Source organism: Streptomyces sp. NPDC046308 (genome assembly GCF_055588065.1).
Genome location: NZ_JBVJFB010000005.1, coordinates 257,618 through 368,959, shown reverse-complemented (window position 1 = coordinate 368,959; position 111,342 = coordinate 257,618). Strand labels below are relative to the sequence as shown.

Here is a 111,342-nt window from a genome sequence, read left to right as displayed (position 1 = left end):
GGGGGAGGCGCCGGACGGGGCCCGCAGCCGCCGGATCGCCGGGGCGCGGACCGCGGCCGCGCTCACCGACTCCGCGCCCTGGTTCGTCGCGGCCGTCTCCGGGATCACCCTGGTGCTCGGCGCGGGCGCCCTCGCCGGGGCCTGGCTCAGCGGGCAGGTCCCGGGCGAGGCGGCCCGGGGGACCCACCCGCTGTTGGAGGGCGCCGCCCGCGCCGCCCAGGACGGCGGGTCCTGGCTCATCGGCCTCGGCATCGCCGTCTTCGTCACCTGGGGCCGTCGCGCCTACCGGGATCCCTCCGCCCGCCGGACCATCGGCATCCTGTGGGACGTCGGCACGTTCTGGCCGCGCGCCGCCCACCCCTTCGCACCGCCCTGCTACGCCGAGCGCGCCGTCCCCGACCTGACGTGGCGGATGGCCGGCTGGACCGGCCGCACCGGCGGCCGCCTGGTGATCTCCGGCCACTCCCAGGGCAGCGTGCTCGCCGCGGCGGCCGTCTGGCAACTCCCGCCGCCCGCCCGCCGCCGCGTCGCCCTGCTCACGTACGGATCCCCGCTCGGCCGGCTCTACGGCCGCTGGTTCCCCGCCTACTTCGGCCCCGGGCCGCTCGCCGCCCTGCACGACGAGGTCGACTGCTGGCGCAACCTCTGGCGGGCCACCGACCCCATCGGAGGCCCGGCGCTCCCCGGCGCGGGGCAGGACGTGGACCGTGGCCCGCTCGCCGACCCGATCGCCTACGGACGCAGCGTCCGCCACCCGCTGCCCGCGCCGATCCTCGGCCACTCCGACTACCAGGCAGATCCGGCCTTCGCCGCCGAACGCGACGCCCTGCTCGCCCGGTTGGAGGCGGCCGCGCGGGACCGGGCGCCCCGCCGGGCGGCAGCCGGGGGAGTACCCGCTCAGCAGGCCCGTGTCAGCAAGGAGCGGGCAGGGCCGGAAGGGCCGGGAGATCCGCCGGGTACAGCAGGGTGAGCTCGTCCGTACTGGGCTGGGACAGCTGGGCCACCCGGCCGGCGTGCCGCTCCACCATCGACTCGAAGGTCTGGCGCGCGGTCCGGCCGTTGCCGAAGGCCGGCCCCTTCGGCAGCTCCGTGAAGTACGCCAGCAGGGCCTCGGAAGTGCCCTCGCCGAGCCGGTACTCGTGCTCCTCCGCCTGCTGCTCGACGATCCGCAGCAGTTCCCCCGGCCCGTAGTCGCCGAAGGTGATGGTCCGGGAGAACCGCGAGGCCACACCGGGGTTGACGGTCAGGAAGCGGTCCATCTCCGCCGTGTACCCGGCGACGATCACCACCACCGCGTCCCGGTGGTCCTCCATCAGCTTCACCAGCGTGTCGATCGCCTCGCGCCCGAAGTCCCGGCCCGAGTCCTCGGGGGCCAGCGCGTACGCCTCGTCGATGAACAGCACCCCGCCGCGCGCCCGCTCGAAGGCCTCCTGCGTACGGATGGCCGTGGAGCCGATGTGCTCGCCGACCAGGTCCACTCGGGACACCTCGACCAGGTGACCGCGCTCCAGCACCCCCAGGGAGGCGAGGATCTCCCCGTACAGCCGGGCGACCGTGGTCTTGCCCGTGCCGGGGGAGCCGGTGAAGACCAGGTGCCGGCGCACCGAGGCGGCTTTCAGGCCGGCCTGCTGCCGCCGGCGGCCCACCTCGATCATGTCGGTGAGCGCGCGCACCTCGCGTTTGACGCTGTCCAGGCCCACCAGCGCGTCGAGCTGGCCCAGCACCTCGCCGGAACCCCGCACGACCGCCGCCGCGCCGTCCTCCGGCCGGTCCGCGGGCCGCGGTACGGGCGCGGACGCCTGGGCCGGGCGCGGTACGGACCTCTGCGCCGCCGTGACCGTACGGATCCCCGCCTGCGACCCCGCCGGCGCGCCGCCCGGGGCCGACTGGGCCGCCAGGCGCGGGCCGGACTCGTCGCTCGTGCACTCCTCGGCGAGCGGCCCGTCCTCCGCGAACTCGTAGCCGCCGCGGGCACAGCGCTCGGTGTGGCAGCGGGTCAGCGTGGTGCGGCAGCCGTCGATGACGTGGAAGCCGAAACCGGAACTACCCGTCACCCGACAGGCCGTGAAGGTGCCGCGGCCGCCCGCCGACACGTAGTACCCCGCCTCGGCCGGTGAGCTGACCGTGCACCGCTCCAGCGTCGGGTCGGCGCCCTTGGTCACGATCACGCCGGTCTGCACGGCGTCGATGGTGCAGTTGGCGAGGGTGCCGCCGCTGCCGTGGTCGCGGAACCAGGCACCGGTGGCCGCCTCGCGGATCCGGCAGTCGTCGAGCTGCGCGGTGGCCCCGTCGCTCACCGAGACGGCGGTGTTGCGGACCTGGGACAGGTCGCTGTCGACCACGTCGACGCGCGAACCCCGGTCCAGTACGAACAGCGCGTCCGGCACGTCGTGCACCCGGCAGGAATCGAGGGCGACGGTGGCGCCGTCGCTGATCCACACCGCCGGATAGTCGCCCGTGCTGTCGTGGATCTCGCAGGACTCGGCGTCCACGCGGGTGCCCGGGTCCCACACGGACAGACCGTTGCGGCCGAAGCGGCGGACCGTGGTGCGGCTGAGGGTGAGCACCGAACGGGACCGCAGGTCGACGGCGTTCTCCGGGATGTCGTGGATGTCGCAGCCGGCCAGGGTGAGGACCGCGTCGGTGTCGAGGGTGACCCCGTCGGCCGAGGTGCGGTGCACCGCGCAGTCGGTGAGCCGGGCCGTGGCACGCGCGGCGATCTGCACCCCCGCGCCCTTGACCTCGTACACCTCGCAGCCCAGTGCTTCCAGGCCCGAACCCTCGCCCGTGACCCCGATGCCGGCGCCCGTCGCGTGGTGGATGCGGCAGCGCTCCAGCCGGGGCCGGCCCCCGCCGCGCACGGAGACGCCGCTCTGCCCGGCGGCGACGACCTCGCACTCCTCGAACACCCCGCCGCCGCCGTCCAGTACGGCGATCCCGACGCCGGCCGGGTTCTCCACCGTGCACCGCCGGACCAGGGGCCGGGCCCCGGGGCCGCGCACCTCGATGCCGGCCGCCGAGTGGGTGCTGACCCGCAGATCCGTGAGCTCGGGGCAGCCGTCCTCCACCAGCAGCGCGGGCGCCGCCCGGTCCTGGCCCTCCAGGTACAGGTCCTGGACCACGGCCGAGGCGCGCACGGTCAGCGCGACCCCGTCGAGCGGGGCGATCCGCACCGACCCCAGCCCGCCCTCGGGCCCGCGCAGGGTGACGGCGTGGTGCAGCACCAGGTTCTCGCGGTAGGTGCCCGGGGCGACGGTCAGCACGTCCCCGTCGCCCGCGGCGGCGAGCGCGGCGGTCAGCGTCGGATACTCACCGGAGCGGCGCCGCCACCGCGAAGACCCGCCGTGCGTCACCTGGACCGTGCCCTGAACCATGGTGCTGTCGTGCCCCCACCCTCGTACTCGCGCTGCCGATGCGACCGAAGCCACTGAAGTCTGAAGCCACCGGAACCACTGGAGTCACCGGATCCGCCGCGGCCGTTCCGTGTGGTTCAGAGCCGTCGAAACGGCCGGGGCCACCGAAACCGCCGGTGCGACCGATCCGGGGGCTCCACCGTAGCGCGCGCGGAGCCGAAGAGGTGCCAGGTCAACTGCCCGCGCCCGCTCGACCCCAGTCCGGTCCGGCGGCCGCCCAGGCCCGGTCCAGACGTATGTACCGCTGATGCACGAGCCGGCGTACGACCAGGCGGCGGACCGTCTCGCCCAGCACGGCCACCCCGATCGCGGCGGCCAGGCCGGCCATCCCCGCGTGGAAGGCGGCCGCGGACGGGTCGAGCGGCTGCCCGACCAGCCGGCCGTGCGCATCGGTCCATATCCGGAACCGGTCGCCGGCGCGCGGCGGTTCCTCCGCGGCCGGCACGGTCCCCTCGTGGCTGCTGCCGTCCGGCGCGGTCCACGACGCCACGATCTGCGTACGGTGCGGGGCGGTCCGCTGCGCCGACGGGTCGGCGGACACCTCCTCCGCCGACACCGCCGCGGGCCGGACCACCACCGCCGGCACGAGATGCCGCTCCTGCCGCTGCTCCTGGGCGGCCTGCTGCAGCGTGCCGTCCACCCGCAGGCCCGCGACCCATCCGATGGCCGGAGCCACCAGCAGCACGCACACCAGCGCGGCGAACGCCACCCACGCCTCGAAGAGATCGGTCGGCCGGCGCAGCGGATTGCGCCGCCAACGCCACACACCCATTGCTGTCCGCATGGTCCGGCTCCCCCAACTTGTGCCAGTCTCCCTCTGCCCATGTGTTCCCGACTGATGCAACGGCCTGGTCGTGCCTGTTGGTTCCAGCGCGGACACGGAGCCCCTCGAAGGTGTCATTCCGAGCCGGCTGGTCAGTGCCGGCACGCCCTTCACCCTCTTCACCTCATGTGCGTCATTCCAGAACGCGGACCTCGTCGCCGACGCGCACCGTGCCCAGCCGCACCGGCACCAGCAGCCGCCCGAACGCCAGCGACCTGCCGATCCGCCGGTGCTGCCCCAGGGTCTTCAGGGGTTCCTTGCCCCGCTGCGCCGTCTCCTGGTCGGTGGTGGTCACGACGCACCGGCCGCATTCCCGCGCCCCGCGGAAGACGGCGTCGCCGATCGCGATGCGCCGCCAGTCGTCCTCCGCCCATGCCTCGGCCCCCGATACCACCACATTGGGGCGGAAACGGTTCATTGGCAGGGGGCCCTCCTCGGGATGCTCCCCCTGTGCGATCAGCGAGTTGAGCGCGTCCAGCGACGCGAGGGTGGTGATCAGCAGCGGATAGCCGTCCGCGAGGCTCACCGTCTCGCCCGGCAGTGCGTAGTCCGGGTCCACGGGACGGCGTACGGCCGGGTCGTCCAGATGCACCAGGCGCACCGGCTCTTCGAGGTACGCGCTGAACCAGTCGGCCGCGGCGTTCGCCGCGACCACGGTCTCGACCTTCTTCCCGAACAGGACGACGGGCTCCAGCGGACCCGGCTCGGGCACCTCCACGACCAGCTCCGTCATGCCCGGAGCGGTCACCGCGATCCGGTCGCCGGCCACCGGGCGGGCCGCCGCCAAGGCCAGCTGCGGATGGCGGCGTTGGGTGATGACGGTGCCCTCGGTGTCGACCAGCGCCCAGCGCCGGTCTCCGGACAGACCCCAGGGCTCCACGGCCACCTCGTCGGGAGCGGTCCCCGCTACCGACTTGACGGGATGGACATGGAGCGCCTGGACGTGCAATTTCGACATGGGGGAATACTGCCAGTCCCCTCCGCTGCCCCGGCGCCTCCCGGTGGCCCGGTCAGTAACCACGCCCCTGGTACTGACGGCCGTACGGGTCCTCGTACGAGGCCGCCGGCACCGGCGCGGGCACCTGCATCGGCCGCGGCGCGGCCGGACGCATGGCCTCGTACCCGGTGGCCATGGCGGCCGGGCGGGGCTGCTGCGGCTGGGGCTGCGGCACGTATCCGGTACGCGCTGGAACCTGCTGCTGCGGGATGTACGGGGCGGGCGCGTGCTGCAGCGGCATCGGTTGCGGAGCGGCCTGCTGCTGGTACGGGTACCCGTACCCGTGGGTGTTCTGTTGCTGGGGAGCCGGCGGCAGCGCGGGCAGCGCCGACGCCAGAGCCGGCAGGTAGCCACCGCTCGAATAGCCGGCACTCGGGGACTCGTAGGCAGCCGGAACGCGGATCGGGGCGATCTGCGGAGTGCCGCGTTCGGCGACGAGGGAGTCGTAGATGGGGGTGTCCGGGAAGGAGGGCGCGGAGTAGTAACCGCCGCCATAAGTGGAGCGGGGGGAGGTCATGGGACCTAAGTTAAGCCCACGACTTCACCGGGTCCATAGCGAGGTGCCGTCAATACCGCCCTGACCTGCATCTTCGCAGGTCAGGGCCGCACCTTTCACTTGACGTTCACGTGCACGATTCGCCACTTCCACCCCACCTTGTTCCCACTCGTACTCACCGGATGGGTGTTGCACCGACTTCGTGCTGACGCAGCGTCACAACGCGGTGACCTCGGATGATGCTGCGTCGGGCAGCAGTTCGTCGTTTCAGGCGTCGCTGGGACGGGCATAGGTACGGCCCTTCCAGGACGCCCCGCGGCCCCGATAGTGCTGGACGGCCGAGTCGACGGTCATCAGGAGGTACAGCAGGGCCGTGAACGGAAGCAGCGGCGCGAGCACGGCGGGCTGCCGGTAGTAGCGCAGCATCGGCAGGTACGTACCCGCCATCAGGAGCCAGGCGAGGCCCCCGGCCCAGGCGATCGGGGGCCGTCCGGCGGCGAGCCCCGTCAGGAGCGCCGCCGGGGGCACGAGGTAGACCAGCACCAGCCCGGCGACCGTCCCGGCCAGCAGCAGGGGCTGGTGGCGCAGTTGGGCGTAGGCGCTGCGGGAGACCATCCGCCACAGGTCGGCGAGCGCCGGGTACGGGCGCACGCTGTCCACCCGCTCCGCCAGCCCGAGCCAGATCCGGCCGCCGGAGCGCTGGACCGCGCGGGCGAGCGAGACGTCGTCGATGACGGCCTGGCGGATGCGGTCGGGGACCCCGGCGCGCACGGCGGTCTCGGTGCGCAGCAGGACGCAGCCGCCGGCGGCCGCAGCGGTCCGGGCGGAGGGCCGGTTGATCCGGCGGAACGGGTAGAGCTGGGCGAAGAAGTACACGAAGGCCGGTACGACGAGCCGTTCCCAGAGTCCGACGGTACGCAGGCGGGCCATCTGGGAGACGAGGTCGAGGTCGGCGGAGGTCGCGGCGGCGACGAGTTCGCGCAGGCTGTCGGGCTCGTGCGCGATGTCGGCGTCGGTGAGGAGCAGGAAGTCGGGCTCGGTGGCGTGCGCGGTGCGGGCGAGCGCGATGCCGTGGCGCAGCGCCCAGAGCTTGCCGGTCCAGCCGGGGGCGGGGTCGCCGGGGGAGGAGACGGTGAGCGGGAGCCCGGGCTGCCCGCCGGCCAGCCGGAGCGCGAGGGCGCCGGTGCCGTCGGTACTGCCGTCGTCGACGAGGATGACCTCGGCCTCGCCGGGATAGTCCTGGGCGAGGAGCGAGGGCAGGCTGCGGGGCAGCACCTCGGCCTCGTCCCGGGCGGGGACGACGATCGCGACGGACGGCCAGTGGGCGGGGGCGGTGCGCGGGGGAAGGCGGACGTCGGTCCGCCAGAACATGCCCTGGGCGAGGGTGAGCCAGAGCCAGGCGGCGAGGGAGGCGTAGGCCGCGCAGGCGGCGGTGAGGAGGCCCATGTCGGCAGTGTGCCGGGCCCGGGCGGACGTGTCGCGCATCGTCCCGCGCGCCGCGCCCCACCGGGCGGGCCGGGCCGGGGCTCGCGCCCGTGCCCGTCGGCCGGTCGCGGTGAGCCTCGACTCCTGCGGCTTGGGCCGGGGGCGGTCCGGGGGGCGGGCGGCTGCGCTCCTGCCGGGGTGGCCTCTCCAGCCGCATGTCCGGATCCGGTCCGGTTTCCGAGGCCGAACCGGCTGGACGGGGTGGGCTTCGTGACCGGGCTGGTCGGGGCGGCCCCGGGCGCGGCCCGGGCCGGCGGCCGTCGAGGCCGGGCTGCCCGCTCCGGCCGGTCCCCGAGCCGGACGTCCGGGTGCGGCGCCGGGTACCGGGTGCCGGGCCGGATGGTGGGGGATCCGCGTGGGTGGCTGCCGTACGGGGTGGTCCCGGGGGCCGGTCGGCCGGCCTGGTTCCGGCCGCATCGTCGGCCGTTGACGGGGCTGGAGCGGTCGGGTCGGGCGGTGCTCGAGGTCGGGCTCGTCGGGCCGGACCGGCCGTCGACGCTCGCCGTCCGTGGGGTGGCTCGGCCGCCGTTCCGGTGCTTCCAGGTGCTGCGGGTGTGGGCGGTCGCGGGGTCGGGTGAGGTGGGGGTCGACTAAGGTGGCCCGGTGAAGATCGCGCTCATGGACTCCGGAATCGGCCTCCTCGCGGCGGCCGCGGCGGTGCGCCGGCTGCGGCCGGACGCGGACCTGGTCCTGTCCTCGGACCCCGATGGGATGCCCTGGGGGCCGCGGACCCCCGCCGGTATCACCGAGCGGGCGCTCGCGGTCGCGCGGGCCGCCGCCGAGCGGCGCCCGGACGCGCTGATCGTGGCCTGCAACACCGCCACCGTGCACGCCCTGGACGCCCTGCGAGCGACGCTGGAGCCCGCGATCCCGGTCATCGGGACGGTACCGGCGATCAAGCCGGCCGCGGCCGCCGGCGGCCGGGTCGCGATCTGGGCCACCCCCGCCACCACCGGCAGCGCCTACCAGCGCGGGCTGATCCGCGACTTCGCCGACGGGGCCCGCGTCACCGAGGTGCCCTGCCCCGGGCTGGCCGACGCCGTGGAGTTCGCCGACGACGCCGCCGTGGGGGCCGCCGTGGCCGCCGCCGCCGAGCTGACCCCGGCCGACGTGACCGACGTGGTGCTCGGCTGCACCCACTACGAGCTGGTCGAGGGCCCCATCCGGGCCGCCCTCGCCGCGCGGACGGGCGGAGCCGAGCTCGTCTTCCACGGCTCCGCCGAGCCCGTCGCCGTCCAGGCGCTGCGCCGCGTCGGCGCCCGGCCGGAGCCCGCCCTGCCGCGCACGGGCGGACTGACCGTGCTGCGCAGCGGGCGCGAGGGTTCGCTGCCCGCCGCCGCGCTCACCTACGCCGAGGGGCGACTGCTCGCGGGCCAGGGCGCGCCCGTCGGCTGACCGGCGCCGACTGACCAAAAGAAACGAGACGGACCGTCTTGCTCAACGCCCGGACGGGGTTTAAGGTTGCGTGTATGACGAGACGAAACGGCTCGTCTCCTATCGAAGGGATCGCCCTTTGCGTGCTTCGCCCGCCTCCACCCAGATCGTCCTGTCCGAGGTCACCAAGAGCTACGACACCCGTGTCGTCCTTGACCGCGTGAGCTGTACGGTCCGGCCCGGCGAGCGGGTCGGCGTCGTCGGCGACAACGGCTCCGGCAAGTCCACCCTGCTCCGGCTCCTCGCGGGGCGCGAGCGCCCCGACCACGGCGAGGTCACCGTCACCGCCCCCGGCGGCCTCGGGCACCTCGCCCAGACCCTCGACCTCCCGCCCGCCGCCCGGGTCGGCGACGCGGTCGACCTCGCCCTCGCCGACCTGCGCGCCCTCGAACGCCGCATCCGCGCCGCCGAGTCCCGCCTGCACCGGGCCGGTCCCGAGGAGCTGGCCGCGTACGGGGACCTCCTCACCGCCTACGAGGCCCGCGGCGGCCGCGATGCCGAACGCCGCGTCGCGACCACCCTGCGCCACCTCGGCGAACGCCGCGCGCTCGACCCGGACCGCCGGCTCGCCACCCTCTCCGGCGGCCAGCGCTCCCGGCTCGCCCTCGCGGCGGCCCTCGCCGCCGAGCCGGAGCTGCTCCTGCTCGACGAGCCGACCAACGACCTCGACGACGAGGCGGTCGGCTGGCTGGAGGAGCGCCTGGCCGCCCACCGTGGCACCGTCGTCGCCGTCACCCACGACAGGCTCTTCCTCGACCGCGTCACCACCGCCGTCCTGGAGGTGGACCAGGGCCGCCGGACGGTCCGCCGCTACGGCAACGGCTACGCCGGGTTCCTGACCGCCCGCGCCGCCGAACGGGCCCGCTGGGAAAGGGAGTACGAGCAGTGGCGGGAAGAGGTGCGCAGTGCCGAGCGGCTCGCCGACACCAACATCGGGCGGTTCGCCGCCATCCCGCGCAAGCTGCCCCGCGGGTTCAGCGGAGCCGGCGCCTTCCGGGCCCGCTCCCGGACCCACGGCGCCGCCGCCCGCGTCCGTACGGCCCGCGAACGGCTGCACCGGCTGACCGAGAACCCCGTTCCGCCGCCCCCGCGGCCGCTCGTCTTCACCGGCCGCTTCACCGAAGGTGCCGCCACAGCGGTGGAGTTGGCGGATGTGGCCGTGCCGGGGCGGCTCGCACCCCTTTCCCTCGCGCTCGCGCCGGGGGAGAGGCTCCTGGTGACCGGACCCAACGGCACCGGGAAGTCGACCCTGTTACACCTGCTGGCCGGTGAACTGGGGCTCGCCCAGGGCCTCGTACGGACACCCCCGCGCGTCGGGCTGCTCCGGCAGGACGACACGTGGTCCCGCGAACCCCGGTCAGCCGTCGAGATGTTCGGCGAGGAGCGCGCGGAGCAGGCGGCCCGGCACGGCCTGCTCGCCCCGGACGACCTCGTCCGGCCGGTGCGCACCCTCTCGGCCGGCCAGCGCCGCAAGCTGGAGCTGGCCCGGCTGGTGGCCCGCCCGCTCGACCTGCTGCTCCTGGACGAGCCGACGAACCACCTAGCCCCCGCCCTGGTGGAGGACCTGGAGGCGGCCCTGGCCCGGTTCGGCGGCACCCTGGTCCTGGTCACCCACGACCGGCGGCTGCGCGGGGCCTTCCGGGGCCGCCGCCTGGAGCTTCAGCGGGACCCGGCGGCCGCCCTCCGGCCGGCCGCCGCGAGCCGCTGAGCCAGCGCCCGCAGGTCGTCCGCGTCCAGGACCCGATCCCCGAACCCCGGCAGCGGCACGTGGAGCGAAGCCGTCCAGGACTCCGGGACCGCCCCCTCGCCGTACCGGGCCCCGGCCAGGGCCCCCGTCACGGCGGCCACCGTGTCGGTGTCCCCGCCGAGGTCCACCGCGGCCCGTACGGCGTCCGCGAACCCGGAGGTGGTCCGCAGCGCCCACACCGCGGAGCCGAGACAGGGCCACACCGCCCCGTTGAACTCGGTGGCCAGGCCCGGGTGCCAGTCGGGGGCCAGTACGCGGCCGTACCGCTCGCGGTGGTCCGGGTGCACCGCGGCGAGGGTCGCCGGGAGGGCGGCGAGCGGATCGGCTCCGTCCAGGGCGACGCGCACGAGCTCGTGCAGGACCGCCGTGCCCTCCCAGGCGGCCCGGTCCCCGTGCGTCAGCGCCGCGATCCGCCGCGCGGCGTCCATGGTCCGCTCCCGTCCGGCGGCGGCGAAGTACACCGCCGAGGTGGCGGCCCGCATCAGGGAACCGTTGCCCGCCGCCCGGGTGTTTACCTGGAAGTGCAGGGCGGCCGCGAGGTCCCACGGCTCGCCGTTCGTCAGCACGTCCTCGGTCTGGAGGCCGATGTCCTTGGGCTGCCCGGCCGCCCACCGCCGGAACCGGGCGAAGACATCGGGGAGTTCGAGACCGCCCCGCTCCAGCAGGGACTCGCCTACCAGCACGGCCATCTGCGTGTCGTCGGTCGCCTCGCCCGGATCCCAGCCGCCGCCCCCGCGCATCTCCTCCCCGCGCTCGGTCAGTTGTCCGGCCGGGCCGAACTCGTACGGCGCGCCGAGCGCGTCGCCCGCCGCCGAACCCAGGACGGCGCCCACGGCACGGTCGAGGTGGGTGGTCACGGAGCCTCCTCGGGGCAGACGGCGGCCAGCAGGGTGCGGGCGAAGCGGTCGAGGTCGTCCAGGCCGGCCGCCGCCAGGGTGGCGGGGGCGCCGGACAGCAGGTGGGGGATGGCGCCGTGCAGTGCGAGGGTGAGGGCGCGGGCCCGCTCCGGATCGGCCGGCAGCCCCGCCGCGCGCAGCAGCTGCGCGTGCGCGGCGAAGTCCGCCGCGGCGATCGGATCCAGCAGCCCGGCCAGCCACGGCCGCCGCGTCCCCTCGGTCTGGAGCTCCAGGTACGCGAGGACGCGCGGCCGGCCGGGGCCGGCGACGTTCCGCAGCAGCCCGGCCAGCAGTGCCGCGAGCTGCTGTGCGTCGGCGGGCCCCGGCCCCGCGCCGGCCAGCGACGCGGCCACCGCCCGGTACTGCTCGACGCAGCGTTCGGCGACGGCCCGCAGCAGGGCGTCCCGGGTCGGGAAGTAGTTCTTGGCCGTGCCCGTGGGCACGGCGGCGGCCGCGTCGACGGCCCGGTGCGTCAGCCCGCGCCCGCCCGCTTCCGCCAGTACGCCGACGGCCGCGTCCCGCAGCCGGTCCCTCCGGTCCTGATTCACCTTGCCACCCTAACTACATCCGTGGTACCACAGATGTAGTACCACGGATGTGGTAGTCGGGTTGGACGCACGGTGAGGGGCCGCCCCATGAGCAGCGAGACCGCGCACGAGGCCGTCGTCGTGGGGGCGGGGGTGGGCGGGCTCGCCACCGCCATCGGCCTGCGCCGCGCGGGCTGGACGGTCACCGTCCTGGAGCGCCGGACCGCGCCCGACCGCTACGGCACCGCCTTCGGCATCCACCCCACCGCCCAGGCCGCCCTCGACCGCCTCGGCCTCGGCGACGCGCTGCGGGCGCGTGCGGTCCCGTACCGCGACGCCCGGATCCGGCGCCCCGACGGCACGGTGCTGGCCGCCCTCCCGCTCGAACGGATCGAACGCAAGGGGGGCAGGCCGGAACTGCTCATTTCCCGCCCCTACTTGATCGACGCGCTGCTCGCCGAGCTCGACCGGCTCGGCGGCGTACGCATCGAGTACGGGCACCGGCTCACCGACGCGGCCGCCCTCGCCGCCGGCCCGGACCGCCTGGTCGTCGGCGCCGACGGCATCAACAGCGTGGTGCGTACGGCGTACTTCGGCCACCGCAGCGGGCCACGCCCGATCGGCACGGTCGCCTGGATCGGCATCGCCGGCTTCGAGACCGGCCTGTACGGCGAGACCTGGGGCGACGGCCGCTTCTTCGGCATGACCCCCGTCGAGCCCGGCCGCACCAACTGGTACGCCACCGTCCCCGAGGCCACCACCGCCCGCAAGGTACGGGCCGCCTTCGCCGACTGGCACGACCCCGTCCCGCGCGTCCTGGCCGAGACCGACCCGGCGACCTGGATCCGGTACGAGATGCGCCACCTCTACCCCGCGCTCCCCACCTTCGTCGCCGACGGCCGGGTCGCCCTCGTCGGCGACGCCGCCCACGCCATGACGCCCAACCTCGGCCAGGGCGCCTGCACCGCCCTCCTCGACGCCGAGGCGCTGACCCGGGCCGTGGCCGCCACCGGGACCGCCGGCGGACCGGCCGGCCTGCCCGGCGCCCTGCGCGCGTACGACACCGAGCGGCGTCGCAGCGCCCAGCGCGTGGCGTTCGGATCCCGGAACCTGCACCGTTTCGCGACCGCCTGCCGGCCCGCCCTGCGCGACGCGCTCGTCGGCCTGCTCCCCGGCTGAAGGCCCGCGGAGGGCCCGCTGATCCGACCGGGCGAGGGGCGGTGGCGTACCAGCGCAACGTGAGTACGCTGCTACACATGACGGCTCACCCCCCGGGTCCGTTCTGGACGGGCCGGGCCTCCAACCGCGTGCAGTGGCTGCTCGCAGCGGCCGGCGCGGCCTGTCTGGCGCTCGGCGTCGAGCTCGCCGTCGACAACGCCTGGACCTCCGGCTTCGTCCCGCTGCTCATGGCGGTGGCCGGCTGCCTCGCCGCCGGACTGCTCATCCTCTACGGCACGCTCGCCTTCGTGCACGTCGCCGTCACCATCGACTCCGAGGCCCTGATCGTGCGCTGCGGCCACATGGGGCTGCCGCGCCGCACCATCCGGCTCACCGAGGTGACCTCCGCGGAATTCCTCCCGCGGATCACCCCGCAGCAGTGGGGCGGCTGGGGCTACCGCTGGCGCCCCGAGAAGGGCACCGCGGTCATCGTCCGCCGGGGCGAGGGCCTGGAACTGCGCCTCGGCGACGGCAAGCTCTTCACGGTCACCGTCGACGACGCGGAGGACGCCGTCCGCGTCATCCGCACCCACCTGCGCGCCCTCGCCCGCTGACCCGTCTCCTCCGGATCCGGTCTGCCGCGCCCGCGGTGAGCCGGTGGTCAGACGCGGTGGATGCGTTCGACGCCGTACCAGTTCGAGACGCAGGCGGCCACCCAGTCCCGCTCGTAGTCCTCCGTGAAGAAGGGCTCGGAGAGGACCCCGATGTACAGGGGCCGGTAGCCCACGTCCGTGGCGCCCTGCGCGGTCTCGGCGAGGATGCGGGAGTTCTGGGCGTCCCAGGCCACCGAGCGGGCGACCGTCGTCGTGGTGAGTTGCCGGACGCTCGGGACGAGCGCGGTCACCGAGGCCAGCGCCAGGCAGCCCGCCGCCACGGCGGCGGTCGCGAGGGACGCGTCGGGGGAGCGGCGGCCGGCGAGCCACCGGCCGCCCCGGGCGCCCAGCAGCGCGCCGTAGCCGCAGAGCGCGAGTTCCATCGGCACGATGAAGTTCGTCCAGGCACGGCCGAAGGTCCACCCGCTCGGGCCGTAGCCGCTGTGCAGCCCCACGACCACCGCGAACGACCCCAGCACCACCACGGGCACCGGCAGCAGCAGCGCGGCCGTCAGCGTCCGGCGCGGGACGGTCCGCCGTGTCTCCCGCTTGCCGGCCGTCCGCCCGGGCACACAGCACGCCAGGCCCAACAGCACGCCGACGGCCGCGGCTCCGAGGTACGCCCACTGGCCCGTGACGACGTCCCACACGCGCAGCCAGTCCGCGAAGGCGCCCCGGAGCTCGCCCGCGGAAAGCATGGACTCCTTGTTCAGCCGTTGGGCCCGCCGCCACCGGGCGCCCGGCGAGGTGTACAGCACGGCCATGCCGAGGACGAGGCCGGAGCACCACACCAGGCACCAGGCCGACGGCAGCCAGTTGCGCGCCAGAGCGAACCTGGGCACGCAGACCAGGGCGACCAGGCCGGCGAGCAGAGCGCTGACGAGCGTGAACGGCTCGCTCAGGGTGCCGAGCACGAAGGCGAGGAGGAACGCCGAGACGAAACCGGCCACGCGGGCGGGGCCCCGGGGGCGGCGGACCGTCCACAGCGCCAGCAGGACCGCCCACACGCCGAGGACGCTCGGCAGGGTGTGCGAGATCGTCGCCGGGGCCCACAGCAGTACCTGGTAGCTGTGGGTGCCCGCGAAGTAGATCAGCGCCTGCACGACCAGGGCGCAGGCGGTCAGGACGAGCAGCCGGGGCCGGCCGCCGAGCAACCGGACGAGCTCACGCCCCAGCAGGACCAGTCCGACGGTGAAGCAGACGACGATGACCGTCGGCAGGATCTTGGTCCCGGCCGGTCCGTCGCCGTAGACGACGCCGCTCAGGAAGGCGTTGGCGATCCTGCCGTTCTGGGTCCGGTAGAAGTCGGACGTGATGCCGAGGACCCCCAGATCGCGGGTCTTCCACGCGGCACACCAGTCGTCGGAGGTGGGCCGCACGTAGAGACCGAGGAAGCAGCCGACGGCGACCAGGGCACCGGCCACCGCGACGAGCGTCGCCCCGGTCGCCCGGAGGAGCCGGCGCAGGACGGGTCCGCGGCCCGTTCCCCCGCCCGGCGCGGGACCGGGGGCACGGACGTCCTCGTCCTCTATCGCAGCCGTGCTCATTCACCACCTCTTCGCGGCGGGGACCCGCACTTCGCGGCGGGGGCCCGGGAATACCCATCGTGTGCACGGCCCGCCGCCCCCTGCATCCCGGGGCGCCCGGACGGACGAGTGCGGAGCGGCGAGGCCCCCGGGGACGACTCGGCCCCTCGGTCACCCGGGCGGCGGCCGATCCGTGGCAGCCGCCGCCCCGCTCTCCCAGGATGGGGAAGCCGGGTCCGCACGGACCCGGGGACGGCGGAGGGAGTGGCGATGCCCGGTGTCCTCGGCTGCTGGGCGGTCGCCACGGCCGCTTTCGCGAGCTTCGCGGTCCCCCTGTGTCCCGTGGGCAGTCACGCGCCCCTGTCGGCCCTCGTCGCACCCACCGTCGGCCTGCTCTCCAACACCACCGCCGCCGAAGGGGTTCCGCCGGCCGTCGCCGAGGGCGCGCGGTACGTCGAGGGGAGCAACGTCCTGAGGCTGGCGTCGGGCCGGTGGCAGTACCTGCCCGCCGGCCGGAAGGCGTCGCTCGTCGTCGACGACGGCCATCCGCCGGCCGTGCGGCAGATCGCGCAGAGCCGCGCCTGGCTGGCCTCCGGCCGGGTCCCGGGCAGGTCGCCGGCCCAGCGCGCGGCGGCCGAGCGGGCCCTCCTCGCCCTGCGCGGCCTGCTGCGGCCCAACGGCGCCGTCGCCGCGGGGTGGAGCCCCGGCTGGCAGTACTCCTGGCCGCGCGACTCCAGCTTCGCCTCCGCCGCGTTCGCGCACACCGGCCACGACGAGGAGGCCTACCGGATCCTGCGCTACAGCGCCGCGACCCAGCGCACGGACGGCACCTGGGAGGCGCGGACGAAGCTCGACGCCTCCGGCCCGCCCGACGGCAGGTGGTGGCAGCTCGACGCCAACGGCTGGGTCCCGTGGGCCACCTGGCAGTGGTACCGGACGGCCCCCTCGGACACCCGCCGCCTCCGGCTGGCCGTCCTCTATCCGATGATCCGCAAGGCGGCCGACCGCGCGGCGGCCTCCCTGCGGGCGGACGGCCTGCCACCGGCCTCCCCCGACTACTGGGAGCTGATGACGGCCACCACGAACATCGGTACCGCCGCCCCGCTGCTCGCCGGTCTCAACGCCTCCGCCGACCTCGCCCGGGAGGCGAACCGGCCGCAGGACGCGGCGCGCTGGGCCCGGGCCGCGCGGCGGCTGTCGGCCGGGATCTCCGCACGGTTCGCTCCGCTGGGCTACCAGCGCACCGTCGACGGCCGGCACGGACGCGACAGCGCGGTGACGTTCATGGCGCCCCCCTTCAACGCGGCCCCCGCCGGCCTGCCCGGGGCGCTGGACGCCACGTACCGGGCGCTGCTCCTGCCCAACGGGGGCCTGACCCCCGGAAACGACGCCACGGCGCCCTGGGGCGGCAACGCCTGGACGCCCAGTACGGCGCTCTTCGCGCTCGCCTGGGCCGCCACGGGAAGGCCGGCGAAGGCCGGACCGGTGCTCGACTGGGTGCTGGCCAACCGGAACGCGCTCGGTGAACTCCCCGAGAAGGTGGACAAGGAGGGCAGGCCCGCCTCGGTCGCTCCCCTCGCGTGGACGGGCTCGATCGCCCTCCTGGCCCTCGTGGCGCTCGACGGCACCGCACTCCCTGCCCCGCCCCTGCGGTCTTGAGGCAGGCTCAGACCGGATCCGTGCCGTCACCGGGCGGCGGTGCGGTGCGCAGCCGCTCCAGCGCGGCCAGCAGGTGCCGGTAGGCGAGCCGTTCGGCCGCCACCGCCCGGACGAGCGGCGGGTGGTACGGATCACGTACGGAGCGGGCCCGCGCCGCGGCCGCGATCCGGAGCCGCCGCGCCCGGTCCACCTCGGTCCGAGCCGCGAGGTACGCGTCGTCGAGGAGCCGGTGGTCGAGGACTTCGGCGAAGGCGCGCCCGGCCGGCGCGTCGAGCCGGTCGAGGTCGTCGGAGCAGCGTGCGGGGGTCTGGCCGGCGCAGCTTTCGCCGAGGGCCCGGGACAGCGATCCGAGGGTCGCGCCGAGCTCCGGGTACCCCCACGTCGGCGCCGCGTCGTTCCGGCAGCCGGTGGCGAGGGCCACGAGCACGGCGGCGCAGGCCACGGCGCGGACCCGTCCCGGTCCCGCGCTCCCGCGCGCGGTGGAGCGAGCGGTCATGGCAGCTCCCGTCACCCGCGGGGGGCCGGTCAGCCGGTCAGCCCGTCGGGAGCCGGCCCCGGCCGCGTCCCGACGTGGTGCCCGCCATCGTCACCCGCACGGGTCGGCGCTGCCACCCGGAGCCACGGGAGCGGGCGCTCTAGCGCCCGGCCTGGACCATCGTCGAGGGCTGGACGGCGCGGTGCCAGGGGGAGGAGGGCGGGCGGCTGCCGGGGGGCCCGGATCCGGCCGGGGGAGCCGTCGTCACGTGGAGACCGGCGTCCAGGCCGAGGGCCGCGGCGAGGGCCGTGCCGTCCGGCTCGGCCACGGCCGCCGGCGCGCCCGTGTAGAGCATCTGGGACTCGTACCAGGACGGCGCGTCGCCCGGGCCCGACACGCCGATCGTGCCGGTGCCGGCGCGGCCGGCGAGCAACCCGCCCGTCACGCCGACGGCGCCGTAGCCGCCCTCGCCGCCCGCCTCGGTGACCGGGGAGAACACCGGCGCGGAACCGCCCGCGGTGGCCAGGGTCGTACCGACCGTGCCGGTGCCGGGGCGGCGGAACCAGAGGCGGACGCCGTCGCCCTGCGGGCTCGCCGAGAGCGGACCGGTGGTCGCCGGCAGTCCGGTCGGGAGGGGGCCGCCGAACGGGGCGTCCGGCGCCGGCTGGACCCAGGCCAGTACGGACCGGGCCGTGGCCGCGTACACGTGGCGCCGTCCCGCCGCGTCGGTCGCGGTGACCGGGTCGCCCTGCAGCGCGGCGCCGCCGAGGGACCGCCACGCGCCGAAGGAGCCGTCCGGGGTGTCCTGCGCGCGGGCACGCAGGGTGCGCAGGGAGTCGCGTACGTACAGGGTCATCCGGCCCGCGCGGTCCACGGCCACGGCCGGTGCGCTGATCGCCGAGGTGCCGGACACGTCGTCCGTGTCCGGGGTGCCGAGCGACTGCCACGGGCCGAAGGCGCCGCCGGGCGCCCTCTGGACGGCGTACACGAGGTCGCGTCCGTACTCCTGGGGTGCGGTGCCCAGGGTGGTGCGGGTGCCGAAGACGGCGATCCTGCCGTCGGGGAGCCGGACGGAGGTCGCGCCGGCGTCGATCCCGGCGCCGGGAAGGAACGCGGGGCCCTGCCAGGGGGCCTTGGGGCCGCTGCGCGACCAGTACGCCATCCGGCCGTCGAGGACGGCGAAGGCCCACAGCCGGCCGGCCGCGCCCTCGGTCATCCAGGAGGTGCCGTCTCCCCGGCTGTAGCGGATGGTCTGGTTCCAGCCGGCGCCGGTGGGCCGGGTCGCGGTCTTGCGGTCGCCGCAGCCGGCGGTGCTGCCGCACCAGTCCTGGTGGTCCGTCCAGGCGTAGGTCTTGAGGTAGCCGAGCTTCTCCTCGGCCGCCTGCGGGTCGAGCGTCGGGGGCAGCGAGCTGTTGGGGTAGCTCACGTAGTTCTGCACCGAGAAGTGCGGCCGGTCCGTGGAGCGCGCGTAGCGTTCGGCCGCGGCCTGCACGAAGCGGGCGCCGTACATGTGGTCCTGGTGGTCGAGGAAGGCCCCGCCGCCCTGCGCCCGGCCGGGCGTGGGGTCCTGCGTCCGTATCGTCGTCGGCCGGAACCTCGCGAGGACGTCCGCTATGGCCTCGACGGCCTGGTCCTTGGTGTACGAGAACGCGCTCTTGACCGGCGTCCCGGAGGTCAGCTGGGAGCCCAGCGCGGCCACCTTGCCGTCCCACAGGCCGCGCAGGCTGTCCGGGTTGTCGCCGGAGATGCTGCGGGCCTCACGGAGCTGCATCCATATGAGGCTGACCTCGGGCCGGGCGACGAGGACGTCGACCTCGGCGCTCCCGCCACCGGCGGTGGGTATGGAGGTGCGCTGCCAGGCGCTGGTGCGGTTGCCGGTGGCCATCTGCGCGTAGGCGGCCCGGATGCCGTTCTGCCGGGCCTCCGCGTAGGCGGCGTGGTCGGCGGGGCGTGCCGGGTCCTCCAGGTGCGGGCTGTGGGCCTCGTTCCTGCCGTCGGACTCGCCCGAGGTCAGGTACACCGTGGCGACCTTCACGCCCGTCGATATGGAGCGGCTCAGGTCGGGGTTCATGAAGAAGAGGTCGTCGTCGGGGTGTGCCACGACGTGGAGGACCGTGCCTTCGGTCACACTCGGTCGGACGACCGCCTCCGGAGCCGCCGGCTCCGGGGCGTTCCCGTATCCGTAGGCCCAGGTCGTCACCCCGGCCGCGCCGATGGTGAGCGCGGTGAGCAGGGCCGCGAGGCGGGTGCGGCTGGCCAGGGACATGTACGACGCCTTGAGGATCGGTCCGGTGCGGAGTTCCGCCGAGGGAGTGAGTCGGTGTCCCGATGGCTCCACCGCTTCCGGAGACGACCGGCCCCGATTATGCCCCGCGGGTTTGCGACTGACACACCCTCAAACGGCATATGGAATAAGTCGAGTTGAATGCGGTATATGCGATGGATATCCCATTTGTCATCACTTGGGTGGTGGTCGCGACGGGCCCGGACCGGCCCGGACCAGCCCGGGCGCTTACCGGCCTCCGAGGCGCGGGGACGTACACTCCGCCAGATGAGCAGCAGTGTCACCCGCGCGGCCGGGAACGAGCCCTCGCAGCCCGCCGACGGCCCCCCGGCCGAGGCCGCCCCGCGCCACGCCACGGCCCCCGGCGACGCCGTCACGGCACCCGCCCCCGCCCGGCGCAGGGGAGCCCGGCTGGTGCGCCCCGTGCTCGCCGTCCTCTCCGGCGTGCTGCTCTACCTCAGCTTCCCGCCCCGCCCCCTGTGGTGGCTGGCGCCCTTCGGCATCGCCCTGCTCGCCGGCTGCCTCCACGGCCGCCGCGCCCGGGCCGGATTCGGCCTCGGCTTCCTCGCCGGCCTCGGCTTCCTGCTCCCGCTCCTCGTCTGGACCGGCGAGGAGGTCGGCCCGGTGCCGTGGCTGGCACTGGTCAGCCTCGAAGCCCTCCTGATCGGCCTCACCGGCCTCGGCATCGCCCTCGTCACCCGGCTCCCGGCCTGGCCGCTGTTCGCCGCCGCCGTCTGGGTGGCGGGCGAGGCCCTGCGCGCCCGGGCGCCCTTCGGCGGGTTCCCCTGGGGCAAGCTCGCCTTCGGGCAGGCCGACGGCGTCTTCACCCCGCTCGCCGCGCTCGGCGGCACCCCGCTGCTCTCCTTCGGCGTCGCCCTCTGCGGATTCGGCCTCTACGAAGCCGTGCGCATCGGCCGCCGTCACCCCGGCCGCACCGCCGCCGCGCTGACCGCGCTCACCATCGCCGCGCCGATCGGCGCGGGACTCGCCGCCCGCCCGCTCGTCTCCGACGCGGCCGAGGACGGCACCGTCGTGGCCGCCGTCATCCAGGGCAACGTGCCGCGCCTCGGCCTCGACTTCAACTCCCAGCGCCGCGCCGTCCTCGACAACCACGCCAGGCGCACCATTCAGCTCGCCGAGGACGTCAAGGCCGGCCGCGTCCCGAAGCCCGACTTCGTCGTCTGGCCGGAGAACTCCTCCGACCTCGACCCGTACGCCGAAGCCGACGCCCGCGCCGTCATCGACGAGGCGGTCAAGGCCATCGGCGTGCCCGTGGCCATCGGTGCCGTCGTGTCCCCGGAGACGGGTCCGCTGCGCAACACGATGATCCTCTGGGACCCGGTCGCGGGCCCGACCGAGACCTACGACAAGCGCAAGATCCAGCCCTTCGGCGAGCGCATCCCGATGCGCTCCTTCGTCCGGCTGTTCAGCGCCGACGTGGACCGGGTGCGCCGGGACTTCGGCCCCGGCAAGGACCCCGGCGTCTTCGACATGGCCGGCAGCGGCGTGGGCATGGTCACCTGCTTCGAGGCCGCCTTCGACGACGCCGTCCGCTCCACCGTCCGGGACGGTGCCCAGGTGATCGCCGTGCCGAGCAACAACGCCACCTTCGGCCGGACCCAGATGACCTACCAGCAGCTGGCCATGGACCGGATCCGCGCCGTCGAGCACAGCCGGACCGTCCTCGTCCCCGTCACCAGCGGAGTCAGCGCGGTCATCCGCCCCGACGGCAGGATCACGGCGCAGACCAGGATGTTCACCGCCGACGCCCTCGTCGCCGAGATCCCGCTGCGCTCCACCCGTACCCCGGCCACCGTCGTCGGACCGCTGCCCGAGTACGCGCTGCTCCTCCTCGCCGCCGGCGGCTTCGGCCTGCTCCTGGCCCGACGTATCCGCCCGCGCCGGGAGGCGTGAGACCGGGGCCGGCGCCCGGCCTCGTAGGGTCGGGGGATGACCACACCCGATTTCATCCGCGCCATCCGGGCCACCGCCGGGCACCAGCTGCTCCTGCTCCCCGGGGTCACGGCCATCGTCCTCGACGACCTGGGCCGGGTGCTGCTCGGCCGGCGCTCCGACACCGGCCGGTGGTCGGTGGTCGGGGGGATCGCCGAACCGGGGGAGCAGCCCGCCGAGACCGCCGTGCGCGAGGTGTACGAGGAGACGGCGGTGCGCTGCGTCCCCGAGCGGGTGGTGCTCGTCCAGATGCTGGAGCCGATCACCTACCCCAACGGCGACATCTGCCAGTTCCAGGACATCACCTTCCGCTGCCGCGCGACCGGCGGCGAGGCGCGGGCCAACGACCACGAGTCCCTCGAGGTGGCCTGGTTCGAGGTGGACGCGCTGCCGCCGCTGGAGCCGTTCGCCCTAGACCGGATCCACCGGGCCCTGCGCGACGAGCCCACCTGGTTCGCGGCGCCCGCGCAGATCCCGGAATAGGACGCGTCCGGCAAACCGGCCGGGTGTGGTCCGGCTCACCTGGGGATGATCGGGAACGGGCTGTAGGGTTCCGCAGATCCGACGGCGGTCATCGGACAGTCGTACGTTCACAAGGGGTGGTCGAGGGATGGGCGCGGGCAGTTCAGCCGGAGGGCCGCAACCGGGCGACGGCACGCGGGCCGGTGCCGCACACGACGGCCGTACGCGCAGGGGAGCCGCCGGCGGACGCCTGGCGGTCCTCGACGGCGTCCGCGTCCTCGCCGCGCTCTCCGTGCTCTTCTACCACTACGTGGTCCTCGACAGCGCCTGGGGCGAACCGACCGAGGGCGTCTTCCCGGCCGCCCACGGGTTCGCCGTCTACGGCTGGCTGGGCGTGGAGATCTTCTTCCTGGTCAGCGGGTTCGTCATCTGCATGAGCGCCTGGGGCCGGACCGTGGGCGACTTCGCGGTGTCCCGGATATCCAGGCTGTTCCCCGCCTACTGGGCGGCCGTGGCCTTCACCTCCCTCGTGCTGTTCACCTGGCCCGAGGTGCGGAGGATCAAGGCCGGTGACGCGGTGGTGAACCTGTCGATGATGCAGGCCGGCATCGGGGTCCCGCACATCGACGACGTGTACTGGACCCTCTTCGTGGAGCTCAAGTTCTACGTCCTGTTCGCGGTCGTCGTCATGCGCGGTGTGACGTACCGCAACTGCGTCCTCTTCTGCGGCGTGTGGACCCTCGCCGGCGTGGTGGCGCCCGCCGTCGACAGCGGCGTGCTGTCCTTCTTCGCGGCGTCATCCGCCTCCCCGTACTTCATCGCCGGCATCGCCTTCCACCTGATGCGGCGCTTCGGGCCGAACGCGGTCCTGTGGGTCGTCGTCGGCCTCCAGTTCCTCCTCGCGCAGCACCACGTCCACGACCGCATGACCGCCAGCCTGGGCCCCGGCGTCACCCAGCAGACGCCCGTCTGGCCCGCCCACGTGATCATCCTGCTCGGGTTCCTCCTCATGGCGGCGATAGCCCTCGGCGCCCTCGACGGCATCCGCTGGCGCTGGCTCCCGCGCGCCGGGGCGATCACGTACCCGCTCTACCTGATCCACATGCTGGCCGGGCTGACCCTGATCCACCACTTCCGCCACGAAGTGGCGCCCGTACCCCTGGCCATCGGCGTCACCACCCTCATGGTGCTGCTCGCCTGGCTCATCCACCGGTTCGTCGAACGCCCGCTGGGCCGCTTCCTGCGCGACCGGCTGCGGCGCGGCATCCAGGACATCCGCTCGGGCACCCCGGCCGCGCCCCCGCTCCTACGGCTGCCCGCGCAGCCCTCCGCGCCCGAGGCGGAACGCATCCCGGCCGGCGGCCGCCGGGCCTAACCGGCGTCGGCCGCCTCCCGGTACAGCTCCACCGCCTGGTCGCCCATCACCGCGCTGTACGAGATCTCCGGCACGCTCCCGCCGTCCTCGTGGCCGCCGAGCACCCCGGCCAGTGCGCCGTCCACCAGCCAGGGGCTGCCGCTGGTGCCGCCGCTGAGGTCGGGGCAGCCGATCCGCCGCTGGGTCTCGGAGAACAGGTCGGTGGTGTTGGCGCAGCGCAGCGGGGCATCCAGGGTCCGCGGGTATCCGATGACCGTCACCGCGGCGTCGTCCGGCTGCTCGGCGGCCACCGGGAAGCCGCCCACGAGGTCCTCGACGGACCCGCCCCGCCCGGCGTCCACCGGGGCCACCGTCGCGAAGGCGATGTCGTCGTCCGGGTCGTGACCCTCGGTCCAGCCCGGGGCCAGGTACACCCCGGTGAGCTTCCACAGGCCGTACGGGGCCTCGCCGTCCCGGTAGCCCGGCGCGAAGACGGTGGTGTACGGGCTCTCCAGGCAGTGCGCGGCCGTGGCGATCACATCGCGGTCGTCGCTGCGCACCACGGCGGCGGTGCAGAAGTGCCCGCCGTCGAGCCCGTCCGCGAAGAGCGCGCCCACCCGGTCCGCCGTGGCGTCGGGCGGTGCCCACGCGGTGATCCCGAACGGCGGTCCGGCCGCGGCGTCCGGCAGGTCCACGCCGAGCAGCGCCGCCATCGCGGTCAGCGCGAGCAGGATCCGTGACGCCCGCCGCGCACGGATGCGCCGGGCCGGCCGGGGGAGCAAGCGGTGGATCATGTCTCCACCCTGCCCGCCGAACCCATGTCCGGAGCTCGGTGTTCCGTATGAATCCCCTGTGAATCCCGTGGACCCGAGGTGAAACCCGGACGAGCCGGCCACAGCACTAGCCGCGGCGCTCGTACACCGTCACGCGGCGGCCCCGCACCTGCCGGTCCTCCACCACCGCGAAGTGCTCCCGCAGGACCGCGGCCTTCGCCTTGTCCCGCTCCGCCGACGGGGCCTTCGCGACCTTCGCCGAGTCCGTCACCAGCAGCACCCGCCGCTGCCCGAGCAGCGAAGCCCGGATCCGGTCCGGCTGCGCCTCCTCGCCCTTGAGCGTCGCCGAGTCGGCCGGGGTGCGAACCAGCGCCAGGTCGGTCAGGCCCGTGAAGGCGCCGGGTGAGACCAGCGCGGTGTCCCGTCGCGCGGCCGGCACGAACAGCACCGCGTCCCCGTCCCGCTTCAGCCGGTCCACCTCGCCGGCCACCGCCAGGACGTCGTCGACGCGGCTGGCCGGGGCCCGCTTGCCCAGCTCGACCGGCAGCAGGGCCACCACCGCCACCCCGACCACACCCGGCACGAGCAGCCCGGCCGCCCCGGGGAAGCGCGGCGCGCACGCCCGTACGGCCGCGCCCAGCGCGGCGCCGATCAGCAGCGCCAGACCCACCATCGAGAACAGCACGTACCGGTCCAGGAACAGCGGCTGGACCAGCGAGAGACCGATCAGCCCGAGCTGCGGCACCGCCAGCAGCGGCAGGCCCACCGCGGCCGCCGAGAGGCTCTTGCGGTCGGGCCGGTCCGCCCACGCGCCGAGCCCGCCGACGGCGAGGAGGATCGCCGGGCCGATCAGCATGTGCCAGGTCAACGGGGGTATCCACGACACCTGGTCCGACTGGCCCCGGCTGAACAGGATCAGCGGCAGCGCCCCCGCCACCGCGGCCGAGCCGTACGCCGCCCAGCGCAGCAGGACGCCGCGCCCGGCCCGCACCCACCACAGGGTCGCCGCGTGCGCCGGCAGGACCAGCAGCGACAGCCAGTTCAGCAGGGCGCACACCAGCACCGTGACCGCGTACGCCGTCCAGCGCGGCCAGACTCGCCGCGCGGGCCCGCCCTCCACGAGCGAGACCAGCAGCAGGGTCGACAGACCGGCCCCGGCCGCGACCAGCGCGTACGGCCGGCCCTCCTGGAGGTAGAACTGGACGGCCGGCAGCAGCCCGAGGGCCAGCCCGCCGCCGAGCCCCGCCCAGAAGCCCGCCAGCCGGCTACCGATCAGCGCCACGCACGCCGCGGCGGCGGCGACCGCCAGCACCGACGGCAGCCGCAGGGTGGTCGTACTCGCCCCGAAGGCCTCGAAGAGCCCGTGCATCAGCAGGTAGTAGAGCCCGTGCACGGCGTCGACGTTCCCGAGCATGCGCCATATCTCGCCGGCCGGCCGCCCCGCCACCTGCCAGGTCGCCGCCTCGTCCCGCCACACGCTGTCCTGCCGGGAGAGCCCCCACAGGCCGAACGCCAGGGTCCACAGGAGCGGGACGAGGGGGAGGAGGAGCCCGCGTCGGGCCGCGGATATGTGGCAAAGCATGAAGGTGCTGGGATCCTCGGTCTGGTGTTCGGGCGGAAGCCACCAGTCTATGGACGACACGGACGGTTTCCGGACCGCCTGTTGTGCACGACGGAGCGTGATCGTCCGGTACTGCCGCCCCTAGCCTCGCCGCAGGAGCACGAACGAGGGGCGGTACCCGGTGCAATGGCTCATCCACGACTACCGCGAGAGTGATCTCGCAGCGGTGGTCCACCTGATCGACACCACGGCCGAACTCGGCCAGGAGTCCGTCTTCTCACTCGCCGAGTGCATCAGCGCGCTGACCGACCGCCAGCCCTGCGTGGTCGCCGTCCACCAGGGCGTCCCGATCGGCGCGGCACTCGCCTGCGTCACCGGGGAGCGGGCCTGGGTCATGCGCATCGCGATCGCCGCCGGCTGGCGCGGCCGCGGCCTCGCCAGCGCCCTGCTCGTCGAGTTGGAGCGACGGCTCATCGCCGCGCGCGTCGGCCGCATCGCCTACGTGCTGCCCGAGGAGGACCTGCTCGGCGAGGGCCTGCTCAACGCCGGCTACACCCGGCAGCCCGCGGTCGCCTACTTCGAGAAGACAGAGCCCCTGCACGGGCCGGCCGCCGGCCTCCTCGACGACCTCGGCGGCCGCTTCCTCCCCAACGACCTGTGGGTCAAGGTCGCCGGCATGGAGAAGGAGAAGGACCTGATCGAGCGGCGCGTGGTGCTGCCGCTCGCCGAGCCCGAGCGGGCCGCCTCGCACGGGGTGCGGCCGCCGCGGGCGATCACCCTCTTCGGCCCGCCCGGCACCGGCAAGACCACCTTCGCCCGGGCCATCGCCTCCCGGCTCGGCTGGCCGTTCGTGGAACTGCTGCCCTCCCGCCTCGCCGACGAGGGCAACCTGGCCGCCGCGCTGCGCGACGCCTTCGCCCGGATCGCCGAGCTGGAGCGCGTACTCGTCTTCATCGACGAGGTGGAGGAGATCGCACCCGTGCGCACCGAGCCGGCGCAGCCCGGCGGGATCCACGGCGTGACGAACGAGCTGCTCAAGCTGATACCGGGCTTCCGGGAGGGCGACGAACGGCTGCTGGTGTGCGCCACCAACTCCATCCGCTCCCTCGACCCGGCCTTCCTGCGGCCCGGGCGCTTCGACTACCTGATCCCGATCGGCACCCCGGACGCCGGGGCGCGCGCCGCGATCTGGTCCCGCTACACGGCGGGGCGCGCGGACGTCGACGTGGCGGCCCTGGTGGCGGCGACCGAGCTGTTCACGCCGGCCGACATCGAGCACGCGGCCCGGATCGCGGCGCAGGTGTCCTTCGAACGGGACCTGGAGGCCGTGGGCGCGCGGGGCGCCGCCGCCGCTCAGCTGGGCGCCACCACGGAGGACTACCTGGCAGCGGTCCGGCAGTGCCGGCCGACGGTGACCCCGGCGATGACGGGCGAGTTCGAGGCGGACATCACGGCGCACGCCCGGTTCTGACCTCGGTCACGCCCCACGGACTTCCGTCCCCCGGTTGCGGCGGGGGACGGAACGCGCATCGGCCCGCGGCCGCTACCCAAAGCGGCCGCGGGCCTCCCGCGCGGACGTGGCATCCGCGCGGGACGGCCACGCTCCCCGCAGCCGAGCGGCCGGCCGCTACGGGGCGCAGTGGTACGTGAAGTCCACCGCGGCCGTGCGCCGTTCCGGGGACAGCAGCCGCAGTTCGGCCCGCGCCGGATAGTCACCCGCGCCCCGGAAGGTCCACAGCAGGTGCAGCCGGGCCTCGCGCTGTCCGCGCGGCACGCGCTCGGTCAGCTCCTCCGACTGCGTGCCGTCGCTGCGGATCCAGCGGTAGGAGAGGGTGCCCGGGCGCCCGTTGGTCCCGACGACGGCGACCACGTCGGCCGTCGCGTCACAGGGCGGGCCCTGGGGACCGGTGCTCACGGCCACGTCCCGGACCTCGATGCCGGGACCGAACCGCTGCCAGCCGAGGTACGCGAGGACGGCGGCCAGCACCAGCGCGGCGAGGGCGTACCGCCGCAGGCCGGCGATCCGGCGGCGCCGGGGCGCGGCGACGGACGCCACCACCACGGGGAACGGCGCGGGCATGGCCGCGGTCACCCCGGGCCCGAACCGGAGCACGGATCCCTCGACCCGGTCCGGGGTCACCTCCGGGGCCACCGGGGGACCGGAGAACCAGTGGCTCCCGAGGACGGTGGCGCTGTAGTCGTCGCCCTCGGGGGCGCGCGGATCGGTCATCGGGGCACGTCCTGGCAGCGCAGAAGGTACTGGGAGGCCGACGCGGACTTGTTCCCGGCGGCCGGCTTCGTGGTCACCCGGACGCCTCCGTAGCAGCCGCGGTCACGGGTGAAGGTGTGGGACTTGACCACGGTGACGGGGGAGCCGGCCTGGACCGTGAACGACTCCGTGCCGTCGGCGACGGAGTAGGAGCCCTGCGCACCGCCCAGGAACCACTCCAGCACCACGGTGACCGGCCCGGTGCCCTGCGCGGCGACCGAGACGGTCGCATCGCCCCGGTACACGCCGTTCTTCAGCGACACGTCGACCTTCGTGACCACCAGGGTCGGCGTCGGCGTCGGCGTGGGCGACCAGCTCACCGTCGGCTTCGGGGTGGGGCTCGGCGGGGACGAGGGCGACGCGGTCGGCGATGCGGACGCGGACGTGGTCGTGGACGGCGAAGGACTCGGGGACGCCGAGGCGCTGGGACTCGGCGAAGCGGAAGCGGAAGGGGAGGGCGTGGCATTCGGGGTCGGGGACGCCGATCCGGGCGGGGCCGCGCTCGTCGTGGCGAAGGCGCTCAACGCCGAGGCACCGCCGGGGGACGCGCCGATCGCGTCCGTGGTCAGCACCACCACCGCGCCGAGGACCAGGGCCACCCCCGCCGCGAGCCAGCCGCTGCGGCCGGGCGCCCAGCCCGAGCCACTGCCCAGGGTGGTCGTGGCCACCGCCGTGGTGCCCGCCGCCGGGGCGCCGGCCGAGGGGAACAGCAACGGCAGCAGCGCGGCCAGCGCCGCCAGCTTGCGCTGCCCGCGCTCCTCCCACTCGGGGCCGTACGCGGCCAGGGCCACGCCCTCCAGCTCCGCCACGAACGCCTCGGCGTTCTCCGGACGCTGTTCGGGCTGCTTGGCGAGGCCGCGCCGGATCAGCGGTCGTACGGGCTCGGGGGCCTCGGTCTCCGGGACCGGCGCCTCCATGTGCTGGACGGCGAGCTCCGCGAAGTTCTCCCCGTCGTACGGCTTGCGGCCCGTGAGGCACTCGAAGAAGGTGGCCGTCGCCGCGTACACGTCGGCCGCGGGCGAGGCCGGCCGGCCCTGCCACTGCTCGGGGGCCATGTAGGCGGGGGTTCCGGCCACTCCGGGCGTGGCGCCGCGGTTCGCGGCGATCCCGAAGTCCACCAGTTTCGAGGTGCCGTCGGCCGCGACCAGCACGTTCTCCGGCTTGTAGTCCCGGTGGACGACACCGGCCCGGTGCGCGGCCGCGAGCCCGAGCAGCGATCCCTTGAGCACCACCAGCGCGGCCTCGGCGTCCGCCTGCCCGGACTGCTTGAGCAGCGCGCGCAACGAGATGCCGTCGACGAGCTCCATCACGATGGCCGCGCCGCCGGGCGCCTCCACGTACTCGTACAGCCGCACCACGTACGGGGTCCCGAGCCCGCCCAGGAGGCGGGCCTCGGCCCGGAACTCCCCGACGAACGCGGGGTCCTCGCGCAGCCGGTCGCTGAGGTACTTCACGGCGACCGCCGTGCCCGTGGCGTCGTGGACGGCGAGCACCACGCGACCGCTGCCGCCCGCGCCGAGCTCCCGGACCTCCGTGTAACCGGGGACCGACCATGCCGCCCGTGTGTCCTTCATCGTTCCCGCCCCCCTGTCCGGCCGTCCGCCGTGCCGTGCCGCACCGTGTCCCCGTGGCCGGTCGGTGACCGGCCACCCCCTGGGACACGATTCCGGCACGGCCGGTTCCCAGCCGTGGGGGTGTCTCAGGCGCGGCTCTCAGGCCGCGGCCGCCATCGCGCCGATCATGTCGTGCAACCGGTCGGCGGCCGCCCGTCCGAAGGCAGGGTCGTTGATGTGCGTGTCGTAGTCGTAGAGCCGGGCGGCGCTGCCCCGCAAGCCTTCGCGCAGCGCCGTGAACAGAGCCCGGTCCGCGCCGGGGTCATGGTACGGCCCGCCCGGCGCTCCGAGCGTGGACAGTCCGCGGAGCGGGACGCAGACCGCCGTGGGGCCGGTCGCGGCGCGGAGTTTGGCGGCGACGCGGCGGCCGAGTTCAGCGCATTCCTCCTGGTTCGTTCGGATCACCGTGATGGACGGGTTGTGGACGTGGACGCCCCGGTCGAGGACCCGCCGGGGCAGGCTCTCCAGCGGGCCGAACTTCACCATGTCCAGCGCCCCCAGGCTCACCACCTGCGGGATCCCGGCCCGCCCGGCCGCGCTGAGCCGGTCCGGGCCCGCCGTGAGGATGCCGCCGCACAGGTCGTCGGCGAGCTCGCTGAGGGTGAGGTCGAGGACGCCCGCGAAGACCCCCTGGCCGGCCAGGGTCTCCAGGGTGCGGCCGCCGGTGCCGCTGACGTGGAAGACGAGCACCTCGTAGCCGAGGTCCGTCAGCCGCTCGCGCGCCGCGTCCACACCGGCCGTGGTCACGCCCGCCATGCTCGCCGCGATCAGCGGGCGGCCGCCCGCCCCCAGCCGGGGCGGGCGGAGCTCCAGGGCGGCGCGGGCGTAGGCCCTCGCCATCCCGACGACCGCCTCGACGGCGTTCGCGAGGACCGGTCCGGAGACGCTGTTGATCCCCGCGATGTCCACCACGCTGTACATCATCGTGATGTCCGAGGAGCCCACGTAGGGGCTGACGTCCCCGGACGCCATGGACGAGACCATCACTTTCGGTACGCCCAGCGGCAGGGCGCGCATCGCCCGGGTGGCGATGGAGGTGCCGCCGCTGCCGCCGATCGCGAGCACCCCGTGCAGCCGGCCCTCGGCGTGCAGACGTAAGAGCGTCGCCTCCGCGCCGCGGGCCATCGTGGTCACGGCCGCGCCCCGGTCGGCGGCCGCGCGCAGTTCCGGCAATGCCGTTCCCGCCGCCCGGGCGACCGCGTCCCGCGGCACGTCGGCGGGCACCCGGGGTTCGCCCATGATTCCTGTGTCGACCAGTACCACTTCGACGCCGGCGCGCAGCAACCTCTCGCGCAGCCAGCCGTACTCCACACCCTTGGTGTCCAGGGTTCCCACCAGCACGACGTTCGTCATATGTGCAATGTCCATGCAGGTGGGGGAGTTGGCAAGCGCACGTACGAGTCAGCCCCCGAGGCCCCCCAGGAGCTCCAACAGCCGCTCCAGGAAGGGTACCTGAGACTTAATCAGCATCTTTTCGGCCAAGGGCGGAGCGAACCACGACACCCGGTCCAGCTCCGGGAACTCCTCTACCTTCCCGGAGTGCGGGGGCCACTCCATCGTGAAGGTCCCGGGCACCATCAGCTCCGGGTCGAGGTCCGCCTCCACCGCCCAGATGGTCACCAGCTTCCCGCTGGTCAGCCGTACCTCGCCCAGCGGCAGGTACTCGCCCTCCGGCGGGGGCAGCCCGATCTCCTCGGTGAACTCCCGGCGGGCCGCGTCCCGCGGTGTCTCCTCCGGGCCGTACTCGCCCTTCGGGATGGCCCAACCGCCGGCCTCCCGGCCGGCCCAGAGCGGGCCGCCCATGTGCCCGAGCAGGACCTCGACCCCGGCCCCCTCCGCTTCCGGCCGTCCGCCGGTCCGCCGGAACAGGAGCAGTCCGGCACTGCGCTTGTGCGTCATGGGACCATCCATGCCCCGTGCGGGCGCGCATCAGTGCTCCGGGTCGAGCGGCACGTGGTGAGGGGCGCACGGGCGGGAGCGCGGGGGTCGGGGAGCGCGGGTGGGAGCGCCGGGGCGGGGGTCGCGCGGGCGGGGCGGGCGGTCAGTGGGCGTGCGGGCCCTGCCGGTGAACCGGCCCGTGCGCGTCCGCGCAGTGGGGGTCGGAGGGGCCCTCGCCCGCGCGGCCGACCGTGAGGAGAGAATCCTGTACGTGGTCCACCTGGAGGGTGGTGTGCGTGATCCCGTACTCCTTGGCCAGCAGCCCCTCCAGGTCGCGGCGCACCGCGTGGCAGTCGCCCGCCGGCTCCACCAGCACGTGCGCCGAGAGGGCCGCCTGGCCCGAGGTGATGGTCCAGATGTGCAGGTCGTGCACCTCGGTGACGGGCGGGTGCCCGACGAGCCGGTCGCCGACCGCGTCCGGGTCCACATGCGCCGGGGCGGCCTCCAGGAAGATCCGGCCGGACTCGCGGACCAGCCCGTAGCCCGCCTTGACCATCAGCACCACCACCACGAGGGTCGCGATCGCGTCCGCCTGCCGGAAGCCGGTGGTCAGCAGGATCAGACCGGCGACGGCCGTCCCGATGAAGGCGAAGAGGTCGTTCAGGATGTGCTGGTAGGCACCCTCGACGGCCAGCGAGGACCGGTTCGCCCGGGAGATGCACCAGGCCGCCGCCACGTTGACGACGATGCCCGCGAGCGCCGTCACGAGGACCAGCCCGCCCTCCACCGGCGGCGGATCCACCAGCCGGCGCACCGCCTCGTACGCCAGCCAGACCGCCAGCAGGAGCAGCGTCAGACCGTTGGCCTGGGCGGAGAGTATCTCCGCGCGCTTGAGGCCGTAGGTGAATCCGCCGCGGGCCGGGCGGGCCGCCAACCGCATCGCGATCAGCGCGAGGACGATCGAGACGGCGTCCGTCAGCATGTGCGCCGCGTCGGAGATCAGGGCCAGGGAGTTGGCCACGATGCCGATGCCCACCTCGACGGCCATGAACGTGCCGATCAGACCCAGCGCGATCGCCAGCCAGCGGCGATCGGCGTCGGCGGACACCCCGTGGCTGTGTCCCGCGTGCCCGTGACCGTGACCGTGACCGTGCCCGTCCTCGTGCCCGTTTCCGTTCCCCGGCCCGTGGTCGTCGTGCGTGTGGTCGTGCCCACTCATGGCGTCCCCCGTCTCAGCGCGGCACCCGTGTGTTCGGTTCCGTCGCGTGAAGTGAAGCGCACCCCGGCGAGATGGGCAAAGGCTGCAACGGGGACCGTTGTCATTACCCATAAGAGGCCTCTGACCTGCGGTGATGTGGGGCCGCTGCCGGGCGGGCGGGTTCGTGGGAAAATCTGCTCATGGTCCAGCGCCCCGGTGTGCCGACCGCACCCGAGCTCGTCCTGGTGACCGACACGGGCTCCGTCGCGATGAGCCCGGGCCGGACGTACCGCGTCGGCAGGGACCCGCTCTGCGAGATCTGCCTGCAGGACGGCAGGGTCTCCTGGCACCACGCGGTCCTGCGCCCGGAGGGCGACCACTGGACGGTGGAGGACGAGCACAGCACCAACGGCACCTGGGCCGACGGCCGGCGCGTCCACGAATGGAGCGTCGGCGCCGGCAGTCAGCTGCGGTTCGGCGACGCGGAGGACGGCCCGCGCGCCGTCCTCGTCGGTCCTCCGCCGCCCCCCTCGGCCGCGCCGCCCCCGCCGGCCGCGGCCGAGCCCTCCGCCGCGCCGGACGCCGCGTACGCCGGCCGGCCGTCCCGGGTCTCGTCGCTGTCGCGTACCTTCCAGCGGCCGACGACCGTGCGCCCGCTGCTCGCCCGTACCGCCCTGCGCATCGGCCGCGACCCCGAGAGCGACCTCTTCATCGACGACCTCACCGTCTCCCGCCGGCACGCCGAACTCCGCGCCCTCGCCGACGGAAGCTACGAGATCGCCGACGTCGGCAGCCACAACGGCACCTACCTCAACGGCACCCGCCTCGACCGCCGGGCCGCCCCCCTGCGCCAGGGCGACATCGTCGGCATCGGCCACTCGGCCTTCTGCCTCGTGGGCGACCAGCTCGAGGAGTACGTGGACACGGGCGAGGTCTCGCTCGACGTCCAGGACCTCACCGTCGCCGTCGACAAGGGCCGCAAGATCCTCCTCGACCGGGTGTCCTTCCCCGTCGGAGCCAAGTGCCTGCTGGCCGTCGTCGGCCCCAGCGGCGCCGGCAAGTCCACTCTGCTCGGCGCGCTCACCGGACTGCGCCCCGCCGATCAGGGCACCGTCCTCTACGACGGACGCGACCTCTACCGCGACTACGCCGAACTGCGCCGCCGCATCGGCCTCGTCCCCCAGGACGACATCCTGCACTCGCAGCTCACCGTGCGGCGCGCCCTCGGCTACGCCGCCGAACTGCGCTTCCCGCAGGACACCGCCAAGGCCGAACGTCAGGCCCGGGTGGAGGAGGTGATCGGCGAACTCGGCCTCCAGCAGCGTGCCGACCAGACCATCCACAGCCTCTCCGGCGGCCAGCGCAAACGCGTGTCCGTCGCCCTGGAGCTGCTCACCAAGCCCTCACTGCTCTTCCTGGACGAGCCCACCTCCGGCCTCGACCCCGGCATGGACCGCTCGGTGATGCACATGCTGCGCGGCCTCGCGGACGACGGCCGTACGGTCATCGTCGTCACCCACAGCGTGCTCAACCTCGACGTGTGCGACCGCCTCCTGATCCTCGCGCCCGGCGGACGCACCGCCTACTTCGGCCCTCCGGAGAAGGCCCTCGGATTCTTCGGCTTCGAGCAGTGGCCCGAGGCCTACGAGGCGTTCGAGAACGACCAGAACCGCGACTGGGCCGGACAGTACCGCGCCTCACCGCTGCAGAGCCGCTACGTCGACGTCTCCGCCGGAAGGCCGCCGCCCCCTTCCGCGCAGGAGGCGGCACGGACTGCCGGCGCCGTGCCGCAGCCGCCGCCCAAGGCCCAGAGCTGGGGCTCCCAGCTCTCCACCCTGATCCGCCGGTACACCGCCGTGCTCAGTGCCGACCGCACCTTCCTGGCCATCATGATCGGGCTGCCGTTCGTCATGGGTTGCCTGGCCCGCGCGCTGGCAGGCAGCGCCCTCACGGCCGAGACGGGCCTGAACGCGCTGTTCATCCTGGTCCTGGGCGGTGTCCTGACCGGCTCCGCCAACGCGGTGCGCGAGATCGTGAAGGAACGCGTCATCTACCAGCGCGAGCGCGCCGTCGGCCTGTCCCGGTCGGCCTACCTGATGTCCAAGGTGGTGGTCCTCGGCGTGCTCACCATCGCCCAGGCCGTGGTCCTCACCGTCGTCGGCCTCGCCGGGGTCGACACCAACGCCCCCGGCGGCAAGGGGATCTTCCTGCCGCCGCTGGTCGAGATCGCCCTCGCCGTCGCCCTGCTGTCGTTCACCTCGATGCTGCTCGGCCTGATGATCTCCGCCCTGGTGACCAAGGAGGAGGCCACCATGCCGCTGCTGGTCCTCCTCACCATCGTCCAGTCCGCCTTCTGCGGCGCCCTGCTGAAGATCTCCGGCGTTCCCGTCCTCGAACAGCTGGCCTGGTTCGTGCCGGCTCGCTGGGCGATGGGCGCGATGGGCACCACCACCGACATCGGCGCGATCGTGCCCCTCAAGATCACCCAGGACCCGCTGTTCGATCACAAGACGAGCCTGTGGGTCCTCGAAATCGGGATGCTGCTCGTCCTGTCCGTGCTGTTCACCGTGCTGGTGGCCCGGATGCTGCGGCGCAACGAGCCCGCGGTCATGAGGAAGTAGCCGCCCATGACCAGCATCGGTCCGGCCGAGGACTTCCGGCCCACCCACATCGTCCCCCAGGAGGGCCTGCCCGCCTGGGAGAGCCCCGACGTGTCCCGCCCCACCGTGCCGCTCGACGGCTTCCTGCCCGTACAGCTGCTGTCCCGGCGCGGTGACTGGGGCGAGGTCCTGTGCGCCAACGGCTGGTCCGCGTGGGTGGACGGCCGGCTCCTGGTGTCGGTGCCGCAGCCCCCGCCGACGGCCGACCGGCCGCTCGCCCGTACGGAGGACGCGCGGCCGCAGCTCACGCGCGCAGCCGAGGCCCTGGAGCGCTACCGGCGCGCCGTGGACGAGCTCGCCTCGGGCAGAACGGACGCCGAGTCCTTCCGGCGGACCGTACGCGGGCTGCGGGCCGGGGTGGTCCTGGACGGGGAGGCGGTGTGGGTCTACGACCCCACGGTGGGGAAGTGGCTGTACGGGGACGAGAGCCGGCTGACGACCTTCGCGGTCGTGGCCGCGCCCGGGGCCTCTCCCGGCCCGCAGCAGCCCCCGGCCGCACCCGCCCTGCCCACGCCGACGCAGGTGGGATCCGGGTCCGGCGTACCCCCGGGCCCGCCACCGGGCGAGGGAGCGGTCGGGGGCCGCCAGGAGCCCGACCCGGAGCACGAGAAGACCCGGATCGTGGACACGCACGACCCCGAGACCGACTGAACGCGATCCGGCGCGACGGGATCCCGGCGTGCCGGGATCCCGTCTCCGGTGCGGTGGTGGGCGGATGCCGGTTCGGCGGAGCTCAGGGCGAGGCCGGCGGCGCGGCCGGTGCCTCGACGCGGCCGCGGCGGTGCAGGGGGCGGGCCAGGAGGGCGCCGAGGAAGCCCGCCACCACCCCCCACAGGAGGGCGAGCCCGACCGTGCGCCACAGGACGGGATCCAGCAGGAGCGTGCCGCCGAGCCCGTCCACCTCGCCGATGCCCAGCAGCGAGAGGCCGAACTCCGCCTGGACGCGCCCGAGCAGACACACCGTCAGGGTCGCCAGGGCCAGGGCCACGCCCAGGTGGAGCGCGTGCTGCCAGGGCCGGACGTGCGCGGGGGACCGTACGGCCGCCAGCACGCCGGTGCCGAGCAACAGCACGGCTGCCACCGCCACCAGCCACCACGCCCGGGAGTCGTGCTCCGCGAGCGAGGCCACGTCCACCGTGGACGGCTCGGAGCCGCGCAGCACCTGGTCCAGGAGCTGTGGCATCGGCAGCCCGAACGGGCCGTCCACCTGGCCCTGCCAGGCACCGCCGAAGCCCAGGGTGAAGGCGAGCCACGCGAGGTTCGGCAGCCCGAGCAGCAACACGGCGAAGGTGCGAGCGGCGTGGCCCTGGGTCGCGGCCACCACCAGGCCGACCCCGATGCCGAGGACGACGTAGGCGAGGAGCAGCAGCATCGTGGCGAAGGCGGCCGGGCGCAGCGCCGCGTGGAAGCGGACCAGCCCGGCCGGGAGCGGCGCGCGGCGCGAGACCAGCAGGGCGATCAGCAACAGGCCCAGGATCCACAGCAGTCCGAAGAGGAGCGTGGCGGGCAGGTCGGCCCGGAACCCCACCGTCGCGGCGGAGTCGATGAGTTCACCGATCACCCCGGCGGGGGAGTCGGCGGTGGAGAGGCCGAAGGTCTGCCGGGCCAGCAGTGCGGCGCCGGTCAGGGCGAGGAGCCACAGCACCACCAACGGCAGGGCTCGGCCGACCAGTTCGCGGGGCCGGGCCACCGCCCGGTTGTGCAGGGGGTGCAGGAAGCAGGAGCCGGCGGTGAGGGCGCCGGCCAGGCTCACCGACAGCGGGATCACCGAAAGGCTCACGTCCGCCCCCGCCAGGAGACCGGCGTCGCCCGAGACCTCCAGCGAACCGCCGGCCGCCATCACGACGACCGCGGCGACCACACGGGGGAACGCGCCGTCCGGCAGATCGTCCGCGCCCGCGCACGCCAGCCCGGCGGCGGCGACCGCGGTCATCACGGCGAACCCCGCCACGACGGCGACGAGAGCGTCGCGCCATGCCCTTGCTGAGACCCCGGACGATGGTGATCTCGGTATCCGGCTCACCCTGCAACGGTGGCACCCTCGGCTTGCGGGCACCACCTGGATGGCGCACACAATGGTCCGCAGGGAACTCCCTCCTCCTGGGAAGAAGAGCCCGTGACCACGCAACCCTCCGGCCGGCCGCCCTCGTCAGAGCGCCCCAGCGGGCCGCCTTCGGGCCCGCTCTCGGGCGGGCAGCAAGGGCCGCCGCCGCCCCCGCCCCCGTCCGCACCGCCCGCTTCGGGTCCGCCCGGCGGGCCCGACAAGGGGCCGTGGTGGCGATCCGTTCCCCGACTGGCCACGATGCTCGTGGCGGTGGTGGCGGTCGTCGCCCTGGCCGTCGTCCTGACCCGGCCCAGCGGCACCGACAACGCCGGCGGGGAGGTCTTTCTCCAACCGGCCGCCGCCTCGGGTCCCGACCCGTTCACCGAGTCGGTCGCGACCACCACGCAGGCCCCCCCGGAGACCCCGGTGGCGTCCCCCACGGGCCCCGCGGGCACCAAGCCCCCCGGTAGCCCCAGCTCCCCTGCGGGCACGACGACGGGCACGCGGAGCATCAGCGGCTCCGCGCCGGGCGTGTACGGGGGTACGAGGAACAGCGCCAGTTGCGACGTGGAGAAGCTGGTCAAGTCGCTGTCCGCGGACCCGTCCAAGAACGCCGCCTTCGCCTCGGCCCAGGGCATCCAGCCGCAGGCCGTCCCCGCGTACCTCCGCTCGCTCACCTCGGTGCAGCTGCGGCTGGACACTCGGGTCACGAACCACGGCTACCAGAACGGCAAGCTCACCGCCTACCAGGCCGTGCTGCAGGCCGGGACGGCCGTCCTGGTCGACGACCGGGGCGTGCCGCGGGTGCGCTGCGCGTGCGGGAACCCGCTCGGTCCGCCGGTGGCGCTGAAGGCCTCGCCGAAGCGCTTCGGGCAGACGTGGTCCTCGTACCAGCCGCAGAAGGTGGTGGTCATCGCACCGGCGACGACCGTGATCCACAAGATCGTCATCTACGACCCGCACAGCCGGCACTGGTACGAGCGCGACAAGGGCAGCCACCACCGCAAGCCCGACCGTCCCGTGCCCCCGCCGCCGATCCCCACGCCGACGCTCATCCCGCCGAAGCCGACAGGGACGCGCACCCATCCGACGCCCACGGGCACGCGCACGACGCCGACCCCGAGCGACACCCGCACGAAGACGCCGACGGAGACCGGGACGCCGACCACGAGGCCCACGGAGACCGGGACGCCGACCACGACGCCCACGGAGACCGAGACGCCCAAGTCGACGCCCACGGAGACGGAGACGCCGAAGACGACGCCGACCGAGACGGAGACGCCCAAGTCGACGCCGACCGAGACGGAGACGCCGAAGACGACGCCGACCGAGACGGAGCCGTCGGCGACACCGGAGGAGACTCCCACGCCGGTGACGCCGACCGAGACGTTCACGACGGCGTCGGCCGAGACGACGCCCGAGACCACCCCGGAGACGACGCCGGAGACGACGCCCGAGACCCAGCCCGAGACGACGCCGGAGACCAAGCCGGACACGCCCACGGAGCAGCCCGAGTCAGTCGCCCCGGAACCCGACACCCCGGTCGAGCCGCCGCCCGCAGAGCCGGAGCCGGAGGCCCCGGCCGACCAGCCCGATCAGCCTGACCAGCCCGACCAGCCTGACCAGCCCGAGTAGCCCGACAGCAGCCCCCAGCGGTGTCTCCGAGTGCACCGGTTCCCCCGAACGGAGGAACCGGTGCACTCCCACGACGCGGGCGTGCCCCGTCCCCGGCTGCCGGATCAGGCGCTGCCGCGCCGGGTCAGCGGCTCCGCCGCTTCCTCCGTGTGCCGCAGTGCGGCCTTGAGCGCGGTGTCGAGCGCCTGGTCCGCCGGGACCTGAACGTCGGGAACGACGCCCACGCCCTCCCAGTTGGTGCCGGTGACCGCGTTGATGCTCCGGGCCGTCGGCACGGTCACGAGCACGTGCTCGTCCACCGCGTGGCGGGCCGTGGGATGGGCGCCGCCGCGGGTCGTCGCACCGACGACGACGGCCCGGCGGTGGGCCTGCAGGGTGTACGCGACGTCCTCGCCGCCCGAGAAGGTGGTCTCGCTCGTGAGCACGTACACCGGGCGGTCGGTGTAGCGCGGCGCGGGCAGGTGCCCGACCGTCCAGTACTGGCGGGTGGTGTCGGTGGTCCGGTCGTAGATGTCGTTCAGGTGCACCTGGTCGTCGCCGAAGAAGTAGCTGCACCACATCGCGGCCCCTTCCGGCGCCCCGCCGCGGCACCCGCGCAGGTCCAGCACGAGCGCGGAGGTGCCCGCGACCAGCTGCATGGCCGCGGCGATCACGCTCGCGCCCTCGACGGCGGTTGCGATGAGCCCTATCTCGATGAGCCCTGTGTTGCCTTCGAGGTGCTCGACGCGGCTGACGCCCTGGTTCTGCTCCCGCAGCAGACTCATGAAAGCGGCCTTCCCGCCGTCCGCGTCCACCGGTTCCAGGGACTGCGGCTCCTCGGTCCAGAGCAGGCGCAGGTGCTTGTCCGGGCACACCTCCTGGAGGTGCGCCGTCACGGTCTCGCAGAGCGCCGGGCCGTCCAGGCCTTCGTACGCGCCCGCCGCGAGACGGCCGCGGATCGCGGCGTCGATGACGGGGGTCTTCTCGGGGAAGACGTAGCCTGCACCGATCCGGTCCAGGGCCTGTTCGATGATCTGTTCGTTCGTGGGCATAGCGCGCCATGCTAGAGGGCCAACAGGCTTGCGGCCACGGGGTTTCCGGGGGCGCCCGCGCCGCCGCGGCGGCCACCGTCCGGCACGGCGGGGCGCCAGGGCCGGCCGGGGGACGGCCGGCCCGGGCGGGTCCGTGGGGTGGTCGTGTCCCACGGGGACACCGGCGGGGGAGAGTGAGACCCTGGCTGCATGGCCCGCAGGGGAAAGAACCCCGAGGTCGACTGGCCCGCGCGGCCCGATACGAGCCTCGCGCTCAACCGCATGGGCACCTTCGACTGGGACCTCGACAGCGGGCGGATGCACCTGGATCCCACCGCCCTCGAGGTCCTCGACCTGCGCCCGGACGAGTACAACGGAACCCCCGAGGGGCTCCGGGTGCGGCTGGCCCCCGCCGAGGAGGCCCGCCTCGACACCCGCGTCGCGCAGGCGATCAAGGACGGCCGAAGCCACTACGGGGCCTACGTCCGCACCCGCCGCCGCGACGGGTCGCCGGCCTGGACCCACATCCAGGGCCACATCCTGCGGCGGCCGGACGGGCGCCCGTACCGCGTCATCGGGATCCTGCGCGACGCCGCGCACGACCCGGGCGAGCCCGGGGCGGCCGGGGAGCAGGCCGAGGGGCGGGCCCGGATGACGGGCGTCGTCGAGCGGACCACCGCGATCCTCGCCCACGCCCGCACCGTCAACGACGTGACCGACGTCCTCAAGGACCCCCAGGCCCTCGGGCACCTCGGCGCGGTCAGCGTGATGCTGGGCATCGTCGACGGCGGCCGCATCCACCTGGTCGCGGAGGGGCAGCTCGGCTCGTACGTGCCGGAGATCGAGTACACCCGGATCGACGCGCGGTTCCCGATGAGCGAGACCGTGCGCACCATGCAGCCGGTCTTCCTCGTCTCGCGCGAGGACTTCCAGCGCCGCTACCCGGAGCTGTGGCCGTACATCGAGCCGCTGGCCGTCCGCAGCGGGGTCTACCTGCCGCTGATCGCCCAGGGGCGGCCCATCGGGGCGCTCGGGCTGCTGTACACGCGGGAGGGGGAATTCACCGCCGAGGAGCGGAACCTGCTGATGGCGCTCGGCAGCGGCGTCGCGCAGGGCCTCCAGCGCGCCATCCTCTTCGAGCAGGAGCACGACCTGGCCGAAGGGCTCCAGCGGGCCATGCTGCCGCGCCGGATCCCGGAGGTGCCGGGTGCGCGGATCGCCGTACGCTACCGCTCCGCCCGGATCGGGCGGGACATCGGCGGCGACTGGTACGACGTGATCCCGCTCGGCGACGGCCGGGTCGGGGTGATGATCGGCGACGTCGAGGGACACGACACGGACGCGGCCGCCGTCATGGGACAGCTGCGGATCGTGATGCGCGCGTACGTGGTGGAGGGGCACACCCCGGCGGCGGCGATGGCGCGGGCCTCGGCCTTCCTGCTCGAACTGGAGACGGAACGGTTCGCCACGTGTACGTACGCCGAGGTGGACCTCACCACCGGGATGCTCCGGATGGTCCGTGCCGGCCACCTCGACCCGGTCGTACGGCGTGGCGACGGCAGCTGCCACCGGATCCAGGTCGTGGGCGGGCTGCCGCTCGGGCTGCCGGCCCGCGAACAGTCCGGTACCGGCACCGGCTACCCCGTCACCACCCTGGAGCTCCACCCCGGGGACACCCTCGTCCTGTGCACGGACGGCCTGATCGAACGCCCCGGCGCGGACCACGACACCGGCATGCGGGAGTTCATGGCCGCGGTCCACAGCGGTCCGACGGACGTGGAGGAACTCGCCGACGTGCTGTGCGACCTGGTCGGGGACTCCGGCGGCGGCGACGACATGGCGCTGCTCGTCCTGCGCCGCCGCGGCACGCCGGGCGCGCGCGGCGGCGGTCCGCTGCGCCAGCGCCTGGAACCGGGGGACGCGGAGGCGCCGGCGCTGGCCCGGCACCTGATCCGGGCCGCCGTGGCCGCCTGGGGGGCGCGGGACCGGGCCGACGAGATCGAACTGGCGGCGGACGAGCTGATGACCAACGCCCTGGTCCACACGGACGGCGGCGGCGACGTCAGCATGCGGCTCACGGCCCAGGGCCGGATCCGCATCGAGGTCGAGGACTCCAGCAGCGCCCTGCCGAGGCGGCGGGAGGCGGGGGACTGGGCGGTGTCGGGGCGCGGCCTGATGCTGGTGGAGCGGCTCGCGGACGAGTGGGGCGTGGAGCCCCGGGGCGGCGGGAAGCGCGTGTGGTGCGAGTTCGCCGTGGACGCCTCGGAGCAGGCCGGCTGAGCACCGGCTCCGCAGCGGCAGGCCCCGGGTGCGGGGCGGAGGGGGCCGACTGTCCGGCTGTCGGCCCGTCCGCCCGTCCGCCCGTCAGGTGGTCACAGGCGGACGAGGGTGATCTCGGTGGCCTTCACGCTGGTCCACACCTGCGACCCGTCGACGATGCCCAGCTCGGCCGCCGCCTGCGGGGTGATCTCCGCGACCAGGTCGGGCGCACCGGCCGGGGCGATCAGCACGCGCAGCCGGCTGCCGACCGCGGTGATCTCCCGTACGGTGCCCGGCCAGACGTTGCGGGGACTGCCGGCCGGGCGTTCCCGGTGCACCGACACCGCCTCCGGGGCGATGATCGCCAGCGCCTGCGCCCCCTCGGGCAGCACCTCGGCGACGACGAGCCGCCCGCCCTCGGCGAGGGCCAGCCCGTCCGCCGACGCGATGCCCGGCCAGGCGTTGCGGCCCAGCATGCGGGCCACCCACGGCGACCGCGGGTGCCGGGTGACCTCGGCGGGCGGCGCGTCCTGGAGGGTGCGGCCGTCGGCCAGTACGAGGACCCGGTCGGCCAGCGACACCGCCTCGACGGGATCGTGCGTGACGATGAGGCAGACCCCGCCGAAGCCGGCCAGGTGCGTGCGCAGGGTGTGCCGGACGCGAGCCCGCGTGGTCTGGTCGAGGGCGGCCAGCGGCTCGTCGAGCAGCAGGAGCCGCGGGCGGGCGGCCAGCGCGCGGGCCAGGGCCACGCGCTGGGCCTGGCCCCCGGACAGCTGGGCCGGCCTGCGCTGGGCGAGGTGCCCGACGCCGAGCCGGTCCAGCCAGGCCAGCGCCTCGCGGCGGGCGTCGGCGCGCGGCACCCCGTGCGCACGCAGTCCGTACGCGGTGTTCGCCAGCGCGCTCAGGTGCGGGAACAGCGCACCGTCCTGCGGGACCCAGGCGACCTGCCGCTTGTGCGCGGGCAGCGCGGTGACGTCGGCGTCGCCGAGCCGGAGGTCGGCGTGGGCGCGCGGGGTCAGGCCGAGCAGGGCCCGCAGCAGGGTGGTCTTGCCGGCGCCGTTCTCGCCGACGACGGCGATGGTGGTGCCCGGTTCGGCGGCGAGGGTGAGCTCGTTGAAACCGGTGACGGTGGCGTGCAGCGGCCAGTGGCCGCCCTCGAGCGGCGCGGCCTCCGGCGCCGACTCCGGCGCGGCGGCCCGCCGTGCGGCCGCCCCGGTGGCGCGGCCGGCGCCGGGCACGGCCGCGGGCGCCTCGTCCGGCACCGGCGGCGTGGCCACGGCCTCGCGGGCGGCCACCGGGGTCCCCGTCCACCGGCCGCGCAGGGCGATCAGTACGCCCATGGCGATCGCCAGCAGCAGCAGCGAGACGGAGGTGGCGGCCTCAGGCCGGTCCTGGAGCAGCAGGTACACCTGGAGCGGCAGCGTCTGGGTGGTGCCGGGCAGGTTCCCGGCGAAGGTGATGGTCGCGCCGAACTCGCCCAGCGCGCGGGCCCAGGTGAGTGCGGCTCCGGCGATCAGGCCGGGGGCCACCATGGGCAGGGTCACCGTGAAGAACACGCGGACCGGCGAGGCGCCGAGTGAGGCGGCGGTCTCCTCGTAGCTCTGCTTGAGCCCGCCGAGGGCGCCCTCCAGGCTGATGACCAGGAACGGCATGGCGACGAAGGTGGCCGCCACGACCGCGCCCGACGTGTGGAAGGGCAGGGTGACCCCGAAGGTGTCCTCCAGCCAGGGCCCGAGGAGCCCGCGCCGGCCGAAACCCAGGAGCAGGGCGACACCGCCGACGGTCGGCGGCAGCACCATCGGGAGCAGCACGAGGGAGCGGACCAGCGCCTTGCCCTTGAAGGGGACGCGGGCCAGCAGCCAGGCGAGCGGTACGCCGAGGAGCAGCGAGAGGCCGAGGGCCCACAGGGACACCAGGAGCGAGAGCTTCAGCGCCTCGACGACGCCGGGGCTGCCGAGATGGGTGCCGAGCTCGCCCCACTGGGTGCGTACGAGGATGCCGATGAGCGGCATCAGCAGGAACGCGACGGCGAGCAGTGCGGGGATCGCCAGGGTCAGCGGGGGCCGGGTACGGGTGCGAAGTCTGCTCATGGGCTTCCTGGCCGGGGAGGGGCGACTGCGGTGGGGAGGATCGTACGGACGGACGCGCGCGGGTGGGCCGAGAGGGGCTGCCTGTCCCCCCGGAGCAGGCGGCCCCCCTCACGCGGTCGCCGGTGGCGCTCAGACCTTCTGGAAGCCCGCGTCCTGGAGGATCTTCTGGGCCTCGGGGGTGCTCAGCCAGGCCACGAACGCGGCGGCGGCCCCGGCGTTCTTGGACTGCTTCAGCGTGGCGGCCGGGTAGGAGGCCACGGCGTTCTGCTCGTCCGGGATGTCCACCGTGACGACCTTGTCGCCGGACTTGGCGGAGTCGGTCTTGTAGACGAGGCCGGCGTCGGCCTCGCCCAGCTCGACCTTGCTCAGCACGGCGCGGACGTTGGGCTCCTGGGAGACCGGCTTCACCTCGATCTTCTGGGCGTCGAGGATCTGCTTGGCGTAGCGGCCGACCGGGACCTCGGGGGCGGCGAGCACGACCTTCAGCCTGGTGTCGGCGAGGTCCTTGAGCTCGTCGACCTTGAAGGGGTTGCCCTTGCCGGTGGCGATGACCAGGCGGTTCTTGGCGATGACCGTGGGCTCGCCGGTCTCGGCCCGCAGCCCGTCCATGGTCTTGGTGTCGGCGGTCACCAGCGCGTCGGCCGGAGCGCCCTGCTTGACCTGCGCGGCGAGCTCCTGCGAACCGGCGAAGGAGAAGGTGATCTTCGTACCGGGGTGGGCCTTCTGGTACGCCTCACCCGCCTTCTTGAAGACGTCGGTGAGGGAGGAGGCGGCGAGAACGGTGAGGTTCGCGGCCTGGGGCTCGGCGGACGCCGAGGACGAGCCGGGCGTGGAGCCGGCGGCGGGCTTCTCGTCGGCCTTGCCGCAGGCGGCCAGCGGCACGAGCAGGGCGGCGGTCAGCCCGGCGGCCGCGGCGCGGCGGCGGGTCGGGGTCGGGAACATGAGCAGGGCTCCTCGGTCGGGTCGGCGGCCGGCGGGTGCCGGATCCGCGCGGTGGTGACCCGCGCCGGTGACGGGCGGAGCGGGTGAGGACGTGCGGTGGGGCTGAGCGGGTGGTGCGGGGTGAGGGCGGGGATCCGCGGGCCCTCGCGGGCACTTGCGGGCGGGCCGTCCGGGCTTCAGGTGCGGTCGATGTGCACGCTGGTGGACTTCACGCGGGCGGTGGCCTGCATGCCGACCTCCAGCCCGAGCTCCTCGACGGCCTCACGGGTGAGGAGGGAGACCAGACGGTGGGGACCTGCCTGGATCTCGACCTGGGCGGCCACGTCGCCGAGCTTGACGGCGGTGACGATGCCGGGAAAGGCGTTGCGTGCCGAGGTGTACGGCTCGCCGTCCTCGGTGTGTGCGCCCTGGCCCACCTCGACGGAGAAGGCCGCGAGGTCACGGCCGTTGATCAGGCGACGGCCGGCCTCGTCGCGATGGGTCACGACCCGGCCCGCGTCGGCCCAGCGGCGCGCGGTGTCCGGGCTGACGCCCAGCAGACGCGCCGCCTGTCCGATGGTGTAGGACTGCATGTGCGACAAGGTAGGCGCACATATGGCGCGTTTGCAATCCTGTTGGGCTTATATCCATGGCAGATGCCACGCCTCTTGGTGTATCTGCCGAAAGTCGTTCCGCTCCGCCCCCTCCGCCTCGCTGGTGCCGTGCCGGGCGTCGCAACCCGGTGAACCTTGCCGGTCACAGCACTAGAGTCGGGGCATGGCTGATGAGGTATCGGGAACGGAATCGGGCACGGTGCGGGTCGACGCGTGGATCTGGTCCGTGCGGCTGACGAAGACCCGCTCGATCGCGGCGACCGCCTGCCGGGCGGGCCATGTGAAGGTCAACGGGGAACGGGCGAAGCCGGCGCAGGCGGTGCGCGCGGGTGACGAGGTACGGCTCTTCCACGCGGGGCGCGAGCGGATCGTGGTGGTGACGCGGCCCGTGTCCAAGCGGGTGGGCGCTCCCGTCGCCGCGGAGTGCATGATCGACAAGAGCCCGCCGCCGCCGACCCCCGTCGAGGCCGCCGTGGTCGGCATCCGCGACCGCGGGGCCGGCCGCCCGACGAAGCGCGAACGGCGCGAGATCGAATCCCTGCGCGGCCGCCCGTAGCGTCCGGCGGTCCGGCGGTACGAGCCTTGCCGCTGAGGCGGATCAGGTCTTGCGGTACGCGTACGCCTCGGTGGCCGCCGAGGCCACTTCCCCGACGGGGAGGCCGCTGGAGGCGGCCACCACGGCGGCCACCGCGCCCTCCACGAAGGGGGCGTCCACCAGCCGGGAGTCCGGTGGGAGTTCGTCGTCCAGCAGCAGGGCCTTCACCGTCAGGACCGAGCTCCCCAGGTCGGCCAGCAGCGCGACCCCGGCGCCTCGGTCCACCTCCCGCGCGGCCGCGACGATCCGCTCCGCGCTCGTGCCGAGCCCGTCGGCGACGGTGCCGCCCGCCGCGGCCACCGGGGCCAGCGGGCCGCCGGCCGCCAGGCCGCGCGCCAGCGCCGCCACCGACTCCGCGACCGACGCGCTGTGCGAGACCAGCACGATGCCCACCAGGGCCGCGCCCGCGCCCGCGTCCGGGGCCGCGCCCGCGCCCGCGCCTGCGTCCGGGCCGGTCATCGCGCCTCCTCGCCGGGCTCCGCCACGTCCGCCAGCGCCCGGATCAGCAACGCCGACGAAGTCGCGCCCGGATCCTGGTGCCCGATGCTCCGCTCGCCCAGGTAGCTGGCCCGGCCCTTGCGCGCCAGCAGCGGGACCGTCGCCAGTGATCCGTTCTCCGCCGCCTCCGCGGCCGCCCCGTACGACGTGCTCAGCGCGGCCACCCCCGGCACCAGCGCGTCCAGCATCGTCTTGTCACCCGGCGCCGCCCCGCCCAGCTGCGCCACCGCGGCCACCCCCGCGTCCAGGGCCTCGCGCAGCTCCGCGTCCGAGACCTCGGCCGCCTCCCCGAGCGCCTTGCCGGTGCGCCGCAGCAGCGTCCCGTACAGGGGCCCCGAGGCGCCGCCGACCGTCGAGATGAGCGTCCTCCCGGCCAGCTGCAGCACCTCGCCCGGCGCCGCCGGGTCCTCCGCCTCCAGAGCGGGGAGCACCGCCCTGAAACCCCGGAGCAGGTTGCTGCCGTGGTCGGCGTCCCCGATGGGGGAGTCGAGCTCCGTCAGCCGGTCCGCCTCCCGCTCGACCGCGGCCGCGGCGGCCGCCATCCAGCGCCGGAAGAAGTCTGTGTCGCGCACCGGATCTCCTCGCCTCGCATCCGTCTGGCCAGTCCCATGACACCTTAGGCCGTCTCGTCCGGATCCTGCTCCCCCAGCTACCGCCGGGAGGTGCCCCCTGACCCGCGCCGCCCGGCACCGCACCTCGCCGCCTCGTCGGGCGTTCCTGCGGACGGTCAGGCCTGGTGGGGCGGGCCGGCCGGGCCCAGGGCGGCGCCGGCCGTAGTCGCCTCAGGCTCCCGTACCCGAAGCGGCAGCCCCGCAGCCCCGGCCGGCCGGCTCCCGGCGCACGTACGCGACCACCGGGGACTGACCCGTCCTCACATCGTGACGGCCTCGGCGATCTGCAGGGCTGCCCGGGCGGGTGTGAGGTGCGTGGTGTCGACGACCTCGGCCTGGGTGTGCAGCCACCTGCGGGCCGCCTCGGCGTAGGGCTCGAGGTATTGAAGACGGAAGGGGGAGTCGGGGCCGAGAACGGTGTCGCCCGCGATGCGCGCGCGGAGGGCGTCCTGGTCGGCATGGAGGACGAAGTGCCGGACCGGAATGGCGTGCTGGGCAAGGCCCGAGCTGATCTCGCGCCAGTACTCCTCGACCAGGACGGTCATGGGGATCACCAGGGTGCCGCCGGTGTAGTCGAGGACGCGGCGGGCCGTCTCGACCACGAGCGGCCGCCACGGCGGCCAGTGCTGAAAGTTGTCCGTCGCGGGCAACCCCGGCCGGATGTCCATCAGTGTCTCGCCGACCTTCTCGGCGTCGAACACCCGTGAACCCGGAATCAGTTGCTGCACGAGTGCACTCGTCGTCGTCTTGCCCGCGCCGTGTGTGCCGTTCAGCCATACGATCATGGGAGCCGATGCTAACGCCCTGACCACGCGGCGAGGTGGGGCGCAAGATCCGAAAGGGGCCCCTAGCGGCCGATGTCCCGGCTGCGGAAGTCGTCCAGGGTCTCGCGCCTGAGCAGTACGCGGGACGCGCCCTCGTGGACGGAGACCACCGGGGGACGCCCCACCATGTTGTAGCCGGAGGCCATCGACAGCTGGTACGCGCCGGCCGCCGGTACGGCGAGCAGGTCACCGGGATGGACGTCACCCGGCAGCTCCACGTCGGCGGCGAGCACGTCCCCCGCCTCGCAGTGCCGCCCGACGACCGTGGCCGTCCGGGCGTCGGCGGCGGAGTGACGGCCGATCAGGCGGGGTGCGTAGCGCACCCCGTACAGGGCGGGGCGCGGGTTGTCGCTCATGGCTCCGTCGACGGCGGCGAAGACCTTTCCGCCGGTGTGCTTGACGGCGAGCACGCGGTACACGGCGACCCCCGCAGGACCGGCGACGGCACGCCCCGGCTCGATGACGAGCCGGGGTACGGACAGGCCCGCGGCGGCGCAGCCTTCGCCGAGCTCGGCGCGGAGGCCGCGGGCGAGGGCGGTGAGGTCGAGGGCGGCTTCGCCGGGCCGGTAGCCGATGCCGTGGCCGCCGCCCATGTCCAGCTCGGGCAGGACGACTCCGTGCGCGTCGCGGATGCCGGTCAGCAGCCCGACCATCCGGCGCACGGCCACCAGGTAGGGCTCCACTTCGGTGATCTGGGAGCCGATGTGGCAGTGCAGGCCGGTCAGTTCGAGCTTTGGCTGGCCGAGTATGCGCGCGACGGCGTCCTGCGCCGACCCGTCGGTGAGCGAGAGCCCGAACTTCTGGTCCTCCGTACCCGTACGGATCTTGTCGTGGCCGCCGGCCGGGACACCCGGCACCACGCGGACCATCACCTTCTGGCGCCCATCGGGCCCGACGGCGGCGGCGATCCGCGCGATCTCCGACGCACTGTCGATGACGATCCGGCCGACGCCGAGACGCAGCGCCGCCTCGAGGTCCCGGGGCGACTTCGCGTTGCCGTGCAGCACGATGCGCTCGGGTGGGAAGCCCGCGGTGACGGCGAGCTCCAGCTCCCCGGCCGAGCAGACGTCCAGGCCCAGTCCCTCCTCCTCCACCCAGCGCACCATCGCGCGGGAGAGGAAGGCCTTGGCGGCGTACAGCACTTCGGCGTCGGGGAAGGCGTCGCGGTAGGTCCGGCACCGCCCGCGCACCTCGCCCTCGTCGAGGACGTAGACCGGGGTGTCGAATCGCTCGGCCACCTCGGTCAGGGACACCCCGCCGACGGCCAGGTCACCGTGCGGGAGCCGGGTCGTGGAGGCGGGCCATACGGACAGTTCCCCGGCATGGGCCGGGATCTCGGAGAGGTCGACGCCGGTCATCGTGCGGCTCCCTCTCAGACGGTCCGGGCGGCGGTCTCGGGAGCGTGCGGGGCCCGGGCGGCGTCCGTCCCGCTCGCGGACCCCCTGGGCGCCCCGGTCACCGCCGGTGCGGTGAGCGTCGGGTCGACGGTCAGCAGCGACGCCCCGACCGGTTCGGCCATGGCGTGGAGCGCGGACTCGGAGAGCCGGATCCAGCGCTGTCCGGCGCCGAGCGTCGCGGCCAGCCGCTCGGCACTGGTGAAGCCCACGGCGGTACGTGCTCCCAGCGGGGTGCGGAACAGGCGTACCGCCACCTCCGTCCTTCCCGGCAGGACCGGCACGTACAGGGGCCCGGCGGGGACGCGTTCTTCAGGCTCCGGGTCGTCGTCGTACTGGAACAAACACATGAGGCCCTCCCAGAGGAACCACGAGCGGCGGTTGGGGCCCCGGATGCGGGGAGGCGGTCCGGGGCGCGACACCGAAGCTATCCCCGCCGGTACGCACCCCCGGCCACCCCATGACGCGACCTTTACGGCAGCGGGCCGAGTCCATACGGGTCACTGACGGACCCGCACGGCCCGGTGCCTGTGAACTCACACCCCTACGTCGCGCCGATCTCCACCCAGACGCACTTGCCGGTGCCGCCCACCGGACTCCAGCCCCAGGTGCGGCCCAGCCGCTCCACGATGAGGAGGCCGTGACCGCCGGGGCGCGACGGGTCGGAGCCGTGCGTGGCCCGTGGTGCGGCGGGGCTCGCGTCCGTCACCTCGATCCGCAGCCGCTCGCTCGTACAGCGCAGCGCCAGGGAGGTGGGCCCGCCCGCGTGCAGGCAGGCGTTGGCCACGACTTCGGACACCAGGAGCAGGACGTCGTCGGTGATCTCCGCCCCGGGGGTGCCCTCCTCCGCGGGTCCCGGCGGCCAGCTCCAGTCCGCGAGGGCCCGGCGCGTGAAGTCGCGGCACCGCGTGACCGCGTTCGCGGCCTCGTGCAGCACGAGGAGCCGGGTCAGCTCCGGAGCCCGGCCCTCGTCCATCGGTGCTCCTCCCTACGGGTGCCGGTACCTACGGGTGACGGGTGCCGGTACCTACGGGTGCTGGGACGTCGCGAGCGCGGATTCCACGTCCGTGTGGATCCGGAAGAGCCGGTCCGCCCCCGTGATGTGGAACATGCGTGCGACGGGTGGGTGCAGGCCGACCAGCTCGAGGGTGCCCCCGGTTTCCTGGACGGCGAGCCGTCCGCGCAACAGCACGTTCAAGCCCGTGGAGTCGCAGAAGTCCAGCCGGGTCAGATCGACGAGCAGCCGGCCGCCATCGGGCCAGGCGGTGTCCAGGGCCTGCCGCAGGGGCTCGGCGGTGTCGTGGTCGAGTTCCCCCGTCATCGCCAGGACCGTGGCCCCTCGGAGGGACCGCGCCTCGACGGTGAAGCGTTCTCCGTTCGCCGTGGACATCAGGCACACACTCCCTCTCCCGTCCGGGATTCTCGGGGTACAGCGCGCCTACCCCGTCGGTTGCCGTCCAAGCCTGCGGCCCGGATCACGCGTCGTCCGGGACATGGATGTCGAGGACGCAGATGTCGTCCCGGTTGCCCGGGCACAGCGCGGCGAGCGTCCGGGCGAGGGTTTCGTCGTGCCCCGCTTTGAGGAGCCGCAGCGTGGACGCGGCGAGCCGGTCGAGTCCGACGCCGATGTCCTCGCCCGGTTCCTCCACGAGTCCGTCGGTGTAGAACAGCAGGCGGTCGCCGGGCAGCAGGTCGAGGACGGCCTGGCCGTAGGAGGCGTCGAAGGTCGCGCCGAGGAGGTTGCCCCGCGGCTGTTCGAGGAAGCTCGCCTGGTCGCCGCGGACCAGCAAGGGGGGCAGGTGGCCGGCCCGTACCCAGGTCAGGCGCCGGTCCCAGGGCTGGTAGCGGCCCATGACCATGGTGGCGGTCGCGCTGGCGGAGGGGTCCGTGGCGGTGTGGAGGAGGAGGGTGTTGAGCCGGCGCAACACCTCGGGCAGGGGCGAGCCGGTGATCGTCATGCCCTTCGTGGTGAACCGCAGCTGAGCCATCGTGCCGACGGCGGCCAGACCGTGGCCGGCCACGTCCCCGACGACGAACAGGGCGCTGCCGTCGGGCAGTTCGATGGCGCTGTACCAGTCGCCACCGACGTTGACCCCTCGGTCGGCCGGGACGTACGCGACGTCGATGCGCAGGCCGGCCAGCCCCAGGGACTGCTCGGGGATCGGCAGCAGGGTGTCCTGGAGGCTCGCGGCGAGCGCCCGCTCGGCCTGGAGCATGCCGCGCTGGAGGAGGACGGCCCGCTCGCTCTCGCGCAACGCGAGCTCGACGCCCCGCTGCGCGCTGAGGTCCTGGAAGAAGCCGTGCACCTCCACCGGTGTGCCGTCCGCGTCCGTCTGGGCCTCGGCGACGAGCCGCAGGTGGCGCACGCCGTCGGCGGTCGTGATCCGGAACGGCTGGTCGACGGGCTCCCCCTCGCTCAGCAGCCGCCGGACCGCGGTGCCCAGCTTGGGCAGGTCGTCGGGGACCACGTGCCGTGGCAGCTCCTCCAGGGACATCGGCCCGTGGCGGGGATCGCGGTCGAAGATGGCGTAGACCCGGTCGGACCAGGTGACCGTGTCCGCCGCCAGGTTCCATCCGGCCCAGCCGAGGTTGCCCAGCCGCTGCATGTCGGCCAGCCGCCGTGCCTCGCGCTCGCTCGTGTCGTGGCGGATCCAGGACACGACCAGCCGGTCCCCCAGCCTGGAGGCCCGGACCGAGTAGACGGACTGCTGCGGGACACCGGCGACCACCTCCTCGTAGGTGAAGGGCTCGCCCTCGTACGGCGTTCCCGTCGTGAGCGTCTCCAGGTACCCGTCCCACAGCGCGGTGCCCACCACGGTCGGGTACGTCTCCAGGACCCGGCGGCCGACCAGTTCCTTGCCGCGCCGCCCGGCGACGTCCACCGACTCGGGCGCCGCCGCGTCGATGCGGTAGTCCTCCACCTCGCCGGTCTCCGAGCGCAGGGGGGTGAGCAGGATGGCGGGCCCGGCCAGCGCGTCCAGCATCCGCTGGGCGGCGGCCACGTCCACGTCCGCCGGCTCGGCTCCGGCGTCGTGGTGCCGCTCCGGCATCCCCAGCGGGCCGGCGCACAACCGGGCCGCCCGCCGCAGCAGCGCCCGGATGTCGGAGGGGAAGGGCCCCGGCCGAGTCCGCAGGAAGCCGATGGCCTTCTGCGGGGGCCCGTCGGCGGGTACGGGGATCCAGGCGCGGGAGTGCCACCGGTCCGTCGCGTCCCCGATCAGCAGGTAGTGGCGGGCGTCCCGCGCCGGATCCTCCAGCCACAGGGCCCGCCGCCCGGTGACCGCCTCGTGCGCGGCCACGCCCGCGAGCGGGGGGATGCGGCTCCACCGCTCGGCCAGCACGTCGTCGATGCCGGCATGGCCGACCAGTTCCAGGTTTCCGGCGGACGTCAGGGCGTAGATCATCACCGCGTCCACACCGGCTACGGTGCCGAGCACGGTCCGTAGCAGCTCCGCGATGTCGTCACCGCCGTGTGCCGCCGTCAGGCCGTCGGCGAGCCGGGCCAGCGGCGGGCGCAGGGCGGCCGTACCGGCGCGACTGCCGACGAGCCGGTGTCCGGAGCCGCCGGCCGGGGCGGCCGCTTCGTCCTTCGCGCCTGGCTGGGCGGCGGGGGCGGTCGCGGGCTGCGGATTCGAGGAGATCTGCCCGAGGGTGAGCCAGCACTCCTCCAGCAGGGTGCGGCCGCCCGCCCGGGCCCGGCCGAGCAGCAGCTCGTGGGCGGTGTCGGCGGATACGCCCGACCGGGCCATCAGGACGCCCTTGGCCCGCTCCACGACGGCCGTGGTCGCGGCGGCGCCCTCCAGGTCCACGACTTCCGTTCGCAGCCTGGCGACCACCTTGGCGAGCGCCAGCACCTCGGGCCCGGCGCCCTCCCCCGCGGGTGCGGCGTCTCCCTTCATTCCTCGAGCATGCCACGGCTGTACCCCGCGTGCGCCCAGGTGGCGAGGCCCGGCGGCAGTCCCGGCGCGCGGGCCCGGAAGTGGTCGCCGCCGTCCCCGCTTGAGGTGCGTGCGACGGGGCAGGCGCCAGGGGCGCCCGCTCGGCAGGACCGGCCGGCGAGGCCACGCAAGCCAAGGAACACGAGGTGAACCCCATGGACTGGACCACCGAACCGGAACCCGAAGGCCCCGGGCCCACGCCGGGCAGTCCGGATCCGGTGCCGCGCGATCCGGTGCCCCGCGAGCCGGCCCACCCGAGTCCCGGCCCCAAGCCCCGTGATCCCGATCCGGATCCCGACCGGCCCACGCCCGGCGAGCCGCCCGCGGTGCCTGAACCCCCGGACTGAGGGCGCCGACGCCACCCGTATTCACCAGGGAATTACGGCACGAATTGCGGAGTGCCTGCGGCGGAAGCAAGGTGGGCAGCACCCCTTCCAGAAAGGAACCACCCCGTCATGAGCAAGGCAAAGGGCAAGGCCAAGCAGGTCAAGGGCAAGATCAAGGAGAGCGCCGGCAGTGCCATGGACGACAAGGGCATGCAGGCGGAAGGCAGTGCCGAGCGGATGAGCGGCAAGGCGGAGGACATGACGGCGAAGGCCTCGGACAAGATGAAGGGCACGCGCAAGTCCTGACCCGCCTCCCGACCCGTTCCACGTACGGAGTGCCCCGCCGGGCCGCGGCCCGGCGGGGCACTCGCGCGCACGCGCATTCCGGTGCATCGCGCACTCCGGCGAACGCGGTCCCGTGAATGATGCGCCGGGGCCGGGGCAACCGAGTCCGGGCGGGGCACCGACGCCACCGCGTACGCCATCGAAGAGGGCGGGACGGCAGGAAGACCTCGTCGTCCCCTGTCCGTCGGAGGAGTTGTTTTCGCGTGACCGAACATGTGTGGACCTACCGGCCGGCCTCCGGCCACCTGGCCGGTGCCGATCTGACCGGCTACAAGGTCGAGGCGACCGACGGCGAGATCGGCAAGGTCGACAAGCACTCCCACGAGGCCGGTGACGCCTACCTGGTCGTCGACACCGGTGTGTGGATCTTCGGCAAGGAGGTCCTGCTCCCGGCGAGCACCGTGATCCGGATCGACGCGGACGAGGAGAAGGTCTACGTCGACGGCACCAAGGAGCAGATCAGGAACGCCCCGGAATTCCACCGGGACACGCACCTGGGCGACGTCGACTACCGCGAGGCGCTCGGCACGTACTACTACTCGGCCGGCGGCCCCCTCGGCCGCCGCCCGGCCTGACGCGCCACCTGAATGGGTCCGGAGCAGTCGAGTTCGGGCCCATTTCCGTGCCCTCCGACCCGTTCGTATCCGAAATTCGAGGGCAGACGCGATCCGAGAGGCCACGGCGGTTCCCATTGTTCCGCCGAATTCCCAACGCGAACGAGGGGCATCATGATTCTCGTCGGACTTATTCTCCTGCTCGTGGGATTCCTGACCGGAATTTCCATCCTGTGGACCATCGGAGTCATCCTGCTCGTGGTGGGGGCGGTGCTGTGGGTCCTGGGTTCGGTCGGGCACGCGGTCGGCGGTCGGCGCCATTACTGGTAGCCGGCCGGCCCCGGGCCGGACGCGGGAAGCGGCCGGTCCGGGGCGGGTCCGTGGACGGGGCGGCACGGCTCCGTCCGACACAGACAGCAGCTCGACGGTCGGGGTGAGGCCACAGTGGACACGACGGGAACAGCCGCCGGCGAAACCCGGCGTACGGGAGTGCCGGTCACCGGGCAGCGGCGCCGGCTCGCGCTGCGCAGTGTCCGGGGCGCGGTCGGCAAGGGCCGCGACTTCACCCGTCAGACCCTGCGGGACTGGGGCTGGGACCGCGGCGACACCGCCGAGGACGCCCTGCTCGTCGTGTCCGAGCTGGTGACCAACGCGGCGTTGCACGCCCGTGGTTGCCACGAGCTCGTACTGACCGCCGGTGACACCCTGCGCATCGACGTGCTCGACGGCGCGACGGCGCTGCCACGCCGCCGAGCCGTCTCCCGGCCGGGTGTCCCCGGCGGCCACGGCCTGCACATCGTGCAGCGGCTGTCCGACCGGTGGGGTTCCTACGTCCACGGGACCGGCAAGGTCGTCTGGGCGGAGTTCGAGGCCTCCCGGCTGGCGGACCGTCAGCCGGACGCGCGTAGCGCGCCGTTCGCCGGGTAAGCGCGCCCGCATGACATGGAGTGGAGCGCCGCGCGGTGAGCAGGCGGAGGAAGCGGCCGTACCGGTCTCCGGGGGGCGGCGCCGTCCGGCGCACCCCGCCGTCCGGGCACTGGCCATGGTGGCGGCCTTCGCCGGCACCGTCGCCTTCAGTGTGGTCCTGGCCCGGCTGACGCTGGAACCGTCCGCCGCCTCGGCGGCCCTCGTCCACAGCAACGTCCATCCCGGCCGCTCGATCAGGGCCTACCTCGACGGGGCCTCGACCATCGAGGCGGTGCGCCAGCTGGGCGGGAACCTCCTGCTGGGCCTGCCCTTCGGCGTGCTCCTGCCCGTCCTGCTGCCCCCGGCCCGAGGGCTGTTGCGGGTCGCCGTCGTGACGGTGTGCCTCATGACCCTGGTGGAGCTCACCCAGGGGGCCCTCGTCACCGGCCGCGTCTTCGACATCGACGACGTCATCCTCAACACGGCCGGAGCGCTCCTCGGGTACCTGCTGATCGGCCGCCGGCTGGGCCGTGCCGTGCACCCGCGCCGCAGGCACTGGTGGCACCGCCTGCCCCACCTCCGCCTGCCCCGCCGCCGCCCTGTCGTGCGCGGGACGGCGACGGAGCCGCGCGACAAGTGACGCGTGAGCCGCCCGACTTGTGAGCCCCTACTTGTGAGCCCCGACGCGTGAGCCCTGACTTGTGACTCATGAGTACTGCACACCCCATCGGTGACAGCGGTGACTGTCGCGGCGTCCGCCGGGCGTGACACCTTCGGTCTGCCGCCGACCGAGGGAGCAGGTGTGAACAAGGGGTACGCAGCCTTCTGCGACACGGACCGCTGGTTCTACGACGCGCCGTACCGGCGAGCCGGTGAGAACTACGCGGCGGCTGACGCCCCCGTCCCGGCGGGGTGGCGCTCGCACCGCAGCGGCGACTGGTTCGCCCTGCGTCCCGTCCACGCCGAACTGCCCTCACAGGGCTGGAAGATCCACGTGTCGGCCACGCTCGACAACGCCGAGTCGATCCTGACGACGGTGTACGAGTACTGCACCGCCCGGGACATCGCCTTCAAGTTCATACCCAGCCGGTACCTGCTGCACCTGCGCAACGCCAAGTACGCCGACCGCGCCGCGAGCGGGAAGTTCGTCACCGTCTACCCGGCCGACGAGCAGCAGTGCCACCGGATCGCGGAGGACCTCGACGCCGCGCTGGCGGGGGCGGCCGGCCCGTACATCCTCAGCGACCTGCGGTGGGGCGCCGGACCGGTGCACCTGCGCTACGGCAGCTTCACCCTGCGGCACTGCTACGACGAGCACGGCGAACTGGTCCCGGCGATCGAGGCCCCCGACGGGCGGCTCGTACCGGACCGGCGCGGGCCCGCCTTCCAGCCGCCCGAGTGGCTCGAACTGCCCGGCTTCCTGGAGCCGCACCTCGCCGCGCGCTCCGCGGTCACCCTGACCGACATCCCCTTCACGGTGGAGCGGGCGCTGCACTTCTCCAACGGCGGCGGGGTCTACGTCGGCAAGGACAGCCGCACCGGCGAGTCCGTGGTCCTCAAGGAGGCCCGGCCGTACGCGGGCCTCGCGGCCGACGGCGCCGACGCCGTGACCCGGCTGCACCGCGAACGGGCCGCACTGGAACGGCTGGCGGGCCTGGACTGCGTCCCGGCGGTCCGCGGCACCTTCACCGTCGGCGACCACCACTTCCTGGTGCTGGAACACCTCGCCGGAAAACCGCTCAACACCTACTTCGCCCGACGCCACCCCCTCATCGAGGCGGATCCCGACCCCGCGGAGCTGGCCTCGTACACCGAGTGGGCCCTCACCATCCACCGGCGGGTCACCGAGGCCGTCGACGCCGTGCACGCCCGCGGCGTGGTCTTCAACGACCTCCACCTCTTCAACATCATGGTCGCGGAGGACGAGAGCGGCGAACCCACCGTCGCCCTCCTGGACTTCGAAGCCGCCGCGCACGTCGACGAGGGACTGCGGCAGACCGTGGCCAACCCGGCCTTCGTCGCCCCGGCCGAGCGGCGCGGGTTCTCCGTGGACCGCTACGCCCTCGCCTGCCTGCGGCTCGCCCTGTTCCTCCCCCTGACCAGCCTGCTCGTCCTGGACCGGGCGAAGGCCGTGCACCTGGCCGCCGTCGCCGCCGAGCAGTTCCCCGTACCGCGGCGGTTCCTCGACGAGGCCGTCGAGGAGATCCTGTCCGGCGTCCCGCAGGGAACCCCCGGCGGGCGCCTGCCCGCACCGGCAGGACCGTACCTGCCCGTCGAGCCGGGGCAATGGCCGGCCGCCCGTACGTCGATGACCGCGGCGCTGCGGGCGAGCGCCACCCCGGAACGCGAGGACCGCATCGTGCCGGGCGACATCGCCCAGTTCGCGGCCGCCGGCGGGGGCGTCGGCTTCGGCCACGGGATCGCCGGAGTGCTCCACGCCCTCGCCGAGACCGGTGCCGGACCCTGGCCCGAAGCCGAGGAATGGCTGCTCGAGCGGACCGCGCAACCCGCCTCCGGCACCCCGCTCGGCTTCTACGACGGTCTGGCCGGCACGGCCTGGACGCTGCACCGGCTCGGACACCACGACCGCGCCCTCGCCCTCGTCGACCTGCTGCTGGACCAGCCCTGGGAGAGCGCGGGCCCCGACCTGCACAGCGGACTGGCCGGCATCGGCCTGGCCCTGGACGCGCTCGGCACCGCCACCGGCGACAGCGGGCTGCACACCGCCGCCCTGCGCTGCGCCGAACTGACCGTCCGGCCGGAGCGGCGGCCGCGGCGCGCGGGGCTGCTGTACGGCAACTCCGGCACCGCCCTGCTCCTCGTACGGCTCTACGAGCGCACCGGCGACAAGGAACTGCTGGTCCAGGCCGCCGAAGCGCTCCACCGCGACCTCGACCGCTGCGTCACCAGCGCGTTCGGCACCCTCCAGGTGAACGAGGGCTGGCGCACGATGCCGTACCTCGGCGAGGGCAGCGTCGGCATCGGCATGGTGCTCGACGACTGGCTGGAGCACGGCCCGGACGAGCGCTTCGAGCAGGCCCGGCGCGAGATCGTACGGGCGGCGCAGGCGACCTTCTACGCCCAGCCCGGGCTGCTGCGCGGCGCCGCCGGGATGATCCTGCACCTGGCCCGGACCACCACACCCGGCCCGGGCACCGGGCCCGGCGCCATCGCCCGCCAGATCGACGCACTGGCCCGGCACGCCGTGCCGTACCAGGGGCATCTGGCCTTCCCCGGCGAGCAGATGATGCGGCTGTCCATGGACCTCGCCACGGGCACGGCCGGCGCGCTCCTTGCCCTCGGCAGCGCCGCGCCCGGCGGGCGCGCGCACCTGCCGTTCCTCCCGCCGCTGCGCGAGCGCGCGGCGGCCCCCAAGCCGGTCCCGTCCGGGGCCGTGACCCATCGCACCACCTCAGAGAAGAAGAGGAACCTGACATGACGCTTCTTGACCTGCAGTCGATGGAGACCCCGAAGGAAGAGACCACCGAGGCCGCGCTGACCGGTGGCGGCAGCCGGGCCAGTCTGCTGCTCTGCGGGGACAGCAGCCTGAGCCTCACGACCTGTAACTGACCCAGGTCACCTCGGGCCCGGGCGGTTCGCCGCCCGGGCCCGCACCACATCCCTGGAGGCATCCGCCGATGAGCCCTCCCGACGCGGTGCCCGACGCGGTGCCCGACGCGGCAGCCGACCCGGCGCGGGAGCCGTCCGTGGGACGCACCGCGGACCGGACGCTCGTGGCGGCGGCCCGGCACAGCGGCGGTCGCACCGCCGCCGTCCTCGGATGCGCCGTGACGGCCGCCGCGGCGGCCCTCGCCGAGCCCGCCGTCCTCGGCCACACCCTCGACCTGCTGCTCCGCCGCGACCCGTCGGGCCCCGCCTGGACGCTGCTGTGCGCCGCGGTCATCGTGGCGGAGGTGGCCCTGGACGCCGTCGCCGCCCGGCTGAGCGGCGAGGTGGACGGCCGTTCCACCGCCCGGCTGCGCAGGCTCGCCCTCGCCGGGCTGCTGCGGACGGCCCCGCACCACGCGGCCCGCCACGCGCCCGGCGAAACCGCCGCCCGGCTGGCCGCGCACGCCGCCGAGGCCGGGAAGGTCCCGGCCGCCGTCGCGCACGCCCTCGCCGCACTGCTGCCGCCGCTCGGCGCGGTGGTCGCCCTCTTCCTCATCGACGTCTGGGCGGCGCTCGTCTTCCTCGCGGGAGTGCCGCTGCTGCTGCTCCTGCTGCGGGCCTTCACCCGCGACACCCGTACCAGCATCGCCCGCTACCAGCAGGTCCAGCTCGCGACCGCGGGCCGCCTCGTCGAGGCCCTCGCCGGAGCGCGCACGATCGCCGCCGCCGGCACCGTCGACCGCGAACGCGCCCGGATCCTCGCGCGGTTGCCCGAGCTCGGCACCGAGGGCAGGCGCATGTGGCAGGTCTACGGCGGCACCACGGCCCGGTCCGCGGCCCTCATGCCGATGCTCCTGTACGCGGTCCTCGCCGTCGGCGGCATCCGCCTGTCGGCCGGGGCCATCGGCGTCGGCGAACTCCTCGCCGTCCTGCGGTACGCCGGCCTCGCGGCCGGCATCGGCGCCGTCACGGGCGGGCTGGCGGCCGTGGTCCGCGGCCGGGCCGCCGCCCGCCGGACCGCCGACCTGCTGACGCTTCCCGTGCTCGGCCACGGCCGGGCGGAACTGCCGGACGGCGGCCCCGGCACCCTGGAACTGCGCGGGGTCCGGGTCGTACGGTCGGGCACGACGGTGCTGCACGACATCAGCCTGGTGGTCCCCGGAGGCTCCACCGTGGCGGTGGTGGGCCGCTCGGGCGCCGGCAAGACGCTCTTCGCCGCCGTGGCCGGCCGGCTCACCGACCCCGACGCGGGCGAGGTGCTGCTGGACGGCGTGCCCCTGCGGGAGCTGACCGCCGAAGCACTGCGCCACGAGGTCGGGCACGCCTTCGACCGGCCCGTGCTCCTCGGGGACACGATCGGCGAGGCGATCGGATGCGGCGCCGGTCCGGCCCCGGACCCCGAAGCGGTGCGCGCCGCGGCCCGTGCCGCCGGCGCCGACCCGTTCGTCCGGCGCCTGCCCCACGGCTACGGCACGCGCCTCGCCGACGCCCCCCTGTCCGGCGGGGAGGTCCAACGCCTGGGCCTGGCAAGGGCGTTCTGCCACGCGGGCCGGCTCCTCGTGCTGGACGACGCCACCTCCAGCCTCGACACCGTCACCGCCCGTGAGGTCGAGCGGGCGCTCGCCCACCGGGTCCGGCCCGGCACCCGGATCGTGGTCGCGCACCGCCTCTCGTCCGCGGTCCGCGCCGATCTCGTCGTATGGCTCGAGGAGGGACGGATGCGGGCGGCCGGCCCCCACGCCGAACTGTGGCGGGACGAACCCGCCTACCGGGCGGTGTTCGCCGCCGACGCGGGAGCCGCGGCGGACGGGGAAGGGGCGCCCGGACCGGTGCCGGAGGCGGCGCGTTGACCCCGGGCAAGAGCGAGAGCGAAGGCGAGGACTGGCGCCGCGTGGCCCCTGAGGGCCGGCGCTTCCTGCGCGGCCGCAAGCGCGCCGTGGGGCGGCTGGCGCTCTGGTCGCTCCTGGAGTCCGCGCACACCTTCCTCGGCGGCTACGGCGTCGCCCGCGCCCTCGACGACGGCTTCCTCGCCGGCCGCACCGCCACCGGTCTCGCGTGGCTGGCCGCGGCGGGAGCCGGAGCCCTGCTCGGCGGGTACGCGCTGCGCGGTGTGTTCGCCGCGCTCGCCGACCTCGTGGAGCCGCTGCGGGACGGCCTGGTCCGGCGGGCGGTGCGGCAGGCACTGGACCGCGCGGTCGCCGACCCGGTGCGCGCCCCCGACACGGGCGCGGTGTCCCGGCTGACCCAGCAGACGGAGATGGCCCGGGACTCCTTCGCGGGGCTGGTCCTGACGGTGCGTTCGTTCCTGTTCACCGCCGTGGGCGTCCTCGCGGGCATGGCGGCCCTGGCCCCCGTTCTGCTGCTGGTCGTGCTGCCCCCGCTGCTGCTGGGCGTGGCCGCCTTCCTGGCCACGCTGCGCCCCATGGCGTCCGCGCAACGCCGGTCCCTGGACACCGACGAGGCGCTGGCGGACCGGGTGGGGGCACTGGGGGAGGGCCTGCGTGACGTCGTGGCCTGCGGTGCGCAGGAGGCGGCGCGAGCCCGGGTGGAGCCGCTGATCGCCGCCCAGGAGCGGCTGGCGCGGACCCTCGCGCGCTGGGCGGCCGTGCGCACCCTGGCCCTGGCGACGGCGGGCCGGCTCCCGGTGATCGCGCTCCTCGCCGCGACGCCCTGGCTGCTCGGCCGGGGGATCACGGCCGGTACGCTGGCCGGCGGTGTCACGTACCTGGTGCAGGCGCTGCTGCCGGCTCTCAACTCGCTGATGACGGCGCTGGGTTCCGCCGGTACCCGGCTGGTGGTGGTCCTCGAACGCTTCTGTGACCCACCGCCGGGGCAGCCGGACGCTCACCGCGCGACGGAGCCGCGGGCGCCCGTCCACACCGGCCCGCGGACCGCCGCCGCGGCCGAGCTCCGGGACGTCACCTTCGCCTACGGGCCCGGTGCGGTCCCCGTACTCGACGCCCTCGACCTGGTGGTGCGGCCGGGGGAGCACCTCGCCGTGGTCGGGCCGAGCGGCATCGGCAAGTCGACGCTCACCGCGCTGCTCGCCGGAATGCTGTCACCCGACGCGGGATCGGTCCTCGTCGCCGGCGCGCCCGCCCGCCGCGACCGGGCCGCCACGGGGCCGGACCCGCGGCGGACCCTGCTGCCGCAGCAGGCCTACGTGTTCACCGGCACCGTGCGGGAGAACCTCACCCACCTGTCCCCGGATCCGGGTGCCCCGGGATCCGGGGACGCACCGGTGCGGCGCGCCATCAGCGCCCTGGGACTGGAGGAGCTGGTGGAGCGGCTGGGCGGCCTGGACGCCGAGGTGTCCCCCCGGCTGCTGTCCCGAGGGGAGTGCCAGCACCTCGCGCTCGCCGCCGCTTACCTCTCACCGGCCCCGCTGCTGCTGCTCGACGAGGCCACCTGCCACCTGGACCCGCGTACGGAGGACCGTGCGGAACGGGCCCTCGCGGAGCGTCCCGGCACCCTCGTCGTCGTGGCCCACCGGGTCTCGTCCGCGGCCCGCGCCGACCGGGTCCTCGTCCTCGACGGCACCCGGGCCGTGTGCGGTACGCACGCGGAACTCCCGGCGAGGTCGCCCCTGTACCGCGATCTCGTGGGCGGGTGGAACGGGACCGGGACGGACGAGTGAACGGCCGGCCGCCACCGCCGGGCGGCCGCGGATCACACCCAGCCGGCCCGCCGCGAGATGCGGATCGCGTCGATGAGGTTGCGCGCGCCGGTCTTGCGGGTCGCCGCGGCCATGTAGTTGCGCACCGTGCCGCTCGCCAGGTGCAGTGCACGGGCGATCTCGGCGATGGAATCGCCCTCCGCGGCCCGGGCCAGCACGCTGAGTTCCCGCGGGCTCAGCGGTAAGGGGTCGGCCTCCATGAAGGCGGAGGCCAGCGAGGCGTCGATGAACCGTTCCCCCGCGGCGACCTTCCGGACCGCCCGGACGAGCCGCCCCGGGGAGCCGTCCTTGTCGACGTAGCCGAGGGCCTCGGCCCGGAAGGCCCGGTGCAGGGAACCGGGAGCGCCGGTCGACGCGAGGACCAGGACCGGGGACGGGGACGCGAGGACCTGGCGGTCCGCGCGCCCGTCGTCGGCCAGGACGGCCGTGGTCCCCGGACAGTCGAGGTCGACGACCGTCACGTCTGGTCGCAGGGACTCGGCCTGCCGCACCGCGGTCCGCCAGCCCGCCGACGTGACGTCGAAGCGCCCTTCCGATCTGAGCAGGGCGGCCAGTGCCGACCTGACCAGGCTGACGCTGTGCAGGACGAGGACCTTCGTCATCAGTGCTCTCCTCGGTAGACGTACCAACGGCACCACGGGTGCCCCCGATCAGGGGTGATGGAACGTCACTGCGGGGGGCGGTCAGGGGCGCACGGACAACTTGGCCGAGATACCCGGGGAATCGGCTTCCCTTAGGCGGGTAACCCCCTTGAAGACGGGGCCGGTACGGCCCCGCCCGGTCCTTCGACAGAGATCAGATCTCGCCGCGCCAGGCTCCCGTCGCGACCCCGCGCGACTCGATGAACAGCTTGAACCGCTTCAGATCGCCCGTCACCTGACGCTTGACGAAGCCGAGCTTGTCGGCGGCCGTCTCGGCCAGACCGTCGGGCACCCAGTTCATGTGCAGGACGACCTTGGTGGTGGTCGCGTCGATCGGCTGGAATACGACCAGCCCGGCCTGGCGGGCCTCACCGTCGACCGTCACCCACGCGACGCGCCGGTCCGGGAGCTGCTCGGTGATCTGCGCGTCGAACTCCCGCTGCACGCCGTTCACGTTGGTCACCCAGTGGGTGAGCGTGTCCGTGCGCTGGTCGACGCGTTCGACCCCCTCCATGAAGGCGGGGAAGTCCTCGAACTGCGTCCACTGGTTGTAGGCCGTGCGTACCGGGACGTTGACCTCGACGTACTCCTCGACGTGCGACATGTGCACCTCTTCCGTGTGGTGGGCGGCCCCGCACCCTGGGGTGCGGGTCGTCCGTCAGGACGTCTTGGGGCGCGGCTACCCGGCCCGGACCGGAAAACGCCGCGGCCGGCGCACGATTCAGCCGTACGTCACCGCCACCTCGCGGAAGCCCAGGGAGCGCAGCAGACCCTCCAGCATCGACGTGGTGTTCTGCTCGGCGCGCTCGACGAGACCGCTGTCGCGGGCCGCTTCGTCGATGTGCTGCGCGGCGAGCTTCTGTACGGCCTGCTCGCCCGCGGGGTTGTCGGAGAACAGGTCGCCGAGCCGGTCCAGCAGGCCCCGCTGCTTCGACACCGCGTACGAGCGGGCCGGGTCGAGGGCGGCGGTGCCGAGCACCGCGTGCGGGAGCCGGATCGAGGCCTTGGTGCGGTCGCCGTTCACGGTGACGCTCCGCTCGTCGAGCCCGCCGAGGTCGACGTAGCCGCCGACGGTGCCGGCGCCCACGTACAGGGTGCGGGTGCCGCGGATCACGTCCGGCAGCAGCGCCGCGTCCTTCTCCAGGTCCACCACCACTTGGAAGGTGCCGACGGCGGCCTCGTAACGGTCCATGTCCTGGATCGACTTGAGCAGCGCGGGACCGGAGCGGTCCCGGGTGTCCTCGCCGAAGAGGCCGCCGAATCCCGGAACCAGGCTGAAGCGCTCCGTGAGCACGAGCAGCACCACGACCACCGTCAGACCGACGGCGATCCGCCGCCACCACGGGCGCCACGAGCCGCCCGGCCGAGCCGAAGAGGTTTCCATGCACCGCGGATACCCCGTGGAGGCGGCTCCAGCGCGGATCCGCGTGGCCGGGCTACCGGTGGCGGGCGAGGGACCGCACGAGGACGAGCAGGGCGAAGCCGATGACGAGCAGGTGCACCCAGGCGGGCCCGGGCGCCGGGGTGAGGGACAGGGCGGTGAGCTGATGGGAGGTCATGACGCGCGTGTGCCCGCGGCGGCGGGGTTCACGCCCCGGGTGCCGGGCGGGCGGGGCAGCGGTCGGGTCCGGCGGGACCGGCGGTCAGCCGCCCGTGGGCCTGCCGGACACCAGCCGGGCGGCGTCGATCTCGGCCCAGACGGCCTTTCCGCCTTCGTGGGTCTGCGCGCCCCAGCGGTCGGACAGCCGCTCCACGATGTGCAGCCCGTGGCCGCCCGGGAGGCCGCGCTGCGGGGCCGGGAGGGGGCGGGGCCGCGTCGTCGTCCCGTCGTACACCTCGATGCGCAGGCATTCCCCGGCCGTCAGCACGAGCTCGTGACAGCCGCCCGCGTGCAGCGCGGCGTTGGTCAGCAGCTCGGAGACGAGGAGCAGGGTGTCCTCGGAGGTCTCGGTCCCGTCCCAGCCCCAGTCCCGCAGGGCCTGGCGCGTGAAGTCGCGGCCCTTGGCCACGGAGCCGCGGACGCCCGACAGGGCGAGCCGACGGCGCTGTCCCCGGACGGGCACGGCGGCGCTGACGGTATCGCCCGTTTCCGGACCGATGGTCTCCACTGTGGTCTTTCACCCCCGCGTCGACGCTGGACTCTGCTCTCGGTACTTGCCCGTGACAGTCTAGGGGACCGCCGCTCTCAGAGCGTCGCCATGTGGAGCCGCAAGGTGAAGCCGCTCTCCGTGGCACGGACCTCGACCAGATCGCAGAGCTGGTGGATCATCCACAGCCCGCGGCCTCCCCGGGCCGACGCCAGGGAAGGGCGGCGGCGCCCGGCCAGGGGGTCGGCCAGGCGGCCGGCGTCGTGGATCTCGGCGACGACTCCCGCTCGTGCCCCGGCTCCCGCTCCGGCTCCGGCTCCCGCTCCGGTGGTGGTCCACAGCCGGAGGGTGCCCTTCCCGCCTCCGTGGGAGAGGGAGTTGGCCGCCGCCTCGCTGATGGCCAGGACGAGGTCGCCGCGCCGCGCCGGGGGCAGGGCCGTGCCGCGCGCCCAGTTCTCGGCGTGCTCGCGTACCTCGGCCAGCCCGCCGGGGGCGTAGTCGAGCCGGGACACCTCGCCGTCGGGTTCGGGCAGGGGCAGATCGCAGTCCGCGCCGACCCTGGACGCGTCGGTGTAGGCGGGGCTCGGCAGGTCCCGGCCCTCCTCGATCAGCGTGGGGTGGGTGCGCCGGGCGTCGGCCACCACCGAGGGCGCGAGCCCCCGTACGTCGTACGGGCACAGGATGGTGGCCGGCCGACCGGCGAAGGCCGTGTTGATGAGGGCCTCGTGGCGGGTGGCCTCCAGCACCTCCGCGGGGGAGCGGCCGGGCCAGATCGGCTCGCCGACTATCCGGGCCGCACGACCCGCGTGCCGGTCGGCGAAGTCCTGCAGGGAGGCCAGGATGCGACCGGGATTGCGGCCCAGCTCCGTCATGTCCGTCCAGGCGATCTCGGCTCCGCCCGTGTCCAGGTCCTGGCGCAGGGCGTCCAGGTGCGGGCCCGGCACGGCGACGAGCACGGGCTCGTCGGCCGACAGGGCGGTGCGTACGAAACCGCCCACGCCGGTGAGGTACTCGTCGAGGTCCCGGTAGAAGAGGGCGGGGTGGACGAAGGCCCCGGGCCCGGGGGGCGCAGGAACAGTGATCATGCTGCGACCTCCAGCGCGGCGCATTCGTCCGGGAACATCTCCACTACCTTGCGCAGTGAGTATGGCGGGTCGTGGAGCAGCAGGCGACGCCCCTGCCCGTTGAGGGCGGCCGATGCCTGCACCAGGGCGGCGACCGCGGCCGTGTCGAGGAAGCCCACGGCGGAGAGGTCCAGGTGGACGACGGGGCCGGGCACCCCGGTCACGACCCCGAGCACAGCGGACAGGGCGTGCCGCGTGTCGAGGTCGCAGCTGCCGCTCAGGCGTGCGCCGGGGCGCCCCTGCAGGGGCAGGACGGTCAGGGGCGCCGCCGCGTCCCTTCCCGCCCCCGCTCCCGATCCCGTCCCCATGGAGGTCATGGCCCGTCCCTACACCGTGAGCATGCCGGCGCGCAGCCGGGCCAGGGTCCGGGACAGGATGCGGGAGACCTGCATCTGGGAGATGCCCAGCTCGGCGCCGATCTCGGCCTGGGTCTTCTCCTCGCCGAAGCGCATCCGCAGGATCCGCCGGTCGCGTTCGTCCAGCTGCTCCAGCAGGGGCGCGAGGGTGTGGAACTCCTCGAAGAGCTCCATGGCGGGGTCGACCTCGCCGAGGCGTTCCGCCAGCGGCCGCGTCGACGGGCTCGTCGTGGACGGTGCGTCGGCCTCCGCGCCGGCCGAGTCCAGCGAACCGCTCGTGTAGCCGTTCGCGGCGACCAGCCCGTCGATGACCTCGTCCTCGGACAGCTTCAGGTGGTGGGCGACCTCCTTGACCGTGGGAGCCCTGCCCAGGTCGTCGGTCAGGGTCTCCTGGGCCTTGGCGAGTTCCATGCGCAGTTCCTGCAGGCGCCGCGGGACGTGCACGGCCCAGGTGGTGTCGCGGAAGTAGCGCTTGATCTCACCGGTGATGTAGGGGAGGGCGAGGGTGGAGAACTCGACCTCGCGCTCCAGGTCGTAGCGGTCGATGGCCTTGATCAGGCCGATCGTCCCCACTTGGATGATGTCGTCCATGTCGAGACCCCCGCCGGCTGCCCGGTTGCGGAACCGGCGCGCGGCGAACTGCACGAGGGAGAGATTCATCTCGATCAGGGTGTTGCGCGTGTACTGGTACTCGCGCGTCCCCTCCTCCAGCGTGCGCAGCCTCCCGAAGAAGAGCCGCGACAGTTCGCGTGCGTCGGCCGGCGCCATCTCCCGGGCGTTCTCCACATGGAACAGGTCCTCGTCCTGTGTTGGCGCTCCCGCGGTGCCTCGGTCACAAGCAGGGACGTGCGCCTCTGTTGCACGAATGGGGCCTACTGCGGTGGACGAGCGAGACATGGTGGCCGCTCCCTCCCGATCGACTGACGGCTGCCGGAGCCCTTCTGCCCCTACTTCGCGGTTCTACACAGCTGGGCGGAATTACTTTTTCCGCAAGGCGCGCGGCGCGGCCGAAGGAGCGTCGACTCGGACGGGGGGCGACCGCGTCGCCGCGACGAGCAGGCATACTCCCTGAGGACCACGTACAGACGTACAGGCGGCGATCCGGGGAGGCGGACATGACCGGAGCAAGGGACGCGCACCAGCAGGGTGTGATCGGGGAGGCCTACCCGGCGGGGACCGGATGGGTGGTGGCGGCTCACGGGGAGCTCGACCAGGACACGCTGGCCCCGCTGGAGAAGGCCCTCACCGCCGCCGCCGACCGGTACCCGCTCGTGGTGCTGGACGCCGGCGCCATCACCTTCGGGGACTCCTCCTTCCTCAACCTGCTGCTGCGCATGCACCACCTCACCGCCCTGCGCATCGCCGCCCCCGGCGAGCAGCTGCGCCGGCTCTTCGCCGTGACCGGCGCCGATACCGTGCTCTCCCTGCACGCGAGCGTCGAGGACGCCGTGGGGGCCTGAGCCCGGGCGGGCCGGCGCACCGGCGGCCCGCCGAGGGTGCGCCCCGCAGCCGGAGACGCTGCCTCCGGTGCGATCGACCGGGGTTCGTCGTCCCTTCGGTGGCGTTAGCCTTCACCCGACCGTGCCCCCGGGCGATGTCGGAGGCCCGACGGAACCGGGCGCTGCGGCGCGCCCTGATGCCAGGGGTCCGTCCTCGGTGCGGGGAAAACGAGAGTGAGGTGGGCGGATGGCCGAGCGGGCGGGCACGGATGCACCGAACGGGGTGCCACCGTTGCCGGGCGGGGGCGGGACCGGCGAGTCGGAGCTGCGGCAGCTGCCGGCCGCGCCGACCGCCGTACGCGACGGGGACTTCCGCACCCCGCTGCCCGATACGGCGGACGGGCTGCCCGGGGAGATCGCCACCGTCTTCAACGGGATGGCCGACCAGCTGTCACTGTTCACTTCCGAGGTGCCCCGGGTGGCCCGCGAGGTGGGCACCGAGGGGACCCCGGGCGGCCAGGCGGACGTGCCGGGCGTCGGCGGCGCCTGGCCGGACCTCACCGATTCGGTCAACTTCATGGCCGGAAACCTCACGGCCCAGGTGCGCTCGATCGCCCGGGTCGCGACCGCCGTCGCCAAGGGCGACCTTTCGCAGAAGATCAACGTCACGGCCCGCGAGGTCATCACCGCCGGGATCCGGCGGATGCCTGCGTACGCGGGCCCGCCCATCATCGCGGTCAGCGCCAAGGCGCTGACCGGGGACCGGGAGAAGAGCCTCGCCGCGGCCGCCGGCGACCACGTGACGAAGCCGGTGGACGCCGACGACCTCGTCGGCCGCGTCCGGTACCGGCTCACCCGATGACCGGTGACACGCAGCGCCACGACGGTACGGACGCGCGGCCCGCGCCGGTCGGCGACCCGGCGGCCGGCGCCGTCCCGCACCCAATCCCGACCTCGACGGGACGCCTCGTCGCCACCGTGGCACGGCTGCGCCGGGAGGTCCTGGAGGCGCAGGCGGCCGCCGACGGCCGCGCCCTGGTCGAGCTGGCCAAGGGCATCCTGATCGGGCAGCTGCACTGCACGCCGGCCGCGGCCGCGCGCCAGCTCGACCTGCTGTGCCGGGAGAGCGGTACGTCCCCGCTCGAACTCGCCGCCGACATCGTCAACCAGGCCTCCCGCGACCACGTCAGCGAGATCGCCGCCGCGTTCGTCGAGCGCACCGGGACGGACGACGACCCGGCCGATCCGTACTCCACCGTGTCGGTCCGGCTGCGCACCGCCGAGAGCGGCATGCTGGCGGCCGACGCCGACACCCAGGCGGTGGCCGACTCCCTCCTGACGAACGCCCTGAGCCCGCTGGGAGCGGTCGCCGTCGCCGTGTGGACGGCGGTGCCCGACGGTTCGCTGGCCCTCGCCGGCCACGCCGGGTTCCCGCCCGGGGAGGCCCTGCGCTGGCGCCACGTACCCCCGGGCGTCTCCACCGTCGCCCGCCTGGCGCTGCGCGAGCGCCGCCTGGTCACCCTCGCCCGCCTCACGCACGAGGGGCTGCCCTCGATCGGCCACCTGCAGTGGCCCGACGGCGGCCGGATGGCCGTTCCGACGGGGACGGGCGGACGCGTCCACGGCGTCCTGGAGATTTGCTGGCCGCAGCCCCTGGCGCCGCAGCCACCGCAGATCGAGCGCCAGGTCGAGGCCCTCGCCGAGCTGTGCGCCCGGATGATGGACGCCGCACCCCCGCGCGAGCTCGCGACCACCGAAGGAGTGCTCCCGGACGTCGCGGAGCTCATCGACCTCGCCGAAGGACTGCAGGACCCCGCCGTCGTGCTCACGCCGGTCCTCGACGCCGAGGGCCGGCTCCGCGACTTCCGGATCCGGCACGCCGGCAGCCGGTTCGTCGACCCGGTGGGACGGCCGCGCGGCGACGTCAACGGCGCGCTGCTGCTGGAGGCCTACCCGATGGCCGCCGGCGAGAGCGGACTGTTCGACATCATCGAGCGCGTGCACGCGACGGGGGAGCCGTTCAGGGCCGAACGCATGAGCCTGACCGCGCTGGTCGACCAGATCCCGCTCACCTCCGTCGCCGACATCAGCGTCAGCCGTCACGGCTCCGCCGTCCTGCTGATCTGGCGCATCGAGGACGAGCGGGTCCGGCTGGCCAACCTCCTCCAGCACGCCCAGCGCCTGGGCCGCATCGGCGGTTTCGAGGAGAACCTCGCCACCGGGGAGACCACGTGGAACGCGCAGCTCTACGCCCTGCACGGACTCCCCGCCACCGCGCCCCCGGTGCGGCTGCGGGAACTGCCCGGGCACGCCCATCCGGACGACTCCGCCGCCCTCGACCGCTTCCTGCGGGCCGTGCTCGGCCACCGCCGTCCCGCCTCCGTCAACTTCCGCCTCCAGAGACCCGACGGCGTCACCCGCCACATCCGGGTCGTCGCCGAACCGGTACTCGACGCGGACCAGCGGCTGCAGGCCGTGCGCGGCGCCTGCCAGGACATCTCCGCCCAGCACTGGACCGAGGTCGCACTGGCCGCGACCAGGGACCAGCTCGCCCACAGCGAGGCGGAGTCCGCCGAACGCAACCGGCTGGCCCTCCAGCTCCAGCACGCCATCATGCCCCCCACGCCACAGGCCATCGAGGCCCCGGGCCTGCGGGTCGCCGTCCGTTACCGGCCGGCGGAGACCGAGTCGCTCGTCGGCGGCGACTGGTACGACACCGTGGTCCTGCCCTCCGGGCTGATCATGCTGTCCGTCGGTGACGTCGCCGGCCACGGCATCGAGGCGGCCACCGGCATGGTCGTGCTGCGCAACGCCCTGCGCGGCCTCGCCGTCACGGGCGCGGGCCCCGCCCAGCTGCTGTCCTGGCTCAACACGGTCACCCACCACCTGGCCAAGCACGTGACGGCCACGGCCGTCTGCGGGCTCTTCGACCCGAGCACCCGGGTGATGCGCTGGGCGCGTGCGGGGCACCTGCCGCCCGTACTCCTGCGCGGGGGCGAGGCCCACGCGTTCCCGCTGATCGAGGGCCTGCTCCTCGGCGCGCTGCCGGACGTCACGTACGTCGAGCGGGAGGTGCGGCTCGAACCGGACGACACGCTGCTGATGTTCACGGACGGACTGGTGGAACGGCGGGACTGCTCGGTCCAGGACTCGCTGGGCCATCTGGTGCAGGCGGCGGCCGCCGGAGCCGGGGAACTGGACGGGCGGCTGGACCGCCTGCTCGCCGAGAGCCGGTCCGACACGGACGACGACACGTGCGTGATCGGCATCCAGGTCGGCTGACACCCGCCGCGTCACACCGTCACGGTGCGGGTGCGGGTGCGGGTGCCGGTACCGGTGCGGGTGCGGTGGCGGCGTCCGGCCGTCGGGCCACCGCCCGCACGCCGCCCCCGGTCAGGCCACCGCGCGGGCCCGCAGGACGCGGGCCGGGTCCTGTCCGCCGCCGGTCGCCAGCATGCGGACCTCACCCTCGCTGCTGATCTCGGCCCGGAGGATGCCGGTGGCGTCCTCGTAGACGGGGTGGCCGCCCGGCCCCACAGCGTCGGTGCGGGTCATCCGGACCACGTCCTCCCCGGGCCGGTCGGTGGCGGCGAAGACCACTTCGTAGGCTTCCGCGTGCGGGGCTTCAGTTTCGTGGCCTGTGCTCATGGCGGACCCTCCTGCCGTGGGCGTTCGCCCGGGGTGGCTGCCCCCCACCAGCCACGCTAAGCCTCACCCGCTCCTCTGTCCTCACCGGGCGGCGCGCCCGCACCGGCGGGGGACGCCTGCGCGGCGGACGCCGTGGGCTCGGTCTGGGGGCCGGCGAGGTAGGCCAGCAGCCCGGCGATCTCGCGGCCGGCCTCGGCCGGGTGGCGGAAGCGCGCGCCGGGGGCGATCGCGTAGCGGTTGCGCCGGCCGTCCCGGGTCCGTGTGAGATATCCGTCCGCCTCCAGGTCCGTGACGATCGTCTGCACGGTGCGTTCGGTGAGGTCGCAGATCGCCGCGAGGTCGCGCAGCCGGACCCCCGGGTCGCGCGCGATCGCGATCAGCACGCGGGCGTGGTTCGTCAGGAAGGTCCAGTGGTTCCGGCGGGAACCGGTGTGCTCGTTCTCCACGCAGACATCCTTGGACGACCTCCCGGGAAAAGCAAATCCAGAAATGAATTTCCGGTATGACTTGACGTGTGTCCGTGGCCCGGGCAGGGTGCAGGTGAGCGGAAGCCGAATTCCGCATGACCCAGCACTCGCGCAACGCGCCGCAAGCACCTGTGCCCAAGGAGCGCCGACGATGACCCCCACGGCCACGGCCGAGGCCAAGAGCCCGGCCACGCCCCCGACGACGACCCCTGCCGCCACCGGCGGGGTCGGATCCGTCCCTGCCCTCAGCGGGCTGCCGTACGTGCCCCGCCCGCGGGAGGTGCCGACCGCCGACGCCCGGCAGCTCACCCGGCTGTTCTTCGAACGGCTGCGGAGCCTCGAAGAGGGGACCCGCGAGTACCAGTACGTGCGCAACACGATCATCGAGATGAACATCTCACTCGTGCACTTCGTCGCCCGCCCGTTCCGCGACCGCCCCGGCGGCCCCGAGAACGAGGACGTCGTGCAGGTCGGCGTCATCGGCCTGATCAAGGCCATCGACCGCTACGACCCCGAGCGCAACACGCAGTTCGCCACGCTCGCCGTGCCGTACATCACCGGCGAGATCAAACGCCACTTCCGGGACACCACGTGGGCCGTACGGGTCCCGCGCCGGCTGCAGGAGCTGCGCGTGGAGCTGGCGAAGGCCACGGAGGCGCTGACCTCCGTGTCGGAGCACCCGCCGACTCCGGCCGAGCTCGCCGCGCACCTGAACCTGACCGAGGACGAGGTCCGCGAGGGCCTGGTCGCGGCCAACGGCTACTCCACCCAGTCCCTCGACGCGCCCCAGCAGCACACCGGCGGCAGCGCACAGGCGCCCGCGGCCGGACAGGCTCCGCGCAGCCTCGCCGAGACCCTGGGCGAAGCCGACCCCGCCCTGGAGGCGGTCGAGGACCGGCACGCCCTGGCGCCCCTCCTCGCCGACCTGGACGAGCGCTCCACCCGCATCCTCCAGCTGCGCTTCGGCGAGGAGCTGACGCAGGCGGAGATCGGCGCGCGGCTCGGCCTCTCCCAGATGCAGGTCTCCCGCCTGCTCGCGCGCACGCTGGGCAGCCTGCGCGAGGAGCTGCTGCACGACTGAGCCGGCACTCGCCGCCCGCCCGGCGGCCCGGTCACCAGGTCACCAGGTCACGTACAGGTCCTGCGGCGAGCGGTGGATCAGCGTGGGCCGCATCCGCGGTCGCGGACGGTCCTCGTCGAGCCGCAGTCCCGGCAGGCGGCGTACGAACAGGTCCAGTGTCAGCCGGAGTTGTTCGCGCGCCAGCCGGGAGCCAGGGCAGCCGTGGGCTCCGTGCCCGTACGCGAGGTGGCGGCGGTTCGCCGGCCTGGTGATGTCGAACTCGGCGGGCCGCTCGTACCGTTCCTCGTCGCGGTTGGCCGAACCGTACGCCACCAGCACGGCGGCCCCCGCCGGGAGTCGCGTCCCGGCGAGGGTCACCGGCCGGGTCGTCACCCGCCGGAAGGCCTGGATGGCGGTGTCGTGGCGGGCCGCCTCCTCCACCGCCGCCGGGACGAGCGACGGATCGGCGCGGAGCATCCGCCACTGCCGCCGGTCACCGAGCAGGTGCAGCAGCGTGGTGGCGATGAGGGCGCCGGTGGTGAGGAATCCGGCGATCAGCAGGTTCTGCAGACTCGTCACCAGTTCGTGGCGCTGTTCGAGGGTGAGCTCGCCGTCACCGGGGGCGAGCGCCGCCACCATGGTGGAGCACATGTCGTCCCGGGGCTCCGCGCGCCGGTCGCGGACATACCCGTCCAGCAGGTGCTGGAGCGCCACCACGTCCTCGGCGGCAGCCGCCTGGTCCTCCGGCGACAGCGGCCGGAACAGCAGCTCCTCGGCCCGGTAGCCACCGTGCACCGCGGCGGGCACGTCGGCCGGGTCCAGCCCGATCAGCCGCCCGACCACCATCCCGGGCAACCGCCGGGCGTAGGCCTCCACCAGCTCCGCCGACCCGTCGGCCGCGAAGCCGTCCAGGAGCTCGCTCGCGCAGGCGCGGGCGTACGGCACCAGCGCCGCCACTCGGGCGGCGGACAGCCCCCGGTTCAGCGGGGCCCGGTGCCGCCGGTGGGCGGCGCCGTCCGAGGACACGACCGTCGGCCGGGGTCCGAACCCCCGGGGGAGGACGCCGAGCGCCGCCTGCGACAGGGCGACGTCGGGCAGCAGGGAGTTGGCCGAGGAGAAGTCCTCGGCGCGCGACAGCACTTCCCGTACGTCCCGGTCGCGCGCCACCAGCCACGCGTCGAACTCGGGTACGTAGGTGAGGCCTTCGGACCGGCGGGCGCGGTCGTAGAGCGGGTACGGGTCGCGGTACAGCTCGTCACGCCGCGCCTGGTCGTCGTACGACGTCACGGGACCTCCGGATGACGGTCGGGCCGGTTCGGAGGTCGCCGCCGTGGGCGACGACCCCCGGGCGCTCGGTTCGGTCGGTGCGCCGGTCATCCTGCCCGAAGCCCGCCCGGGCCGGTAGGGCGCCCTTCCTGCGCCCTTCCCCGGTCAGGAACGCGCCGCGGCGAGGCGGTGCTCGTGGACCCGCAGGTGCAGGGCGGCGAGGTCCAGCAGCGGAGTGGACACCCCCAACGCGCGGGCGCGGACGGTGAGATCGGTCAGCACGTGGTCGGCCTCGGTCGGCGCCCCGGCCACCAGGTCGCGGTAGAGGGACGGGGTCAGGGGGGAGCCGGAGGCCGTCACGGTCGAGGTGGTGAAGGCGCGTTCGGACTCCGGCACCGGGTGGCCGGCGGCCTCGGCCACCGCCGCCGCCTCGGCGAGCAGGGACGGACCCAGTTCGGGGCCGCCCGGGACGGCGTTGACCTCACCCACCGTGCCGCGCATCAGACAGGTCAGGGCCACCAGCGTGGAGATGAAGACCCACTTGTGCCACATGGCCGCGACGATGTCCCCGGTCTCCGGCGAGTCGATGCCCGCGCCGGCCAGGACGGTACGGATCCGCTCCACGCGGGCCGAGGGGCGGGCGTCGACCTCACCGGTCAGGACGACCGCGGGCGGGGCCATGCGGAGGATGTCGCCCTCCGGGCTCAGGGTGGTGACCACCTTCGCGACCCCGCCGAGGACGGCTGCGGGCCCGAGGCGCGCGGTGAGCGCGTCGAGGTGGGCGACCCCGTTGAGCAGGGGGACGACGGCGGTCTCCGGACCGACGGCGGGCTCGATGTCCGCCAGGGCCGTGTGCAGGGCGGTCGCCTTCACCGAGAGCAGGACCAGGTCGTACGGCCCGCCCGGGGCGTCGGCCGTCACCAGGTCCGGCGTCAGGTGGAGCTCCTCCCCTCGGCCTTCGACGCGCAGTCCGCGCGCCCGGAGGGCCTCCGCGCGGGCCGGCCGGACCAGGAAGGAGACGTCCTGGCCCGCTGCGGCGAGCCGGGCGCCGAAGAAGCCGCCGACGGCGCCCGCGCCGACCGTGAGGATTCTCATGAGGAGCGCCTTTCGGGGGATCCGGCCAGGCCTGGTTCCGGGCTGTCCGCGGGAAGCGGCCGGTCGGGTACGGGGGCCTGCGGGGAGCGCGGCCCGTAGCGGGACACCGCGACCCCGGCGAGGCAGAGCAGGCCGCCGAGCAGGGACAGCCATGCGGGTACCTCGCCCAGGAAGGCCCAGCTCAGCAGGACGACGATGGCCGGAACGGCATAGGTCGTCGCGCCCAGCCTGCCCGCGGGCATGCGGGCCAGGGCGTAGGTCCAGGTGGTGAAGGCCAGGGCGGTGGGCACCACCCCCAGGTAGACCATGTTCAGGGTCGCCGACAGCGGGGCGTGCGGCAGTTCCGAGGCCAGCTGCCCCGCGAACGGCAGGCAGACCACGGCGCCCGTCAGGCAGCTGAAGGCGGTGATCTGCAGGGGTGTTCCGTAGGAGAGCGCGGGCTTCTGCGCGACGACGCCCGACGCGTAGGCCACCGCCGCGAGCAGGCACAGGACGACGCCGAGCACCGAGGTCGAGCCGCCCTCGCCGGACGACATGGACAGGCCCACGACCACCGCTCCGGCGAAGGAGACGCCCATGCCCGCCAGCAGCCGCGGGGGCAGCGCCTCGCCGAGGAGGCGGGCCGCGAGGAGGGCCATGAGGATGGGCCCGGTGTTCACGAGCAGGGACGCCGTACCCGCGTCGACCAGACGCTCACCCCAGTTCAGCGCGATGGTGTAGCCGCCGAACCACACCACGCCCGACACCAGGATTCCGCGCCGGGCCTCGCGGGGTGGCAGCCCCTGGCGGCGGACGAGGAGCAGGACGGCGAGCACGAGTGAGGCGGCCAGCAGTCTGCCGAGGGCGAGGGCCCCGGGGGAGTAGGCGGCGCCCGCGCTCCGGATGGAGACGAAGGCGGAGGCCCAGGCGAACACCGTGAAGGAGACGGCGCCGATCGTGAGCACATGGGGCGGGATTCGACCCGAGCGGAACGTCATACAGGCACCCTACGACTTGCAACATTTCGCTGTCGACCGAAATATGGATTGGGATCGTGAGGGGGTCAGCTCCACGCGTCCGGAGCGAGCCCGAGCAGTTCGCCGAAGGCCCGCTCCCCGGCCCGGGTCACGTCCAGGGCCCGGCCGCCGCCGGCCGGCCGCACCACCCATTGCTCGCCCAACGCGTGCGCGCACAGCCGCGCCCCGGTGACGCCGCCCAGGTGGCGGCGCCGCTCGGTCCAGTCCAGACAGGAGCTCGCCAGCGGCCTGCGCCCCTCGTGGGCGAGGTCGATGCCCGCCTTCCCGCACCAGGACCGGCCGTCGTCCGTCAGCTCGAAGACGCCCTCCGTGCGCAGCAGTCCGCGCCGCTCCATCGCGTCGGTCACCGCCATGCCGAACCGCCCGGCGAAGTGGTCGTAGCAGGTCCGGGCGCGGGCCAGCGGGTCCGGTGCGGCGACCACGGGGACCGCGTGCGCCGCGTCCCGGTCCGGGATCGCGTGGCAGGCGAGCTGGTCGACGAGGCGGGCGGTCGCGGCGTCCGCGATGCGCACGTAGCTGTGGCGGCCCTGCCGTTCGGTCACGCAGATGCCCGCGTCGAGCAGCCGGGACAGGTGGCCGCTGACGGTGGAGGGCGCGACCGCGGTCATCCGGGCCAGCTCGCCCGCGGTCCAGGCCCGCCCCTCCAGCAGCGTCATGCAGATGGCGGCCCGCGTCTCGTCGGCGAGGGCCGAGGCGAAGGCGGCGAGACGGGCGGCGGGCGCCGGCTCGTCCGCCTGCGTCCCGGCGTGCGAGGTGTTCATGCGTCCAGGATGCCCCATGATTTCGGCAGATGCCGAATGATCCCCCGATAGGGGGGTCCTGCGGAGGCCCTCTGTCGTGACGGTGCTTCCCGCGCCACACTGATCACCTCGGGGCGGCGCGCCCCGTCACGAGGAGGGCGGTGGGGAGTTGTCTGGTGGATCCGCGGAGCAGCCCGCTCCGGTCGTGCGCCCCGCGGTCTGGGAGACGTACGGACCGGCCGATCTCAGTGCCGTGCCGGTGTTCGCCGGCGGGTTCATCAACTTCGGCTTCTGGCAGTCCGTGGATCTCGAAGGGCCGCTGTCGCAGGGCGACCGGATCCGGAGCGAGCAGGACCTCTACCGGCACGTGCTCGACGCGGCCGCCCCCGCGGGCGGCCGGGCCGTGGAGATCGGCTGTGGTCTCGGCCTCGGTTGCGCCCTCGCCCTCGACGAGTACGGGCCGGCCGCGATGACCGGGGTGGACATCCACCCCCAGCAGCTCCAGCGGGCCCGCGAGGCGAACTCCGCGCACCTCGAAGCCCAGCCGCACCGGCTGCGGTTCGTCCTCGGGGCGGCGGAGAGCCTGCCGCTGGGCGACGGGGAGTTCGACTCCCTCGTGAGCGTCGAGGCGGCCCAGCACTTCCCGGACCTGTCCGCCTTCGCCCGGGAGGCCGCGCGGGTTCTGAGCCCCGGCGGGCGGGTGGCGGTCGCCAGCTTCTTCACCGTCGACGGCGCGCCCTCCCCCGCGGAGCGGCTCGCGGGGCTCCTCGACTCGTTCGCCAGCGGCCTGGACATCGCCCGGCCCGTGTCCCGCCTCGCCGACGCCCTCGGCGAGGCCGGCTTCGCCGACGTCGAGGTCGCCTCGATCGGAGCGCAGGTCTGGCCCGGCTGGGACCGCTGGCTCGCCCGCCTCTGGAAGCCGGGCACCTGGCCCCGGAACTTCCTGGCCGCCTGGGAGCAGCAGATCCTCGACTACTACCTGGTCACGGCCACCCGCCCGTAGCTCCGCTGGTACCGCGTGCTGCGTTAGGCTTCGCGGGATAGGTAGGGGATTCCCTACGTTTGACGCGTAGGGAATCTCCTACCTATGGTGGGGGGCATGAGCATCTCGCACATTTCCTTCGTCACCCTGCCCGTCGCCGACCAGGACCGGGCCCTCGCCTTCTACACCGACGTCCTCGGTTTCGAGGTCCGCGCCGACCGCCGGGTCGGGCCGATCCGCTGGCTCCAGGTCGCCCCCGCGGGCGCCCGTACGGTCTTCACCCTCTCGGGTCCGGGCATGGGTGATTTCACGCCCGGCTCCACCCGGGGGATCATGTTGGTCACGGCTGACGTCGACGCCGACTGCGCGAGACTTGCCGCGGCCGGAGCCGAGGTGACCGGTCCGGACGATGCCCCCTGGGGGCGGACGGCCGGCTTCCGGGACCCCGACGGCAACAGCCTGATGCTGCTCACGGAGAAGGAAGGCTTCTAGCGCCATGGTCGCGACGGGTGTCGACGAGGACCGCGTGTTCGCCGCGCTCGCCAATGGCACCCGCCGTGAAGTGCTGCGCCTGCTGCGCGAGCGGGGCCCGCAGCCCGTCCAGGCGCTCGCGGACCACTTCGACATGCGCCGCCCCAGCCTCTCGGAACACCTCAGGGTGCTACGGGAGGCCGGGCTGGTATCCGAGGAACGTGCCGGCCGGCAGCGGATCTACCGGCTCGAAGCCGCGCCGTTGGCCGACGTACAGGACTGGCTGCATCCGTACGAGCGGTTCTGGCGCGACCGGCTCACGGACCTCGGCCGGCTCCTCGACCGCATCTCCGACGATGAGACATGACCTCCGCACCCGAACCCTCCGTGCCGGACCCTTCCGTACCCGAACCCGCCGCCGGACCCCACGGCTCCGAGGACCTGACGACCGTCCGGGTCGCCCAGTTCCTGCCCCACCCGCCCGCCAAGGTGTGGCGGGCCCTCACCGAGCCCGACCTGATCGCCCAGTGGCTCATGCCGTGCGACTTCCGCCTGGAGGTCGGCCACCGCTACACGATGACCAGCACGCCCCGCCCCAACACGGGCTTCTCCGGTACGACCGCGGCGCAGGTCCTCGCCTTCGAACCGGGCCGCATGCTGAGGGTCCGCTGGCAGGACGCCTCCGGCACGCACCCCGCCGACTGGACGATCACCTGGACCCTCGAACCGGAAGGGCGCGGGACCCGCCTCTTCCTCGTCCACGAGGGCTTCGACCCGGACGACGCGATGCAGATGACGGCCCGGAACATCATGGGCAACGGCTGGCGGACCTACGTCATGGACGCGCTGACCGGCGTCGTCGAACGGCTCTGACCCCGCGCGTCAGCCATCGAGCCGTGCCTGGCGGCCGCGTCCGAGAAGGAGTTGGACGAAGCGCCCGTGACGACCGACCGCGTGCTGTTCGCCTCGACCTCGCCGTCCTCTCCCAGTCCTGGGAGCTCTGACCGGCTTCGCCCCACCGGGCGTGCTTTGATGATCGCACCGGGCGGGACACCTCCGGGCGCCGACCCGCAACGGGCGGCGGTGCACAGCGGCATGACGGAGGACCGGGCGTGGTGCGTGAGCGGGGACGGCGGCGCAGGCCGCTGCTGATCGGCGGCGCGGCGGTGGCGACGGCCGGACTGGCCTTCGGCCTGTACTGGTTCGAGCCCTGGAAGCTGTGGGTGGAGGAGTCGGTCCACGAGGCCGCCCCGTCCGTCTCGGCCGCCCCGAACCCCACCGCGTCGGCGAACCCGCCCGCTGCGCCGCGCACGGTGGCCGAAGGCAGCCTGATCAGCCACGAGCACGCCACCACCGGCACCGTCAAGCTCCTGCGCCTCGCCGACGGCTCCCACGTCCTGCGCGTGGAGGACCTGGACACGAGCAACGGCCCCGACCTGAGGGTCTGGCTGACCGACGCGCCCGTCATCGAGGGTGTCGACGGCTGGCGCGTCTTCGACGACGGAAAGCACGTCAGCCTCGGCGCCCTCAAGGGCAACAAGGGCGACCAGAACTATCCCGTGCCGGCCGACGTGAACCTGGCCGACTACACCAGCCTCGCCATCTGGTGCGACCGCTTCGACGTCTCCTTCGGCGCGGCCACCCTCAAGCCCGTCTAGCGCCGACCGAGGTGGTCGCGCTGGATGCGGTGGGCCAGGGCGCGCCGCACGGAGGCCGACGCGGTGGCGCCGGTGGCGGCCTTCGCCGGGACGTCGAGGCCCCGGCTGATCTCGTCGTACGCGCTGCGGTACCCGGCGGACAGTTCGGCCCGGTGCAGCCTCAGGTCCTCTTCCACCAGGCGGCGCAACGCGTCGACGTTCGCCGGCGTGAAGCGTTTCCTCCCCCGGGCGAGGGCGTCGACGAGCCGACCGCAGCGCGCGACGCCGCCGGACGCCTCGGAGATCTCCTCCGCGAGGCCCCACAGTCGCCCTTCGAGCCAGGGTGCGTCGTACTGGTCGAGGGCGAGCCCCATCGGCGCCGGTGGCCCCTCCGCCCGGTGCTTCGCCGCCTGCTTGGACACGGCGGGCTGGCTCATGTCGGCGAGCCGGGCGATCCGTTCCTGGGTCCAGCCCCATCCGGCGAGCACCCCGATCATCTCGGTGCGCAGCCGGCGCATCTCCTCTCCGGCGCGGATGACCTCGTTCATGCCGGCGAACATCCGCCCGGCCTGCTCCTCGGTCAGTGCCCCGGGTCCGTGGCTCGTGTCCTCTTCCCCTGTCATGCCTCGGTTATACACCGTGCGCCGCCTCGGCGATAACCAGGTTGTACAACCTGGTTATGACTGGCAGGATCCGCGCCATGCCCACCTTCTGCGCCCCCGACGGAACCCGGCTCGCCTACCGTGTCAGCGGTGACGGCGAACCACTCGTCTGCCTTCCGGGAGGTCCCTCGGACTCCCGCTACCTCGGCGACCTCGGCGGCCTGTCCGCCCACCGCCGGCTCATCACCCTGGACCTGCGCGGCACCGGCCGGTCCGCGGTACCCGAGGACCCCTCCTCCTACCGCTGCGACCGCCTGGTCGGCGACGTCGAGGCCCTGCGCGCACACCTCGGGCTCTCCCGGATCGACCTGCTGGCCCACTCCGGCGGCGCGAATTTGGCGGCGCAGTACGCCGCCCGTCATCCGGACAAGGTCGCCAGGCTCGCCCTGATCGGCCCCGGCACCCGGGCCGTCGGCATCGCCGTGACCGGGGAGACGCGCCGCGAGCTCGCGCTGCTCCGGAGCGACGAGCCGTGGTTCCCGGCCGCCTTCGCCGCCCTGGAGGCGATGGCCCAGGGCACCGGCAGCGACTGGGAGGCCGTCGCGCCCTTCTTCTGCGGCCGGTGGGACGCCGCGGCGCGGCGGCACCACGCCGCCGGCCGGCCCGTCAACGACGAGGCCGTCGCCCTCTTCGCCGCCGAGGGTGCCTTCGACCCGCAGACCACCCGCGCCGCGCTCGCCGCCTTCGAGGCCCCCGTACTGCTGGTCGCCGGGGAGTTCGACCTGAACAGCCCGCCCCGGACGGTGGCCGAGTTCGCGGAGCTGTTCCCCGACGCCACCCTCGCCGTGCAGCCCGGAGCGGGCCACTACCCCTGGCTCGACGACGCCGACCGCTTCGTCGCGACGACCACGGCCTTCCTGACGCACCCTGCGCGGACGGGACCCCCGGTCTGTGAACGGTTTTCCGCGCGCTGCGGGGACGTCAGGGCCAGTGCGGGTGGTGGCGGTCGATGACGTAGTGGTGGTCGTGGCGCCAGCCGGTGCCCGAGGGGTGGGCGTCGGCCAGGTGGGGGTGGCCGGGCGGCAGGTCCGGGTGGACGTGTTCCAGGCGGTACGGGTCACGGGCGGGCCAGGTCGCGGCCGCGGCCGCGGTGGAACCGAGGGCGACGGCCCCCAGGACCAGGGCGGTCAGCGGCAGGCCCGCCGCCGCGCCGAGCCATCCGGCCAGCGGGTAGGTGAGCAGCCAGCAGCCGTGGGAGAGGGAGAACCGGGCGGCGAAGGCGGCGGGCAGGTCCGCGTCGGCGGTGGAGCGGCGGATCAGGCGGCCCGCCGGGGTCAGGACCGCGGAGCAGGCGGCACCGAGCGCGGCCCAGACCGCGAGGAGCGCGGGCCAGGACCAGGAGCCCGGCGCGGCCCGGGTGACGGCCGCCGCCGCGGCCAGGAGCGCCGGAAGGGCGAAGGCGGCGCGGAGCATCACCGTACGGTCGGTGGCGCGTTGCAGGAGGCGGGGCAGGACCAGCGCGGTCAGGATCGATCCGGCGCCGTACGCGCCCAGGGCGAGCGAGACGGCGCCCGCCGGGCGGCCGAAGTGGCCGCGGACCAGGCTCACGGTGCCGACGAAGACGAGGGCCCCGGCGGCCGCGACGGCCAGGTCGAGGGCCAGCAGGGCGCGCAGTCGGGGAGTGGCCCGGAAGAGGCGGATGCCGAAACCGGCCCGGGTGCGGACGCCGCCGGGCCGTTCGGCCGGGGAGGGCCGGGGGAGCACGGTGGCGACGACGAGCGCGGCCGAGCCGAGGAAGCCGAGGGCGGTGCCGGCGAACAGCCAGTCGTAGGAGACCAGGGTCAGCAGGGCAGCGGCCAGGACCGGACTGAAGAGGCTCTCCAGGTCGTAGGCGAGCCGGGTCATCGACAGGGCCCGGGTGTAGTCGCGTTCGGCGGGCAGGACCTCGGGGACGGTGGCCTGGAAGGTCGGGGTGAAGACCGCCGACGCCGCCTGCAGCAGGAAGACCAGCAGGTGGATCTGCCAGACCTCGGTGACGAACGGAAGGGCCGACGCCACCCCCGCGCGGGTGAGGTCCATCGCCGCCATGAGGGTGCGGCGGGGGATCCGGCCGGCGACCGCTCCGATCAGCGGGGCGATGCCGACGTACGCGATCATCTTGATCGCCAGCGCGGTACCGAGGACCGCCGAGGCGTCGGAGCCCGCGAGGTCGTAGGCGAGCAGGCTCAGCGCGACCGTGGCGAGACCGGTTCCGACCAGGGCGATGACCTGGGCGGTGAACAGGCGGCGATAGGTGCCGTTGCGCAGTACGGACAGCACGGGCGGCCCCGTCCGGTCGGCGGGTCGATGACTCGACGTCAGCGTAGCCAACATGTGCGTACCTGTGCACCTGTTGGCCGCCGTACGGGCAGGGCCCCGGCCGCTCGCCGGGGTCAGTCGTGCGGGGGAAGCGAACGGAGCTGGTGGTCGGCGGCGTTCAGGGCCTCGTCGACCAGCCGCCGCAGGTGCCCGTGACGTACGGCGTACACGACCCGGCGGCCGTCCTTGCGGGTGGTGACCAGCCCGGCGAGGCGGAGCTTGGCGAGGTGCTGGCTGACCGACGGCCGGGCCGCCCCGCACGCCTCGGTGAGGGTGGTGACATCGGCCTCGCCCCGGGCGAGCCGCTCCATCAGCGCCAACCGGGTGCGGTCCGCGAGCAGCGCCAGAACGGACGCGGCGACCTCCAGCCGGTCACCCCGTTCCTGCGGGACCTGTGCACCTGCCAGATCCGTGCCTGCGCTCATGCGCACATCGTAGGGGGGCCACGGCGCAATGCCACGGGCCCCGCCACCCCGGCAGGGGTGACGGGGCCCGTGGGGCGGTGCGGTGGATCAGCCGGCCGCGGGCGCCGGCTGCCGGCCCGTCGCCTGCGCGCCGTCGGCGCGCGCGGCCAGGAGCCGCTGGGCCAGGACGCCGAAGACGACGGCGAACACCACCCACAGGACCAACTGGACGGCCAGCGAGGCGAGCCGGAACTCCCACAGCAGGGCGGCCGGGAAACCGGGCTGGACCGCGTCGCTGTTGTCCGGCAGGAACACGAACGCCAGGGCCGCGGCGACGACGAAGGCGCCGCCCGCGGTCAGCGTCGCGTTCCAGTTGCCCAGGCGCGGTGCCAGCCGTCGCCCGAGGATGATCGCGCCGACGCCGAGCAGCACGCTCAGCAGGATCATCAGGAAGAACAGCGTGGTGCGCTGTCCGATCGTGTCCGGATTGCCCACCGCCGGCGGCGTGGCCGGGTACTTGAGGAACGGCACCAGGTAGACGGTCGCGAAGGCACCGGCCGCGGTGAGCGCCGCCGTGGCCCGCGGGCTGAACCCGCCGACGCGGCCGAGGGCGAACGAGAACGCGAGCGAGGCGATGCCGCCCAGCGCGACCCCGTAGACCAGGACGCCGGTGGCCAGGCCGAAGGTGGACTGCACCGGCCGGCTGACCAGTTCCTCCTCCTCTTCCGCGGCTTCGGCCGGCGCGGCGGCGTCGCCGCCGCCGCCGTGCCCGGCGTGGGCACTCGGGGCGCCCGCCGCGTCCTTGGCGGCCTGGGCCTCCTCCACGGCGATGGAACCCCGGACCGGCGGCTCACCCACCACGTAGGCGACGGCGAAGGCGAACAGCCCGGCGATCAGGCCCGCGAGCATGCCGCGGACCAGGAGACCTCTGACGGTCGAGGCGTGCATGTGCCTGGCCTCTCAGTGGCAGGGGAAGCCGAGCAGGTGACGACCGTCGTGGACCCACTCGTGCACGCCCTCGCCGGCGAACACGGCCGTGGCGCCCTGCTCGGCGCCGACGAAGTACAGGGCGACGAGCATCAGAAGACCGACGAAGAGCGCCCAGGGCAGCACCGCGCGGACAGGCAGCGGAGCGGACAGGGAGCCGGCGGGGGTGGATACGGCAGCGGAAGCGACAGCCTCGGCCATGATGGAACCTCCTCGGGGAACACGCGTCCCATACGGTGGTGCAGGACGACGGCCCTCGGGTCTGACTCGCCGCGGCGCCGCCCCCCAAGGGGTGTCACCGCAGCACACAGTGGCGCGACCATGCCGGATTCACACCGGACTTCCGTCTCGCCGTCGTCGCTATGTGCAAATGTCGCCGTGACGCTACCGTGCTGCGGGCATTCGGCCAAGTGCGTGAGTCGCTGATCACACGCGGGTACGGGCAGGATCCCGCCCCTGACCTGGTCCGGCGCACCGGAAGGCTCCACGGAGCGGTACGGAAGAAAGTGAAAAGACTGCTAGAATCCCGGTGTTGGCCTTCGGCGTGCGTGCCCCGTGTACGCGTCCGGAGGCTTTTTTCATGCCTTCTTCCCTTCCTTTCTCTTCCTCCTCTCCTTCCTCTCCGCCCTCTCCTTCCCCTTCGTCCTCGAAGCCGGCCCCCCAGCGGTCCCTCAAGCCGGCCCCCGCGCCCGCCACCGGCTACCGGGACCTGCTCCGCAACCGGGAGTTCACCGGCCTCTACGTCGGCTTCACCCTGACCGTCGCCGCGAGCACCCTGTCGGGCTTCGCCCTCGGCACCCTCGTCGACCAGCAGACCCGTTCCCCGTTCCTGACGGCCGTGAGCATGTACGGCGCCACCTTCGCCACGGTGCTCGGCGCGCTGACGCTGATGTCGGTCGCGGACGGGAACCGGCCGCGCCGGACCGTCGTCGCGCTCCAGTCCGCCTCGCTGATCGGCGTCTGCGCCCAGGCCGTTCCGGGGCTGCCGCTGGTCGTCCGGTTCGCGCTGCTGCTGATGCTGGGCTTCTTCCAGTCCCTGGGCACCGGCACCCGGCTGGGGCTGCTCGCCGAGATCGTGCCGAACTGCGCCTACGCGCCGGCGCGTTCGCTCATGAACATCACCTCGGGGGGCACGGCGATCCTCGGCTACGCCCTCGGCGCCGTACTGCTGTCGTACCTGAGCCCGTACGGGGTCTTCCTCGTCGCCGCCGCCCTGACCGCCCTCGGTCTCGTCGTGGTGGCGGCCACCGTCCGCGAGCGCTCGGTCCGGCTCACCCGTCGCCCCGGGCTGCGCCGGACCTGGACGACGAACGCCGAGTTGTTCTCCCACCCCGGCCGGCGGGCGCTGCTGCTCAACCTGTGGGTCCCCAACGGCATGGTCGTCGGCTGCGAAGCCCTGTTCATCTCCTACGACCCCGGCCACGCCGGCACCCTCCTGGCCGCCGGATCGGCCGGCATGCTCCTCGGGGACCTGGCCGTCGGCCGGCTGCTCACCGCCGGGCAGCGCCGCCGCCACGCCTTCGCCCTGCGCCTGCTGCTCGCCGTCCCCTTCCTGGTGTTCGCGCTCCACCCGCCCCTCCCGGCCGTCGCGGCGGCGGTGTTCCTCGCCAGTGCCGGGTTCGCGGCGACCCTGCCCCTCCAGGAGCAGCTGCTGGACCTGACCCCCGACCCGGTGCGGGGCCAGGTGCAGGGAGTCGAGTCGGCCGGCCGGATGACCTGGCAGGGCCTCGGCGCCGCGCTCGCCGGCGGCCTGGCCCAGTACCTCGCCCCGGGCGCCGCGATCGCGGTCGTGGCCGCGGTCTCCGTCGCCGTCACCGTCCTCAGCCGGCCGTACGTCGTCCGCGCGGGCGGCCGGTGGGGCGCCGAGCCTCGGCCGCAAATTCGTGCACCTGTTCGGTTCTGGGGTTAGGCTGGGGGCATGCACGCAGTCCAGGGACTTCAGGGCTCCCTCTTCGACCAGGGTGACGAGATCAGGCTCGGCCCCCTGAGCGGCCTGCGACGCACCGAGCTCGGCGCGGGCGCCTGGGTCGATCACCTGCCCGGCTGGCTGAGCGGCGCCGACGCGCTGTTCGAGCGGCTGGCCGCCGACGTACCGTGGCGCGGCGAGCGGCGGCAGATGTACGAGCGCGAGGTGGATGTGCCCCGGCTGCTCGCCTTCTACGGGGAGGGCGAGCCCCTGCCGCACCCCTCACTCACCGAGGCCCGCGAGGCGCTCACCCGCCACTACGCCGCGGAGCTCGGGGAACCCTTCGCCACCGCCGGCCTGTGCCTCTACCGCGACGGCCGGGACAGCGTCGCGTGGCACGGAGACCGAACGGGCCGTTCCTCGACCGAGGACACCATGGTCGCCATCGTCTCCGTCGGCGACCCGCGCGATCTCGCCTTCCGCCCGCGCGGCGGCGGAGCCACCCTGCTGCGGCTGCCCCTGGGGCACGGCGACCTCGTCGTCATGGGTGGCTCCTGCCAGCGCACCATGGAGCACGCGGTCCCCAAGTCGGTCAGGGCGGTCGGACCCCGCATCAGCGTCCAGTTCCGGGCCCGGGGCGTCCGCTGACGGCACGCTCCGCGGCGGGCCGGCTATGTCGCGGCCCCACCGCACACCGTCCCGCCTGACCCTGCCAGGCGTGGATCCGGGTGCGTTCCACCGGCACCGCTGAGCCCGTACGCGCCGCCCCGTACGGCCGGGGCCGCTACCCGACGGCGTCCGGCTCCTTCGCCGTGCGGGCGGCCCGGCCGACCCCGGCGGCCCCGGCCGCCGCGTGCAGCGAGCGCAGCGCCAGCAGCAGCACGCCGATGTCGTCCAGGTACACCGGGTCCGGGATCAGGTCCACGGGCGAGACGGTGTAGATCACGGCGGCCCAGAACAGGGCCTTGTCGCGCAACGGGATCCCCGCGTCGACCAGCAGCCGCCGCGCCTTGAAGACCCGTACGAGCAGCACGGCCGCGGCGATCGCGAGCCCCACCGCGATGACCGTGGCCAAGGTGAGCCAGACCTTTCCGTCCATGGCGCGCCTATACCCCGAAACCGTCACTCGCTACCGAACGACGGCCGGATCCGCTCAGGCGCCCTGCTCGCGCAGCCGGCGGCCGACTTCGCCCAGCCCCTCGGCGAGGGCGTCGAGCTGGCCGGGGGTCAGGACGTCGACGAGGATCTCGCGGACCGTCGCCACGTGTCCCGGCGCGGCCTGTTCGAGCTTGGCGCTGCCCGCGTCGGTGAGGACGGCGAAGACGCCGCGCACGTCGGAGGGGCAGCTGCGGCGGCGGACCAGTCCGGCCTTCTCCATCTGGGTGACCTGGTAGGTGAGCCCGCTCTTGGAGTTGATCAGGCCGTTGGCGAGCTCGGTCATCCGCAGCTCGCGCCCGGGCGCCGCGGCGAGCCGCACGAGGATCTCGTACTGGGGGTGCGAGAGCCCGGCCTCGTCCTTGAGCTGTTGGTCGAGACGGCGGTTCACCAGGGCCGACGCGGCCAGGAAGCCGCTCCAGGCCCGCATCTCGCGGTCGTCCAGCCATCTCGGTTCTGCCATGCCGCCAGCCTACACGGGTTGTTCCAATTTGAATCAATGGTTAGGGTCGACCCCCAGCGGTTCGAATTTGAACAACTCCTGCCCGTTCCGCCGGGCCGCCCGACCGTAAGGACCCCCCATGACCAGCCCCTTCGTCACCACGACGAAGCCGCAGGCCGCCGCACCGGCCGCGCGCCCCCAGACCGTCACCGTCTCCACGCCCGGCCACGACACCGGCCTGCTGCTCCTGCGCCTCGTCCTCGGCCTGACAATGGCGGCGCACGGCACGCAGAAGCTCTTCGGCTGGTTCGAGGGCGGCGGCATCAGCGGTACCGGCCAGTTCTTCACCGCCAGCGGCTACCCCGCCGGCGACGCCATGGCCGTCCTCGCCGGGCTGACCGAGACCCTGGGCGGCCTCGGCCTCGCCCTCGGCCTGCTCACCCCGCTCGCCGGCGCCGCGATCGTCGGCACCCTCATCAACGCCATCGCCGTCCACGGCGCCGGCGCCTTCTTCGCCCCCAAGGGCATCGAGTACGAACTGCTGCTGACCGCGGGCGCCGCCGCCCTCGCCCTCACCGGCCCCGGCCGTTACGCCGTCGACCGCTTCCTGCCCGTCCTGCGCGGCCACCGCCTGGCCCACGGCGCCCTCGCCGTCGCCCTCGGCGTGCTCCTCGCCGCCGCGCTGCTCCTCGTACGCGACTAGCTCCGTGCGAGCGCCATGACGTCCCAGAATTGCTGGAAGCGGCCCCGTAAGCCGAAGTCCATCAAGGCGAGGAAGGCGGAGTTGGCCAAGCAGCGCAAGCGCCTCAAGGCGGCCGGTGTACGCCGGTTCTACGGCGCCCAGGCGCGCCGGCCTCGTTAGGTGTCGGCCGGCAGGCGCATCGTCAGGTTCGCCGCGCAGCCTTCGAGTGGCTCCTTGAGTGGCACCAGCCTGAGGCCCGCGAGACGATGACAATTGAGGGTTCAAAGCACTCGCCTGGGGGTTCAGAGCACTCGACGCTTTGGAGCATTGCCATGAACACCAAAGCCGGCTGTGGGCCGCAGAGCGACCCCGAGTTCTTCGACGCACTCAACAGACTCTTCGCTCAGTACCCCGAAGCCGCCAGCAAGTACGCGGTCAAATGCATGACGATGGAAGTCGACGTCTTGAAGATCGACTTCAGCAAGCAAGTAGGCGTGGCCCACATCGAAGACGGACGCGTCATCACGGAATACGTCGATCGATCCCCCGCGCGCAGCGGCGATTGCTGCGGGTGGTGGCACGGAGAATGCATCTTGGAGTGTGACCCCTGGCCTCAGATGTGAACCCGCCAGGTGTGCCATCAGCCAGGTTTTGCTCGTGCGGTGCAAGGAGCCGATCACTTTGCCGGTGGCGACCTCGAGGGCGGCGAAGAGGGTGGTCGTGCCGGTCACCAGAGGACGGGTTGCCAGCGGTCCAGGGCCTGGATCTGCGACTTCTCGCGTGTTCGGGACAACCGTCTGGCGGCGGCCTCACTCGTTTGCCTGGACGTGTCAACGAGTCAACGTGGCAGCCTGCTGATAGCAATGGGTCAGTGTCGTGACCGGAGAAGGGGCTATCTGTGTCCAACAATCAGCAGCAGAAATTTTACGTCCAAGTCAAAGAAGCCGCGATCATCCCGGATGAAGCGGCTGTACGTGAGTTCTGGTCGCAGTTCAGCGCCGCACTCGAAACAGATGCTCAACTCAAGGCCCGATTCGAGGACGACCCCGGTCTCGTCCTTGGGGAACGAGGGCTGGCGTTGGATGTTCAGCGAGAGCTCCTGCTGGCGGCCGGTGTCGCCGGTGCGAGCGCCGACTGTTACATCACCTGCGTCATCACCACCATTGTGGTGCAATAGTTCGTCGACTCGGGCTGACGGGACTTGGGGTGCGGGAACGCGTGGACGCAAGGGCGTCAGGAGGCCACGTCGCGCTGGTGGGCGTTTGGGATCCGGTTTCGGATGCCCAGGCTGAATTCTTTCGGGATACGGTGTCGGACGCTCAGGTGAAGGGGTTGAGCGTCCTGGTGGTCACTTTGGACCCCGATCCCGTGGCCGTCTTTCGGGGCCCGCACGTTCGTCCGCCGTTCCAGGATGTCGAGTACCGTTTGTGGTTCCAAGCGCAGTGCGGTGTGCAGAGCCGTTTGGTGGTCAGCCTGAGCCGTTGGGAAGTCGAGCAAGAAGGGGCTTCGCTGATTCTGAACGGGCTTCGCCGCCACGTGACGATCGACGAATTCCTGTTGAGGAAAGGACAGTCTCTCGGCCGAGGAATTCGCGGCGGCGCTTCCACCATTCACAGGTACTGCGATCGGCTCGGGATCCGTGTCACCGTCACCGACCGGTACAGGGCTCCGGTTCGCGTCAACGACGCCCGCGACCATCTGTGCAGGGGCGAACTTTCGCCGGCCCGCGAACTGCTGTCCCAGGACTTTTACTGCGCGCGGCCCGAGTCGGCGGAGCGGACCATGTCGTGGCCGCCCGGAACCTACAAGGCGCTGCCCCTCGACGTGCCCATGCGGCACCAGGCGGCGGATTCCGCACCGATCGAGCTGCCTTTGACGCCCTGTCGCGGAGGCAGTCGCCTGCGGTGGCCGGACGGTTCGCCGCCCTGGTTGGCGTTCGTATCCGGCCCTGGTGATCGCCCTCACGTGCCCGAAGGGCAGCCGACGAGGGGCGGGCCATGACCGGTGCCTTGACCGGTGAAAGCCTCCACGTTCAGTACGCGTCCGCCCTTGAGGCGTTCACGGCTCGGCTTGCACCGGGGTGGCGCGCCAGCGTACGGCGCGACGGCGCGATCTCATGGCAAGTATGCGAATCCGGCGATGAGTTGCCTGGTCAGGGATGGAAGCTGCACGTCGCCGCAGCACCCACCGATGCCCTCGACCTGCTCGAAGTCGTACTCCCCGAGCTGGTGAAGTCCGGGGCGACGTTCAAACTTGCCGCTGACGTCGACACGATGATCCGGATCAACGCCGGGCTCGCAGGGGCGTCCCAGGTCGGCAAGATCGTCACCGTATATCCGGCTGCCAAGGACACGCTGCCCGGGCTCATCGATCGTCTGGACAGGCTGTGGCGTCCCGACCGCGCACCAGCGATCACTTCTGATCTGCCGGTGGGATCGGGCGGCGCCCTGTTCATCCGGTACGGAGCCTTTCAGGCCACCAGCGTTGTCACCGACTCCGTAGGAGTTCCCCGCACGGCCCTTCGAGCCCCGGATGGGACGCTGTTCCCGGACCTGCGCGACACCAAGGGCCGGCAGCCGGACTGGGCTGTCCCTCCTGTTCCCCCGGTCGCACTGAGCAGCAGGGCCAATGCGAGTGCCCCGATCGTGATCGATGGCGCCGCATTCCTCCCGATGAAGGTTCTGGCAGCGAGCCTGCTCGGGCACGTGGCGCTCGCGCTGAGAATCTCCGACCGCCGTCTGGTGATCATCCGGCACCGGGTACGAGGGGTCGAAAGCGACGACCTCGGCAACGATGCGAGGACCCGGCTCGACAACGAGAAGCGAGCGCTGCTTCACCTGGAGGGCTCGCGCATCGCTCCGGAGGTTGTGGCCCACGATCTGCCGGGCGGGAATCTCGTCGTCTCCGATGCGGGAGGGATCCGTCCGGAACACCTCCCCGCTCAGGACCGCCTCAAGCATCTGCCCGAACTCGCCGTGACAGTCGCCGAGTTGCATGCACGAGGCATCGTGCACCGGGACCTGAAGCTGTCCAACGTGCGTATCGGACCTGACGGTCTGCGCCTCGTTGACCTCGAACTCGCCGCGCTGATCGGGACGGAACACCCGGTACCTGCCGGCACGCCGGGATATGTACCTCCGGAAGGGCAGCACGCCGTCGCCGACCCGTCGTATGACGTCTACGGTCTCGGATCCTGTGTGACCCATGCGGTCACGGGGCATTGCCCGGGCCATCTCCCGCCGCAGAACAACGCCGGCCGCCAGCTTGGCCTCTTGCGGCAGCACATGCGACCGACGGCCGCCTCGATCGTGAAGGCGTGCCACGAGCCTGATCCACTGAGGAGACCCACTGCGCAGCAGGTGGCGGAGCGGCTGCGAACAGCGCTTCCGGCCATGCGCGCCGAGTCCTCGGCCGACCTCGACACACGCCACGACGTATTCGACCGGCGCTGGGCATGCAGCGCGGCAATGAGTGCCGGGACCGCAACCCGACAGTTCACGGTCGCCCGGGGCGGCGCCCAGCACTGGCGCAACGCACACCTTCTCGCCGCATACGACTGCGAGGGTCTGAACCTGGGAGCCGCCGGGATCATCATCGCGCTGGCGACGCTCGACGCCGCGCTGGGTACCCAGCACTTCACCGACGACATCGCGCTCGCGGCCGAATGGCTCGCGGCGCGGCCACCGCTGACGCAGGCGCAGGGCTTCTTCACCGGCAACAGCGGTGTGTCGGTGGCACTGGCGGTGGCGGGGGAGCGCCTGTGCCGAGCCGACCTGATCGCCTCTGCACGGCGGCGCTTCGAGCATGCGGCCAACAGCCGCATCCCCGACTACGACCTGTTCTCGGGAGCGGCCGGGATCGTATGGGCAGGCAGCCTGCTCGACGCCGTTCTCGGCTCGTCCTGGGGACGCAGCCTCGCCGAACAGCAGGTGATGAGGGTCCGGGCCGGCGCCCGGCTGGTCGACGGACTGGTCGGTTGGCTCCCCAACCCGGAGTTCGATCCGTCCGGTCGGGTATACGTCGGGGCCGCACATGGCACAGCGGGTGTGGGGATGGCCCTCGCGGTGTGGGGAAGGTCCACAGGCTGCACGGCGACGAGGGATCTCGCCGACGAGGCGTTGGGCAGTATCCCCGATCACGGGCTGACGGCCGACAAGGCCAACATTCTGACGACGACCTCGGGCGATATCAGCGCGGCGCATCACTGGTGCCACGGGGTGGCGGGCTTCCTGTGGTGTCTTCTTCAGGCTTCCCCCGATCCTGGGATCGCGGTTGACGCCGCCCGGCAGCTGGCGGCCACGGCGTTCGACCGTGCCACGCCGGTTCTGGACAATCCCACGATGTGCCATGGCCTGGCCGGGGTGATGGAGACGTGGCGCATGCTCGGGGCGCTGCCGGAGCACTCCGGCCGGGCCCGCCGTCGTCTCGCTCAGACCACCAATGCCTTGAGACTGCTGCACCGCGCGCAGGGTGGAGCCACGGTGTGGTCGTCCGAGAACCCCTCGGTCGTCACCCCCGACCTGTGGGTGGGTTTCATGGGCCCGGCCACCCAGCTCGCCCTCGCCAGTGCAGGCTCAGCTTTTGCGGTGCTCTCGCCGCAGTGGCTGCGGCGCTGCGCGGCGCCCGCGCTTCCCGGAAGCCGGGTGGCCAGGCGCATCAGCGGACAGCCAAGGCAGGAAGGGGAGTGACCATGCCCATCGAGGTCGATCTCCGCGCCCCGGACGCGTATCTGACCTTTACGCTCCGTCAAGAGGATCTGCCCCTGGGGGCGCAACCGGACGTCGGCAGTCTCGTCGAGCGAGCGCTTACGGTCGCCCAGGTCACGGCCGTGATCTTCGGCGCCCAACCTTCGCAGCCGGTGGAGTTCAGCCCCCTGCCGGCGCCGCCACCCAACCGGGCGGGGGCGACGACGATCCAGCTCGAACAGCAGTGGCGCGGGCTGCCCGTCTTCCAGGCCGGCCAGTCGGTTCGGTTCTCGTCGGCAGGGGAAGCGCAGGGCACCCGGGCCCGGCTGGTGGGCCAGGAGAGCCCACCCGAGGTGTCCGTAGAGGTCACGGCCGAGGCAGCGGTTCACCACGCCATCCGCCATGTGTCGGGTGCTGACGAGGAGGGGGCCGGCGCGGGGGATCAGCTGGGCCCGCCTCGGTCTGCTGCGCCCGCGGACGGGACGTGGTACCAGCCGGAAGTCCTGGCACGTTTCACGCATCTGGCTAGCCAGCCGACCGTTTTGAAACTACAAGGGGTCGACGAGCCCGTCACCGCCTGCCTCGTCTGGTTCCCCCGCGTGAAGGAACTTCGGGCGGCCTGGGACATCACGATCGGGCTCTCAGAGGTGGAGGGCGCGTTCCGTGTCGTGGTAGACGGCCGTGGGGGAGACATTCTGTACTGCGTGCAGCTGGTACCGGGGGCCGTCTGCGAGGGAAATGTCTTCCGAAGCGATCCGGCCACGTCGAGAACGGTCGTGCCCTTTCCCCTCGAATGGCCGGCCTACGGACTCGGGACGCCTCCCGGTCTGCCTCCTTCGCCTCCCCCCTGGGTGGTTGACCAACAGACTGCCGGATATACGTCGGTGGCACGGGTCGGCGCGAGCGGCCCATCCATCTCAGGCGACAGCGTCGACGGTGGCGTGATCTTCAACCCTGCGGATCCCCAGGGTGTCGATCAAATGGTCCTCAACGCGTTCTACGGCACGTGTTTCATGCATGACCTCACATACCTGCTGGGGTTCCGCGAGCCGAACGGGAGCTACCAGGACGGTGTGGTGAGTGCCACCGGACTTCCTTCCGGGCCGGTGAAGGTGGAAGTCCGCCCGCAGCCCGTCATGGGCACGGCGCACTGGTGGCCCCTGGGCAGTATCCCGACCATGCGCCTGGGCCCCAAGCAGGACACCAGCCGGCATACCGCACTCGACATGACCATCGTCTTCCACGAGTACATGCACGGAGTGAGCTCTCGGCTGGTCGGCGGCGGATCGACCCGCACCCCGCTACTGGAAGCCCAAAGCAGCGGCATGGGCGAAGGCTGGGGCGACTACGTCGCGTGCACGGTCCTGGGCACGCCGCTCATCGGACAGTGGCTCGCCAACGACGACAGGGGTTTGCGGCGGTTCCCGTATGACGAGCAGTTCCCCACGGATCAGATCAACTTCGCCACGCTGAGCGCTCTGTCCACCTACGAGATCGGAAGCCTCTGGTGTGCCGCCCTGCTGGAGATGAACCGCAGGATCGGGGCGAACCTCGGCCTCCAACTGGTCATCGAGTCGATGAAGGGCCTGTCCGCCAACCCGAGCCTCCTGGATGGCCGCGACGAGCTCCTCCTCACACTTGATGACCTACGGGACAGCGGCGCCCTCCCTGTCTCAGGGCATGCGTCGGCCAAAACGGGAATCTGGGCGGCATTCGCGGCATTCGGGATGGGCGTCGGCGCCAGCACACAAGGCCCCTTCAAATTCGGAGCGGTGGCCGACAACTCCGTGCCGTGATGGTGCCGCCGGGCACGTAGCAGCGCGACGGGAGCCCAGAGCCTGACGTAGCGCGCACGGGGGTGTCCGGGGCCCGAGCTGATTGACCCCGGGCATTCACGGGAAGAGCGCACCAATGACACAACCCATCGAAGACTACGCACTCATCGGCGACCTGATGACCAGCGGACTGGTCGGCCGTGACGGGTCCATCGACTGGCTGTGCCTGCCCCGCTTCGACTCGGCCGCCTGCTTCGCCAAGCTCCTCGGCGACGAGGAGAACGGCCACTGGCGCATCGCCCCCGTCGACGCCGAAGACGGTGAACCGTGCACCCGCCGGGCCTACGTCGACGGCACGCTCGTCCTGGAGTCGTACTGGGTCACCGACACCGGCACCGTCAAGGTCACCGACTTCATGCCGCAGCGCGACCGGGCCCCCGACGTGGTCCGCATCGTCGAGGGCGTCAGCGGGACCGTCCGCATGCACAGCACCCTGCGCCTGCGCTTCGACTACGGGAACGTCGTCCCCTGGGTGCGCCGGGTCGAGGACGACCGGGTCGCCATCGCCGGACCGGACGCCGTCTGGTTCCGCAGCGACCCCCCGGTCCGCACCTGGGGCGAGGCCAACAGCACCCGCTCCCAGTTCCCGGTCTCCGCAGGCCGGCGCGTGGCCTTCGTCCTCACCTGGCACCCCTCGCACGAACCGTGCCCCGATCCCTGCGACCCCTTCGACTCCCTGGAGCAGAGCGTCGCGGACTGGCGCGAGTGGAGCTCGCAGTGCCGCTACGAGGGCCCCTACAAGGAGGCCGTGAACCGCTCCCTGATCACCCTCAAGGCCCTCACCTACGTGCCGACCGGCGGCATCGTCGCCGCCTCCACCACCTCCCTCCCCGAGGAACTCGGCGGCGTCCGCAACTGGGACTACCGCTACTGCTGGCTGCGCGACTCCACCCTCACCCTCGGCTCCCTCCTCGCCACCGGCTACCTCGACGAGGCCCGTGCCTGGCGCGCGTGGCTGCTGCGCGCGGCTGCCGGCGACCCCGCCGACCTGCAGATCATGTACGGGATCGGCGGCGAGCGGCGGATCCCGGAGAGCGAACTGCCGTGGCTGGGCGGCTACGCCTCCTCCGCCCCGGTCCGGGTCGGCAACGCGGCCGTGGACCAGCTCCAGCTCGACGTGTACGGGGAGGTCATCGACTCCCTCCACGTGGCCAGGTCCGCCGGACTGCCCTCCGAGCACCACGCCTGGCGGATCCAGCTCGCGCTCCTCGACTTCCTGGAGCGCAACTGGCAGCGGCCGGACGAGGGCCTGTGGGAAGTCCGCGGCCCGCGCCGCCACTTCGTCCACTCCAAGGTGATGGCGTGGGTCGCCGCCGACAGGGCCGTACAGGCCCTGGAGCGCGATCCCTCGCTGCCCGGGGACGTGGAACGCTGGCGCGCCATGCGGGACGCGGTGCACCTCGACGTGTGCACCAAGGGCTACGACCCCGTGCGGGGCACCTTCACCCAGTACTACGGCTCCACCGAGCTCGACGCGGCGACCCTGCTCATCCCCAGGACCGGATTCCTCCCGCCCGACGACCCGCGGGTCATCGGCACGGTCGACGCCGTGCGGACGGAGCTGGGCCGCAGCGGACTGGTCCGCCGCTACACCACCGAGGGCCCCGCCGTCGACGGACTGCCCGGCGACGAAGGAGCCTTCCTGGCCTGCTCGTTCTGGCTGGCCGACGCCCTGCACATGACGGGCCGGGAGGAGGAGGCCCGCGCCCTGTTCGAGCGGCTGCTGGCCGTGCGCAACGACGTGGGACTGCTCGCGGAGGAGTACGACCCCCATGCGGGACGCCAACTCGGCAACTTCCCGCAGGCGTTCAGCCACGTCGGGCTGGTGAACACCGCGCTGATCCTGGCGGGCGGCACGGAGGGGTCCACGGGCCGGCCGACGAACGCCGGCTGACGAACGCCTGACGGTCCTGCGGGCCCTGCGGTCCTACGCGTCCTCGCCCCTGCGGGACGCCAGCAGCAAGGCGATGTCGTCCGGCCGGTCCGCGGTGCCGTCCGCCTCGCCGACCAGCCGGTCGGCGGTCTCGGTCAGCGGGGACGGCCGGGCCGCCGCCAAGGCCAACCGCAGCCGCTCGACGCCGTCGTCGATGTCCGTGCCCGGCGCCTCCACCAGCCCGTCCGTGTAGAGGGCGAGCACCGCGCCCGTCTCCAGACGCAGTTCCGTGACCGGGTACGAGGCGTCCGGGTCGACGCCGAGCACCACCCCGCCCGCCAGGTCCAGCACCTCGGTCCGGCCGTCGGGGTGGCGCAACAGCGGCTGGGGGTGCCCGGCCCGTACCGCCCGCACGGCGCCCGATGCCGGGTCCAGCAGCACGTAGCAGCAACTGGCGAACTGGCCCGGATCCAGGTCGATGAGCAGCTGGTTGGTGCCCCGCATCACTTGCTCCGGCGTACTGCCGCTGAGCGCGAAGGCCCGTACGGCGCTGCGGAGCTGCCCCATGGTCGCCGCGGCCGCCACCCCGTGGCCCTGGACGTCCCCGATGGCGAGGGCCAGTGGGCCGCGCCCCGTCTCGATGACGTCGTACCAGTCGCCGCCGACGTCCATGCCCGCGGTGCCCGGCAGATAGCGGCCGACCGTCTCCACGTTCTCGCGCACCGGCAGCCGGTGCGGCAGCAGGGCCGCCTGGAGCCCGCGCGCCAGGGCGGCCTCGCTGTCGTAGCGCCGGGCCCGCGCCAGGGCCTGGGCGATCAGGCCGGCCAGCGCCGTGAGGACCGTACGCTCCTCCGAGCTGAAGCCACGGGGCGAGTCGAAGCCCAGGATGCACGAGCCGACCGGCCGGCCGGAGGCGATCAGCGGCAGGAAGGCGCGGGCCCCGACGTCGGCGTCGAGCGGAATGCCGGGATAGGCGGCGGCGAGATGCTCCATCGACTCGAAGAACATCGGCCGGCCCGTGGTCAGCGTCTCCACACCCGGCAGCCGCACATCGAGCGAGACCCCGTCGAACCGGTTGAGGAAGCCCCGCGGGAAACCGGTCTCCCAGGCGAGGTACAGGTGCCGTTCGTCGAGGAGGTAGATCGCCAGCTGGCGGCCGCCGAAGGCCGGCAGCAGCTCCTCGGTGACCACCGCCGACACCTGCCGGGCCGTGACCGCCTCCGACAGCGCGATGGCGAGGGCCACCGGCCGGTACAGCGCGGAGGCCTGGTCGACGGGGGAACCCAGATCCGCGGCGGGCTCGGCCACCGACGTGGGCGCGTAGACGGGCTTGTCGAGGCGGGCGATGGTCAGGGTTACGCCGTCGGGGGCGGGGCTCAGGTCCACCGACAGCCACTCCCCGGGCGGGTGGCGGCCGCGACGGGCCGGGAAGTGGGCCGGCTCGCCGGACATGAAGACGGCCCGGAAGTGGTCGTCGTAGGCGTGGTGCCCCAGCCACGGAAGGGCCTCCCACAGCACCTTCCCGTACAGCTGAGGGCCGGTGAGGCCGAGCAGTTCCTCGGCCGCCGTGTTGACGAATCCGATCCGGCCCTGCCGGTCCAGCGAGAGCACCGCCAGCCGGAGCCGGTCGAGGGCCGCGCGGGCACCCGCAGGCCCGGTGTCGGGCGGCGGCGTCGGTACCGCCACCGGGTCGCCCTCCCACGCCACCGGTGCGCCGCCCGCCGCGAGCTCCGCGAGCTCCTGGGCCAGCCGGTCCGCGGCCTCCCGCAACCGTTCGCGGTCGGCGGCCCCGACGGGGGTGCCGGGGGTCGCCGGGCGCAGTACCAGCAGCACGCCGAACCGCTGCGTCCCGGCGGTCACCGGCTCGTACAGCGAGGCGAAGGGGAACGGCAGGCTGGCCACCATCTGCGGAAAGCGGCCCACGGCCGACTCCGCGTCGGCCAAGTAGACGGACTGCCCGCTGCGGTAGGCCTCGGCGGGCGGGTACGGGCGGTTCACCTGGATCCGCCACCACGGGCGGAACAGCGGCAGCGGCAGACCCAGGAACACCGCGAGCAGCAGGATCCCGGCGGTCGGCGAGCGCATGTACACGCCGCCCGCGTACCCGCCCACGGCCTGCACGGCGCCCACGGTCGCCCGGGCGAGTGCCTGAGCCACGGCATCGGGGGGCGGGACGCCGCCGCCGTCCGCTCTCGCGATCACACAGTCAGGATGCGCCCTCGGCGGCGGCCACTGCATCCCGGCCGCGCCCGCGCCGTCCCGCCCGGTACCAGGTCACCACCGCGGCCGACGCGCACAGCAGCACCACGGCCACCGTTCGCAGCGCGGCCCCCATCGCGTCGGTGAAGGCGGCGACCTGAGCCGGATCCTGCGGGTTCCCGTGGAAGCGCGACGCCAGCACGGTGCCGACCACCGCCACGCCGAGGGCGGCGCCGATCTCCCGGGCCGCCGTGTTCAGCCCGGAGCCGAGCCCCGCCTGGTGGGAGGGCAGCTCGGCGACCACGGTCAGCGTCAGCGAGGGCGCGGCCAGGCCCGTGCCCACGGACAGCACCAGCAGGTAGAGCGCGTACAGGGCGTACGGGGTGCCCGCGTCGACGGTGGAGACCAGCAGCAGCCCCGCCCCGATCAGGCCGAGCCCGGCGCCGACCGGCAGCCGCGGCCCGATCCGTTCCTGGAGCCGGGCGCCGAACCGGGGCACCAGCGCCATGCCGACGGTGAGCGGGACGATCGCGAAGCCGGTCTGGGCGGGGGAGAAGCCCTTGGCGTACTGGAGGTACTGGGCATTGACGAAGAACAGGGCGAAGAGCCCGAAGAAGGCGGTTCCGATGCCGAGCGTCCCGGCCCGCAGCCTGCGCGAGCCGAAGATCCGCGGGTCCAGCAGCGGGCGGGCGGCGCGCAGCGCATGGCCGGTGAACGCGGCGAGCAGCACCGCACCCAGGCCGAAGGCGGCCACCACCTGCACCGAGGCCCAGCCGTACGCGGGCCCCTCGATGATCCCGTAGACCACCGCGAGCAGCGCGGCCGCGAGCAGCGCCGCCCCGAGCGGGTCGACGGCGGCGGTGGGCTGGGACGGGGTACGGGGCACCGCGCGGGCGACCGCGAGCGCGAGCAGCGCACCGAGCGGGACCACGGCCCAGAACAGGGCCCGCCAGGTCAGGTACTCCCCGGCCAGGCCACCGCCGACGTTGCCCGCCAGGCCCCCGAGGCCCGCGGACAGCGTCCAGGTGGCCAGGGCGCGGCCGCGGCGCTCGGGCGTGGTGAGGTGGACGAGGACGGACATGGTGGCGGGCATGATCAGGGCCGCGCCCGCTCCGCACACAGCGCGCCCGGCGATCAGCACGGCCGGGTCCTGGGCGAGCGCGCTCGTGGCCCCGCCTACCGCGAACAGGCCGAGCCCGGCCAGCAGCGCGCCCTTGCGGCCGTAGCGGTCGCCGAGCGCCCCGGCGGGGATCAGCAGCGCGGCGAAGACGATCACGTACGCGTCCACGGACCACAGCAGCTCGCCGGGATCCGGATGCAGCTCGGAAGCGGCGAGCTGGGGGATCAGCAGGTTGACGGCGGCGACCATCCCCTGGGCGACCAGCACGCAGGCGCACAGGACGAGCAGGGCGGGCCGGGTGAGTGGGGGCGCGGGAACGGCGGGACCCTGCTTGACGGCATGGCGGAGCACGGCTCCTCCTCGGAGTCGGTGACGGTACGGCGGCAGGAAAAGCGAAGGAGGTAAGGAAGGAAGGAAGGGCGGCCGGCAGCGGCTTCGCCCTCGGATCACCGTAGAGTTGGGCCGACCTGCTTTCCAGTGCAAGTTGTGCAAGGGACGTATGCGTGTGACGCAATCCGGGCTGGACCTGAATCTCCTCGTCGCCCTGGACGTCCTCCTGGAGGAGGCGAGCGTGTCCCGGGCGGCGGCACGCATGCACCTGTCCGAGCCCGCCATGAGCCGCACCCTCGGCCGGATCCGCAAGGCCCTCGGCGACCCGGTCCTGGTCCGGGCCGGCCGGGTGATGGTGCCCACCCCGCACGCGCTCGCCGTACAGGGGGAGGTCCGCGCCGTCGTCGAACGCGCCCGTGCCCTCTTCCTCACCGGGTCCGAGGTGGACCTGCGCACCCTCACCCGCACCTTCACCGTGCTGGCCAACGACGCCTTCACCGCCGTCTACGGGGCCACGCTCTTCAACCGGATGACCCGCGAGGCGCCCGGGGTGCGGCTGCGGTTCCTGCCGGAGAGCCACGTGGACGTCCCCGCGCTGCGCGAAGGCGTCGCCGACCTGGAACTCGGCGTCGTCGACACCCGTTCCCCCGAAGTGCGCGTCGAGCACCTCTCGGACGAGCGCATGCTGGGCGTCGTACGCCGCGGGCACCCGCTCCTCCGCGGCCGCCTCACGGTGCGCCGGTTCGCCGCGGCCGAGCACCTGACCGCCTCCCGGCGCGGCCGCCTCGAAGGCCCGGTGGACGCCGCCCTCGCCGGCCAGGGGCTGACCCGGCGCGTGGTGGGCAGCGTGGGCACCTTCCCCGCCTCCCTGTTCGTCCTGCGCGAGAGCGACCTCATCGGACTGCTGACCAGCCAGGTCGCACCGCTCGCCGCAGCGCTGGGACTGGAGACCTTCGAGATACCGCTCGACCTGCCGCCCCTGCCCTTCGGCATGGCCTGGCACCCGCGCCACGACGCCGACCCGGCACACGCCTGGCTGCGCGCCTGCGCCCGCGAGCTGGTCCCGCCACCGGAGCGGGAGCCGCCGCGATAGGCCGACCGCTTCCCTCGTCCGGGGGACGTACGGGTGTGCGGCCCGGCCCCCGGACGCGCCGCGGGGGACGATACGCACCCGTCCCACCTGCGGCAGGCCCCCGGAAGGCAGAGCATGCGGTTCCAGTACGACACCATCGGCGAGCGCTACGCGGAGTCGAAGACCACGGCGGCGTTCTCGGCGGCCGACACCTACACCCTGCACGGAGCCCTCGACGCGCTCGGCGGGGTACGCGGGCTCGACGCCCTCGACCTGGCCTGCGGATACGGCTACAACACCCGGCTCCTGGCCCGCGGCGGCGCCCGCCGGACCGTCGGCGTGGACGTCTCGGAGGAGATGATCCGGCTGGCCCGCGAGCACGAGGCCACGAAGGACCGCGCGGACGTCGAGTACCACGTCGCCGACGCCGCCGGCCTTCCCCAACTCGGCCCCTTCGACCTCGCCACCGCCGCGTACGTCTTCAGCTACGCGCCCGACCGCAGGTCCCTGCACGCGATGTTCCGGTCCGTCCGCGCCAACCTGCGCGACGGCGGGCGGCTGCTGGCCATCGTGCCCAACGCGGGGGCGTTCCCGCGCGTGGACTGGTCGCCGTACGGGGTCCGCATCATCGACCGGATCCCGGACGGCGACGCGCCCCTGCTGAAGGCGCACTTCCTGACCGAGCCGCCGGTGCCCTTCGAGTTCCGCGAGTGGGCCCACGCCGACCTCGCCGAAGCGGCCGTCGAGGCCGGCTTCGTCACCGTCGGCTGGCAGCCCAACCGCACCCCGCCCGCCGACTCCCTGCGCGACGAGGCGTACTGGACGGGGTACCGCGCCTGGCCGATCAGCTCACTGATGACCTGCACCGCGTAGGGCACCTCGGCTGACGGACGGGCCATGACCGACAGGTCACAGCTCCGCCGTCGCCCTGATCAGCTCGACGATCCGGTCGCGCGCCGCCCGCCCCTCCGGCACCGGAAGCAGCGGGTAGCTGTGCGGCAGCCCGACGGCCTCGTGGAACTCCACCTCGGCCCCCTCCGCGCGCGCCCGGCGCAGCAGCTCCCTGCTGTCCGTGGTCAGCACGTCCCGGGTCCCGGTGAACACCGTCAGCGGAGCCAGGCCCGCGAAGCTCCCGTGCAGCGGACTCACGCGGGGATCGTCGGCCGCCAGGGTCCCCGCGTACAGCCGGCCGGCCTCCCGCAGCCCCGAACGCGCCAGCATCGGATCGGCCGCCTCGATCGCCGCCTGGTCCGGATGGCTCATGGTCACGTCCAGCCAGGGCGAGATCAGCACGATCCGGGAGGGCTGCGCCCCGGTGCGGTCGCGCAGCCGCTGCGCGGCCGCCAGCGCCAGCCCGGCCCCCGCCGAGTCCCCGATGAGCACCGTCCCGCCGCCACCGCCGCCCGCGATCAGGCCGCTGAGCAGGTCGGCGGCGACCGGGACGGTCCGGTCGGCGGTACCGCGCGGAGCGAGGACGTACGCCGGTACGACGACCCGCGCCCGCGCCTGCGCGACCAGGGTCCGGATCAGCGCCCAGTGCGGGCGGACCAGTTCGTTGATGTACCCGCCGCCGTGCACGTACAGCACCTGCGCCGCGGGCTCCCTCCCGAGCGGGGAGACGTCGTACACCGGCCAGGCTCCGACGAAGGTCCGCGAGATGTCGGCGACCCGGCCCAGCGAACGCGGCGGCAGATGCGATGCGGGCCGGCGGGCGGACTCCGCCACCCGGGTCCGTACCGCCTCGGCGCTCGCGAACCGTCTTCGGCGTCCCGCCGCGATCAGCGCCGCCGACAGCGCCCTGCTGCGCAGACTCGGCACGCCCCTCACCTCCCCTTTTCCCCACGCCGTCGCCGGCGCGAGCCCCTTCCCCGTCACGGGAGGAGCATAGGCGTGAAGCTGCGCTGTCGACCCGCTTAAGAAAGTCTCGATGGACTGATCACCGCGCCGATCGGCAGATTGGTGCACGTCACCGCCGCCGTTCGGGGCCGTTTGCCCGAGGCGCCCCCTTCCGCATGCCTGGAGCCACCCCATGAAGGCACTCGTCAAGCACAAGGCCGAGCCCGGACTGTGGCTGATGGACGTCCCCGAGCCCGAGTACGGCCCCGGCGACGTGCTGATCAAGGTGCTGCGCACCGGCATCTGCGGAACCGACCTCCACATCCGGGCCTGGGACGGCTGGGCGCAGGGCGCGGTCAAGACCCCGCTCGTCCTCGGTCACGAGTTCGTCGGCGAGGTCGCGGCGCTCGGCGCGGACGTCCGCGACATCGAGGTCGGCGCGCTCGTCAGCGGCGAGGGTCACCTGGTGTGCGGCAAGTGCCGCAACTGCCTGGCCGGCCGCCGCCACCTGTGCCGCAGCACGATCGGGCTCGGCGTCGGGCGCGACGGTGCCTTCGCCGAGTACGTCGTCCTGCCCGCGCAGAACGTGTGGGTGCACCGCACCGCCGTCGACCTCGACGTGGCGGCGATCTTCGACCCCTTCGGCAACGCCGTGCACACGGCCCTGTCCTTCCCGATGGTCGGCGAGGACGTGTTGATCACCGGCGCCGGACCGATCGGGATCATGGCGGCCGCCGTGGCCAAGCACGCCGGCGCGCGCAACGTGGTCATCACGGACGTCAGCCCTGAGCGGCTGGAGATCGCCCGCAAGGCGGGCGCCACGCTCGCGGTGAACGTCGCCGAGTCCTCGATCGCCGAGGCGCAGGCGCGGCTCGGTCTGCGCGAGGGCTTCGACGTCGGCCTGGAGATGTCCGGCCGCGCCGAGGCGATGCGCGACATGATCGACAACATGACGCACGGCGGCAAGATCGCCATGCTGGGCCTGCCCGCGCAGGAGTTCCCCGTGGACTGGGCGAAGGTGGTCACCTCGATGATCACCATCAAGGGCATCTACGGCCGCGAGATGTTCGAGACCTGGTACGCGATGACCGTGCTGCTGGAGGGCGGGCTCGACCTCAGCCCCGTGATCACCGGCCGCTACTCCCACCGCGACTTCGAGGCCGCCTTCGACGAGGCGTCGACCGCCCGCAGCGGCAAGATCATCCTGGACTGGACGGCGTAACCGCCCTCCGTCATCCGAACCCTCTCCCTCCGGCCGGGCCCCGCACCCTCTCCCCCAGACTCCGTCCGGGGGACCCCCACCCCCCACGGGGCCCGGCCCCCCTTCCTCGTCCCCTCGCCGCCCTCCGCCGCACAAGGAGAACCGCACATGTTCGAGACCGTCCGCGAGGACCTCCGCACCACCCTCGACGAGATCCGCGCCGCCGGCCTGCACAAGCCCGAGCGCGTCATCGGCACCCCGCAGAACGCCGCGGTCGCCGTCACCGCGGGCGGCACCCCCGGCGAGGTCCTCAACTTCTGCGCGAACAACTACCTGGGGCTGGCCGACCACCCCGAGGTCGTCACCGCAGCGAAGGACGCACTGGACCGGTGGGGCTACGGCATGGCCTCCGTCCGCTTCATCTGCGGCACCCAGGAGGTGCACAAGGAGCTGGAGGCGCGCCTGTCGGCCTTCCTCGGTCAGGAGGACACGATCCTCTACTCCTCCTGCTTCGACGCCAACGGCGGAGTGTTCGAGACCCTGCTCGGCGCCGAGGACGCGGTCATCTCCGACGCCCTCAACCACGCCTCCATCATCGACGGCATCCGGCTGAGCAAGGCCAAGCGCTTCCGCTACGCCAACCGTGACATGGCCGAGCTCGAGACCCGCCTGAAGGAAGCCACCGAGGGCGGCGCCCGCCGCAAGCTGATCGTCACCGACGGCGTCTTCTCCATGGACGGCTACGTCGCCCCGCTCGCCGAGATCTGCGACCTGGCGGAGCGCTACGACGCCATGGTCATGGTCGACGACTCGCACGCCGTCGGCTTCGTCGGCCCCGGCGGCCGCGGCACCCCGGAACTGCACGGCGTCATGGACCGCGTCGACATCATCACCGGCACCCTCGGCAAGGCCCTCGGCGGCGCCTCCGGCGGCTACGTCGCGGCCCGCGCCGAGATCGTGGAGCTGCTGCGCCAGCGCTCGCGCCCGTACCTCTTCTCCAACTCCCTCGCCCCGGTCATCGCGGCGGCCTCCCTCAAGGTCCTCGACCTGCTGGAGTCCGCTGGTGACCTGCGCGAGCGGCTCGCCGCCAACACCGCGCTCTTCCGCACGAAGATGACCGAGGCCGGCTTCGAGATCCTCCCCGGCGACCACGCCATCGCCCCGGTGATGATCGGCGACGCGGCCGAGGCGGGCCGGATGGCGGAGCTGCTTCTGGAGCGCGGGGTCTACGTGATCGGCTTCTCCTACCCGGTGGTGCCGATGGGCGCGGCGCGCATCCGCGTCCAGCTCTCTGCGGCCCACTCGACGGCCGACGTGGAGCGCGCGGTGGCGGCGTTCACGGACGCCCGCGCGGCGCTGGCGGTCGAGAAGGCCTGAACGGCCCGAGTGGCCGCAGGGGGCTGAGTACCGGAGTGGCCCAAGTGGCCCAAGTGGCCCAAGTCGTCTGAGATGCCGGAGAGCTGTGAGGGGCCCGATCGGCCTCGGCTGCCTCGGCGGCCTGAGGGGCCTGAGGGGCCAGAGGGGTCCACGAGGTTCCAGAGGTCCGGGCGGCCGAGGGGCCCCGCGTGGCCTGCGACAATGGAGGGGTGATCGACCCCCGCCGGCTGCGCATCCTGCGGGCCGTGGCGGACCACCGTACGGTGACCGCCGCGGCCGCAGCCCTTTACCTCACCCCCTCGGCCGTCTCCCAGCAGCTCGCGGCGCTGGAACAGGAGACCGGCCACGCGCTGCTCACCCGCAGCGGTCGGGGCGTACGGCTCACCGCGGCCGGTGAGATCCTGCTCGGCCACACCCACGAGGTCCTGGCGCAGCTGGAGCGGGCCGAGGCCGAACTCGCGGCGTACGCGGGCGGCTCGGCGGGCGAGGTCACCGTGGCCGCGTTCGCGACGGGGATCGCGGAGGTCCTGGCCCCGGCCATCGCCCGGCTCGCCCTGGAGCGGCCGGGCATCCGGCTGCGGGTCCGTGACGCGGAGGGCGACCAGAGCCTGCCGCTGCTGCTGGACGGCGAGGCGGACGTGGCCCTGGCGGTCGAGTACCGGGGCGGCCCGGGGGCGGACGACGCCCGGCTGTCGGTCCTGCCGCTCTACGCGGAGCCCTTCGACGCGGTGCTGCCCTCGGGCCACCCGCTGGCCGACCCGCCCGCGGTATCGCTGGCGGACCTGTCCGACGCGGACTGGGTGGGCCAGTACCCCGGCAACCCCTGCCATGACGTGACGCTGCTGGCCTGCGAACTGGCCGGCTTCGAACCGCGGCTCGTCCACTCCTCCGACGACTTCCGCGCCGTGACCGCGCTGGTCGGCGCCGGGGCCGGCGTGGCCCTCGTACCCCGCTCGGCGCTGCGCGGCATGGACCTCAAGGAGGTCCAGGTCCGCCCGGTCATCGGCCCGGCCGCCACCCGGCGGGTCTTCGCCGCCACCCGCCGCGGCGCCGAGACCCATCCCCTGATCGCCCCGGTCCTGGCCGCCCTGGTCCGGGAAGCGGAACGGGTGCCAGGTCACTGAGGGGCACGCCTTCGGACGATCGCCGTTGGGCCGATGTGCTGGCCTGCTCGCGTGTCCGGCGGGCCGGGGGACGGTGTCGCGGTCGGTACGGGTCACGCTCTGGTTCAGACCCGGGGAACGCCCCGGGGTTGTCCGAGAGCAGGAGCACTCGCATGAATCCTGAGCACAGCGCGACCCCGCAGGACGGGCCGACGCCCCGTGGCGGGCTGAAGGGGATCCGCAGACTCGTCGCGATCGCGGCGGCGGTGACCGTCGCGGTGGGAACCCCCGCGGTGGCGGTGGCCGCCGCCGCGACCAACCAGTCCGGCACCGGCACGACGTACGCCGCCGATCCGCACTGCGACGACGACTACGACGACGATGACGGCCAGCACCAGAACCGGAAGTGCAAGACCCCGAAGGCCAGACCGACCGTCACGGTGACGAGGACGGTCACCGCCCGCCCGACGGCCACGGCGACCACCGCGTGCGGCACGGGCGTCGACTCGACGCAGCAGAACGGCAACGAGCAGTTCCTCGCGGCACTCGTGAACGGGGTGGCGTACGCCGGCAGGCGGCCCAACATCAACACCAACCCGGACAACGCGAACATCGTGTCCGGTAGCCTCAACACCCCCGGCTGGACCAACCTGAGCACCATCACGGGCTACCCGACGGCTTCCCCGGTGTGCGACGTCTCGGTGGACGGCAACGGCAGCGACGTGTTCTACAAGGTCATCACCACGGCCGGAACGGTCCACACGCTGCACTGCGCCGCCAACGGCACCGCTCTCATCTGTCCCGCGCCGGCCACGGGCACGACCCCGGCGTCCCAGTGGGTGGCGGTGAGCCCCCAGCCGTAGCGCCGCGGAAGCGGGTGGGGCAAGGCCCCCGGCCGAGGCCGGCCGGGGGCTTCACACCCGGACGACCTCCACCCCGGCCGCCGTGAAGCGGGCCGCCACCTCCGCCGGAACACCGGTGTCCGTCACCAGTACGTCCACCTGTGAGGTCGCGCAGATGCGGGCGAAGGCGCGCACGCCCAGCTTGCTGGAGTCGGCCGCGACGACCACCCGGCGGGCCCGCTCGCACAGCAGGCGGTTGACCGAGGCCTCGTCCTCGTGCCGGGTCGCCGCGCCGTCCGCCGGGTCGAAGCCGTCCACGCCGAGCACCGCGGTGTCCACGGCGAGCTGGCCGAGCACCTGCTCGGCGAGGGGGCCCGTGAGCTCGTAGGACTGGGGCCGGGCGACACCCCCCGTCAGCACGATCTTGAACTGCGGCCGGATCACCAGCTCGCCCGCGATGTTGAGGGCGTTCGTCACCACCGTGAGCGCCGGCGAGCCCTGGGCCAGGTCCGGGCGGCCGGCCAGGGCCCGCGCCACCTCGGTGGTCGTGGTGCCGCCCGTCAGACCGACCACCTCACCCGGCGAGACCAGGGCCGCCACCGCCTCGCTGATCCGGCGCTTCTCGGCGGCCCGGCGCGAGGTCCGGTAGCGCAACGGGAGTTCGTACGAGACCCCGTGCAGCACGGCCCCGCCGCGGGTGCGGACCAGCAGCTGCTGTTCGGCGAGCTGGTCGAGGTCGCGGCGGATGGTCGCGGCCGACACGCCGAGGGCCTCCGCCGCCGGCTCCACCTCCAGCTCGCCCCGCTCCACGAGCAGGTCCAGCAGTGTCTGCCAGCGTTCCTTGCGCGTCATCGGCCGCCCCCTTCGGTGTTTCCTGCGACATTCGTTCCACGGCGCTCGCCGGTGGGTTCCCTCGGTCTCCACCGGCCCACCCCGGCGACACTAACTCAGTCGATCACTTCGTCGATGCTTGAAGTTGCGTGAAACTGCCCGATACCTTGCAGGAAAACGCATTCAGACCCGCCTGTCGCACGAGGGAGCCGGTATGAGTCACGTCGCGTACGAGTTGGGCACACAGCCCGCATGCTGGGAGCGGGCCGCCGAACTGGCCCCGGCCCGGCGGGCGGTGCTGCCGCAGCCGGGGGAGCGTACCGCGATCGTCGGGTGCGGGACCTCGTACTTCATGGCCCAGGCGGCCGCCGTCCTGCGCGAGGAGGCCGGGCAGGGCGAGACCGACGCCTTCGCCGCCTCGGAGTTCCCCCGTCACCGCCGCTACGACCGGGTCGTCGCGCTGACCCGCTCCGGCACCACCACGGAGGTGCTCGACCTGCTGGGAGCGCTCCGCGACGCGGGTGTGCCCACGACCGCCGTCATCGGCGATCCCGCGACCCCGGTGATGACCCTCGCGGACGAGCTCGTCGTCCTCGACTTCGCCGACGAACAGTCCGTCGTGCAGACCCGCTTCGCCACCACCGCCCTCACCCTGCTGCGCGCCCACGTCGGGCTGCACACCCCCGCCGTGGTCGCCGACGCCCGGACCGCCCTCACCGAACCGCTGCCCGCCGAGCTGGCGAGCCGGGGGCAGTTCACCTTCCTCGGCCGCGGCTGGAGCGTCGGGCTGGCCAACGAGGCCGCGCTGAAGATGCGGGAGGCCTCGCTGTCCTGGGCCGAGTCCTACCCGGCGATGGAGTACCGGCACGGGCCGATCAGCGTCTCCGGACCCGGCACCGCCACCTGGTCCCTCGACGAGGCCCCCGAGGGACTCGCCGCGCAGGTACGGGCCACCGGCGCCCAGTGGGTGGCCGGGCGGCTCGACCCGCTCGCCGAACTGGTCCGCGTGCACCGCCTCGCGCTCGCCGTCGCCGCCCACCAGCAGCTGGACCCGGACGCGCCGCGCCATCTCACCCGCTCGGTGATCCTCACCACCGGCGAGGAGGCGGTCCGATGAGCCTCGTACCCGCGGGCCCCCTCGTCCTGGAGGCGGCCCGCGCGGGCCGCGCCGTCGCCGCCTTCAACATCATCACCCTGGAGCACGCCGAAGCGGTCGTGGCCGGGGCCGAGGCCGCCGGGATGCCGGTCATCCTCCAACTCAGCGAGAACGCCGTGAAGTTCCGCGGCGGGCAGCTGCTGCCCATCTCCCGCGCGGCCGCCGCCTGCGCCG

General features: G+C 73.8%; 105 protein-coding genes and 1 pseudogene (2 of these 106 only partly in view). 50 read left to right on the top strand and 56 right to left on the bottom strand.

What is annotated here, in order from left to right; all coding sequences use genetic code 11:
- A protein-coding gene (locus ACZ6JT_RS22410; RefSeq protein WP_469212199.1) for a hypothetical protein crosses the window boundary here: on the top strand, positions 1-970 show its 3' portion. It extends 1,421 nt beyond the left edge of the window; only the last 970 of its 2,391 coding nucleotides appear in the window; its start codon lies off the left edge, out of view; its stop codon occupies positions 968-970.
- Here ACZ6JT_RS22410 and ACZ6JT_RS22405 read toward each other — a convergent pair.
- The 5 genes from ACZ6JT_RS22405 to ACZ6JT_RS22385 all read right to left on the bottom strand — a co-directional run bounded on the left by ACZ6JT_RS22405 (position 912) and on the right by ACZ6JT_RS22385 (position 7,175).
- Positions 912-3,374, bottom strand: a complete 2,463-nt coding sequence (locus ACZ6JT_RS22405; protein ID WP_469212198.1) for a right-handed parallel beta-helix repeat-containing protein — start codon at positions 3,372-3,374, stop codon at positions 912-914. The two genes, ACZ6JT_RS22410 and ACZ6JT_RS22405, sit on opposite strands and share 59 nt — an antisense overlap.
- Positions 3,375-3,585: 211 nt before the next feature.
- Positions 3,586-4,197, bottom strand: a complete 612-nt coding sequence (locus tag ACZ6JT_RS22400; protein WP_469212196.1) for an Rv1733c family protein — start codon at positions 4,195-4,197, stop codon at positions 3,586-3,588.
- A gap of 172 nt (positions 4,198-4,369) precedes the next feature.
- The gene (locus ACZ6JT_RS22395; protein WP_469212194.1) at positions 4,370-5,194 is read right to left on the bottom strand and encodes an MOSC domain-containing protein; all 825 of its coding nucleotides are present in this window, start codon (positions 5,192-5,194) and stop codon (positions 4,370-4,372) included.
- A 52-nt stretch (positions 5,195-5,246) separates the two neighbouring features.
- Positions 5,247-5,750 (bottom strand): DUF6643 family protein, encoded by a 504-nt coding sequence (locus tag ACZ6JT_RS22390; RefSeq protein ID WP_469212192.1) that lies wholly within the window; start codon positions 5,748-5,750, stop codon positions 5,247-5,249.
- A 246-nt stretch (positions 5,751-5,996) separates the two neighbouring features.
- Complete coding sequence (locus ACZ6JT_RS22385; RefSeq protein ID WP_469212191.1) at positions 5,997-7,175, bottom strand: glycosyltransferase; 1,179 nt, start codon at positions 7,173-7,175, stop codon at positions 5,997-5,999.
- Between the two features lie 642 nt (positions 7,176-7,817).
- On the opposite strand from ACZ6JT_RS22385, the gene ACZ6JT_RS22380 reads away from it, so the two are divergent.
- Both ACZ6JT_RS22380 and ACZ6JT_RS22375 read left to right on the top strand, forming a co-directional pair.
- Positions 7,818-8,609, top strand: a complete 792-nt coding sequence (locus ACZ6JT_RS22380; protein ID WP_469212189.1) for a glutamate racemase — start codon at positions 7,818-7,820, stop codon at positions 8,607-8,609.
- Positions 8,610-8,727: 118 nt separating this feature from the next.
- Complete coding sequence (locus ACZ6JT_RS22375) at positions 8,728-10,356, top strand: ABC-F family ATP-binding cassette domain-containing protein (RefSeq protein ID WP_469212187.1); 1,629 nt, start codon at positions 8,728-8,730, stop codon at positions 10,354-10,356.
- Here ACZ6JT_RS22375 and ACZ6JT_RS22370 read toward each other — a convergent pair.
- Positions 10,308-11,252 carry an ADP-ribosylglycohydrolase family protein gene (locus tag ACZ6JT_RS22370; RefSeq protein ID WP_469212185.1) on the bottom strand — a complete coding sequence of 315 codons (945 nt, stop codon included), beginning with the start codon at positions 11,250-11,252 and terminating at the stop codon, positions 10,308-10,310. The genes ACZ6JT_RS22375 and ACZ6JT_RS22370 overlap by 49 nt on opposite strands.
- The gene (locus tag ACZ6JT_RS22365) at positions 11,249-11,839 is read right to left on the bottom strand and encodes a TetR/AcrR family transcriptional regulator (protein WP_469212183.1); all 591 of its coding nucleotides are present in this window, start codon (positions 11,837-11,839) and stop codon (positions 11,249-11,251) included. The genes ACZ6JT_RS22370 and ACZ6JT_RS22365 overlap by 4 nt, the downstream gene beginning before the upstream one ends.
- Before the next feature lie 87 nt (positions 11,840-11,926).
- On the opposite strand from ACZ6JT_RS22365, the gene ACZ6JT_RS22360 reads away from it, so the two are divergent.
- Positions 11,927-12,997 (top strand): FAD-dependent oxidoreductase, encoded by a 1,071-nt coding sequence (locus tag ACZ6JT_RS22360; RefSeq protein ID WP_469212181.1) that lies wholly within the window; start codon positions 11,927-11,929, stop codon positions 12,995-12,997.
- A gap of 77 nt (positions 12,998-13,074) precedes the next feature.
- A complete protein-coding gene (locus tag ACZ6JT_RS22355) occupies positions 13,075-13,590 on the top strand; it encodes a hypothetical protein (protein WP_469212180.1) in 516 nt (171 codons plus the stop codon).
- 47 nt (positions 13,591-13,637) lie between these two features.
- On the opposite strand, the gene ACZ6JT_RS22350 is transcribed toward ACZ6JT_RS22355, so the two are convergent.
- On the bottom strand, positions 13,638-15,176 hold the full coding sequence (locus ACZ6JT_RS22350; protein WP_469212178.1) for a DUF6056 family protein: 1,539 nt from the start codon (positions 15,174-15,176) through the stop codon (positions 13,638-13,640).
- 249 nt (positions 15,177-15,425) lie between these two features.
- Between ACZ6JT_RS22350 and ACZ6JT_RS22345 the strand changes: the two genes are divergently transcribed.
- On the top strand, positions 15,426-16,814 hold the full coding sequence (locus ACZ6JT_RS22345; RefSeq protein WP_469212177.1) for a glycoside hydrolase family 15 protein: 1,389 nt from the start codon (positions 15,426-15,428) through the stop codon (positions 16,812-16,814).
- Between the two features lie 7 nt (positions 16,815-16,821).
- On the opposite strand, the gene ACZ6JT_RS22340 is transcribed toward ACZ6JT_RS22345, so the two are convergent.
- Entirely contained in the window at positions 16,822-17,310 is a 489-nt protein-coding gene (locus tag ACZ6JT_RS22340) for a hypothetical protein (protein WP_469212175.1), read from the bottom strand.
- A gap of 139 nt (positions 17,311-17,449) precedes the next feature.
- A complete protein-coding gene (locus ACZ6JT_RS22335) occupies positions 17,450-19,555 on the bottom strand; it encodes a PIG-L family deacetylase (protein ID WP_469212173.1) in 2,106 nt (701 codons plus the stop codon).
- Positions 19,556-19,840: 285 nt separating this feature from the next.
- Here ACZ6JT_RS22335 and lnt point away from each other — a divergent pair, with 285 nt between their 5' ends.
- From lnt to ACZ6JT_RS22320, 3 genes are all read left to right on the top strand, one after another.
- Positions 19,841-21,487, top strand: coding sequence for an apolipoprotein N-acyltransferase (lnt, locus tag ACZ6JT_RS22330; protein WP_469212171.1), 1,647 nt, complete (start codon positions 19,841-19,843; stop codon positions 21,485-21,487).
- Between the two features lie 36 nt (positions 21,488-21,523).
- Positions 21,524-22,009: an NUDIX hydrolase gene (locus tag ACZ6JT_RS22325; protein WP_469212169.1), complete on the top strand. Its 486-nt coding sequence runs from the start codon at positions 21,524-21,526 to the stop codon at positions 22,007-22,009.
- Positions 22,010-22,136: 127 nt separating this feature from the next.
- Entirely contained in the window at positions 22,137-23,363 is a 1,227-nt protein-coding gene (locus tag ACZ6JT_RS22320; RefSeq protein ID WP_469212167.1) for an acyltransferase family protein, read from the top strand.
- Here the strand turns inward: ACZ6JT_RS22320 and ACZ6JT_RS22315 are convergent.
- The gene (locus tag ACZ6JT_RS22315; RefSeq protein ID WP_469212164.1) at positions 23,360-24,136 is read right to left on the bottom strand and encodes a trypsin-like serine peptidase; all 777 of its coding nucleotides are present in this window, start codon (positions 24,134-24,136) and stop codon (positions 23,360-23,362) included. The genes ACZ6JT_RS22320 and ACZ6JT_RS22315 overlap by 4 nt on opposite strands.
- A gap of 106 nt (positions 24,137-24,242) precedes the next feature.
- Positions 24,243-25,697, bottom strand: coding sequence for a glycosyltransferase family 39 protein (locus ACZ6JT_RS22310; protein WP_469212162.1), 1,455 nt, complete (start codon positions 25,695-25,697; stop codon positions 24,243-24,245).
- A gap of 160 nt (positions 25,698-25,857) precedes the next feature.
- On the opposite strand from ACZ6JT_RS22310, the gene ACZ6JT_RS22305 reads away from it, so the two are divergent.
- Positions 25,858-27,147: an ATP-binding protein gene (locus tag ACZ6JT_RS22305; RefSeq protein ID WP_385813296.1), complete on the top strand. Its 1,290-nt coding sequence runs from the start codon at positions 25,858-25,860 to the stop codon at positions 27,145-27,147.
- 156 nt (positions 27,148-27,303) lie between these two features.
- On the opposite strand, the gene ACZ6JT_RS22300 is transcribed toward ACZ6JT_RS22305, so the two are convergent.
- The 5 genes from ACZ6JT_RS22300 to ACZ6JT_RS22280 form a co-directional block, all read right to left on the bottom strand.
- Positions 27,304-27,906: a hypothetical protein gene (locus ACZ6JT_RS22300; RefSeq protein ID WP_469212160.1), complete on the bottom strand. Its 603-nt coding sequence runs from the start codon at positions 27,904-27,906 to the stop codon at positions 27,304-27,306.
- Positions 27,903-29,519 carry a serine/threonine-protein kinase gene (locus ACZ6JT_RS22295; RefSeq protein WP_469212157.1) on the bottom strand — a complete coding sequence of 539 codons (1,617 nt, stop codon included), beginning with the start codon at positions 29,517-29,519 and terminating at the stop codon, positions 27,903-27,905. Before ACZ6JT_RS22295 ends, ACZ6JT_RS22300 begins: the two co-directional genes overlap by 4 nt.
- A gap of 138 nt (positions 29,520-29,657) precedes the next feature.
- A complete protein-coding gene (locus ACZ6JT_RS22290) occupies positions 29,658-30,911 on the bottom strand; it encodes a Tm-1-like ATP-binding domain-containing protein (protein WP_469212155.1) in 1,254 nt (417 codons plus the stop codon).
- 48 nt (positions 30,912-30,959) lie between these two features.
- Positions 30,960-31,457: an NUDIX hydrolase gene (locus tag ACZ6JT_RS22285; RefSeq protein WP_469212153.1), complete on the bottom strand. Its 498-nt coding sequence runs from the start codon at positions 31,455-31,457 to the stop codon at positions 30,960-30,962.
- Between the two features lie 142 nt (positions 31,458-31,599).
- Positions 31,600-32,655 (bottom strand): cation diffusion facilitator family transporter, encoded by a 1,056-nt coding sequence (locus tag ACZ6JT_RS22280; protein ID WP_469212151.1) that lies wholly within the window; start codon positions 32,653-32,655, stop codon positions 31,600-31,602.
- 179 nt (positions 32,656-32,834) lie between these two features.
- Between ACZ6JT_RS22280 and ACZ6JT_RS22275 the strand changes: the two genes are divergently transcribed.
- Both ACZ6JT_RS22275 and ACZ6JT_RS22270 read left to right on the top strand, forming a co-directional pair.
- Positions 32,835-35,255 (top strand): ABC transporter ATP-binding protein/permease, encoded by a 2,421-nt coding sequence (locus ACZ6JT_RS22275; protein WP_469212149.1) that lies wholly within the window; start codon positions 32,835-32,837, stop codon positions 35,253-35,255.
- 6 nt (positions 35,256-35,261) lie between these two features.
- A complete protein-coding gene (locus ACZ6JT_RS22270; protein ID WP_469212147.1) occupies positions 35,262-35,945 on the top strand; it encodes a hypothetical protein in 684 nt (227 codons plus the stop codon).
- A gap of 82 nt (positions 35,946-36,027) precedes the next feature.
- On the opposite strand, the gene ACZ6JT_RS22265 is transcribed toward ACZ6JT_RS22270, so the two are convergent.
- Entirely contained in the window at positions 36,028-37,317 is a 1,290-nt protein-coding gene (locus ACZ6JT_RS22265) for a streptophobe family protein (protein WP_469212145.1), read from the bottom strand.
- A 279-nt stretch (positions 37,318-37,596) separates the two neighbouring features.
- On the opposite strand from ACZ6JT_RS22265, the gene ACZ6JT_RS22260 reads away from it, so the two are divergent.
- Positions 37,597-38,973, top strand: a complete 1,377-nt coding sequence (locus tag ACZ6JT_RS22260; protein WP_469212143.1) for a DUF6777 domain-containing protein — start codon at positions 37,597-37,599, stop codon at positions 38,971-38,973.
- A 104-nt stretch (positions 38,974-39,077) separates the two neighbouring features.
- Here ACZ6JT_RS22260 and ACZ6JT_RS22255 read toward each other — a convergent pair whose 3' ends face one another.
- The gene (locus ACZ6JT_RS22255; RefSeq protein WP_469212141.1) at positions 39,078-40,004 is read right to left on the bottom strand and encodes a S41 family peptidase; all 927 of its coding nucleotides are present in this window, start codon (positions 40,002-40,004) and stop codon (positions 39,078-39,080) included.
- A 189-nt stretch (positions 40,005-40,193) separates the two neighbouring features.
- On the opposite strand from ACZ6JT_RS22255, the gene ACZ6JT_RS22250 reads away from it, so the two are divergent.
- On the top strand, positions 40,194-42,263 hold the full coding sequence (locus tag ACZ6JT_RS22250; protein WP_469212139.1) for a SpoIIE family protein phosphatase: 2,070 nt from the start codon (positions 40,194-40,196) through the stop codon (positions 42,261-42,263).
- A 92-nt stretch (positions 42,264-42,355) separates the two neighbouring features.
- On the opposite strand, the gene ACZ6JT_RS22245 is transcribed toward ACZ6JT_RS22250, so the two are convergent.
- The 3 genes from ACZ6JT_RS22245 to ACZ6JT_RS22235 all read right to left on the bottom strand — a co-directional run bounded on the left by ACZ6JT_RS22245 (position 42,356) and on the right by ACZ6JT_RS22235 (position 45,846).
- On the bottom strand, positions 42,356-44,332 hold the full coding sequence (locus ACZ6JT_RS22245) for an ABC transporter permease (RefSeq protein ID WP_469212137.1): 1,977 nt from the start codon (positions 44,330-44,332) through the stop codon (positions 42,356-42,358).
- A gap of 129 nt (positions 44,333-44,461) precedes the next feature.
- Positions 44,462-45,274: a molybdate ABC transporter substrate-binding protein gene (modA, locus tag ACZ6JT_RS22240; protein WP_469212135.1), complete on the bottom strand. Its 813-nt coding sequence runs from the start codon at positions 45,272-45,274 to the stop codon at positions 44,462-44,464.
- A gap of 176 nt (positions 45,275-45,450) precedes the next feature.
- Positions 45,451-45,846, bottom strand: coding sequence for a TOBE domain-containing protein (locus ACZ6JT_RS22235; protein WP_362860305.1), 396 nt, complete (start codon positions 45,844-45,846; stop codon positions 45,451-45,453).
- Between the two features lie 184 nt (positions 45,847-46,030).
- On the opposite strand from ACZ6JT_RS22235, the gene ACZ6JT_RS22230 reads away from it, so the two are divergent.
- On the top strand, positions 46,031-46,423 hold the full coding sequence (locus tag ACZ6JT_RS22230; protein ID WP_469212132.1) for an RNA-binding S4 domain-containing protein: 393 nt from the start codon (positions 46,031-46,033) through the stop codon (positions 46,421-46,423).
- Between the two features lie 42 nt (positions 46,424-46,465).
- Here the strand turns inward: ACZ6JT_RS22230 and ACZ6JT_RS22225 are convergent, their stop codons facing one another.
- The 8 genes from ACZ6JT_RS22225 to ACZ6JT_RS22190 form a co-directional block, all read right to left on the bottom strand.
- A complete protein-coding gene (locus ACZ6JT_RS22225; RefSeq protein WP_469212130.1) occupies positions 46,466-46,921 on the bottom strand; it encodes a PTS-dependent dihydroxyacetone kinase phosphotransferase subunit DhaM in 456 nt (151 codons plus the stop codon).
- Entirely contained in the window at positions 46,918-47,532 is a 615-nt protein-coding gene (gene dhaL, locus ACZ6JT_RS22220; RefSeq protein ID WP_469212128.1) for a dihydroxyacetone kinase subunit DhaL, read from the bottom strand. The genes ACZ6JT_RS22225 and dhaL overlap by 4 nt, the downstream gene beginning before the upstream one ends.
- A 299-nt stretch (positions 47,533-47,831) precedes the next feature.
- Positions 47,832-48,356 carry an AAA family ATPase gene (locus ACZ6JT_RS22215; protein ID WP_469212126.1) on the bottom strand — a complete coding sequence of 175 codons (525 nt, stop codon included), beginning with the start codon at positions 48,354-48,356 and terminating at the stop codon, positions 47,832-47,834.
- 62 nt (positions 48,357-48,418) lie between these two features.
- The gene (gene lysA / locus ACZ6JT_RS22210) at positions 48,419-49,753 is read right to left on the bottom strand and encodes a diaminopimelate decarboxylase (RefSeq protein ID WP_469212124.1); all 1,335 of its coding nucleotides are present in this window, start codon (positions 49,751-49,753) and stop codon (positions 48,419-48,421) included.
- A gap of 14 nt (positions 49,754-49,767) precedes the next feature.
- A complete protein-coding gene (locus ACZ6JT_RS22205; RefSeq protein ID WP_469212122.1) occupies positions 49,768-50,139 on the bottom strand; it encodes an SAV_915 family protein in 372 nt (123 codons plus the stop codon).
- A 194-nt stretch (positions 50,140-50,333) separates the two neighbouring features.
- Positions 50,334-50,765 (bottom strand): ATP-binding protein, encoded by a 432-nt coding sequence (locus ACZ6JT_RS22200; RefSeq protein WP_469212120.1) that lies wholly within the window; start codon positions 50,763-50,765, stop codon positions 50,334-50,336.
- 51 nt (positions 50,766-50,816) lie between these two features.
- Positions 50,817-51,179 (bottom strand): STAS domain-containing protein, encoded by a 363-nt coding sequence (locus ACZ6JT_RS22195; RefSeq protein WP_469212118.1) that lies wholly within the window; start codon positions 51,177-51,179, stop codon positions 50,817-50,819.
- Positions 51,180-51,264: 85 nt separating this feature from the next.
- Positions 51,265-53,688, bottom strand: a complete 2,424-nt coding sequence (locus ACZ6JT_RS22190; RefSeq protein WP_469212116.1) for a SpoIIE family protein phosphatase — start codon at positions 53,686-53,688, stop codon at positions 51,265-51,267.
- Between the two features lie 494 nt (positions 53,689-54,182).
- Here ACZ6JT_RS22190 and ACZ6JT_RS22185 point away from each other — a divergent pair, with 494 nt between their 5' ends.
- The 9 genes from ACZ6JT_RS22185 to ACZ6JT_RS22145 all read left to right on the top strand — a co-directional run bounded on the left by ACZ6JT_RS22185 (position 54,183) and on the right by ACZ6JT_RS22145 (position 63,104).
- On the top strand, positions 54,183-54,359 hold the full coding sequence (locus ACZ6JT_RS22185; RefSeq protein WP_365473584.1) for a CsbD family protein: 177 nt from the start codon (positions 54,183-54,185) through the stop codon (positions 54,357-54,359).
- A gap of 242 nt (positions 54,360-54,601) precedes the next feature.
- A complete protein-coding gene (locus tag ACZ6JT_RS22180) occupies positions 54,602-54,973 on the top strand; it encodes a PRC-barrel domain-containing protein (protein ID WP_469212114.1) in 372 nt (123 codons plus the stop codon).
- Between the two features lie 153 nt (positions 54,974-55,126).
- Positions 55,127-55,282: a DUF6131 family protein gene (locus ACZ6JT_RS22175; protein ID WP_469212112.1), complete on the top strand. Its 156-nt coding sequence runs from the start codon at positions 55,127-55,129 to the stop codon at positions 55,280-55,282.
- A 114-nt stretch (positions 55,283-55,396) separates the two neighbouring features.
- Positions 55,397-55,879, top strand: a complete 483-nt coding sequence (locus tag ACZ6JT_RS22170; RefSeq protein WP_469212111.1) for an ATP-binding protein — start codon at positions 55,397-55,399, stop codon at positions 55,877-55,879.
- 10 nt (positions 55,880-55,889) lie between these two features.
- The gene (locus tag ACZ6JT_RS22165; RefSeq protein WP_469212109.1) at positions 55,890-56,498 is read left to right on the top strand and encodes a VanZ family protein; all 609 of its coding nucleotides are present in this window, start codon (positions 55,890-55,892) and stop codon (positions 56,496-56,498) included.
- 162 nt (positions 56,499-56,660) lie between these two features.
- Positions 56,661-59,297 carry a class III lanthionine synthetase LanKC gene (lanKC, locus tag ACZ6JT_RS22160; protein WP_469212563.1) on the top strand — a complete coding sequence of 879 codons (2,637 nt, stop codon included), beginning with the start codon at positions 56,661-56,663 and terminating at the stop codon, positions 59,295-59,297.
- The gene (locus ACZ6JT_RS22155) at positions 59,294-59,428 is read left to right on the top strand and encodes a SapB/AmfS family lanthipeptide (protein WP_388838814.1); all 135 of its coding nucleotides are present in this window, start codon (positions 59,294-59,296) and stop codon (positions 59,426-59,428) included. The genes lanKC and ACZ6JT_RS22155 overlap by 4 nt, the downstream gene beginning before the upstream one ends.
- 68 nt (positions 59,429-59,496) lie before the next feature.
- Complete coding sequence (locus ACZ6JT_RS22150) at positions 59,497-61,317, top strand: ATP-binding cassette domain-containing protein (protein WP_469212107.1); 1,821 nt, start codon at positions 59,497-59,499, stop codon at positions 61,315-61,317.
- Positions 61,314-63,104 carry an ATP-binding cassette domain-containing protein gene (locus ACZ6JT_RS22145; RefSeq protein WP_469212105.1) on the top strand — a complete coding sequence of 597 codons (1,791 nt, stop codon included), beginning with the start codon at positions 61,314-61,316 and terminating at the stop codon, positions 63,102-63,104. The genes ACZ6JT_RS22150 and ACZ6JT_RS22145 overlap by 4 nt, the downstream gene beginning before the upstream one ends.
- Positions 63,105-63,136: 32 nt before the next feature.
- Here ACZ6JT_RS22145 and ACZ6JT_RS22140 read toward each other — a convergent pair whose 3' ends face one another.
- The 8 genes from ACZ6JT_RS22140 to ACZ6JT_RS22105 form a co-directional block, all read right to left on the bottom strand.
- The gene (locus tag ACZ6JT_RS22140; RefSeq protein ID WP_469212104.1) at positions 63,137-63,745 is read right to left on the bottom strand and encodes a response regulator transcription factor; all 609 of its coding nucleotides are present in this window, start codon (positions 63,743-63,745) and stop codon (positions 63,137-63,139) included.
- 193 nt (positions 63,746-63,938) lie between these two features.
- Positions 63,939-64,388, bottom strand: coding sequence for an SRPBCC family protein (locus tag ACZ6JT_RS22135; protein WP_469212103.1), 450 nt, complete (start codon positions 64,386-64,388; stop codon positions 63,939-63,941).
- Between the two features lie 117 nt (positions 64,389-64,505).
- Complete coding sequence (locus ACZ6JT_RS22130) at positions 64,506-65,168, bottom strand: DUF4230 domain-containing protein (protein ID WP_469212102.1); 663 nt, start codon at positions 65,166-65,168, stop codon at positions 64,506-64,508.
- 52 nt (positions 65,169-65,220) lie between these two features.
- Positions 65,221-65,343 (bottom strand): hypothetical protein, encoded by a 123-nt coding sequence (locus ACZ6JT_RS22125; protein ID WP_376609736.1) that lies wholly within the window; start codon positions 65,341-65,343, stop codon positions 65,221-65,223.
- Between the two features lie 84 nt (positions 65,344-65,427).
- The gene (locus ACZ6JT_RS22120; RefSeq protein WP_469212101.1) at positions 65,428-65,847 is read right to left on the bottom strand and encodes an ATP-binding protein; all 420 of its coding nucleotides are present in this window, start codon (positions 65,845-65,847) and stop codon (positions 65,428-65,430) included.
- Positions 65,848-65,969: 122 nt separating this feature from the next.
- Positions 65,970-66,956 (bottom strand): anti-sigma factor RsbA family regulatory protein, encoded by a 987-nt coding sequence (locus ACZ6JT_RS22115; RefSeq protein WP_469212100.1) that lies wholly within the window; start codon positions 66,954-66,956, stop codon positions 65,970-65,972.
- Positions 66,953-67,312, bottom strand: coding sequence for an STAS domain-containing protein (locus ACZ6JT_RS22110; RefSeq protein ID WP_469212099.1), 360 nt, complete (start codon positions 67,310-67,312; stop codon positions 66,953-66,955). The genes ACZ6JT_RS22115 and ACZ6JT_RS22110 overlap by 4 nt, the downstream gene beginning before the upstream one ends.
- 9 nt (positions 67,313-67,321) lie before the next feature.
- Positions 67,322-68,248: a SigB/SigF/SigG family RNA polymerase sigma factor gene (locus tag ACZ6JT_RS22105; RefSeq protein WP_469212098.1), complete on the bottom strand. Its 927-nt coding sequence runs from the start codon at positions 68,246-68,248 to the stop codon at positions 67,322-67,324.
- 218 nt (positions 68,249-68,466) lie between these two features.
- On the opposite strand from ACZ6JT_RS22105, the gene ACZ6JT_RS22100 reads away from it, so the two are divergent.
- The 3 genes and pseudogenes from ACZ6JT_RS22100 (at position 68,467) to ACZ6JT_RS22090 (ending at position 72,072) form a co-directional block, all read left to right on the top strand.
- The gene (locus ACZ6JT_RS22100) at positions 68,467-68,811 is read left to right on the top strand and encodes an STAS domain-containing protein (protein ID WP_469212096.1); all 345 of its coding nucleotides are present in this window, start codon (positions 68,467-68,469) and stop codon (positions 68,809-68,811) included.
- A gap of 226 nt (positions 68,812-69,037) precedes the next feature.
- Positions 69,038-69,508: pseudogene (locus tag ACZ6JT_RS22095) on the top strand (HAMP domain-containing protein); the annotation flags it as partial.
- 140 nt (positions 69,509-69,648) lie between these two features.
- A complete protein-coding gene (locus ACZ6JT_RS22090) occupies positions 69,649-72,072 on the top strand; it encodes a SpoIIE family protein phosphatase (RefSeq protein WP_469212094.1) in 2,424 nt (807 codons plus the stop codon).
- Between the two features lie 111 nt (positions 72,073-72,183).
- Here ACZ6JT_RS22090 and ACZ6JT_RS22085 read toward each other — a convergent pair whose 3' ends face one another.
- Positions 72,184-72,438 (bottom strand): DUF6296 family protein, encoded by a 255-nt coding sequence (locus ACZ6JT_RS22085; RefSeq protein ID WP_469212092.1) that lies wholly within the window; start codon positions 72,436-72,438, stop codon positions 72,184-72,186.
- A gap of 56 nt (positions 72,439-72,494) precedes the next feature.
- Positions 72,495-72,884: a helix-turn-helix transcriptional regulator gene (locus ACZ6JT_RS22080; RefSeq protein ID WP_469212090.1), complete on the bottom strand. Its 390-nt coding sequence runs from the start codon at positions 72,882-72,884 to the stop codon at positions 72,495-72,497.
- 172 nt (positions 72,885-73,056) lie between these two features.
- Between ACZ6JT_RS22080 and ACZ6JT_RS22075 the strand changes: the two genes are divergently transcribed.
- On the top strand, positions 73,057-73,986 hold the full coding sequence (locus tag ACZ6JT_RS22075) for a SigB/SigF/SigG family RNA polymerase sigma factor (protein WP_469212088.1): 930 nt from the start codon (positions 73,057-73,059) through the stop codon (positions 73,984-73,986).
- Between the two features lie 39 nt (positions 73,987-74,025).
- Here ACZ6JT_RS22075 and ACZ6JT_RS22070 read toward each other — a convergent pair whose 3' ends face one another.
- The 4 genes from ACZ6JT_RS22070 to ACZ6JT_RS22055 all read right to left on the bottom strand — a co-directional run bounded on the left by ACZ6JT_RS22070 (position 74,026) and on the right by ACZ6JT_RS22055 (position 78,103).
- Positions 74,026-75,252 carry a cytochrome P450 gene (locus ACZ6JT_RS22070; RefSeq protein ID WP_469212086.1) on the bottom strand — a complete coding sequence of 409 codons (1,227 nt, stop codon included), beginning with the start codon at positions 75,250-75,252 and terminating at the stop codon, positions 74,026-74,028.
- Positions 75,253-75,396: 144 nt separating this feature from the next.
- Positions 75,397-76,326, bottom strand: coding sequence for a 2-dehydropantoate 2-reductase (locus ACZ6JT_RS22065; RefSeq protein WP_469212084.1), 930 nt, complete (start codon positions 76,324-76,326; stop codon positions 75,397-75,399).
- Complete coding sequence (locus tag ACZ6JT_RS22060; RefSeq protein WP_469212082.1) at positions 76,323-77,303, bottom strand: DMT family transporter; 981 nt, start codon at positions 77,301-77,303, stop codon at positions 76,323-76,325. The genes ACZ6JT_RS22065 and ACZ6JT_RS22060 overlap by 4 nt, the downstream gene beginning before the upstream one ends.
- Positions 77,304-77,368: 65 nt before the next feature.
- Complete coding sequence (locus ACZ6JT_RS22055) at positions 77,369-78,103, bottom strand: ArsR/SmtB family transcription factor (RefSeq protein ID WP_469212080.1); 735 nt, start codon at positions 78,101-78,103, stop codon at positions 77,369-77,371.
- Positions 78,104-78,251: 148 nt separating this feature from the next.
- Here ACZ6JT_RS22055 and ACZ6JT_RS22050 point away from each other — a divergent pair, with 148 nt between their 5' ends.
- The 5 genes from ACZ6JT_RS22050 to ACZ6JT_RS22030 all read left to right on the top strand — a co-directional run bounded on the left by ACZ6JT_RS22050 (position 78,252) and on the right by ACZ6JT_RS22030 (position 81,193).
- Entirely contained in the window at positions 78,252-79,085 is an 834-nt protein-coding gene (locus tag ACZ6JT_RS22050) for a class I SAM-dependent methyltransferase (protein ID WP_469212079.1), read from the top strand.
- Positions 79,086-79,181: 96 nt separating this feature from the next.
- Positions 79,182-79,556, top strand: a complete 375-nt coding sequence (locus ACZ6JT_RS22045; protein WP_469212077.1) for a glyoxalase superfamily protein — start codon at positions 79,182-79,184, stop codon at positions 79,554-79,556.
- 4 nt (positions 79,557-79,560) lie between these two features.
- Positions 79,561-79,902 carry an ArsR/SmtB family transcription factor gene (locus ACZ6JT_RS22040; protein WP_469212075.1) on the top strand — a complete coding sequence of 114 codons (342 nt, stop codon included), beginning with the start codon at positions 79,561-79,563 and terminating at the stop codon, positions 79,900-79,902.
- Positions 79,899-80,408: an SRPBCC family protein gene (locus ACZ6JT_RS22035; RefSeq protein ID WP_469212073.1), complete on the top strand. Its 510-nt coding sequence runs from the start codon at positions 79,899-79,901 to the stop codon at positions 80,406-80,408. The genes ACZ6JT_RS22040 and ACZ6JT_RS22035 overlap by 4 nt, the downstream gene beginning before the upstream one ends.
- A gap of 239 nt (positions 80,409-80,647) precedes the next feature.
- Entirely contained in the window at positions 80,648-81,193 is a 546-nt protein-coding gene (locus ACZ6JT_RS22030; protein WP_469212071.1) for a DM13 domain-containing protein, read from the top strand.
- Here the strand turns inward: ACZ6JT_RS22030 and ACZ6JT_RS22025 are convergent.
- Positions 81,190-81,795, bottom strand: coding sequence for a sigma-70 family RNA polymerase sigma factor (locus ACZ6JT_RS22025; RefSeq protein ID WP_469212068.1), 606 nt, complete (start codon positions 81,793-81,795; stop codon positions 81,190-81,192). The genes ACZ6JT_RS22030 and ACZ6JT_RS22025 overlap by 4 nt on opposite strands.
- A gap of 77 nt (positions 81,796-81,872) precedes the next feature.
- On the opposite strand from ACZ6JT_RS22025, the gene ACZ6JT_RS22020 reads away from it, so the two are divergent.
- Positions 81,873-82,787, top strand: a complete 915-nt coding sequence (locus ACZ6JT_RS22020; protein WP_469212561.1) for an alpha/beta fold hydrolase — start codon at positions 81,873-81,875, stop codon at positions 82,785-82,787.
- On the opposite strand, the gene ACZ6JT_RS22015 is transcribed toward ACZ6JT_RS22020, so the two are convergent.
- The 4 genes from ACZ6JT_RS22015 to ACZ6JT_RS22000 form a co-directional block, all read right to left on the bottom strand.
- Positions 82,756-84,093: an MFS transporter gene (locus ACZ6JT_RS22015; RefSeq protein WP_469212066.1), complete on the bottom strand. Its 1,338-nt coding sequence runs from the start codon at positions 84,091-84,093 to the stop codon at positions 82,756-82,758. The genes ACZ6JT_RS22020 and ACZ6JT_RS22015 overlap by 32 nt on opposite strands.
- A 113-nt stretch (positions 84,094-84,206) precedes the next feature.
- Complete coding sequence (locus tag ACZ6JT_RS22010) at positions 84,207-84,557, bottom strand: ArsR/SmtB family transcription factor (protein WP_469212064.1); 351 nt, start codon at positions 84,555-84,557, stop codon at positions 84,207-84,209.
- An 87-nt stretch (positions 84,558-84,644) separates the two neighbouring features.
- Positions 84,645-85,484, bottom strand: coding sequence for a CbtA family protein (locus ACZ6JT_RS22005; protein WP_469212062.1), 840 nt, complete (start codon positions 85,482-85,484; stop codon positions 84,645-84,647).
- A 12-nt stretch (positions 85,485-85,496) separates the two neighbouring features.
- Entirely contained in the window at positions 85,497-85,724 is a 228-nt protein-coding gene (locus tag ACZ6JT_RS22000; RefSeq protein WP_030708804.1) for a CbtB domain-containing protein, read from the bottom strand.
- 379 nt (positions 85,725-86,103) lie between these two features.
- On the opposite strand from ACZ6JT_RS22000, the gene ACZ6JT_RS21995 reads away from it, so the two are divergent.
- Together ACZ6JT_RS21995 and ACZ6JT_RS21990 are read left to right on the top strand one after the other, a co-directional pair.
- Entirely contained in the window at positions 86,104-87,432 is a 1,329-nt protein-coding gene (locus ACZ6JT_RS21995; RefSeq protein ID WP_469212061.1) for an MFS transporter, read from the top strand.
- 9 nt (positions 87,433-87,441) lie between these two features.
- Positions 87,442-88,077 carry an alpha-ketoglutarate-dependent dioxygenase AlkB gene (locus tag ACZ6JT_RS21990; RefSeq protein WP_469212059.1) on the top strand — a complete coding sequence of 212 codons (636 nt, stop codon included), beginning with the start codon at positions 87,442-87,444 and terminating at the stop codon, positions 88,075-88,077.
- A gap of 136 nt (positions 88,078-88,213) precedes the next feature.
- Here ACZ6JT_RS21990 and ACZ6JT_RS21985 read toward each other — a convergent pair whose 3' ends face one another.
- Positions 88,214-88,528 (bottom strand): YkvA family protein, encoded by a 315-nt coding sequence (locus tag ACZ6JT_RS21985; protein ID WP_469212057.1) that lies wholly within the window; start codon positions 88,526-88,528, stop codon positions 88,214-88,216.
- Between the two features lie 54 nt (positions 88,529-88,582).
- Positions 88,583-89,047, bottom strand: coding sequence for a MarR family winged helix-turn-helix transcriptional regulator (locus tag ACZ6JT_RS21980; RefSeq protein ID WP_469212055.1), 465 nt, complete (start codon positions 89,045-89,047; stop codon positions 88,583-88,585).
- Between the two features lie 118 nt (positions 89,048-89,165).
- Between ACZ6JT_RS21980 and ACZ6JT_RS21975 the strand changes: the two genes are divergently transcribed.
- The gene (locus tag ACZ6JT_RS21975; protein ID WP_469212053.1) at positions 89,166-89,729 is read left to right on the top strand and encodes a DoxX family protein; all 564 of its coding nucleotides are present in this window, start codon (positions 89,166-89,168) and stop codon (positions 89,727-89,729) included.
- Positions 89,730-90,010: 281 nt separating this feature from the next.
- On the opposite strand, the gene ACZ6JT_RS21970 is transcribed toward ACZ6JT_RS21975, so the two are convergent.
- Positions 90,011-90,439: a hypothetical protein gene (locus ACZ6JT_RS21970; protein ID WP_469212051.1), complete on the bottom strand. Its 429-nt coding sequence runs from the start codon at positions 90,437-90,439 to the stop codon at positions 90,011-90,013.
- Between the two features lie 167 nt (positions 90,440-90,606).
- Between ACZ6JT_RS21970 and ACZ6JT_RS21965 the strand changes: the two genes are divergently transcribed.
- From ACZ6JT_RS21965 to ACZ6JT_RS21945, 5 genes are all read left to right on the top strand, one after another.
- Positions 90,607-90,885 carry a hypothetical protein gene (locus tag ACZ6JT_RS21965; protein WP_469212049.1) on the top strand — a complete coding sequence of 93 codons (279 nt, stop codon included), beginning with the start codon at positions 90,607-90,609 and terminating at the stop codon, positions 90,883-90,885.
- 41 nt (positions 90,886-90,926) lie between these two features.
- Positions 90,927-91,709, top strand: a complete 783-nt coding sequence (locus tag ACZ6JT_RS21960; RefSeq protein WP_469212047.1) for a nucleotidyl transferase family protein — start codon at positions 90,927-90,929, stop codon at positions 91,707-91,709.
- On the top strand, positions 91,706-94,396 hold the full coding sequence (locus tag ACZ6JT_RS21955) for a class III lanthionine synthetase LanKC N-terminal domain-containing protein (RefSeq protein WP_469212045.1): 2,691 nt from the start codon (positions 91,706-91,708) through the stop codon (positions 94,394-94,396). The genes ACZ6JT_RS21960 and ACZ6JT_RS21955 overlap by 4 nt, the downstream gene beginning before the upstream one ends.
- A 2-nt stretch (positions 94,397-94,398) precedes the next feature.
- On the top strand, positions 94,399-96,189 hold the full coding sequence (locus tag ACZ6JT_RS21950) for a M36 family metallopeptidase (protein WP_469212043.1): 1,791 nt from the start codon (positions 94,399-94,401) through the stop codon (positions 96,187-96,189).
- Between the two features lie 115 nt (positions 96,190-96,304).
- Entirely contained in the window at positions 96,305-98,122 is a 1,818-nt protein-coding gene (locus tag ACZ6JT_RS21945; protein ID WP_469212041.1) for a glycoside hydrolase family 15 protein, read from the top strand.
- Between the two features lie 33 nt (positions 98,123-98,155).
- On the opposite strand, the gene ACZ6JT_RS21940 is transcribed toward ACZ6JT_RS21945, so the two are convergent.
- Both ACZ6JT_RS21940 and ACZ6JT_RS21935 read right to left on the bottom strand, forming a co-directional pair.
- Positions 98,156-100,339 (bottom strand): GAF domain-containing SpoIIE family protein phosphatase, encoded by a 2,184-nt coding sequence (locus tag ACZ6JT_RS21940; RefSeq protein WP_469212039.1) that lies wholly within the window; start codon positions 100,337-100,339, stop codon positions 98,156-98,158.
- The gene (locus ACZ6JT_RS21935; RefSeq protein WP_469212037.1) at positions 100,308-101,771 is read right to left on the bottom strand and encodes an MFS transporter; all 1,464 of its coding nucleotides are present in this window, start codon (positions 101,769-101,771) and stop codon (positions 100,308-100,310) included. The genes ACZ6JT_RS21940 and ACZ6JT_RS21935 overlap by 32 nt, the downstream gene beginning before the upstream one ends.
- Before the next feature lie 148 nt (positions 101,772-101,919).
- Here ACZ6JT_RS21935 and ACZ6JT_RS21930 point away from each other — a divergent pair, with 148 nt between their 5' ends.
- A complete protein-coding gene (locus tag ACZ6JT_RS21930) occupies positions 101,920-102,843 on the top strand; it encodes a LysR family transcriptional regulator (protein WP_469212035.1) in 924 nt (307 codons plus the stop codon).
- Positions 102,844-102,957: 114 nt separating this feature from the next.
- Positions 102,958-103,695 carry a class I SAM-dependent methyltransferase gene (locus ACZ6JT_RS21925; protein ID WP_469212033.1) on the top strand — a complete coding sequence of 246 codons (738 nt, stop codon included), beginning with the start codon at positions 102,958-102,960 and terminating at the stop codon, positions 103,693-103,695.
- A gap of 36 nt (positions 103,696-103,731) precedes the next feature.
- Here the strand turns inward: ACZ6JT_RS21925 and ACZ6JT_RS21920 are convergent, their stop codons facing one another.
- Positions 103,732-104,640 (bottom strand): alpha/beta hydrolase fold domain-containing protein, encoded by a 909-nt coding sequence (locus ACZ6JT_RS21920; RefSeq protein ID WP_469212031.1) that lies wholly within the window; start codon positions 104,638-104,640, stop codon positions 103,732-103,734.
- 211 nt (positions 104,641-104,851) lie between these two features.
- Between ACZ6JT_RS21920 and tdh the strand changes: the two genes are divergently transcribed.
- The 4 genes from tdh (at position 104,852) to ACZ6JT_RS21900 (ending at position 109,202) form a co-directional block, all read left to right on the top strand.
- On the top strand, positions 104,852-105,880 hold the full coding sequence (gene tdh, locus ACZ6JT_RS21915) for an L-threonine 3-dehydrogenase (protein ID WP_469212029.1): 1,029 nt from the start codon (positions 104,852-104,854) through the stop codon (positions 105,878-105,880).
- Between the two features lie 147 nt (positions 105,881-106,027).
- Positions 106,028-107,236 carry a glycine C-acetyltransferase gene (locus tag ACZ6JT_RS21910; RefSeq protein WP_469212027.1) on the top strand — a complete coding sequence of 403 codons (1,209 nt, stop codon included), beginning with the start codon at positions 106,028-106,030 and terminating at the stop codon, positions 107,234-107,236.
- Positions 107,237-107,445: 209 nt separating this feature from the next.
- Positions 107,446-108,360, top strand: coding sequence for a LysR family transcriptional regulator (locus ACZ6JT_RS21905; RefSeq protein ID WP_469212025.1), 915 nt, complete (start codon positions 107,446-107,448; stop codon positions 108,358-108,360).
- A gap of 152 nt (positions 108,361-108,512) precedes the next feature.
- Positions 108,513-109,202 carry a hypothetical protein gene (locus tag ACZ6JT_RS21900; protein WP_469212023.1) on the top strand — a complete coding sequence of 230 codons (690 nt, stop codon included), beginning with the start codon at positions 108,513-108,515 and terminating at the stop codon, positions 109,200-109,202.
- Between the two features lie 51 nt (positions 109,203-109,253).
- Here the strand turns inward: ACZ6JT_RS21900 and ACZ6JT_RS21895 are convergent, their stop codons facing one another.
- On the bottom strand, positions 109,254-110,033 hold the full coding sequence (locus ACZ6JT_RS21895) for a DeoR/GlpR family DNA-binding transcription regulator (RefSeq protein ID WP_469212021.1): 780 nt from the start codon (positions 110,031-110,033) through the stop codon (positions 109,254-109,256).
- Between the two features lie 193 nt (positions 110,034-110,226).
- On the opposite strand from ACZ6JT_RS21895, the gene ACZ6JT_RS21890 reads away from it, so the two are divergent.
- Together ACZ6JT_RS21890 and ACZ6JT_RS21885 are read left to right on the top strand one after the other, a co-directional pair.
- A complete protein-coding gene (locus ACZ6JT_RS21890) occupies positions 110,227-111,129 on the top strand; it encodes an SIS domain-containing protein (RefSeq protein ID WP_362855011.1) in 903 nt (300 codons plus the stop codon).
- Positions 111,126-111,342, top strand: the 5' end (the start) of a protein-coding gene (locus ACZ6JT_RS21885; protein ID WP_469212019.1) for a class II fructose-bisphosphate aldolase. 620 nt of this gene lie beyond the right edge of the window; the window shows 217 of its 837 coding nt (coding positions 1-217); the start codon lies at positions 111,126-111,128; its stop codon lies beyond the right edge, outside the window. Before ACZ6JT_RS21890 ends, ACZ6JT_RS21885 begins: the two co-directional genes overlap by 4 nt.

Bases quoted from the DNA above. Each gene is read 5' to 3' on its own strand.
- ACZ6JT_RS22260 (WP_469212143.1), top strand. From the start codon at position 37,597: ATGCTCGTGGCGGTGGTGGCGGTCGTCGCCCTGGCCGTCGTCCTGACC.
- ACZ6JT_RS21945 (WP_469212041.1), top strand. From the start codon at position 96,305: ATGACACAACCCATCGAAGACTACGCACTCATCGGCGACCTGATGACC.
- ACZ6JT_RS22270 (WP_469212147.1), top strand. From the start codon at position 35,262: ATGACCAGCATCGGTCCGGCCGAGGACTTCCGGCCCACCCACATCGTC.
- modA (WP_469212135.1), bottom strand. From the start codon at position 45,274: ATGTTCCCGACCCCGACCCGCCGCCGCGCCGCGGCCGCCGGGCTGACC.
- ACZ6JT_RS22250 (WP_469212139.1), top strand. From the start codon at position 40,194: ATGGCCCGCAGGGGAAAGAACCCCGAGGTCGACTGGCCCGCGCGGCCC.
- ACZ6JT_RS22400 (WP_469212196.1), bottom strand. From the start codon at position 4,197: ATGCGGACAGCAATGGGTGTGTGGCGTTGGCGGCGCAATCCGCTGCGC.
- ACZ6JT_RS22075 (WP_469212088.1), top strand. From the start codon at position 73,057: ATGACCCCCACGGCCACGGCCGAGGCCAAGAGCCCGGCCACGCCCCCG.
- ACZ6JT_RS21950 (WP_469212043.1), top strand. From the start codon at position 94,399: ATGCCCATCGAGGTCGATCTCCGCGCCCCGGACGCGTATCTGACCTTT.
- ACZ6JT_RS22130 (WP_469212102.1), bottom strand. From the start codon at position 65,168: ATGGAAACCTCTTCGGCTCGGCCGGGCGGCTCGTGGCGCCCGTGGTGG.
- ACZ6JT_RS22255 (WP_469212141.1), bottom strand. From the start codon at position 40,004: ATGCCCACGAACGAACAGATCATCGAACAGGCCCTGGACCGGATCGGT.
- ACZ6JT_RS22405 (WP_469212198.1), bottom strand. From the start codon at position 3,374: ATGGTTCAGGGCACGGTCCAGGTGACGCACGGCGGGTCTTCGCGGTGG.
- ACZ6JT_RS22230 (WP_469212132.1), top strand. From the start codon at position 46,031: ATGGCTGATGAGGTATCGGGAACGGAATCGGGCACGGTGCGGGTCGAC.
- tdh (WP_469212029.1), top strand. From the start codon at position 104,852: ATGAAGGCACTCGTCAAGCACAAGGCCGAGCCCGGACTGTGGCTGATG.
- ACZ6JT_RS22340 (WP_469212175.1), bottom strand. From the start codon at position 17,310: ATGACCGCTCGCTCCACCGCGCGCGGGAGCGCGGGACCGGGACGGGTC.
- ACZ6JT_RS22175 (WP_469212112.1), top strand. From the start codon at position 55,127: ATGATTCTCGTCGGACTTATTCTCCTGCTCGTGGGATTCCTGACCGGA.
- lysA (WP_469212124.1), bottom strand. From the start codon at position 49,753: ATGACCGGCGTCGACCTCTCCGAGATCCCGGCCCATGCCGGGGAACTG.
- ACZ6JT_RS22205 (WP_469212122.1), bottom strand. From the start codon at position 50,139: ATGTGTTTGTTCCAGTACGACGACGACCCGGAGCCTGAAGAACGCGTC.
- ACZ6JT_RS22385 (WP_469212191.1), bottom strand. From the start codon at position 7,175: ATGGGCCTCCTCACCGCCGCCTGCGCGGCCTACGCCTCCCTCGCCGCC.
- ACZ6JT_RS22390 (WP_469212192.1), bottom strand. From the start codon at position 5,750: ATGACCTCCCCCCGCTCCACTTATGGCGGCGGTTACTACTCCGCGCCC.
- ACZ6JT_RS22325 (WP_469212169.1), top strand. From the start codon at position 21,524: ATGACCACACCCGATTTCATCCGCGCCATCCGGGCCACCGCCGGGCAC.
- ACZ6JT_RS22065 (WP_469212084.1), bottom strand. From the start codon at position 76,326: ATGAGAATCCTCACGGTCGGCGCGGGCGCCGTCGGCGGCTTCTTCGGC.
- ACZ6JT_RS22090 (WP_469212094.1), top strand. From the start codon at position 69,649: ATGACCGGTGACACGCAGCGCCACGACGGTACGGACGCGCGGCCCGCG.
- ACZ6JT_RS22275 (WP_469212149.1), top strand. From the start codon at position 32,835: ATGGTCCAGCGCCCCGGTGTGCCGACCGCACCCGAGCTCGTCCTGGTG.
- ACZ6JT_RS22355 (WP_469212180.1), top strand. From the start codon at position 13,075: ATGACGGCTCACCCCCCGGGTCCGTTCTGGACGGGCCGGGCCTCCAAC.
- ACZ6JT_RS21895 (WP_469212021.1), bottom strand. From the start codon at position 110,033: ATGACGCGCAAGGAACGCTGGCAGACACTGCTGGACCTGCTCGTGGAG.
- ACZ6JT_RS22300 (WP_469212160.1), bottom strand. From the start codon at position 27,906: ATGACCGATCCGCGCGCCCCCGAGGGCGACGACTACAGCGCCACCGTC.
- ACZ6JT_RS22045 (WP_469212077.1), top strand. From the start codon at position 79,182: ATGAGCATCTCGCACATTTCCTTCGTCACCCTGCCCGTCGCCGACCAG.
- ACZ6JT_RS22320 (WP_469212167.1), top strand. From the start codon at position 22,137: ATGGGCGCGGGCAGTTCAGCCGGAGGGCCGCAACCGGGCGACGGCACG.
- ACZ6JT_RS22295 (WP_469212157.1), bottom strand. From the start codon at position 29,519: ATGAAGGACACACGGGCGGCATGGTCGGTCCCCGGTTACACGGAGGTC.
- ACZ6JT_RS22010 (WP_469212064.1), bottom strand. From the start codon at position 84,557: ATGAGCGCAGGCACGGATCTGGCAGGTGCACAGGTCCCGCAGGAACGG.
- ACZ6JT_RS22215 (WP_469212126.1), bottom strand. From the start codon at position 48,356: ATGATCGTATGGCTGAACGGCACACACGGCGCGGGCAAGACGACGACG.
- ACZ6JT_RS21910 (WP_469212027.1), top strand. From the start codon at position 106,028: ATGTTCGAGACCGTCCGCGAGGACCTCCGCACCACCCTCGACGAGATC.
- ACZ6JT_RS21925 (WP_469212033.1), top strand. From the start codon at position 102,958: ATGCGGTTCCAGTACGACACCATCGGCGAGCGCTACGCGGAGTCGAAG.
- ACZ6JT_RS22165 (WP_469212109.1), top strand. From the start codon at position 55,890: ATGACATGGAGTGGAGCGCCGCGCGGTGAGCAGGCGGAGGAAGCGGCC.
- ACZ6JT_RS22135 (WP_469212103.1), bottom strand. From the start codon at position 64,388: ATGTCGCACGTCGAGGAGTACGTCGAGGTCAACGTCCCGGTACGCACG.
- ACZ6JT_RS22310 (WP_469212162.1), bottom strand. From the start codon at position 25,697: ATGCTTTGCCACATATCCGCGGCCCGACGCGGGCTCCTCCTCCCCCTC.
- ACZ6JT_RS22285 (WP_469212153.1), bottom strand. From the start codon at position 31,457: ATGACGCACAAGCGCAGTGCCGGACTGCTCCTGTTCCGGCGGACCGGC.
- ACZ6JT_RS22150 (WP_469212107.1), top strand. From the start codon at position 59,497: ATGAGCCCTCCCGACGCGGTGCCCGACGCGGTGCCCGACGCGGCAGCC.
- ACZ6JT_RS22025 (WP_469212068.1), bottom strand. From the start codon at position 81,795: ATGACAGGGGAAGAGGACACGAGCCACGGACCCGGGGCACTGACCGAG.
- ACZ6JT_RS22035 (WP_469212073.1), top strand. From the start codon at position 79,899: ATGACCTCCGCACCCGAACCCTCCGTGCCGGACCCTTCCGTACCCGAA.
- ACZ6JT_RS22185 (WP_365473584.1), top strand. From the start codon at position 54,183: ATGAGCAAGGCAAAGGGCAAGGCCAAGCAGGTCAAGGGCAAGATCAAG.
- lnt (WP_469212171.1), top strand. From the start codon at position 19,841: ATGAGCAGCAGTGTCACCCGCGCGGCCGGGAACGAGCCCTCGCAGCCC.
- ACZ6JT_RS22155 (WP_388838814.1), top strand. From the start codon at position 59,294: ATGACGCTTCTTGACCTGCAGTCGATGGAGACCCCGAAGGAAGAGACC.
- ACZ6JT_RS22085 (WP_469212092.1), bottom strand. From the start codon at position 72,438: ATGAGCACAGGCCACGAAACTGAAGCCCCGCACGCGGAAGCCTACGAA.
- ACZ6JT_RS22000 (WP_030708804.1), bottom strand. From the start codon at position 85,724: ATGGCCGAGGCTGTCGCTTCCGCTGCCGTATCCACCCCCGCCGGCTCC.
- ACZ6JT_RS21990 (WP_469212059.1), top strand. From the start codon at position 87,442: ATGCACGCAGTCCAGGGACTTCAGGGCTCCCTCTTCGACCAGGGTGAC.
- ACZ6JT_RS22290 (WP_469212155.1), bottom strand. From the start codon at position 30,911: ATGACGAACGTCGTGCTGGTGGGAACCCTGGACACCAAGGGTGTGGAG.
- ACZ6JT_RS22040 (WP_469212075.1), top strand. From the start codon at position 79,561: ATGGTCGCGACGGGTGTCGACGAGGACCGCGTGTTCGCCGCGCTCGCC.
- ACZ6JT_RS21890 (WP_362855011.1), top strand. From the start codon at position 110,227: ATGAGTCACGTCGCGTACGAGTTGGGCACACAGCCCGCATGCTGGGAG.
- ACZ6JT_RS21900 (WP_469212023.1), top strand. From the start codon at position 108,513: ATGAATCCTGAGCACAGCGCGACCCCGCAGGACGGGCCGACGCCCCGT.
- ACZ6JT_RS21975 (WP_469212053.1), top strand. From the start codon at position 89,166: ATGACCAGCCCCTTCGTCACCACGACGAAGCCGCAGGCCGCCGCACCG.
- ACZ6JT_RS22100 (WP_469212096.1), top strand. From the start codon at position 68,467: ATGACCGGAGCAAGGGACGCGCACCAGCAGGGTGTGATCGGGGAGGCC.
- ACZ6JT_RS21980 (WP_469212055.1), bottom strand. From the start codon at position 89,047: ATGGCAGAACCGAGATGGCTGGACGACCGCGAGATGCGGGCCTGGAGC.
- ACZ6JT_RS21995 (WP_469212061.1), top strand. From the start codon at position 86,104: ATGCCTTCTTCCCTTCCTTTCTCTTCCTCCTCTCCTTCCTCTCCGCCC.
- ACZ6JT_RS21930 (WP_469212035.1), top strand. From the start codon at position 101,920: ATGCGTGTGACGCAATCCGGGCTGGACCTGAATCTCCTCGTCGCCCTG.
- ACZ6JT_RS22335 (WP_469212173.1), bottom strand. From the start codon at position 19,555: ATGTCCCTGGCCAGCCGCACCCGCCTCGCGGCCCTGCTCACCGCGCTC.
- ACZ6JT_RS22140 (WP_469212104.1), bottom strand. From the start codon at position 63,745: ATGACGAAGGTCCTCGTCCTGCACAGCGTCAGCCTGGTCAGGTCGGCA.
- ACZ6JT_RS22315 (WP_469212164.1), bottom strand. From the start codon at position 24,136: ATGATCCACCGCTTGCTCCCCCGGCCGGCCCGGCGCATCCGTGCGCGG.
- ACZ6JT_RS22245 (WP_469212137.1), bottom strand. From the start codon at position 44,332: ATGAGCAGACTTCGCACCCGTACCCGGCCCCCGCTGACCCTGGCGATC.
- ACZ6JT_RS22395 (WP_469212194.1), bottom strand. From the start codon at position 5,194: ATGTCGAAATTGCACGTCCAGGCGCTCCATGTCCATCCCGTCAAGTCG.
- ACZ6JT_RS22020 (WP_469212561.1), top strand. From the start codon at position 81,873: ATGCCCACCTTCTGCGCCCCCGACGGAACCCGGCTCGCCTACCGTGTC.
- ACZ6JT_RS22360 (WP_469212181.1), top strand. From the start codon at position 11,927: ATGAGCAGCGAGACCGCGCACGAGGCCGTCGTCGTGGGGGCGGGGGTG.
- ACZ6JT_RS22105 (WP_469212098.1), bottom strand. From the start codon at position 68,248: ATGTCTCGCTCGTCCACCGCAGTAGGCCCCATTCGTGCAACAGAGGCG.
- ACZ6JT_RS22115 (WP_469212100.1), bottom strand. From the start codon at position 66,956: ATGATCACTGTTCCTGCGCCCCCCGGGCCCGGGGCCTTCGTCCACCCC.
- ACZ6JT_RS21985 (WP_469212057.1), bottom strand. From the start codon at position 88,528: ATGGACGGAAAGGTCTGGCTCACCTTGGCCACGGTCATCGCGGTGGGG.
- ACZ6JT_RS22225 (WP_469212130.1), bottom strand. From the start codon at position 46,921: ATGACCGGCCCGGACGCAGGCGCGGGCGCGGGCGCGGCCCCGGACGCG.
- ACZ6JT_RS22345 (WP_469212177.1), top strand. From the start codon at position 15,426: ATGCCCGGTGTCCTCGGCTGCTGGGCGGTCGCCACGGCCGCTTTCGCG.
- ACZ6JT_RS22190 (WP_469212116.1), bottom strand. From the start codon at position 53,688: ATGAAGGGAGACGCCGCACCCGCGGGGGAGGGCGCCGGGCCCGAGGTG.
- ACZ6JT_RS22110 (WP_469212099.1), bottom strand. From the start codon at position 67,312: ATGACCTCCATGGGGACGGGATCGGGAGCGGGGGCGGGAAGGGACGCG.
- ACZ6JT_RS22235 (WP_362860305.1), bottom strand. From the start codon at position 45,846: ATGCAGTCCTACACCATCGGACAGGCGGCGCGTCTGCTGGGCGTCAGC.
- ACZ6JT_RS22005 (WP_469212062.1), bottom strand. From the start codon at position 85,484: ATGCACGCCTCGACCGTCAGAGGTCTCCTGGTCCGCGGCATGCTCGCG.
- ACZ6JT_RS22350 (WP_469212178.1), bottom strand. From the start codon at position 15,176: ATGAGCACGGCTGCGATAGAGGACGAGGACGTCCGTGCCCCCGGTCCC.
- ACZ6JT_RS22280 (WP_469212151.1), bottom strand. From the start codon at position 32,655: ATGAGTGGGCACGACCACACGCACGACGACCACGGGCCGGGGAACGGA.
- ACZ6JT_RS22055 (WP_469212080.1), bottom strand. From the start codon at position 78,103: ATGAACACCTCGCACGCCGGGACGCAGGCGGACGAGCCGGCGCCCGCC.
- ACZ6JT_RS22060 (WP_469212082.1), bottom strand. From the start codon at position 77,303: ATGACGTTCCGCTCGGGTCGAATCCCGCCCCATGTGCTCACGATCGGC.
- ACZ6JT_RS22195 (WP_469212118.1), bottom strand. From the start codon at position 51,179: ATGTCCACGGCGAACGGAGAACGCTTCACCGTCGAGGCGCGGTCCCTC.
- ACZ6JT_RS22200 (WP_469212120.1), bottom strand. From the start codon at position 50,765: ATGGACGAGGGCCGGGCTCCGGAGCTGACCCGGCTCCTCGTGCTGCAC.
- ACZ6JT_RS21955 (WP_469212045.1), top strand. From the start codon at position 91,706: ATGACCGGTGCCTTGACCGGTGAAAGCCTCCACGTTCAGTACGCGTCC.
- ACZ6JT_RS21940 (WP_469212039.1), bottom strand. From the start codon at position 100,339: ATGCAGTGGCCGCCGCCGAGGGCGCATCCTGACTGTGTGATCGCGAGA.
- ACZ6JT_RS22125 (WP_376609736.1), bottom strand. From the start codon at position 65,343: ATGACCTCCCATCAGCTCACCGCCCTGTCCCTCACCCCGGCGCCCGGG.